At 70.2% G+C, this 114,147-nt stretch carries 100 protein-coding genes and 5 pseudogenes (1 of these 105 only partly in view); 54 read left to right on the top strand and 51 right to left on the bottom strand.

All coding sequences use genetic code 11. The features are described 5' to 3' along the window. The 3 genes from ACWCXX_RS20305 to ACWCXX_RS20295 all read right to left on the bottom strand — a co-directional run. A protein-coding gene (locus ACWCXX_RS20305) for an ATP-binding cassette domain-containing protein (protein WP_451129084.1) crosses the window boundary here: on the bottom strand, window positions 1-164 show its 5' end (the start). The gene continues 841 nt to the left of window position 1, outside the view; only the first 164 of its 1,005 coding nucleotides appear in the window; it begins with the start codon at window positions 162-164; its stop codon lies beyond the left edge, outside the window. A 41-nt stretch (window positions 165-205) separates the two neighbouring features. Next, window positions 206-1,096 carry a DUF4097 family beta strand repeat-containing protein gene (locus ACWCXX_RS20300; protein ID WP_451129082.1) on the bottom strand — a complete coding sequence of 297 codons (891 nt, stop codon included), beginning with the start codon at window positions 1,094-1,096 and terminating at the stop codon, window positions 206-208. 223 nt (window positions 1,097-1,319) lie between these two features. Further along, on the bottom strand, window positions 1,320-1,850 hold the full coding sequence (locus ACWCXX_RS20295) for a hypothetical protein (protein ID WP_451129080.1): 531 nt from the start codon (window positions 1,848-1,850) through the stop codon (window positions 1,320-1,322). Between the two features lie 310 nt (window positions 1,851-2,160). Between ACWCXX_RS20295 and ACWCXX_RS20290 the strand changes: the two genes are divergently transcribed. After that, entirely contained in the window at window positions 2,161-2,529 is a 369-nt protein-coding gene (locus ACWCXX_RS20290; RefSeq protein ID WP_451129078.1) for a hypothetical protein, read from the top strand. Between the two features lie 233 nt (window positions 2,530-2,762). Here ACWCXX_RS20290 and ACWCXX_RS20285 read toward each other — a convergent pair. Beyond that, window positions 2,763-3,668, bottom strand: a pseudogene (locus tag ACWCXX_RS20285) (MFS transporter); the annotation flags it as partial. A gap of 105 nt (window positions 3,669-3,773) precedes the next feature. Beyond that, window positions 3,774-4,232, bottom strand: coding sequence for an SgcJ/EcaC family oxidoreductase (locus ACWCXX_RS20280; RefSeq protein WP_451129076.1), 459 nt, complete (start codon window positions 4,230-4,232; stop codon window positions 3,774-3,776). A gap of 92 nt (window positions 4,233-4,324) precedes the next feature. Here ACWCXX_RS20280 and ACWCXX_RS20275 point away from each other — a divergent pair, with 92 nt between their 5' ends. Further along, a complete protein-coding gene (locus ACWCXX_RS20275; protein ID WP_451129074.1) occupies window positions 4,325-4,774 on the top strand; it encodes a MarR family winged helix-turn-helix transcriptional regulator in 450 nt (149 codons plus the stop codon). Window positions 4,775-4,826: 52 nt separating this feature from the next. On the opposite strand, the gene ACWCXX_RS20270 is transcribed toward ACWCXX_RS20275, so the two are convergent. Further along, on the bottom strand, window positions 4,827-5,315 hold the full coding sequence (locus tag ACWCXX_RS20270; RefSeq protein ID WP_451129072.1) for a MarR family winged helix-turn-helix transcriptional regulator: 489 nt from the start codon (window positions 5,313-5,315) through the stop codon (window positions 4,827-4,829). A 112-nt stretch (window positions 5,316-5,427) separates the two neighbouring features. Here ACWCXX_RS20270 and ACWCXX_RS20265 point away from each other — a divergent pair, with 112 nt between their 5' ends. Continuing rightward, complete coding sequence (locus ACWCXX_RS20265) at window positions 5,428-6,177, top strand: dienelactone hydrolase family protein (protein ID WP_451129124.1); 750 nt, start codon at window positions 5,428-5,430, stop codon at window positions 6,175-6,177. A 111-nt stretch (window positions 6,178-6,288) separates the two neighbouring features. Here ACWCXX_RS20265 and ACWCXX_RS20260 read toward each other — a convergent pair whose 3' ends face one another. The 7 genes and pseudogenes from ACWCXX_RS20260 to ACWCXX_RS20230 all read right to left on the bottom strand — a co-directional run. Beyond that, window positions 6,289-6,690, bottom strand: a complete 402-nt coding sequence (locus ACWCXX_RS20260; RefSeq protein WP_451129070.1) for a DUF6009 family protein — start codon at window positions 6,688-6,690, stop codon at window positions 6,289-6,291. Then, window positions 6,687-8,201: a DNA primase family protein gene (locus tag ACWCXX_RS20255; protein WP_451129068.1), complete on the bottom strand. Its 1,515-nt coding sequence runs from the start codon at window positions 8,199-8,201 to the stop codon at window positions 6,687-6,689. The genes ACWCXX_RS20260 and ACWCXX_RS20255 overlap by 4 nt, the downstream gene beginning before the upstream one ends. Beyond that, the gene (locus tag ACWCXX_RS20250; RefSeq protein ID WP_451129066.1) at window positions 8,198-9,310 is read right to left on the bottom strand and encodes a bifunctional DNA primase/polymerase; all 1,113 of its coding nucleotides are present in this window, start codon (window positions 9,308-9,310) and stop codon (window positions 8,198-8,200) included. Before ACWCXX_RS20250 ends, ACWCXX_RS20255 begins: the two co-directional genes overlap by 4 nt. Window positions 9,311-9,853: 543 nt before the next feature. After that, window positions 9,854-10,234, bottom strand: a complete 381-nt coding sequence (locus ACWCXX_RS20245) for a hypothetical protein (protein WP_451129064.1) — start codon at window positions 10,232-10,234, stop codon at window positions 9,854-9,856. Between the two features lie 21 nt (window positions 10,235-10,255). Beyond that, entirely contained in the window at window positions 10,256-10,603 is a 348-nt protein-coding gene (locus ACWCXX_RS20240) for a YciI family protein (protein WP_451129062.1), read from the bottom strand. Window positions 10,604-10,667: 64 nt separating this feature from the next. After that, a complete protein-coding gene (locus tag ACWCXX_RS20235; protein WP_451129060.1) occupies window positions 10,668-11,063 on the bottom strand; it encodes a Vgb family protein in 396 nt (131 codons plus the stop codon). A gap of 140 nt (window positions 11,064-11,203) precedes the next feature. After that, a pseudogene (locus ACWCXX_RS20230) lies at window positions 11,204-11,392 on the bottom strand (SDR family NAD(P)-dependent oxidoreductase); the annotation flags it as partial. Between the two features lie 644 nt (window positions 11,393-12,036). On the opposite strand from ACWCXX_RS20230, the gene ACWCXX_RS20225 reads away from it, so the two are divergent. The 6 genes from ACWCXX_RS20225 to ACWCXX_RS20200 all read left to right on the top strand — a co-directional run bounded on the left by ACWCXX_RS20225 (window position 12,037) and on the right by ACWCXX_RS20200 (window position 17,635). Beyond that, a complete protein-coding gene (locus ACWCXX_RS20225; protein ID WP_451129058.1) occupies window positions 12,037-12,306 on the top strand; it encodes an ArsR/SmtB family transcription factor in 270 nt (89 codons plus the stop codon). A 174-nt stretch (window positions 12,307-12,480) separates the two neighbouring features. Further along, complete coding sequence (locus tag ACWCXX_RS20220) at window positions 12,481-12,888, top strand: RidA family protein (RefSeq protein ID WP_451129056.1); 408 nt, start codon at window positions 12,481-12,483, stop codon at window positions 12,886-12,888. Between the two features lie 27 nt (window positions 12,889-12,915). Beyond that, window positions 12,916-13,143 (top strand): zinc finger domain-containing protein, encoded by a 228-nt coding sequence (locus ACWCXX_RS20215; protein WP_451129054.1) that lies wholly within the window; start codon window positions 12,916-12,918, stop codon window positions 13,141-13,143. Between the two features lie 83 nt (window positions 13,144-13,226). Further along, window positions 13,227-13,721, top strand: a complete 495-nt coding sequence (locus ACWCXX_RS20210) for a DinB family protein (protein ID WP_451129052.1) — start codon at window positions 13,227-13,229, stop codon at window positions 13,719-13,721. A gap of 388 nt (window positions 13,722-14,109) precedes the next feature. After that, entirely contained in the window at window positions 14,110-16,005 is a 1,896-nt protein-coding gene (locus ACWCXX_RS20205; RefSeq protein ID WP_451129050.1) for an ATP-binding cassette domain-containing protein, read from the top strand. 340 nt (window positions 16,006-16,345) lie between these two features. After that, on the top strand, window positions 16,346-17,635 hold the full coding sequence (locus tag ACWCXX_RS20200) for a four-carbon acid sugar kinase family protein (protein ID WP_451129048.1): 1,290 nt from the start codon (window positions 16,346-16,348) through the stop codon (window positions 17,633-17,635). 191 nt (window positions 17,636-17,826) lie between these two features. On the opposite strand, the gene ACWCXX_RS20195 is transcribed toward ACWCXX_RS20200, so the two are convergent. Both ACWCXX_RS20195 and ACWCXX_RS20190 read right to left on the bottom strand, forming a co-directional pair. Further along, complete coding sequence (locus ACWCXX_RS20195) at window positions 17,827-18,768, bottom strand: hypothetical protein (protein WP_451129046.1); 942 nt, start codon at window positions 18,766-18,768, stop codon at window positions 17,827-17,829. Window positions 18,769-19,087: 319 nt separating this feature from the next. After that, window positions 19,088-19,714 (bottom strand): TetR/AcrR family transcriptional regulator, encoded by a 627-nt coding sequence (locus ACWCXX_RS20190; RefSeq protein ID WP_451129044.1) that lies wholly within the window; start codon window positions 19,712-19,714, stop codon window positions 19,088-19,090. Between the two features lie 110 nt (window positions 19,715-19,824). Here ACWCXX_RS20190 and ACWCXX_RS20185 point away from each other — a divergent pair, with 110 nt between their 5' ends. After that, window positions 19,825-20,643: an alpha/beta fold hydrolase gene (locus ACWCXX_RS20185; RefSeq protein ID WP_451129042.1), complete on the top strand. Its 819-nt coding sequence runs from the start codon at window positions 19,825-19,827 to the stop codon at window positions 20,641-20,643. 276 nt (window positions 20,644-20,919) lie between these two features. On the opposite strand, the gene msrA is transcribed toward ACWCXX_RS20185, so the two are convergent. Continuing rightward, on the bottom strand, window positions 20,920-21,432 hold the full coding sequence (gene msrA / locus ACWCXX_RS20180) for a peptide-methionine (S)-S-oxide reductase MsrA (RefSeq protein ID WP_451129040.1): 513 nt from the start codon (window positions 21,430-21,432) through the stop codon (window positions 20,920-20,922). A 177-nt stretch (window positions 21,433-21,609) separates the two neighbouring features. Continuing rightward, complete coding sequence (locus ACWCXX_RS20175; protein ID WP_451129038.1) at window positions 21,610-22,197, bottom strand: CGNR zinc finger domain-containing protein; 588 nt, start codon at window positions 22,195-22,197, stop codon at window positions 21,610-21,612. Window positions 22,198-22,685: 488 nt separating this feature from the next. On the opposite strand from ACWCXX_RS20175, the gene ACWCXX_RS20170 reads away from it, so the two are divergent. Together ACWCXX_RS20170 and ACWCXX_RS20165 are read left to right on the top strand one after the other, a co-directional pair. Beyond that, on the top strand, window positions 22,686-22,862 hold the full coding sequence (locus tag ACWCXX_RS20170) for a hypothetical protein (RefSeq protein ID WP_451129036.1): 177 nt from the start codon (window positions 22,686-22,688) through the stop codon (window positions 22,860-22,862). After that, entirely contained in the window at window positions 22,810-23,163 is a 354-nt protein-coding gene (locus ACWCXX_RS20165; RefSeq protein WP_451129034.1) for an alpha/beta fold hydrolase, read from the top strand. The genes ACWCXX_RS20170 and ACWCXX_RS20165 overlap by 53 nt, the downstream gene beginning before the upstream one ends. Before the next feature lie 334 nt (window positions 23,164-23,497). Here the strand turns inward: ACWCXX_RS20165 and ACWCXX_RS20160 are convergent, their stop codons facing one another. The 3 genes from ACWCXX_RS20160 to ACWCXX_RS20150 form a co-directional block, all read right to left on the bottom strand. Next, the gene (locus ACWCXX_RS20160; RefSeq protein ID WP_451129032.1) at window positions 23,498-24,622 is read right to left on the bottom strand and encodes a ParB/RepB/Spo0J family partition protein; all 1,125 of its coding nucleotides are present in this window, start codon (window positions 24,620-24,622) and stop codon (window positions 23,498-23,500) included. Continuing rightward, window positions 24,619-25,887: a ParA family protein gene (locus ACWCXX_RS20155; RefSeq protein WP_451129030.1), complete on the bottom strand. Its 1,269-nt coding sequence runs from the start codon at window positions 25,885-25,887 to the stop codon at window positions 24,619-24,621. The genes ACWCXX_RS20160 and ACWCXX_RS20155 overlap by 4 nt, the downstream gene beginning before the upstream one ends. Before the next feature lie 627 nt (window positions 25,888-26,514). Further along, complete coding sequence (locus ACWCXX_RS20150) at window positions 26,515-27,363, bottom strand: hypothetical protein (protein ID WP_451129028.1); 849 nt, start codon at window positions 27,361-27,363, stop codon at window positions 26,515-26,517. Between the two features lie 1,039 nt (window positions 27,364-28,402). Here ACWCXX_RS20150 and ACWCXX_RS20145 point away from each other — a divergent pair. Next, window positions 28,403-28,879, top strand: a complete 477-nt coding sequence (locus tag ACWCXX_RS20145) for an SMI1/KNR4 family protein (RefSeq protein WP_451129122.1) — start codon at window positions 28,403-28,405, stop codon at window positions 28,877-28,879. A gap of 297 nt (window positions 28,880-29,176) precedes the next feature. On the opposite strand, the gene ACWCXX_RS20140 is transcribed toward ACWCXX_RS20145, so the two are convergent. From ACWCXX_RS20140 to ACWCXX_RS20125, 4 genes and pseudogenes are all read right to left on the bottom strand, one after another. Next, window positions 29,177-30,042, bottom strand: a protein-coding gene (locus ACWCXX_RS20140; RefSeq protein WP_451129026.1) for an IS5 family transposase whose coding sequence is annotated in 2 segments (ribosomal slippage) — window positions 29,177-29,709 and window positions 29,709-30,042 — 867 coding nt in all. Because the reading frame shifts where the segments join, the coding sequence is not laid out codon by codon here. Between the two features lie 48 nt (window positions 30,043-30,090). Next, window positions 30,091-30,772, bottom strand: a pseudogene (locus ACWCXX_RS20135) (transposase); the annotation flags it as partial. Between the two features lie 170 nt (window positions 30,773-30,942). Continuing rightward, complete coding sequence (locus tag ACWCXX_RS20130; RefSeq protein ID WP_451129024.1) at window positions 30,943-31,455, bottom strand: DinB family protein; 513 nt, start codon at window positions 31,453-31,455, stop codon at window positions 30,943-30,945. 192 nt (window positions 31,456-31,647) lie between these two features. Beyond that, window positions 31,648-32,301, bottom strand: a complete 654-nt coding sequence (locus tag ACWCXX_RS20125) for a class I SAM-dependent methyltransferase (protein ID WP_451129022.1) — start codon at window positions 32,299-32,301, stop codon at window positions 31,648-31,650. 1,207 nt (window positions 32,302-33,508) lie between these two features. Between ACWCXX_RS20125 and ACWCXX_RS20120 the strand changes: the two genes are divergently transcribed. The 3 genes from ACWCXX_RS20120 to ACWCXX_RS20110 all read left to right on the top strand — a co-directional run bounded on the left by ACWCXX_RS20120 (window position 33,509) and on the right by ACWCXX_RS20110 (window position 36,745). After that, window positions 33,509-34,564, top strand: coding sequence for a bifunctional DNA primase/polymerase (locus ACWCXX_RS20120; protein WP_451129020.1), 1,056 nt, complete (start codon window positions 33,509-33,511; stop codon window positions 34,562-34,564). Then, the gene (locus tag ACWCXX_RS20115; RefSeq protein WP_451129018.1) at window positions 34,561-36,156 is read left to right on the top strand and encodes a DNA primase family protein; all 1,596 of its coding nucleotides are present in this window, start codon (window positions 34,561-34,563) and stop codon (window positions 36,154-36,156) included. Before ACWCXX_RS20120 ends, ACWCXX_RS20115 begins: the two co-directional genes overlap by 4 nt. A gap of 205 nt (window positions 36,157-36,361) precedes the next feature. Then, window positions 36,362-36,745, top strand: coding sequence for a DUF6009 family protein (locus tag ACWCXX_RS20110; protein ID WP_451129016.1), 384 nt, complete (start codon window positions 36,362-36,364; stop codon window positions 36,743-36,745). 61 nt (window positions 36,746-36,806) lie between these two features. Here the strand turns inward: ACWCXX_RS20110 and ACWCXX_RS20105 are convergent, their stop codons facing one another. From ACWCXX_RS20105 to ACWCXX_RS20090, 4 genes are all read right to left on the bottom strand, one after another. Beyond that, window positions 36,807-37,361 (bottom strand): CGNR zinc finger domain-containing protein, encoded by a 555-nt coding sequence (locus tag ACWCXX_RS20105; protein ID WP_451129014.1) that lies wholly within the window; start codon window positions 37,359-37,361, stop codon window positions 36,807-36,809. Window positions 37,362-37,493: 132 nt separating this feature from the next. Then, on the bottom strand, window positions 37,494-39,167 hold the full coding sequence (locus ACWCXX_RS20100; RefSeq protein WP_451129012.1) for an ABC-F family ATP-binding cassette domain-containing protein: 1,674 nt from the start codon (window positions 39,165-39,167) through the stop codon (window positions 37,494-37,496). 83 nt (window positions 39,168-39,250) lie between these two features. Beyond that, entirely contained in the window at window positions 39,251-40,885 is a 1,635-nt protein-coding gene (abc-f, locus tag ACWCXX_RS20095; protein WP_451129010.1) for a ribosomal protection-like ABC-F family protein, read from the bottom strand. Between the two features lie 228 nt (window positions 40,886-41,113). Further along, window positions 41,114-41,494, bottom strand: coding sequence for a hypothetical protein (locus ACWCXX_RS20090; RefSeq protein WP_451129008.1), 381 nt, complete (start codon window positions 41,492-41,494; stop codon window positions 41,114-41,116). On the opposite strand from ACWCXX_RS20090, the gene ACWCXX_RS20085 reads away from it, so the two are divergent. Next, a complete protein-coding gene (locus ACWCXX_RS20085; RefSeq protein ID WP_451129006.1) occupies window positions 41,493-41,783 on the top strand; it encodes a hypothetical protein in 291 nt (96 codons plus the stop codon). The genes ACWCXX_RS20090 and ACWCXX_RS20085 overlap by 2 nt on opposite strands. A gap of 102 nt (window positions 41,784-41,885) precedes the next feature. Here the strand turns inward: ACWCXX_RS20085 and ACWCXX_RS20080 are convergent, their stop codons facing one another. Beyond that, window positions 41,886-42,083 carry a hypothetical protein gene (locus ACWCXX_RS20080; protein ID WP_451129120.1) on the bottom strand — a complete coding sequence of 66 codons (198 nt, stop codon included), beginning with the start codon at window positions 42,081-42,083 and terminating at the stop codon, window positions 41,886-41,888. Window positions 42,084-42,338: 255 nt separating this feature from the next. On the opposite strand from ACWCXX_RS20080, the gene ACWCXX_RS20075 reads away from it, so the two are divergent. Further along, window positions 42,339-43,010 (top strand): HEAT repeat domain-containing protein, encoded by a 672-nt coding sequence (locus ACWCXX_RS20075; protein ID WP_451129004.1) that lies wholly within the window; start codon window positions 42,339-42,341, stop codon window positions 43,008-43,010. Window positions 43,011-43,013: 3 nt separating this feature from the next. Beyond that, window positions 43,014-44,018: a MerR family transcriptional regulator gene (locus ACWCXX_RS20070; protein WP_451129002.1), complete on the top strand. Its 1,005-nt coding sequence runs from the start codon at window positions 43,014-43,016 to the stop codon at window positions 44,016-44,018. Here ACWCXX_RS20070 and ACWCXX_RS20065 read toward each other — a convergent pair. Beyond that, a complete protein-coding gene (locus tag ACWCXX_RS20065) occupies window positions 43,996-45,441 on the bottom strand; it encodes a DHA2 family efflux MFS transporter permease subunit (RefSeq protein WP_451129000.1) in 1,446 nt (481 codons plus the stop codon). The two genes, ACWCXX_RS20070 and ACWCXX_RS20065, sit on opposite strands and share 23 nt — an antisense overlap. Before the next feature lie 155 nt (window positions 45,442-45,596). On the opposite strand from ACWCXX_RS20065, the gene ACWCXX_RS20060 reads away from it, so the two are divergent. The 9 genes from ACWCXX_RS20060 (at window position 45,597) to ACWCXX_RS20020 (ending at window position 59,915) form a co-directional block, all read left to right on the top strand. Then, window positions 45,597-46,052 (top strand): MarR family transcriptional regulator, encoded by a 456-nt coding sequence (locus tag ACWCXX_RS20060; protein WP_451128998.1) that lies wholly within the window; start codon window positions 45,597-45,599, stop codon window positions 46,050-46,052. A 109-nt stretch (window positions 46,053-46,161) separates the two neighbouring features. Next, window positions 46,162-46,758, top strand: a complete 597-nt coding sequence (locus ACWCXX_RS20055) for a TetR/AcrR family transcriptional regulator (protein WP_451128996.1) — start codon at window positions 46,162-46,164, stop codon at window positions 46,756-46,758. 110 nt (window positions 46,759-46,868) lie between these two features. Continuing rightward, on the top strand, window positions 46,869-48,098 hold the full coding sequence (locus tag ACWCXX_RS20050; RefSeq protein WP_451128994.1) for an MFS transporter: 1,230 nt from the start codon (window positions 46,869-46,871) through the stop codon (window positions 48,096-48,098). Between the two features lie 188 nt (window positions 48,099-48,286). Beyond that, window positions 48,287-48,910: a GyrI-like domain-containing protein gene (locus ACWCXX_RS20045; protein WP_451128992.1), complete on the top strand. Its 624-nt coding sequence runs from the start codon at window positions 48,287-48,289 to the stop codon at window positions 48,908-48,910. Between the two features lie 539 nt (window positions 48,911-49,449). Beyond that, window positions 49,450-50,376 carry an SDR family oxidoreductase gene (locus tag ACWCXX_RS20040; RefSeq protein ID WP_451128990.1) on the top strand — a complete coding sequence of 309 codons (927 nt, stop codon included), beginning with the start codon at window positions 49,450-49,452 and terminating at the stop codon, window positions 50,374-50,376. 641 nt (window positions 50,377-51,017) lie between these two features. Then, window positions 51,018-52,412, top strand: coding sequence for an acyltransferase domain-containing protein (locus ACWCXX_RS20035; protein ID WP_451128988.1), 1,395 nt, complete (start codon window positions 51,018-51,020; stop codon window positions 52,410-52,412). A 74-nt stretch (window positions 52,413-52,486) separates the two neighbouring features. Then, window positions 52,487-58,486, top strand: a complete 6,000-nt coding sequence (locus ACWCXX_RS20030) for an SDR family oxidoreductase (RefSeq protein ID WP_451128986.1) — start codon at window positions 52,487-52,489, stop codon at window positions 58,484-58,486. After that, window positions 58,483-59,169, top strand: coding sequence for a 4'-phosphopantetheinyl transferase family protein (locus ACWCXX_RS20025; RefSeq protein ID WP_451128984.1), 687 nt, complete (start codon window positions 58,483-58,485; stop codon window positions 59,167-59,169). The genes ACWCXX_RS20030 and ACWCXX_RS20025 overlap by 4 nt, the downstream gene beginning before the upstream one ends. Further along, window positions 59,142-59,915: an SDR family NAD(P)-dependent oxidoreductase gene (locus tag ACWCXX_RS20020; RefSeq protein ID WP_451128982.1), complete on the top strand. Its 774-nt coding sequence runs from the start codon at window positions 59,142-59,144 to the stop codon at window positions 59,913-59,915. Before ACWCXX_RS20025 ends, ACWCXX_RS20020 begins: the two co-directional genes overlap by 28 nt. Before the next feature lie 61 nt (window positions 59,916-59,976). Here the strand turns inward: ACWCXX_RS20020 and ACWCXX_RS20015 are convergent, their stop codons facing one another. Beyond that, entirely contained in the window at window positions 59,977-60,654 is a 678-nt protein-coding gene (locus ACWCXX_RS20015; RefSeq protein ID WP_451128980.1) for a hypothetical protein, read from the bottom strand. A gap of 184 nt (window positions 60,655-60,838) precedes the next feature. Continuing rightward, window positions 60,839-61,843, bottom strand: a complete 1,005-nt coding sequence (locus tag ACWCXX_RS20010) for a GlxA family transcriptional regulator (RefSeq protein ID WP_451128978.1) — start codon at window positions 61,841-61,843, stop codon at window positions 60,839-60,841. Between the two features lie 191 nt (window positions 61,844-62,034). Here ACWCXX_RS20010 and ACWCXX_RS20005 point away from each other — a divergent pair, with 191 nt between their 5' ends. The 4 genes from ACWCXX_RS20005 to ACWCXX_RS19990 all read left to right on the top strand — a co-directional run bounded on the left by ACWCXX_RS20005 (window position 62,035) and on the right by ACWCXX_RS19990 (window position 66,070). Then, window positions 62,035-63,036 carry an NADP-dependent oxidoreductase gene (locus tag ACWCXX_RS20005; protein ID WP_451129118.1) on the top strand — a complete coding sequence of 334 codons (1,002 nt, stop codon included), beginning with the start codon at window positions 62,035-62,037 and terminating at the stop codon, window positions 63,034-63,036. A 290-nt stretch (window positions 63,037-63,326) separates the two neighbouring features. Further along, window positions 63,327-63,812, top strand: a complete 486-nt coding sequence (locus ACWCXX_RS20000; RefSeq protein WP_451128976.1) for a hypothetical protein — start codon at window positions 63,327-63,329, stop codon at window positions 63,810-63,812. 390 nt (window positions 63,813-64,202) lie between these two features. After that, window positions 64,203-64,658: an SRPBCC family protein gene (locus tag ACWCXX_RS19995; protein WP_451128974.1), complete on the top strand. Its 456-nt coding sequence runs from the start codon at window positions 64,203-64,205 to the stop codon at window positions 64,656-64,658. 437 nt (window positions 64,659-65,095) lie between these two features. After that, window positions 65,096-66,070: a helix-turn-helix transcriptional regulator gene (locus tag ACWCXX_RS19990; protein ID WP_451128972.1), complete on the top strand. Its 975-nt coding sequence runs from the start codon at window positions 65,096-65,098 to the stop codon at window positions 66,068-66,070. 119 nt (window positions 66,071-66,189) lie between these two features. Here ACWCXX_RS19990 and ACWCXX_RS19985 read toward each other — a convergent pair whose 3' ends face one another. Next, window positions 66,190-67,410 (bottom strand): hypothetical protein, encoded by a 1,221-nt coding sequence (locus ACWCXX_RS19985; protein ID WP_451128970.1) that lies wholly within the window; start codon window positions 67,408-67,410, stop codon window positions 66,190-66,192. 400 nt (window positions 67,411-67,810) lie between these two features. On the opposite strand from ACWCXX_RS19985, the gene ACWCXX_RS19980 reads away from it, so the two are divergent. Next, window positions 67,811-68,338 (top strand): DinB family protein, encoded by a 528-nt coding sequence (locus tag ACWCXX_RS19980; protein ID WP_451128968.1) that lies wholly within the window; start codon window positions 67,811-67,813, stop codon window positions 68,336-68,338. Between the two features lie 70 nt (window positions 68,339-68,408). On the opposite strand, the gene ACWCXX_RS19975 is transcribed toward ACWCXX_RS19980, so the two are convergent. Further along, window positions 68,409-69,821 (bottom strand): aminopeptidase P family protein, encoded by a 1,413-nt coding sequence (locus ACWCXX_RS19975; RefSeq protein ID WP_451128966.1) that lies wholly within the window; start codon window positions 69,819-69,821, stop codon window positions 68,409-68,411. A gap of 190 nt (window positions 69,822-70,011) precedes the next feature. Here ACWCXX_RS19975 and ACWCXX_RS19970 point away from each other — a divergent pair, with 190 nt between their 5' ends. Beyond that, window positions 70,012-70,995 carry a LuxR family transcriptional regulator gene (locus ACWCXX_RS19970; RefSeq protein WP_451128964.1) on the top strand — a complete coding sequence of 328 codons (984 nt, stop codon included), beginning with the start codon at window positions 70,012-70,014 and terminating at the stop codon, window positions 70,993-70,995. Window positions 70,996-71,038: 43 nt separating this feature from the next. On the opposite strand, the gene ACWCXX_RS19965 is transcribed toward ACWCXX_RS19970, so the two are convergent. Beyond that, complete coding sequence (locus ACWCXX_RS19965; protein ID WP_451128962.1) at window positions 71,039-71,917, bottom strand: alpha/beta fold hydrolase; 879 nt, start codon at window positions 71,915-71,917, stop codon at window positions 71,039-71,041. A 285-nt stretch (window positions 71,918-72,202) separates the two neighbouring features. On the opposite strand from ACWCXX_RS19965, the gene ACWCXX_RS19960 reads away from it, so the two are divergent. Continuing rightward, window positions 72,203-73,747, top strand: coding sequence for an FMN-binding glutamate synthase family protein (locus tag ACWCXX_RS19960; protein WP_451128960.1), 1,545 nt, complete (start codon window positions 72,203-72,205; stop codon window positions 73,745-73,747). A gap of 112 nt (window positions 73,748-73,859) precedes the next feature. Here the strand turns inward: ACWCXX_RS19960 and ACWCXX_RS19955 are convergent, their stop codons facing one another. The 4 genes from ACWCXX_RS19955 to ACWCXX_RS19940 form a co-directional block, all read right to left on the bottom strand. Continuing rightward, window positions 73,860-75,164, bottom strand: coding sequence for a BNR-4 repeat-containing protein (locus ACWCXX_RS19955; RefSeq protein WP_451128958.1), 1,305 nt, complete (start codon window positions 75,162-75,164; stop codon window positions 73,860-73,862). Window positions 75,165-75,480: 316 nt separating this feature from the next. Continuing rightward, window positions 75,481-76,782 (bottom strand): sugar ABC transporter substrate-binding protein, encoded by a 1,302-nt coding sequence (locus tag ACWCXX_RS19950; protein ID WP_451128956.1) that lies wholly within the window; start codon window positions 76,780-76,782, stop codon window positions 75,481-75,483. 70 nt (window positions 76,783-76,852) lie between these two features. Then, on the bottom strand, window positions 76,853-77,767 hold the full coding sequence (locus tag ACWCXX_RS19945) for a carbohydrate ABC transporter permease (protein WP_451128954.1): 915 nt from the start codon (window positions 77,765-77,767) through the stop codon (window positions 76,853-76,855). Further along, entirely contained in the window at window positions 77,764-78,693 is a 930-nt protein-coding gene (locus ACWCXX_RS19940) for a carbohydrate ABC transporter permease (protein WP_451128952.1), read from the bottom strand. The genes ACWCXX_RS19945 and ACWCXX_RS19940 overlap by 4 nt, the downstream gene beginning before the upstream one ends. 433 nt (window positions 78,694-79,126) lie before the next feature. Between ACWCXX_RS19940 and ACWCXX_RS19935 the strand changes: the two genes are divergently transcribed. Next, a complete protein-coding gene (locus tag ACWCXX_RS19935; RefSeq protein ID WP_451128950.1) occupies window positions 79,127-81,463 on the top strand; it encodes an FAD-dependent oxidoreductase in 2,337 nt (778 codons plus the stop codon). A gap of 85 nt (window positions 81,464-81,548) precedes the next feature. On the opposite strand, the gene ACWCXX_RS19930 is transcribed toward ACWCXX_RS19935, so the two are convergent. Then, window positions 81,549-82,337: an IclR family transcriptional regulator gene (locus ACWCXX_RS19930; protein ID WP_451128948.1), complete on the bottom strand. Its 789-nt coding sequence runs from the start codon at window positions 82,335-82,337 to the stop codon at window positions 81,549-81,551. 355 nt (window positions 82,338-82,692) lie between these two features. On the opposite strand from ACWCXX_RS19930, the pseudogene ACWCXX_RS19925 reads away from it, so the two are divergent. Beyond that, window positions 82,693-82,840 (top strand): annotated as a pseudogene (locus tag ACWCXX_RS19925) (winged helix-turn-helix domain-containing protein); the annotation flags it as partial. A gap of 383 nt (window positions 82,841-83,223) precedes the next feature. Continuing rightward, on the top strand, window positions 83,224-84,864 hold the full coding sequence (locus ACWCXX_RS19920; protein WP_451128946.1) for a pentapeptide repeat-containing protein: 1,641 nt from the start codon (window positions 83,224-83,226) through the stop codon (window positions 84,862-84,864). Window positions 84,865-85,178: 314 nt separating this feature from the next. On the opposite strand, the gene ACWCXX_RS19915 is transcribed toward ACWCXX_RS19920, so the two are convergent. Continuing rightward, entirely contained in the window at window positions 85,179-85,751 is a 573-nt protein-coding gene (locus ACWCXX_RS19915; RefSeq protein ID WP_451128944.1) for a CGNR zinc finger domain-containing protein, read from the bottom strand. 148 nt (window positions 85,752-85,899) lie between these two features. On the opposite strand from ACWCXX_RS19915, the gene ACWCXX_RS19910 reads away from it, so the two are divergent. From ACWCXX_RS19910 to ACWCXX_RS19895, 4 genes are all read left to right on the top strand, one after another. Next, complete coding sequence (locus tag ACWCXX_RS19910; protein ID WP_451128942.1) at window positions 85,900-86,355, top strand: VOC family protein; 456 nt, start codon at window positions 85,900-85,902, stop codon at window positions 86,353-86,355. A gap of 77 nt (window positions 86,356-86,432) precedes the next feature. Beyond that, on the top strand, window positions 86,433-87,350 hold the full coding sequence (locus ACWCXX_RS19905) for a pyridoxamine 5'-phosphate oxidase family protein (protein WP_451128940.1): 918 nt from the start codon (window positions 86,433-86,435) through the stop codon (window positions 87,348-87,350). Window positions 87,351-87,454: 104 nt separating this feature from the next. Further along, entirely contained in the window at window positions 87,455-87,652 is a 198-nt protein-coding gene (locus ACWCXX_RS19900; RefSeq protein ID WP_451128938.1) for a ferredoxin, read from the top strand. Further along, window positions 87,649-88,023, top strand: coding sequence for an FAD-dependent oxidoreductase (locus ACWCXX_RS19895; RefSeq protein WP_451128936.1), 375 nt, complete (start codon window positions 87,649-87,651; stop codon window positions 88,021-88,023). Before ACWCXX_RS19900 ends, ACWCXX_RS19895 begins: the two co-directional genes overlap by 4 nt. Before the next feature lie 95 nt (window positions 88,024-88,118). Here ACWCXX_RS19895 and ACWCXX_RS19890 read toward each other — a convergent pair whose 3' ends face one another. The 3 genes from ACWCXX_RS19890 to cynR all read right to left on the bottom strand — a co-directional run bounded on the left by ACWCXX_RS19890 (window position 88,119) and on the right by cynR (window position 90,646). Further along, window positions 88,119-88,631: an SRPBCC family protein gene (locus ACWCXX_RS19890; RefSeq protein ID WP_451128934.1), complete on the bottom strand. Its 513-nt coding sequence runs from the start codon at window positions 88,629-88,631 to the stop codon at window positions 88,119-88,121. 329 nt (window positions 88,632-88,960) lie between these two features. Next, the gene (locus ACWCXX_RS19885) at window positions 88,961-89,467 is read right to left on the bottom strand and encodes a DUF6624 domain-containing protein (protein ID WP_451128932.1); all 507 of its coding nucleotides are present in this window, start codon (window positions 89,465-89,467) and stop codon (window positions 88,961-88,963) included. A 267-nt stretch (window positions 89,468-89,734) separates the two neighbouring features. After that, window positions 89,735-90,646: a transcriptional regulator CynR gene (gene cynR, locus ACWCXX_RS19880; RefSeq protein ID WP_451128930.1), complete on the bottom strand. Its 912-nt coding sequence runs from the start codon at window positions 90,644-90,646 to the stop codon at window positions 89,735-89,737. 176 nt (window positions 90,647-90,822) lie between these two features. Between cynR and ACWCXX_RS19875 the strand changes: the two are divergent. Then, window positions 90,823-91,059 (top strand): annotated as a pseudogene (locus ACWCXX_RS19875) (cyanase); the annotation flags it as partial. An 88-nt stretch (window positions 91,060-91,147) separates the two neighbouring features. Here the strand turns inward: ACWCXX_RS19875 and ACWCXX_RS19870 are convergent. Next, window positions 91,148-91,519 (bottom strand): winged helix-turn-helix transcriptional regulator, encoded by a 372-nt coding sequence (locus tag ACWCXX_RS19870; RefSeq protein WP_451128928.1) that lies wholly within the window; start codon window positions 91,517-91,519, stop codon window positions 91,148-91,150. 79 nt (window positions 91,520-91,598) lie between these two features. Between ACWCXX_RS19870 and ACWCXX_RS19865 the strand changes: the two genes are divergently transcribed. After that, on the top strand, window positions 91,599-92,009 hold the full coding sequence (locus tag ACWCXX_RS19865) for a RidA family protein (RefSeq protein WP_451128926.1): 411 nt from the start codon (window positions 91,599-91,601) through the stop codon (window positions 92,007-92,009). 321 nt (window positions 92,010-92,330) lie between these two features. On the opposite strand, the gene ACWCXX_RS19860 is transcribed toward ACWCXX_RS19865, so the two are convergent. Together ACWCXX_RS19860 and ACWCXX_RS19855 are read right to left on the bottom strand one after the other, a co-directional pair. Further along, a complete protein-coding gene (locus tag ACWCXX_RS19860; protein ID WP_451128924.1) occupies window positions 92,331-92,600 on the bottom strand; it encodes a hypothetical protein in 270 nt (89 codons plus the stop codon). A 572-nt stretch (window positions 92,601-93,172) separates the two neighbouring features. Beyond that, window positions 93,173-93,769 carry a hypothetical protein gene (locus ACWCXX_RS19855; protein ID WP_451128922.1) on the bottom strand — a complete coding sequence of 199 codons (597 nt, stop codon included), beginning with the start codon at window positions 93,767-93,769 and terminating at the stop codon, window positions 93,173-93,175. A gap of 446 nt (window positions 93,770-94,215) precedes the next feature. On the opposite strand from ACWCXX_RS19855, the gene ACWCXX_RS19850 reads away from it, so the two are divergent. The 9 genes from ACWCXX_RS19850 (at window position 94,216) to ACWCXX_RS19810 (ending at window position 106,262) form a co-directional block, all read left to right on the top strand. Further along, window positions 94,216-94,458: a hypothetical protein gene (locus ACWCXX_RS19850; RefSeq protein ID WP_451128920.1), complete on the top strand. Its 243-nt coding sequence runs from the start codon at window positions 94,216-94,218 to the stop codon at window positions 94,456-94,458. 189 nt (window positions 94,459-94,647) lie between these two features. After that, entirely contained in the window at window positions 94,648-95,475 is an 828-nt protein-coding gene (locus ACWCXX_RS19845) for a M55 family metallopeptidase (RefSeq protein ID WP_451128918.1), read from the top strand. Window positions 95,476-96,155: 680 nt separating this feature from the next. After that, a complete protein-coding gene (locus tag ACWCXX_RS19840; protein WP_451128916.1) occupies window positions 96,156-96,755 on the top strand; it encodes a TetR family transcriptional regulator in 600 nt (199 codons plus the stop codon). Between the two features lie 443 nt (window positions 96,756-97,198). Further along, on the top strand, window positions 97,199-99,799 hold the full coding sequence (gene rph / locus ACWCXX_RS19835; protein WP_451128914.1) for a rifamycin-inactivating phosphotransferase: 2,601 nt from the start codon (window positions 97,199-97,201) through the stop codon (window positions 99,797-99,799). Window positions 99,800-100,213: 414 nt separating this feature from the next. Further along, window positions 100,214-101,533 (top strand): esterase/lipase family protein, encoded by a 1,320-nt coding sequence (locus ACWCXX_RS19830; RefSeq protein WP_451128912.1) that lies wholly within the window; start codon window positions 100,214-100,216, stop codon window positions 101,531-101,533. Between the two features lie 10 nt (window positions 101,534-101,543). Then, the gene (locus ACWCXX_RS19825; RefSeq protein ID WP_451128910.1) at window positions 101,544-102,569 is read left to right on the top strand and encodes an alpha/beta fold hydrolase; all 1,026 of its coding nucleotides are present in this window, start codon (window positions 101,544-101,546) and stop codon (window positions 102,567-102,569) included. Further along, window positions 102,566-104,029 carry a carboxylesterase/lipase family protein gene (locus ACWCXX_RS19820; RefSeq protein ID WP_451128908.1) on the top strand — a complete coding sequence of 488 codons (1,464 nt, stop codon included), beginning with the start codon at window positions 102,566-102,568 and terminating at the stop codon, window positions 104,027-104,029. The genes ACWCXX_RS19825 and ACWCXX_RS19820 overlap by 4 nt, the downstream gene beginning before the upstream one ends. Before the next feature lie 241 nt (window positions 104,030-104,270). Next, a complete protein-coding gene (locus ACWCXX_RS19815) occupies window positions 104,271-105,050 on the top strand; it encodes a D-Ala-D-Ala carboxypeptidase family metallohydrolase (protein ID WP_451128906.1) in 780 nt (259 codons plus the stop codon). Between the two features lie 99 nt (window positions 105,051-105,149). Beyond that, window positions 105,150-106,262 (top strand): M23 family peptidase, encoded by a 1,113-nt coding sequence (locus ACWCXX_RS19810; protein ID WP_451128904.1) that lies wholly within the window; start codon window positions 105,150-105,152, stop codon window positions 106,260-106,262. A 172-nt stretch (window positions 106,263-106,434) separates the two neighbouring features. Here ACWCXX_RS19810 and ACWCXX_RS19805 read toward each other — a convergent pair whose 3' ends face one another. After that, complete coding sequence (locus ACWCXX_RS19805; protein WP_451128902.1) at window positions 106,435-107,760, bottom strand: right-handed parallel beta-helix repeat-containing protein; 1,326 nt, start codon at window positions 107,758-107,760, stop codon at window positions 106,435-106,437. A 115-nt stretch (window positions 107,761-107,875) separates the two neighbouring features. Between ACWCXX_RS19805 and ACWCXX_RS19800 the strand changes: the two genes are divergently transcribed. Beyond that, window positions 107,876-108,979, top strand: a complete 1,104-nt coding sequence (locus ACWCXX_RS19800; protein WP_451128900.1) for a Dyp-type peroxidase — start codon at window positions 107,876-107,878, stop codon at window positions 108,977-108,979. A gap of 180 nt (window positions 108,980-109,159) precedes the next feature. Here ACWCXX_RS19800 and ACWCXX_RS19795 read toward each other — a convergent pair whose 3' ends face one another. From ACWCXX_RS19795 to ACWCXX_RS19785, 3 genes are all read right to left on the bottom strand, one after another. Next, a complete protein-coding gene (locus ACWCXX_RS19795) occupies window positions 109,160-109,987 on the bottom strand; it encodes a hypothetical protein (RefSeq protein ID WP_451128898.1) in 828 nt (275 codons plus the stop codon). 111 nt (window positions 109,988-110,098) lie between these two features. Further along, window positions 110,099-112,729, bottom strand: coding sequence for an SdrD B-like domain-containing protein (locus tag ACWCXX_RS19790; RefSeq protein WP_451128896.1), 2,631 nt, complete (start codon window positions 112,727-112,729; stop codon window positions 110,099-110,101). 561 nt (window positions 112,730-113,290) lie between these two features. Further along, complete coding sequence (locus ACWCXX_RS19785; RefSeq protein ID WP_451128894.1) at window positions 113,291-113,902, bottom strand: TetR/AcrR family transcriptional regulator; 612 nt, start codon at window positions 113,900-113,902, stop codon at window positions 113,291-113,293. Window positions 113,903-114,147 lie beyond the last annotated feature (245 nt).

Raw genomic sequence — 114,147 nt, 5'->3', positions numbered from 1 at the left:
GCGCCGTTGGGCCCGAGCAGGGCGAAGACGGTGCCTTCGGCGATGTTCAGGTCGATGCCGTCGAGCACGAGCTTGTCGCCGTAGGACTTGCGCAGTCCGGTGGCGGTGATCGCCGGTGCCGTCGCGTGCGCGGCGGTCGGCGCGGATGCCTGGGTGACGGTCATGCCGCTTTCCTTTCGAGGGCGGTGAGTGGGAGTGTGCGGGGTCAGGCGCGGCGGACGACGATGTCGCCGGTCGAGGTCCGGCCGTACACCTCGGCGGTCTCGTCGGAGTCGGCGGGACCGGCGGAGGAGTCGAGCAGGTTGCGTACCGCGCCGTACTTGGTGTTCAGGTCGAGCCAGGCGGCGGTGCCCTCGTGGATGCCCACTTCGAGGTTGCCGACGGAGGTGCGCAGGTCGGCCCGGCCGCGGACGAGGTCGCCGACGCGGATGCCGCCGTTGGAGCACATCGCCTCGACCCCAGCGTGGATGGTGCCGATCTCGATCCGGCCGTTGGCGGACTTGGCTCCGACGGTGCCGTGCGCGACTCCGATGGAGATGTCGCCGTTGGCCGAGTTGGTCTTCAGACCGCCGGTGACCTCGCCGATCTCGGTCGTGCCGTTGCTGTTCTTGACGGTCGCCGTGCCCGCGACCGTGCCGATCTCGATCCGGCCCCCGCCGACGACTTCGACGTCCCCGGTCGAGTGGGCCAGGCGGATGTCGCCGTGGTCGGTCCGGAGATCGGCCCCGGCCGCCTCGTCGACCTGGAGGTCGCCGAGCGAGGACTTGAGCACGACTTCCCCGAAGCTGCCCTCGCAGAAGAGGCTGCCCATGCCCGAGGTGCCCCGGACGTCCGAGCCCGCGGGCAGTTCGATGCTGACCTCGATGAAGCCCGGCTTGCCGAACAGGGTGCGCTTCTTGGGTGTCCTGATGGTGAGCCGGCCGCCCGAGCAGGTGACCTGGGTCTGCTGCGCGGCGCGTACGTCGTTGCTGTCGGATGCGCTGCGCGGCAGCACCTCCACGACCGTGTCGGTGCGCTTGCCCGCGGTGATGCGGGCGGTACCGGCCTCCAGCTCAAGGGTGGCGGAGATCGGTTCGGGGGTCTCGAAAGCAGGCATGGCTGTTCCGTCCTCTTGACTCGTGTGGTTGATCCCGCTGGTGAGGCGGGTGATGAGTGACGTCGGCGGATCGGCGATCCGCCGGTGAAAGTGAGGTGTACGGGGTCGGTGGCCCCCGGGTGCGCGGCGGGAGTCCCGTCCGCCTCGCGGGCGGACGGCGCCGCTTCCGCGCTGCCCGGCTACGCGCCCCAGGGCGTGTTCGAAAGTCCCGGCCGGGAACGCCCTAGCGGACCCAGCCGGTGAAGCCCCGGCCGCCCGATTCCTTGCCCCGGCCCGGCGTGCTCGCGCGCTCCCTGCCGTCGAGGGCGGTGGACACGGCCCGCACCAGCCAGGCGTTGACCGACAGTCCCTCCGCCACCGCGGCGCTCTCGGCACGGGCCTTGAGGTGGGCGGGGAGACGGAAGTTGATCCGCGCCATGGTGCCGTCGTCGGCATCCGCGGGCGGCGGGGGCGGCGTGGGAGCTGCGGGAGCCCCGACCGGCTCCCCCTCCTCCCGGAACGGTTCGGGCGCGGGCGGCGCCGTCACCACGAACTCCGGGTCGAGCCCGCGCAGTCGCACATCGACCGAGCCCGGCGCCAGCTCCCGCGTGACCTCGCCCATGGCGGCGGACAGCGCGTTGAGAAGGGTCAGGCGGGCGGCGGATTCCAGTGGGGCGGTGAGCCGCTCGGCGAGGGCGCGGGCGTCGTCGCCACCGGCTTCCGCGGCGACGGCCAGTTCTTGCCGAAGGTTGTCGACGTAGGGCGTGAGGTCCATGACGCCATGATGGCACATCGATGGCGCCATGGCGAGCCACATTGACCCCTCTTTGGCGCACAGGGTCCTGACCTGCAATTTCTTCTTCAAATTGCCATGTCGCAGCACCGTTTCGAGGACAAAGAAACCCGCGAAGACGCCACGAAGGCGCCACGCTGGCACCACATGGGCAACAGATGTGACACCACCGCACCTCGGTACGGCGCCATCCTCGACGCCGCCCCGCACCCTGCCCACCCCCGTTCACCCCTGTTCGACCTCGTTCGAGGTCGTGGCACGATGTCCGGCATGACGACGAACCGAAAGGTCCATGCCGCGTAGGCGCCCAGGAAGCGTCCGGGCCTGCATCCCCCACTCCCGGACACCGGAAGCGGGGCCGACCGTCGACGGCCTGTCCCCGCACGCGCTGTCCGAGATCTTCCGTCTCGAACACACCCGCAACCATCTGCGGCCGGGAGGCGTGAGCATGGCGGTGCGCCTGTGGAAGGACTACGTCCACCGCCCCGAGCGCCAACTGTGGGACGACTACGAGCAGGGCAACGCGCACTGGTACTGCTGCGGCGACCCCTTCGAAGCCCGAACTCTCCTCGACACCGTGATGCAGGCCGTGTCACCGCGAACCGCTCGCGAACTCCGACGGGTCGTCAGCCGGTCCGACGCCGTCTGGGACCGGTGGTGAGCCGGGCGTGAGTAGTTGCGGTACAGAAAGTGCCGCCGAGATTGATCGTGGTCGGCCGGCACACGGGGTGCGGCTGCCGCTGGGGTTCGTGGAAAGGGCGCCGGGCGGCTGTTGGCGCTGACCACGGTCCGGTCGTGCCGGTGGAATCGACGGGCACCGCGATGGTCCGCGCGATGGGTCGCGCCTCGCGAGGGCCTGGCACCCGACTTGTCGTGACGCCTTCGCGGCAGGCGTCACGACAAGTCGGGTGCACTCTCCTGGGCGGGGCCTTGGATGCCGGGTGATCCGGACCGCCGGCCGGGGCAGCGGCGCGCAGCGCCGCTGCCCCGGCGGTTGCTGGTCATGGATGCCGTGATGGCGGTCATGGCGAGGAGGAGGCCGGCGGCGGCGTAGAGCGGGGTACGGATGTCGTGGGCGGTGGCCGGCCAGCCGCCGAGAAAGGCCCCGATGGGGACGGCGCACATGGCGAGCATGCGGGAAGTGGAGGCGTCCCGGCCCATGAGGTGGGCCGGGACGATCGCCTGCCGGAGGGAGGGGCCGAGCACCATCCTGGCGCCCATGCCCGCTCCGCAGACGGCGAGCGCCAGCCCGGCCACGTAAGGGTTCGGGGCTGCGGCAAGGCCCAGGATGGCAAGGCCTTCGACTGCGGCCGTGCAGGTCAGTGCGGTGCCGGTGCCGAGTCGTCGGCCGAGGAAGGAGGCGATGCCTGCTCCGAGCAGACCGCCGGTGGCCTCCGCCGTGAGGAGCAGACCGAGGCCGTAGGTGCCGATGCCGAGGCGGTCGTGCGCGAAGAGGGCGAGTACGGTCTCCACGGCGAGGAAGGCGATGTTCCCGACCGCCGGACGCAGTGCGAGCCCGAGCAGCAACCGGTCCCGGAAGACTTACGAGGCCCCGGCCCGCGCCTGCCGCAGCAGCGACTCACGGATCTCCGGTACGGGCCGGGGTGCAGCGGGAAGCGACCGTACGAGCAGTGCGGAGAGCATGAACGACACCGCGTCGGCGAGCAGCGGAAACGCCCGCCCGAGCGCGAGCAGGGCACTCCCCGCGAAGCCGGACGCGGCGGTCCGGGCGCCGCGCAGGCGGGAGTTGGCTCGTTCCAGGAGGGCGGGGTCGCGGCCGAGCAGGTCCGGCAGATGGGCCCCACGCCTCGGGTGTCGTTGCTGACGCTGCCGAGCACGCGCCCGCAGTCCGATCGGCCTTCTCCGGAGCGGCGGAGGCCCATGACGGGCCGACGTGGACGTTTCTCAGGCCCCGGGAACCGTTCGGGGCTGGACCGCGAAGGAGATCGCTTCCATGAGGCGGCCGTGCTTGGTCTTCTGGACGGCGGCGATGCGCCAGGCACTGTCGGCGTCGGTTTCGGTGTCGCGGACGAGGGTGTAGGTGGCGCGCTTGCCCAGGCGCTTGGGGGACTTCTTCGCGACCTCGCCCCGGGTGACGACGACGGCGACGTCCGGGGTGAGGAAGCGGGTCTCGATGACTTCCAGATGGAGGCGGGTGCCCTTCAGGAAGCTGTCGAAGAGCGCTTGGTGGGCGCGGCCGATCTCGTCGGCGCCTCGGTAGACGGTGCCGGCGAAGGTGACGTCGGTGGCATCGGGAGTGAAGCAGGCGCCGTAGGCGGCGCCGTCGCCGTCGTTCCAGGCGTCCTGGCTGCGGCGCAGGACGGCGGTGATGCCGGCGGAGGCGGAGGCATGAGTGGTGGTCATGGCGGTGCCCTTCCCCTAAACTCTTCTCCAGAGAGCTTTCTTTGTCAAAGAAGTCTCTTCCTTCAAGAAGAGACTAGGAAGTGGGTGACGGGATGTCAACGCCTGCGGAGGCCACCCGCGTCTATCGGCGGTATCTGAGCGCGGTGATGCTGCACGGTCATGCCGGTGCCAAGGCGTGCGGACTCGGCGCGACGGATCTGTACGCGCTCAACACCCTCGAACTGGCCGGTCCCATGACCCCCGGTGAGCTCGGCACCCGCACCGGGCTGACCACCGGGCCCACCACCCGGCTGATCGACCGCCTCGAACAGGGCGGCTACGTCCGCCGCGCCGCCGATCCCACGGACCGCCGCAAAGTGATCGTCGAGCCCATCGGCAGGCCGGCCGGGCTCGACGAGGTCATGGCACCCGCCCGCGAGCAGATCGCCGAGATCCTCCGCGACTACACCCCCGAGCAGCTGAAGGTCCTCTTCGACTACTTCAACCGTGCGGCCGACGCCTACCAGCACACAGCCGAACAGCTGCGCACCACCCACCACTGAGCCCTTCCGGAGCGCGGCCCGATGCCGCCGAGCGGGGTCAGGCGGTCAAGCGTCAGGGGCAGGCGGTCGGGGCGTGGTGGTCCAGCAGCCGGGTGAGCAACCCCACGAACCGGTCACGCTCGGCCGGGCTCAGCGGCGCGAGCAGCTCGTCGTGGAGGTCGTCCAGGACCTTGTCGAGGCGGTGCAGGTGACGGCGGCCCGGGGCGGAGATCGTGATGAGGTTGCGGCGCTGGTCGGCGGGGTCCGGCACCCGCTCGACGAGGTGACGCCCGGTCAGTTCGTTGAGTACACCGACCATGTCACTGCGGTGGATGCCGGTGCGCCGGCTCAGCGCCGCCTGGCTGCCGGGGCCGTGATCCTGCAGTGCGGCGAGCACGGCGTAGTGCCACTTACGGGCGTCGACCCGGGCCGAACCTTCGTTGATCAGCCGGTCCGACCGCGTGGACAGTTGCGACAGCAGTCGGCTCGCCTGCCGACGCAGCCTGTCGGGCGTCCCGGGCGCACCGTCGTCGGGTATGCCCGCGGCTTCGGCTCTGGTCATGGCGCCCGTCCTGTTCATTGCGTCGGTCCCACCAACGCTATACGTTCACTCGCGCCGACAGCGTTGGTGGGACCGACGCCGGTCGAGCGAACTCCAGGAAGGAAGATCCGCCATTCCCACCGCAGCCCTGCAGATTCCCACCCCTGACGGCCTGGCCGACGCCTTCGCCGCCTTCCCCGAGGACGGCGGGCGGCACCCGGGTGTCCTGCTGTACTCGGACGCCTTCGGCGTGCGGCCCGAGTTGGAGGAGAAGGCCCGAGAACTGGCCGGACACGGCTACTACGTGCTGCTCCCCAACCTCTACTACCGCCACGGCCCGGCACCGGTGATCGAACTTCCCGAGCACATCGGGGAGGAGGTCCGGCCCGGCCTCATCGGCCGGCTGATGCCCCTCATCGAGGCACACACCACCGAACGCGTCCTGCGGGACGCCGACGCCTATCTCCGGTTCCTCACCACCCGGCCCGAGGTCGGGGCCGGCCCGGTCGCAGCGATCGGCTACTGCATGGGCGCCGCCCTGGCCATGCGCACCGCAGCGGCCCACCCCGACCAGGTGGCCGCCGTCGCCGGATTCCACCCCGGCCTCCTGGTCACCGACGCGCCCGACAGCCCGCACCGCCTCCTGGCCGGGGTCACCGCCCGGGTGCACCTCGGCCTCTCGGGTAACGACTTGTCCCCCGAGGCCGTCGGCGAGCTCGACCGGGCCCTGGACGCCGCAGGCGTCGACTACACCTGCGAGACCTACCCCGACACCGTCCACGGCTTCACCATGTCCGACACCGACGCCTTCAACCCCGCCGCGCTGCAACGCCATTGGGACCGTCTGCTGCCGCTCCTCGACCACACCCTGACCGGCTGCTGAGGCTCCGGTCCGGGAGACCGGCCGACGGGACCCGACATAACCGGCAGGTGAAACCCGCGGCGGCGTGCGCCCCGCACGCCGCCCGTGGACCGGAACCGCCGCCAAAGGCCGCTACAGCGGGAGGGTTATGCCCATCTCCCGCATCGCCGGGGACGGCGGGCCGCCCTCGGAACGGGCGGTCTTGCGGCCCTTGCGGCCCGGTTCCAGCGTGCGCGGGTCCACCGCCTCCGCGGGGGCCCCGATGGCGTACAGGCCCTCGGGTTCGCTGTCGCGGTCGTGCGGAAGCAGCCAGAAGACCCGGCGACGGAACGTACCGGACGAGCGCGACGCCTTCGCCTTCGGGCCCAGCAGGGTGTACCCGACCATCCGACCGTCGCGGTGGTAGGCGGGCTTGCCCCGGCGGGTCGGCAGCCGGTCGAGGCTCTGTCGTACGTAGTCGAGGTCGGCGATGTCCTCCAGCCAGACGAGGTCGACTTCATGATTGATCTCGTCCTCTGCGATGAGGGCGCTCATGCTGTCTCCTGATCAGCGAGCAGTCCAATGCCCGGGTAGTACTTCCGCTGGTTGGACAGGATCATTTCCTTGGGCGACGCCAGTCCAACCGTCTCGCGAACCCTGGCCGCAAAGGCTCGGGACGAGACGGCCGGGGCACCTTCATTGTGACACCAGGACTTGTACGCCGCGTAGAGCGCGGCTTGTTCCGCCCTCAGCTCGGGGTCGACCCGGCAGGATTCGCCGATGAAGCGCCCGGTGTGGTCCTCCGTCTCGGCGTAGGCGGTCGTGGCGATGCAGACCCGTTCGGGGCCGGTGAGGACCTTCTCGCCGGCAAGATAGCGACGGGCGCCCTCGATGAGCCAGTTGAGGATTCCCGGCCCCTCCTCGGTGACCAGGATGTCCGCCAGGTTGTCGATCTTGCGGTCGTCGGAGACGACGCGTTCGAACGGGATGAGCCGCATGCGGCGCCAGAACGCGAAGCCGCCGGTGCCGACCTCGGGGCGGTGGTTGCCCAGCAGCCACAGCTTGTGGGTCGGCTCGAAGCTGAAGAAGTCCTGCCGCATGCGGCGCGCCTTGATGCGGTCGCCGCCGGTGAGGAGTTTGACCCTGGCCTCGTCGAACTTGTCGCCGGGCTTGACCTCGCTGCACACGATGACCCTGCGGCCGTGCAGTTCGGCCAGGTCGGTGGGGTGTCCCTCGTAGGGGCGGGACATCAGGAAGCCGGGCGGGGCGGCGTCCGCGTAGTCGCCGAGCAGCTTCATCAGGACGTCCAGCAGTACCGACTTGCCGTTCTTCCCGGAGCCGAACAGAAAGGGCATGACCTGCCCTCCGACATCCCCCGTGATGGAGTAGCCGAGCAGCAGGTGCAGGAAGTCGACCATCTCCGCGCCGTCGGCGTCCGCGCCGAACGTGTCGGTGAGGAACCGGTGCCAGCGCGGCGTGGCCACGGGCTGGGGGGCCGCGCTGGTGGAGCGGGAGTGGAAGTCCTTGTTCGGGTCGGGCTTCCTGATCAGCCCGGTGTGCAGGTCGACGATCCCCGAGGGCGTGCACAGTGCGTACGGATCGGCGTCCAGCCGCGCCGCGTTGAGCACCATGCCGGGGGCGGACTTGGCCTGGGTGAGCATAGCGTTCATGCCGCTGGTGCTCAGCGCGCGGCTGCGGTGCCGCTGGAGCGCCGCGGTGGTGAACACGCCGCGCGGGTCCGCCGAGGCGATGCTCTCGGCCAGGTCACCGGCGGCCCAGATCACCGTGTCGTCCTCGTCGATCTGCCACCGGGTGCTGTCCCAGCGGTACCAGCCGAGGCCCGGGACGTGCCGGTAGTCGTTGGCGTACAGCTTGACGAACAGTTTGGCGTTGCCCCGGTCGGTGAGGGTGTCGGGCAGCAGGCCCGCCGCGGTGGCCTCGCCGTCCGGTGACTGGCTCGCGCCGGGGTCGCCGCCCTGTGCGGGCAGGGGGGTGGGAACCTGCGCGAGGATCTGTGCCGCGACCGCCTGCGGGTCGAAGAGTGCGTTGTCGTCCCGGGAGATCACGCGCGGCCTCCCGGGGACAGCGGACGCAGCAGGCCCGCGTTCAGGCCGCTGCGGATGATGGCTCCGTAGCGTCGTTCCTGACCGGGTCGGGCCTGTTCGGCGGCGTCCCGCAGCGCCTGCTCCGCCGCGTCCGCCGAGAGGTGGCCGCTCGCGACCAGTCCCCCGACGGTGTACGCGGCCCGGTTCAGCTTCGCGGAGAAGGCCGCCCCCTCGGGGACGCTCGCACAGGCCGCGACCTCCCCGAGGACCTTCGCCAGGGCCCTGCCTGCCGCGTCCCGGCCGCCGCCGGCCGCCAGCACCGCCTGCCGGGCCCTGGGCGGCACGGGACGCGGAGCGGGAATGTGGGCGGGCGGGAGGTGCCCGGTACGGGCGAGCTCGCGGGCCAGCCAGTCGGGCAGGGCCGCCGGTTCGCGGGCCGGGCCGATGGCCGTGTAGGTACCCGCGGCGGTGGTGGTGCCGGGCGCGACGATGTACCCGCCGTTGGCCCGGACATCGACCTGCCAGGCCAGGGCGCGGGTGCTGCTCGAACCCGCGGAGCACTGCCAGCGGTGGCTGCCATGGGCGCGGTACCACACGTGAAGCCCTCCGGACGGCGTGCGTACGCGCAAGGTCGTTTCGTCGTCCGCGGGGCTGACGGCGCCCCGCAGGGCGGCCAGCACGCCCAGGGTGTGGAATCCGTTGGCCAGACCGCCCAGGTCCACGCTGCGGGGAATCGGGATGCCCGGCAGCAGCCGGTCCCGGTCCGGCGGTTGTTGCGGGTGCGCGTCGATGTCGATGACCACCAGATGGGCGGGGCCGCAGGCGACGCCGACCCCGAGGCCGGGGTGGTTGAACCACCACTGCTCGATGCGGGCGAAGTCCAGGGTGGCGGCGTGGAAGCCGTGGCACCAGCGGCCGGCCTGGAGGCAGGCGCACCCCTTGTGGGTGTGGCCGGGCTGCCGACACCTCTCGCAGTTGGCCGTCGGGGTCTTGCGTCCCGGCGCCAGCGGATGGACCGGCCATCCCCGGCTGGCGCACCACCTGGCAAGATCCACACTGCGCGGAGCGGCTACCGGCGTGGGACCGGGCTGCTCCGGGTCGCTGTGTGAAACGTCCAGCTCATGCGCCATGCGCACCCCCCATCAGCGACCAAAGCGACTCAACGACGAACATAGATTATCGAAGCCCGGGTTACCGAGGGGGTCTCTGGGCGAGAAACCGCTTCATCGTGTCGGCGAGAGGTTCCGCCGGCCCTCGAAGCGGCCGTCAGCGACTGAAGCATCGGTACCCCAGCGACCCGGAGCGTTTCGGTCGCTCTCTCAGTAGCTCGGAAAAGATGCAGGTCAGGGGCTTGTGAAACCCAAAACAGCGACTGAAGCGACTCAAGGCGTCTATATATGACGCACACGCGCACACGCGAATGTCCTCATATACCCGACACTTCAGTCGCTCCAGTCGCTATGCAGCTTGAAAACCTGCCCTGACCTGGGGTTTTACAAAAACCGTAGAAGCGACCGAGAAGTTCTTCGGTCGCTTTCTTTCAGTCGCTGCCCCGGAGAACCCCAGCGACCCAGCGACTGAGCCCCCGCCCGCGTACCGGCCTCCAGCGACTGAAGCGACCCCTCCCCCGAAGCCAGGCTTTCGCCGCCCGACCGGTTTCCGGAATTCCGGTTTCAGAGTCGCTTCAGTCGCTTCGGTCGCTTCAGTCGCTCCGGTGGGCGTCGAGCAGCCGCCATGCGGTGAGGGCGAGAGGGCCGGGGTCGGGTCCATGGGTTCGGTGAGTTCGATACCCAGATGCCCAGGGTCTTGGCGATCTGTTCGAGCCGACAGGCCACGCTGCTGTGGTGCAGGCGGAGGAGATCCGGCTCGCCGAGCGGGAAATCGTTGAGGCCCTGACCGGGAACTCCCGCACTGTGCTCATCAAGCACATCGACTTCAGCCTGCTGCGCGGCGACGGCCTGCCCGCCCCGGACGGCTTCGGCCAGGCGGGCATGATCGGACGAAGCCGGGCGGAACGACAGCAGCGGCCCTGCGACCGGGTGCTGTCGTGCCACCGGCACGGTCCCCCGTGTTCTTCAGGCGGATTCGAGGACCGGGCGGATCTCGACGGTCTCCGGGGTGGGGAGGCTCTTGGCCAGTTCGAGGGCTTCCGCGCGGTCGGCCACCTCGATGATGAACCAGCCTCCGAGGGTCTCCTCGCCGGCGTGCGCGGGCCCGTCGGTCACCGTCGACGTCCCGTCGGCCGCAGTGCGCACCGTCGCGGGCGCGATGCGCTCGGTCTCCAGGGCTTCGCCGCCGACCAGTTTCCCGGCCGTGGCGAGGCCGCCGATCCAACCCTCGTACTCCTTGCGGTACGCGGCCCGGTCGGCCTGGATCCGGCGGCGCGACTCATCCGTCTCGAAGATCACGAGTGCGTATTTCATGGAGGTCCCTCTCCGGCCGCCGTACGGGCGACTGCTGCTGATGGTGTGGGAGGGGGTGGTCTGGTCAGATGGTGCTGTCCGCTGGGGCGATGCGGGCGAGTGCGCCGATCTCCAGCGCGGTCCACAGGGTGCCGTCGGGGCCCGCCGCGATGCCGAACGGTCCACAGCCGGGCGTGGGCACGCCGAATTCGTCGATCACGCCGTCGGTGGTGATCCGCCCGATGCGGTCCGCCCGGTACTCGGTGAACCACAGCGCGCCGTCGGGACCGGCTGTGATGACGGTCGGCCCGCAGTCGGGGTCGAGCCGGTGGCTCGTCGGCTCCTCCCCGGGGACGAGGCGGCCGATCCGGCCACTGTGGACGAGGGTGAACCACAGGGCGCCGTCCGGTCCCGTGGTGAGGGCGTAGGGTCCGGCCGCGTGGTCGGCCACCGTGTGCTCTTCGATGGATATCTGGGTCACGTGGTTCAAAGGGACTTCCCCTGTCCGTGCTCGGTGGCGATGCGTTCGATGCCGGCGGGTGTCCCGGCCATGATGGTGCGGGCGTGTTCGGTGGCCAGGTCGGGGGGCCAGTCCCACCATGCGGCACGCTGCAGCCTCTCGATGTCGGTGGCGACGGCCAGCACTGCCCCACCGACACTGGTGATGGCCTCCACCATATCGGCGCAATCCGCCTCGTCCAGATCGATCACGCCGACCGCCAAGCCGTCGCCCGCCAGGCGCCTGGGCACGGCGGCGCCGATGCCGCCTGCCGCACCGGTGACAACTGCCGTTCGCTGCACATGAGTCATGTGTGTCATGGGAGGAAGTCCACGGCATCGGCGTTGCGTCGCCAATCGATGTAGCGTACGGCTTAATGGTCAGCTTTGTGCTCGGCGTCGAGGACCTCGCGGACACCCGCTTCGCCCTCTCACCCCTGCACGAAACCCTGTTCAGCCTGCGGGTGCTGCAGGAGAAGAACTCTCCGTCGTCCGCCAGGCGTCCTGCGCTCGGGTCCGCCACGACCTGCTGCTTGCGCACGCCCCCGACCCTGTTCCCGAAGCGCTCCGCGACGCCACCGCCGCCGAAGACGCACCTGTCGCCGGACTCCGTGACGCCACCTGCGATCTCCTGCGGCAGTGCTGGGAGGTGGCCATCGAGCCGGTGTGGCCGCAGATGCGACTGGTGCTGGAAGCCGACATGACCTACCGCGCCCACCGGCTCGCCCTGGGGGGCGCCCGACTGCTGTTCGCCGACATGCCCCCGAACCTGCGCTGGCAAGACGGAGAGCTGCACATCCGCAAGATGATCAGCACGCACCGGGTTGCGGCATCCGGCCGGGGCTGTTGCTCCTGCCGTCCGTGTTCGCACACAAGCCCGCTCCCCCGTCAGCCCGGACGAGCCGCCGAGCCTCGTCCATCCCAGCCGGGGAGCAGCCACGCTGTGGGGCTCGGAGATGCCGACCGTCGACACAACCGCCCTGGCGTCTCTGCTCGGTTCATCCCGAGCGAGACTGCTCAGCCTCCTGGAAGAGCCACTGCCCCCCGTAGAGCTCGCCCGCCGCCTCAGGGTCACCCCAAGCGCTGTCTCCCAACACCTGCGTGTCCTGCACTCCACAGGACTGGTCACCCGGGCACGTGACGGACGGCATGTGCTGTACCGGAGAAGCACGCTCGGCGACCGACTCACGACCACCGCTACCAGACCGCGAGCTCACGACAGCTGAGGTTCAGCACTCCGCCTCCGTCCTCCCCCGCCTGGCCGGGCGACTGTCCTCCCCACCAAGCCGTTGACCGGCCCCCACCCGTCCGCCGACCGCTTGAGTCGGCCTTCGTCCGACGACATGATCCGGTCAGCGGCTGCCGCTGGTTTCCGTTCGAGCACTCCCCGAGGGCCTGGCATGATCGGCGCCATGGAGCACTTCATACGTCCCAACGGTTCACCGCCCGTCAACGGCTACAGCCACGCGGTCGCCTTCACCGGAGCGATGGTCGCCGTCTCGGGTCAAGTCCCGGTGGACGGCGACGGCAATCCGGTCGGTAAAGAGGACGCCGAGGCCCAGGTCCGGCAGGTCTACGCGAACCTGACCACCGCACTGGAGGCGGCGGGATCCGGCCTGGAGCATGTAGTCAAACTGACGGTCTACCTGACCGATCTGGACGATCTGGACGCGTTTCGCAAAGTGCGAGACGAATACCAGGACGCAGAACACCCGCCCGCCTGCTCCTTGGTGCGGGTCGTCGGCCTGGTTCACCCGGACTTCCGGGTCGAGGTCGATGCATTGGCCGTGGTACCGAGCGCCGGATAACGGCTGGATCCGCTGAAGCAGGTCCCGGTGAAACCTCGAAAACGTCCCAGGCCCACAGTGGAATCGCACGGCTTCCCTGCGCCCGCCTACGCCTCCCCTGCGGGCTCGCCGTGCCGGACCGGCAAGGGCACGGTGGCGATTCAGTACCACGCCGCCCGCTTCCGCCTTGCGCCCCGACTCGCGAAGGCGCTCAGCGTGCCGACCCCCGCCGTGCGCAAGCCGGGGGCGATATGGACCGGGCTGCCCCGGCCGTGAGCGCCGGCGCCGAACCGGGCCGGGGGGCTCGGCAGGAGGCTTCGCGGCCCGGAACTGTCAGTCCTCGCTGTTACGGTCCGCGGATGACAAGAATCGTGCCCCGCACCGGTGGCGAGAAGGAAAGTCTGCACGCCAGCCTCGACCGGCACCGCGATGTGATCCTGTGGAAGCTCGACGGCCTGGACCACGACGCGCTGCGTCGCCCGATGACTCCGTCGGGGACCAACCTGCTCGGTCTGGTGAAGCACTTGGCGACCGTCGAGTACGGATGGTTCTGCACGACGTTCGGCCGTGAGACCGAACCGTTCTGGTTCGACCCCTACACCGAGGACATGACCGTGGGGGCGGACGAGAGCACCGAGGCCATTGTGGAGTTCTACGGCCGGGCCCGAGCCGCCGCGGACAGGGCGATCGACGAGCTCGACCTCGACGCCCTCGGTACGTCCTGGAACGGCAGAACCGTTTCTCTGCGCTGGGTGCTGATCCACATGATCGAGGACACCGTTCGGCACGCCGGTCACATGGACATCGTGCGGGAGCTCATCGACGGGGCGACCGGCGACCACCCGCGGAGCTGACACCCGATCCGCCCCGGCGGCAAGGCGGTCGGTGCCCACCGGTGACGCCAGCAGCACCAACGACACCAGCGGCACCGACCACGGTCAGGTTTCCTGCACTCCTGCCCTCTTGTGCTTCTGCACTCCCATGGTTCCGGTATTCCGGTTCCAGAGTCGCTTCGGTCGCTCCGCCACCGAGCCAAACCCCGTACGTCACATACGTCTCGCGTTCGGCGTTTCGGCCATTCGTCGGTGTCGTGCGACGGCCCCAGCACGGCGACCGCACGTTCGAGCCCTTGGAATTCAAGGGCTCCAGTGCGTCCGAAATCGAGCGCGTTCGATTCCCTCGCCGCGTCGTTGAGCCGTGCACCGCCGAACCATCCAGGTGCGGCATCGACCCCTTGGAGGGATGCGGGTGACCGTGACCGACACCTCGACCGAGAACGCGAAGCTCCCTCCCCCGCCGCCTCCCGCCACCATCACCTACGGGGGAAAACAGGGCAAGAACCCGCTGGCAGACGTGAGTTTCGGGGCCCTGTGCGGCCGGCTGCCCTCCGTGCTCGGGCAGACCGCCCGCATGGCCTGGGCCGTCGACAGGACCGGCGTCGTACTGCTTCTCGTCTGCCAGCTCCTCACCGGCGCGGCCGCCGCCGTCGTCCTCGCGTTCACCGCGCGGGCCATGACGCACGTCCTCGGCACCGGTACCGTGCCCGAACGTCTGCAGGCCGCGCTGCCCGCCCTGATCGTGGTGACGGCCGCCGCGGCCATCAGCCGGGCCAGCAGTGCCGTGACCGCGTACGCCGACGGGCGCATCGCGCCGCTGCTGCTGACCGAGGCGGATGTCGCGCTGGTCTCCGCCGTCTGCCGCGTCGAAGCCTCCGCGTACGGCGAGGACGGTTTCGCCGACCGTCAGGAGGCTGCCGAAGTCGGCGTCATCCGCACCCGGACGATGGTGCAGGACGCCCAGCGGTTCATGGCCGCGCTGATCCGCATGATCGCCGCGAGCGGAGTCGTCACGGCCCTGCACTGGACGATGCTTCCGCTGCTCCTGCTCGCCGTCGTGCCGGCCGGCATCGGGGCCGTGCTCTGCGCACGGGTCGACTACGAGATCCACTACGCCAACGTGGGCGACCGCAACGTCCGCGGCATGATGCGCTGGTGGGCCACCCACTCCCGGCACGGCGACGAGGTCCGCGCCAACGGGATGACCGGCTACCTCATCCACTGGTACCGCTCCCTGTCCGACCGCATCGACCGGCGGACCCTCACCGCCGCGCCCCGCATGCTCCGCATCGTCCTGACGACCAGCGCCCTGGGCGGCGTGTTCCTGCTGGGCACCTGGGCCACCCTGGCGTGGCTGGCCACCACCGGCCGTGTCGCCCTGCCGGTCGCCGCCACCGCGGTGATCGCCGTCCAGACGACGCTGGCCGCCCTCTCGCAGTTCGTCCTTCACGGCGCCGCCATGTTCCACACCTCGCTGTACCTCGCCGACATGCGCTCCTTCCTCGACCTGGCCGCCGAGCGCGCCCCGAAGCGCGGCGGGCTCGCCGTCCCCGAACGCATCGACGAGATCCGGCTCGACGAAGTGGTGTACCGGTACCCCGGCAAAGCCGAACCCGCCGTCGACGGTGTCTCGCTCACCCTGCGACGCGGTGAGATCCTGGCCGTCGTCGGCGAGAACGGCTCGGGCAAGTCCACCCTGGCCAGACTCCTCACCGGCATTCTGCTCGCCGACAAGGGGCGCGTCCTGTGGGACGGCATCGATCTCGCCGGGGCCGATCCCGAGTCCGTGTGGAAGCGCACCGCGCTCGTCCCGCAGAACTTCGCCTGCTGGCCCCTGCGCGCCAGGGAGAACATCACCCTCGGCCAGCCCAGGACGTTCGACGACGTGCCGGTGTGGAAGGCCGTCGACGCCGTCGGGATGCGCGACGCGGTCGAGAAACTGCCCCACCAGCTCGACACGCTCCTGGCACGCGAACTGTTCGGCGGGGTCGAGCTGTCCGGCGGCCAGTGGCAGCGGCTCGTCTGCGGCCGGGCGCTGTACCGGCAGACACCGTTGCTGATCCTCGACGAGCCGACCTCTCAGATGGACCCCCGCGGGGAGCACCGGATCTTCCTGGAGATCAGGCGCATCGCCGCCGAGCGCATGACCGTCGTCGTCACGCACCAGTTGGAGAACACGCGGCTGGCCGACCGAATCGTCGTCATGCGCGAGGGCCGTGTGATCGAGGAGGGCGGATACGAGGAACTGGCCGGTGCGGGAGGCCTGTTCGCGGAACTCCTCGCCCTGTCCAAGGACCGGTGATCCCCGAGGCCCGCCCCTCCCGGGCGAGTTCCGGGGGGCGGGCCCCGGCGGTCACGGCTGATCGGGACCGGCCTCCAGCGAGGCCGTTCGCGTCCGCAGCCATGACCTCAGCTCATGGACAGACGGACGGGTGCCGTCCGACATGCTCGCGTGCCGGACGGTCGCCTCGATGGGCAGCAGAGAGTTGAGAGAGGGAAGGGCCGCCCTCCGCATGTGTGAATTTTGCCCACGCCGCTTGTGAGAGCGAATCGTTTGTCCTGCTCTTTCGTCTGCATGACCATGATCAGGTCACAAACGAGGCCGGGGAGACCGGCAGAGCCGATCGACGGAGAGGTGGGGCATGGCATCCCACAATGGCGCCGGGCCGGACATCGTCGTCCTGGCGGACGACCTCACCAGTGCCGGGGACGGTGCCGCGCCGTTCCGTCGCACCGGCCACGAGGCGCGGATCCTGTTCTCCGTCCCGGAGGCGCCCCGGTCCGTCCCGGGCGTGAGGGCGATCGACCTCGGCAGTCGTCTGCTGGACGAGCAGGCCGCCGCCATGTGCACGGAGCGGGCCGCGCGCCTGTCCGCCGATGCCGCCCTGCTCCTCAAAACGGTGGACTCCACCCTGCGCGGCCATGTCGCCACGGAGGTCCGGGCCGCGTGGGCGGGGTCGGGGCGGCGGACCGTCGTCATCGCTCCGGCCTTCCCCGCGGAGGACCGGGTGACGGTGGACGCGGTCCAGTACGTACGGGGAGTGCGGGTCCACGAGAGCGACTTCGCCCGCGACCCGGTGCATCCGGTGCGGTGTTCGGACCTGACGGCGGTGTTCCCGGAAGCCGTCGCGATCGGTCCGGACCGGGCGGCCGAGCTGCCCGAACTGGTCGGCGACGGCGGCCTGATCGTCTGTTCCGCCACCTCGGACGCCGATCTCGACCGTCTGGTGGCGGCGGTGCCGCGCCTCGACGACGTGCTGTGGGTCGGATCACCGGGGCTGGCGGCGGCCCTGGCCCGCAGATGCACCCGCGTGCCCGCCGCCGGAGCCCCCCTTCCCGTATCTCCTGCATCCGCCGCCCCAGCCGTCCCCACCGTCCCTATACCCGTTGTCCCTGTACCTGTTGGCCCCGTCCCCGGAGCCACCGTCCCCGTACCCGCCCCGGCCCGTCGGCCGCTCGTCGTCGTCGGCAGTGCCAACCCGGCGACCCGGCGGCAGTTGGCCGCGCTCCACAACCGGGCGGACGTCCAAGGGGTCGCCGTCGGCGACGATCCGGCCGCGACGGCGGAGGCGCTGCGCGGCCTGACGGCCCCCGTCCTCACCCTGCGGACCCCCGATGAACGCCGTACGCCGACGACCGCGCGGGCCCTCGCCCGCTCACTGGCGGCGGTCGTACGCACCCTGACCGAGGAGCGCCTGGTCGACGCGCTGGTGGTCACCGGAGGAGAAACAGCCGTGACCGTGCTCCGGTCCCTCGGCATCACCGGCATCGACCTGCTCGACGAACCCGAGCCCGGCGTCGCCCGCGGCATCCCGCTCGGACACCCTCGCATACCCGTACTGATCAAGGCGGGCGGCTTCGGCGACGACGGCCTGCTCCTGCGTCTGTGCCACCTCGTCCGGCACTCCTTCGGCCAAGAAGGCCACGCATGACCCCGACAGCCGCCACCAGGGGCGATCCCTGCGGAATCGGCCCCGAGATCGCCCTCAGGACGTGCGCCGACCCGCGGCGCACCGTGCCCGACGAGGCCGATGTGCCCGGTGGGGGCAACGAGGCCGACGAGGTCAACGTACGGGAAATCCTGGGGCGCCCCGCGCGACCAACAGCGGGTGTCCCGGCGCCCTCAGCTGCGACGGTGCCTGGCCGCCATCGCGTGAAAGACCTTCTTCGGTCCCCAGCGGGTCCCGTCGAGCATGCGGACCACGCCGTAGGAGCCGAGATCTGCGTCGCCGGGCCGGCTGTAACCGGCGAAGGTGAACCAGAGCGCGGTGTCCACACCCTCCTCCTCGAAGACGTCCAGCATTTCGGTGAGGTGGCGGACCTGCTCGTCCTCGTCCCGCACCGCGTCGTCCGGGACCTGCCAGGCCGCGCCGCCGCGTTCGCCCGCGCCCCGGTAGGCGCAGGTTCCGTACTCGGTCACTGCGACGGGCTTGCCGTGGGCGAGGTGTCCTTGCAGTTCGGACCGGAAGGTGTCGGCGTTGCGGGTGGAGCGGTAGGCGTCGATGCCGACGAGGTCGAACGGGCTCCAGTCGACGAACTCCCATGGGGCCGAGGCATATGTGACGCGCCCGCCGAAGTGGGCGCGCACCGTACCGGCGGCTCGGGCGAGGAAGTCGTTGAGACGTTCCTGCACCGGGCCGAGGCCGCGCCACCACTCCATGTCGGCCTCGGCCATGGCCCGCAGGCGGTCGCCGTAGGTGTCCCCCGGGATGAAGCCACCGCAGAACGCGCTCATCTCGCAGCCCGCGACGAACACCACTTCGGCACCGCCCAGCCGTACGGCTTCGGCCCGGCGGGCGCAGTCGGCGAAGAACGGCAGCAGCCGGTCGGCGGGAAGGTCGACGGGAAACGGTGCGAACCACACCTCCAGACCGGCGTCCGCCGCGCAGCGGGCGGCTATGTCGAGCCGTTCGGGCTCGCGGCCGGATACGCGTACGGCATCGCAGTGCAGCTCGCCGGATATCACCGCCATGTCGTGCCGGACCGTTTCGGGGTCGAAGGTCTTGCGGGAGAGGTCGTGGCCCGGGAGGAACCCGGTGTCGTAGTTGATGCCTCGTGCGCGCATGTCACTGCTCCTTCGGATGGAGGTTTCGGACGGCGTACGCCCCCTCGGCGAACGACCACAATGCCGCAACGGCGATCCGCAGCCTCGGTCTCCGGCCGGGTACGGCTGCGTGACCCCGCGCCACTCGTCGGTGGTGTCGACTGCCGGGTGGTCGCCTGCTGGTCGGTCGAGACCCGCTCGTGGACCAGGTTCGCCCCCGAGGGCCTCTTCCGCACGGAGGATCGGCCCCTGTCTGTCGTCAAACGATGGCGAAGCTCAAGCAGCCGTCGCATCACCGTTGTTCAGGAGGTCGGTGCAGACCTCTGCCGGGGTGTGGTGGTCAGCGGTAGGCGGCGAGGAAGACGCGGGTGCCGGCGACGGCGTAGCGGTCGAGGTCGGCCTCGGTGTGCTGGGCACTGCCGGTGAACATGGCCTGGTTGACCGGGATCCACAGCAGCAGGCCGGAGAAGTGGTTCGCGGCCAGGAGCGCGTCGTCGATGCGAAGCAGTCCCTGGTCGGTCAGGCGCTGGAAGGTCGCCGCCAGCGTGGCGAGCCCTCGTTCGAAGCCCCGCTCGTACCACTCGCTGCCCAGGTCGGGGAAGACGTCGGCGTTGGCGATGATCAGGCGCCGCAGCTGGATCACTCGGGGGTCGGTGAGAGCAGTCAGAAACTGACGGGCGAGTCGGGTCAGGTTCTCTTCCAGGTCGGCGTCGTCGGTCGGGAGGTCGGCCAGCAGGTCGATCGTGGTGTCGAGCCGGTCGGTGGTGGCCAGGACGATGTCGGCAAAGAGCTTCTCCTTGTCGGAGAAGTGCTTGTAGACGGTCTGTTTGGACACCGCGGCCAGCCTTGCGATGTCGTCCATACTCGTTCCCGAGTACCCCTTGTCCAGGAAAGCGCTGGTCGCGGCCTCCCGGATCGCCTCGTGCTTGCGCGCTGAACGGCTGTCCATCATCGATTCCTTCTCCATCCGGCTCATCCTCCTGCAGAAGGGTACTGGACTGACCAGTACTCGTTTGAGTACTGTACGGTCCAGTTCCGAAGGTGTGGGGCTTCCGGCCCTGCGTACCGTGCAGAAATTTGGAGTGGTTCCTCATGGACAAGGTGTTCTCCGCCGACGGCACGGCCATCGCCTACGAGCAGCAGGGCTCAGGCCCTGCCGTCGTGCTCGTCGGCGGCGCTTTCATGACGCGCGGCGATTCCGCCGAACTCGCCGGTCTGCTGGCGGAGCACTGCACCGTGATCACGTACGACCGCCGGGGCCGCGGCGACAGCGGGGACAGCCCGGGGTACGAAGTGCAGCGCGAGGTCGAGGACCTGGATGCGCTGATCGGGCGCGTAGGCGGCGAGGCGATGGTCTTCGGCATGTCCTCCGGTGCCGTACTGGCGCTGGAGGCCGTGGCCCGGGGCAGCGCCGTCTCCCGGCTGGCCGTGTACGAACCGCCTTTCATCACCGACGACAGCCGCCCGCCGCTGCCCGCCGACTACGTCGCCCACCTGACGGAACTCGTGAAGCAGGGGGCGTACGGCGATGCCGTGGCCTACTTCATGACCGCGGCCGTGGGCATGCCCGCCGAGGCCGTCGCCGCAATGCGTCAGGCCCCTTTCTGGGCCGGCATGGAGGCCGCCGCCCGCACTCTGCCCTACGACGGCCAGGTCATGGGCGACACCATGTCCGGCCGACCGCTGCCCGCCGACCGCTGGCAGTCCGTAACCGTGCCCGTTCTCATCGGCAGCGGGGACGCGGGCGCACCGCAGATGTTGGCCGGGGCGCGGGAACTTGCCGCACTGGCAGACAACTTCACCCTGCACGTCTTTCCCGGCCAGGAGCACAACATCGCCCCGGAGCTCCTCGCCCCCGTCCTGACCGGCTTCTTCATGTCCGGGGAGCAGGCGTGAGCAAGGCCCTTCGCCAGTTTGGGCATGCCCCTGGACGGCTTCATCGACGCCCCCGGTTCCCGTCCCGACAACCCGCTCGGTGACGGCGGAATGCGCATCCACGAATGAGTCTTCGGCGTCGAGAGCCAGCGGGCCCGCCAGAGCATCGACGGCGGACAGCCCAACCAGGACGACGCGACGGTGAGCGGGGAAGACCGTGTCTTCCCCGCACCAGGCCGTGCCTTCCCTCTCCTGTTCGGAGTCTGCTCGGGAGTACTCAAGACTGCTCGGGACTGCTCAGGACTGCGCGCGCCTGGGCAGCCGCCAGCCAGGGCGTACGAAGTGGCAGGTGTAGCCGTCCGGGTAGCGCTGAAGGTAGTCCTGGTGCTCGGGCTCGGCTTCCCAGAAGGGGCCGGCCGGGACGACCTCGGTCACCACGGTGCCCGGCCACAGCCCGGACGCCTCGACATCGGCGATGGTCTCCTCCGCCACACGCTTCTGCTCGTCGTCGAGGTAGAAGATGGCGGATCGGTAGCTGAGCCCCATGTCGTTGCCCTGCCGGTTCTTCGTGGTGGGGTCGTGGATCTGGAAGAAGTACTCCAGAACGGTCCGGTAGTCGGTCCGGGCCGGATCGAAGGTGATCTCGATCGATTCGGCGTGGCTGCCGTGGTTGCGGTACGTCGGATTCTCCACGTCACCGCCGCTGTACCCCACCCGGGTGGTCAGGACGCCGGGGAACGTCCGGATCAGCTCCTGCATCCCCCAGAAGCAGCCGCCCGCCAGCAGCGCCCTTTCCTCGGTCCTGCTCATCGCACATCACCCTTCATCGTTGTTCCCCCAGACTCGCACGGGTGATCCGCGCAGGAAAGCCACCCCCGTCCGCATCACCCTTTCAAGCAGTGACGCAGTGCGGGCCCGGCTGAGAACCGAGGTTGGCCGACCAACACCCTTGGGTTTGGGCGAGCAGGCCGACAAGGGCGGCCGTGATCAGGCGCGGGACGCGCCGGCCGGGTTGTGGCGCCGGTAGTACCGAGCAACGCGGGTCCGGTTGCCGCAGCGGGCGGGGGAACACCACCGGCGGCGGGGATGCGACGGCAGGAAGACCATCACGCAGTCACCCGCCTCGCATTCCTTGAGCCTGCCGATCGCGGGGTCGGTGAGCAGCTGGGCCGCGGCCTCGGCCAGCGCGGCGGCCAGTCGGACCCCGAGCGGGCCGAACCGGCGGGTGGTGGCCGTGACAGTGGTGCGATCCCAGCCGAGTTTGCGTACGGGCGGCGCCGCGCGCTGGGCCTCGGTGAGCCCGCGCAGGGCGGATTCGGGGGGCGCGGTTGCGTTCAACAGCGCCCGGACAGCGGCTTCGGTGTGCTCTCGGACCATGTGGACGGGAAGGAGATCCTCCCGGATCGGTGCCGCGGCCATGACGTCTTCCTGAAGGCGGTCCGCCTCCAACGCCAGCCACCGGGACAACTGCCGAGGAGTGCCGAGCAGATCCACCCGGCCGTCGGCGCTCAGCGGACGAGTGTTGATCAGATCCAGGGCCAGGGCCTCACCGGTCAGCGGCTCACTGTCAGACATGGACTAATGCCAACTCAAGCGATTGATGCATTAGCAGAGCTCGGGCTAGAACTAATGTGTCTTCATGCCAAGGAGGCATGTGACATGACGTCCGCGAGCACGTTTCGCATCCCTGTTCCGGGCCGGGCTGCCCACCGGTTCGTCGAGGTCGACGGAGTCGAGGTCTTCTACCGGAGTCCCTGCCCGAACGTGCCGACGCTCCTGCAGTGCTGCTCCTGCACGGATTCCCCTCCGCCTCGCACCAGTTCCGCCGCCTCATCGACACCCTGGGCAGCCACTATCGGCTGATCGCCCCCCGACTACCCGGGCTTCGGACACACCCGGACCCCGGACGGATTCACCTACTCGTTCGAGCGGCTCGCCGATGTCGTCGAGGGCTTCACCGAACGCCTCGGACTGACCCGATTCGCGATGTACCTCTTCGACTTCGGTGCCCCCTAGGCTTCCGCCTGGCGCTGCGGCACCCGGAGCGGATCACGGCCCTGATCGTGCAGAACGGCAACGCGTACACCGAGGGACTATCGGATGCGGCCCGCGAATTCACCGCGCTCACCCCCGAGACCCCCGGCGCCGAACAGGCCGTCCTCGACCTGTTCACCCTGGATGCCACCCGTGCACAGTACGAGGGCGGTACTGCAGATCGCCCCCGAGGGCTGGCTGCTTGATCAGCACTTCCTCGACCTGCCCGGCCGCAAGCAGGCGCAGCGCGCCCTCGCCTACGACTACAAGAGCAACATCGCCGCCTATCCCACCTGGCAGACGTGGCTGCGCAAGCAGCAGCCACCGACGCTGATCACCTGGGGCACCCGCGACCCGTTCTTCCCCGCACCCGGTGCACGCGCGTATCTGCGTGACCTGCCCGATGCCGAACTCCATCTGTTCGAGACCGGCCACTTCGCCCTGGAAGACCACCTGTCGCAGATCGCCCCGCTGATCGCCGACTTCCTCGACCGCACCCGGGTCTGACAGTCTCAGCCGCCCTCCCGCCGTCCCCCACGAAACATCTGTGCCAGATACCACGGTCAGATGCCATCTGTCTCGACCAGACACAAGACCACCGAACCAAGTCCCTGCCGGGCCAACAACCGATCGGATAGGTCCGCTACAGATCGTCCTCACAGAAAAAAGCCCGGTGCTCTCGATTGCCCTTTCTCCGGAGAATCGTTCTGAGCGAAGAATCGAACTGTTCGAACGAGGTATGAAAAACGTCCTACGGGGCCTACCTCATCGACATGACGTGTACGAGGTACGCCCCGCAGGACGTTCCGAGCCGGCCGAGCCGGTGGGATGCTTCCTTCCCTTACGATGCCGTTCGTTTGCGCCGGTGGGTGTTGAGGATGTCCAGCATCCGGTCGAACTCGGTCTCGCCCATCTTGTGGATCAAATGCCGGGCGATGAAAGCCCCGTCGTCATATGGCAACGGTCGGGACGCGGATGCCGTCGCCTCGCCTGGGCCCGCTTCGGTGGCGGACGCGCTGTCGGAGCGGGGCTCCGGTACAGACTCTCCCCTCTCCGGGGTGGTTGCGGGCGCCGGTACCGGAGCCGGGGCCGGGGCCGAGAACGACGTCGAGGTCGATGCCGGTACCGCCGCCGCTACCGATGCCGGTACCGGGTCCGGGTCCGGTACCGGGGCTGCGGCTTCGGGAGCTTCCTCCGAGGTCAGAACCGGGGCCGGAGCGGGAGCCGGAACTGTGGCGGCGGCCGCCGCTCGTTCCTCCTCCTTGCGGGCCCGTTCCGCCTTCAGCTCCTCAAGCGCGGCTTCCTGGCGGTCGTGCGGCTGCTTGGCGACGGTACGCAGCAGCTCGACGGGCTCTTCACCGACGGCGGCCTGGAGTTCGGGAGTCAGATTGAGCAGGGCGAGTCGCTGGGACACCCAACCCTGCGACTTGCGGAGGCGTTTGGCGAGTTTGACCTGCGAGCCATGGATGGCCAGCAGTCGTTGCAGGGCCCGCGCCTCGTCCAGCGGGTCCAGGTCGTTGCGGTGGACGTTCGCGACGAGCGCGGACTCCAGGATGGCGTCGCCGTCACTCCCCTGCTCGTCGTCGACCATCACGTTCAGATGAGTGAGACCGGCTTCGCGGGCAGCGGCTAGACGGCTGCTGCCGTCCACCACGACATGGGTCGTGTCAGGATCCAGATCGCGCTCGCGCTCAGGGTTGGCCCTGATGTAGGCATCGCGGTTCATGACCGTGATGGCCTGCTTCTGGCCGTGCTCCGCGAGGCTGCCCGCAAGTTCGGTCAGGTCCCCGAGCGTGGTGCGCGGGTTGTCGGGGTTGGGGTTGATCCGTGTGACCGGCAGCCGGGTCGGCGGGGCGACCCGCTCGGTCGGTACACCGGTGGCGGCACCGATGGCGGCACGGCGCGCGCTGACCGGCCGGGCACCGCCTCCGAATCGTCCGGCTCCGAGCTGATCGGCCTTGCTCATGAGATCTCCCGGGTGAGCGCACGCATGCCTACGGCCTGCTGGGAAGTCGGCGCGTAACTCAGCAACGGCTGCTTCATCCGCACGGCTTCCTTCTGTTCCTTGAGGTCGTTGATGAGGCCGACGACCCGCGGATCCTTTATGTCGATCCAGCCCTGGAGCGACGAGGTCGCGATGTAGCCGCGGCGCCCGTCGTACAGGTTGACGACGATGCCCAAGTAGTCGATGTCGAGACCGAGGTCACCCCGAAGGTCCTCGATCTGATTGGTGAGCAGGTCGTAGGCGTCGGCGGAACTGTCCTCGGCCTGAACGACGATGAGGGCCCCGGACTGGCCGGGACGCTCACTGTCGCGCCGTCGCCCGTAGTACGCGGCGGCATCCATGCTGAGGCCGAGGCTGGGCGGGCAGTCCACGATTATTACGTCGTAATCGGCTTCCAGGGGCAGCAAGGCGCGCTCAAGAGCTGCCTCACGGGCCCGCACCGCCGACAGCCGCACGTCGAGGAGGAAGGCGTCGTGGCAGGCGGGCAGAAGATGCAGTCGGCCGCCGAAATGCTCCTCGTCGACGGAAACGATCAGATCCCGCAGATCGCCCTTCGGGTCGCCAGCCATGTGGTTGGTGAGGCTGTCACCGTTCATGGCCAGGGGAGCGGCCCCCAGCTGGTTGGTGAGGTGGCACTGGGGGTCGAAGTCCACCAGGAGGACACGGAGTCCGAGGCCGGGAAGCTTCTCGATGTCGAGCAGGTCGGCACCGGTTGCCCCCGCCGTGCCACCCCCCGCCTCGCCGGCGCGCAGAGCGGTGGCCAGGGCCTTGGCGACACGGACGGGATACAGGGTGTTGGAGTCCTCGGCCAGGGCCTCCCCCACACCTGCCGTGATGGCCGTCTTGCCGACGCCGCCCTTCTGGTTGCACACCACGATGCGACGGGTGATGTCGGGCCGCTTCACATCGGGAGCCGGGTTGGTGTCGAGCCAGAGCTGAACGGACTGGGCGAGCCCCTGAATGAGGGAAGCTCGACGGTCCTCCGCGACGCCCCTGAACTCCTCCCACTGCGCCGGAGGAAGGAAGGTGGAGAAGGACTCGGCTCCCGCGGTATCGACCGCGGTTGTCGCCGACGCGAGCCCGAGCCAGGCAGCGATTCCCTGCTCGACCGCGGTCTGGATCTCGATCCCGAGCTGCGCGGTTCTGACCTTGAGGTTCTGCCGGAGCCATCCCGGCAGCTTGGAAACGACTTTCACTCGGTCGCTCGAGGTGGATGGCATACTCATGGCGCTACCTTACTAACGCCCTAGATCATTTGCTGCACCGACACGTTAGTTTGCACGACTTGTTGGGGCGTCAGGCCCCGCTCCCCCCTATTACGGCGTAATAGCCCGACGGGGCCCCTCCTCTATTACGCCGTAATAGCCCGGCAGGGGTCCGGCCCGCTCAACCGAGCCGCTCCCCCGCCGAACCGACCCATCCGGGCTTCCCGCCTCGGCGAAGCCGACCGCGCGACTTGGTGCCGCTGGGTGTGCTCAGTGGCTGTGTCGGTCGCGGTGCTTCTGGAGGCAGACCTATTACGGCGTAATAGCCCGACGGGGCCCCTCCTCTATTACGCCGTAATAGCCCGGCAGGGGTCCGGCCCGCTCAACCGAGCCGCTCCCCCGCCGAACCGACCCATCCGGGCTTCCCGCCTCGGCGAAGCCGACCGCGCGACTTGGTGCCGCTGGGTGTGCTCAGTGGCTGTGTCGGTCGCGGTGCTTCTGGAGGCAGACCTATTACGGCGTAATAGGCAGGCGGCACCTATTACGCCGTAATAGGTGCACGGCAGAGGACCCAGGGCCCTGCCATGGCCGACCCTTCCCCTTCTCCCCCACCCGCCACTCAATGAACGACCCGGTGTCCCGTCACCTTCAACGCCCCATCACGGGGGAACCGAGTCCGTCGGTCTGCTCCTGACCCAGAAACTCCGCAGCGGCGGACAGCGCGAGGCGTGCCCCGTCGGTGAGCGAGACGGGGCGTGCCGTTCGCTGCTCCACCTTGCTCAGGGCCCGTACGGCTGCCTGGAGGTAGCGGTGGAGGCTCACCATCTGGAGCGGCGTATGGCAGTTGGGCAGCACCATCTCGATTTCCTCAAGCCAGTAGTCCACGTCCTCGTCCGGCACCAGCCCGTCCCGCTGGTTCAGCAGCCGGTCGGCGACGGGCACCAGCAGTTGGTGCCGTTTCTGCGCCGCCTCCTGAGCGCGACGTTCCGCAGCCTGTTCCAGGATCAGTCGTCGTTCGGCTTTCAGAACGGCCTCTGGAGTACGACGCACCTGGCGGGCCTGAGGAGTTTCATCGGTGAGCTCGATGGCCTTCAGTCGCTTCGCCTTGTTGTAGGCGGCGCTCGGTGCCACCACTGCCAGAGCCGGGGCGAGCTGCGCCCACTGCGCTCCCGCGTTCCGCGCGTCCTCGATGGCTCGTGACTGATGGATCTCCGCCTGCTCCCGGAGGAACTCCCACAGCTGCACCCGCTTCAGTGCCGCGGCCTGCTGGACGTCGAGCGGCTGAGTCTGTAGAGCATGCGCCTGTTTCTCCGCGTAGAGCAGCGCACCGAAAACTTCCTCATCGGCCGGCATGCGTTCCACCGAGGGATCTTCCGCTTCCTCGTGCATCCGGCGGAGCTCACCGACGACGGCCGAGGCATTCAGGACCCCGACCCGGACAGGCGCTTTGACCAGGGGCTTTGTGGGCTGTGCCGAGCTTCTTGTGCGCTTCGCCATGTGAGGATTCTGCCTTGCCGGAGATCGATTCACAGAATGTGAATCGTTTTCTGAACTGGATGCCCCGAATCGCCGGGACGGACGGAGAGTCTCTCAACCGCGTTGGCCTGTACAGGGGGCGACCCTTGGGGGAGCGAGGGAACCGGGGAACGGGGAGTGGGGGAGTGGGGTCGATGAACCGTCGATGGCTCGGCCCGAGCGCGGTGAGGTGGCGCGTCACGGTCCGCCGGCTGATCGCGATGCCGTCGGCCTGGAGCTCGGACGCGATCCTGGATGCGGACCACTGAGGTCTGACGCAGCTGTTCGATCCGTGAGACCACATGGCACGTTCTTGTGCATGGAGCCGATGCTAGGCGGATCTACGGTGCTTTGGAGACTGGCTGGGTCGCGGGCATCAGGCTGCCTGCACTCTCACGCGTCGACGACGACGATCGACTGCGCGGTCATCGTCGAGACCAGGACCCCTCCGAGCAACGGGCCGACAGCCATGCCCAGTCCTCCGGCGACGGCCCATCGGCCCATTGGCCCACCAGACGGTGTGGTGCGGGTTCAACGGTTGCGGTCGCCGTGGCCGGCACCAGTGCGCTCGCAGACACAGTGCGCCTGGACCTGGTCCGTCAGCGGCGGCAGCATCTCGACCAGCACCTCGGGACCGGGGTCTCCGATGCGCTCGCGTAGTCCGCCTGACCGGGGGAGGGCTGGAGCGAGCCGGACTGCTGGAGGCGACCGCCGCGCTGTACAGCGGACTGGGTAGGGGAGGGGGAGCAGGCGGACGTACGGGCGATCGCGCCGTCGTTCTCCCCATGCAACAGCCCCAAGAGCCGAGAGCGCATGAGGCGTGTAGCTCGTTGCTCGGGCGTCTTTACGGCCCCGACCTATTACGCCGTAATAGGTCTCGCTCCGGGGCCCGCCATCTCGCCACGGCCGGAGAGTCAAGCCGTGGGCGGGGCCCTAGGATGCGTTCGTGGCGCGGTTTGATGAGGTCAAGGCAACATTCTGGGGTGAGGGCCGGTACGGAGTTCAGCCCCCGTTGACCGACGTGGTCGTTCAGGACGCCGAGCGTCGGCTCGGGATCCGTCTACCGACTTCGTTGCTGGAGATCCTGCGGGTCCAGAACGGCGGTGTGGTGGCGGAGCTGTGGAACGCATTCCCGACCAATGTGCCGACGTCGTGGAGCGAGAATCATGTTCCGCTCGACAACCTGATGGGCATCGGCCGTCACGACGGCCAGTTGTCCTTGCTGGACACGGCCTACTTGGTCGAGGAGTGGGGTCTTCCGTCTCCTCTGGTTCTGCTGTCCGGTGATGGTCACTGGTGGATCGCTCTCGACTACCGGGCATGCGGGAAGCACGGGGAGCCGTCCGTGACGTGGTTCGACGCGGACGACAGCACAGAGCTCCCGCTGGCCGCAGACTTCAAGGCGTTCGTCGAGCATCTGACTGCGTCCGCGTCGCTCGCTTCCGATGACGCGGACGGCGGTCGGTGGGGGTCGTCTCCCGCGGGGATCAGCAGCTAGGGACTGTCTCTTTGACTTCGCGTTGCTCGGACCACGTGCGAGGGTGGTGGCCATGCCGCAGCCTGGTCACCGCCTCCGATCACTCAGATTCACCTTCGGCCTTGCTCCGACGCGCTTCGCTGCATGCCGGGAGACAGCTGTCCCAGCTCTGGAGCACGCCTTGGCGGAGAGCGAGACACTGTGTGGCATCCCTGGGCGTCAGGTGACGGTCTATCGGCATCTGTTCGTCGCGAAGAGGTCCGGGACCTGCTTCGGACTGCCGGGTGAAGGCGGTCGATGCTTACTCTCGGGCCTGAGTCAGACATTCCGTAGTCGCGCCCAGATCAGGATGGCTGCAAAGTGGAGTGCGCCTTCGTAGGCGATAGCGAGCTTGCCTGTTCGCATGGCCAGGCCGCGCCACTGCTTGAGACGGTTGATGCACCGCTCGACAGCATTGCGCTGTTTGTATGCCTCCGCGTCGAAGCTGGGTGGACGACCGCCGGCCCGGCCTCGCCGGAGACGGTGTCCAATCTGGTCAGAAGGCTGCGGGATGACCGCCTGGATGCCTCGACGGCGAAGATGCCGGCGGATCGCCCGGGACGAGTAGGCCCGGTCTGCAAGGACGACCTCGGGTCGGGTTCGTGGCCTGCCCAGACCGGTGCGCGGCACTCTGATGCGGGCCATGACCGTCTCGAAGGCGGGCGCGTCGCCGGCTTGGCCCGCAGTGACGTGCATGGCCAAGGGCCGCGCCTGGCCGTCACTGACGACATGGACTTTCGTGCTCAGGCCGCCTCGGGAGTGTCCGAGAGCGTGATCAGCGGGTTCAGCCTGGTCGAGTGCCCCCTTTCGGGCCCGGCCGCGTGCTGGTGAGCCCGGCAGACAGTGGAGTCCACCGAGACTGCCCATCCCACCTCGTCAGCAGCGTCCGCCTGGGAGAGCACGGCAGCGAAGATCCGTTGCCAGGTGTCGTCGGTGGCCCACCTGATCAGGCGTTTGTGAGCGGTCTGGAACGCACCGAGTTCCTTAGGCAGCTCCCGCCAGGGCGAGCAGGTGCGGTACTTCCATGCGAGGGCCTCCAGGGTTCGGCGGTGATCGGCCCACCGCCGTCCCCGGACCGGATCGGCCGGCATCAACGGCTCGATCCGGTCCCACATCGCATCAGTGATCACTAATCGGACAGACACATCCGATCAACTGACCGCCCCATCAAAGAGACACGCTCTAGTGCCGCATCAAGCAACGTTCGCCCTGTCGACGGCTTCACGTAGCCGTTCGTCCGCGGCGTGCGTGTTCCGCCAGATGATGCAGCGGCGGATCATGCTGCCCTCTTCCTTGTGGATGGCGTGATCCGTGCCGTCGAGTGCGAAGTAGCGCAAGGCGGTGAACTGGGCCTCGATGCGGTTCAGCCAGGAGCTGTTGGTCGGCGTGTAGGCGAATTCGACATTGTTCACCGCGGCCCAGTCACCGACCCGGGTGTCCTTCTTCGTGGACAGGCGCGGGGAGAAGTTGTCGAGCATGTTTGCGATCCGGATCTCGGGCGGGTGGAGGCTGCGCAGGTAGTGGCAGAACTCCAGGAACCTGGACCGGTTCTTCTTCGGCTTGATGTGGCCGTAGAGCCTGTCCCGGGCCGGGTTATAGGCGGCGAAGAGGTGGCGGACCCCGTGCGGCGAGTGCAGGTCGCCCGCACGGGGCGGGGTTCCTGGTCGGGGGGTGCTTCTCGCCGCGCTCGGTCCACTGCCGGCCGGGGTGGGGCTGGAGGTTGAGCGGCCCAAACCCGTCCAGGCACAAGACGACTTCAGACCCGCCCTCCTCGGATGTGACCTCGCCGTCAGTGATCGCGTAGAGGTTCTCGACCCTGACCTTCTTGGCAGCATGGTCGGGGTCGCGGGAGGTCTTCCAGGTTTTTATGCGTTGAAGTTGTGGATCACAGCCTGGCGGCACCGCGCCGCCCGGGACCCGCATCCGGACGGCGCGTCATGTCACCACGGGGCAAAGGCTCTCTGATACGGCACGAGTTGATACTTCTGTCGCCAACGGCCGGCGCGTGCACCCCGTCGTGACAGGGCAACGCTGTCTGATCGGCGCTATACGCCGGTGGCGCCATCGATGCGTTCCCGGAGCAGGTCGGCGTGACCGTTGTGGCGGGCGTACTCCTCGATCATGTGGACGTAGATCCAGCGGAGACTGACGTCCTGCTCCATGAAGCGACCAGTGTCGGCCAGGGCACGGTCGGCACAGTGCTCGCGGGCGCGGGCGATTTCCGCGTGCCAGGTGGCGAGAGCGTCGTGCAGAGTGGCGCCCTCGGCCAGCTCGAAGCCGCCGTCGGGGCCATGCGGGTCAGCCTGCGGGTCGTAGATGGACGGAACCTGTTCCCCAGCGAACACTCGGCGGAACCAGTTCCGCTCCACCTCCGCCATGTGCTGGACGAGGCCGGTCAAAGTGAAGTCGGACGGTGGCACGGACGCGACGGCGGCCTGCTCATCGTCCAGGCCCTCGCACTTCATGGCGAGTGTTGTGCGGTGAAAGTCGAGCCAGCTTTCGAGCGTGGTGCGCTCGTCGGCGTCCAGGGGCGGCATAGGGCGTTTGACAGTGCTCATCGGTCGATTATCGCCAGCGGTCGAAAACGTTGGCAGGAGGGGCAGAAGCTGCAGCAGATCGTGCGTCGGCGCAGCACAGCACTGTGCGCTTCCGTCGCGCGATGATGCTGCTGGCCTTGGCGGGCGGGAACAACATCCCGGTGATCGCGAATCTCCTGCAGCAGTTCACCCTCGCCGCAGGGACCTGCCCTGTCAGGGCCTTTCAGGCTTGCGGGCCAGGAGGCAGGCGTGCGGTCTGTTCACCCGTCCGCCGGGCTCCTGCTCCAGTCGCGCGGTGACGACGAGTCCGGCCTGGTCCAGCAGGCCGACCATGCGGTCCAGGGGCAGGAGGTGCGACTCGTAGGACACCGGACGGCCATAGCCGTGGGTCGGCCGCAGCCGTTCATCGCCCACGTAGTCTCCCCAGAGAAGGAAGCCGCCGGGCGCGAGCACACGGTGGAACTCGGCGAACACCGTCGGCAGCCACTGCGGGGGCGTGTGATGGGTGGAATACCAGGCCAGGATGCCGCCGAGCTCGTCGTCCCCTGTCTCCAGCGCGGTCATCGAGCCCTCGGTGAAACGCAGGTCCGGATAGGCGTGGCGGGCCAGCCCAATCATCTTCGGTGACAGATCGACGCCGAAGGCGGACACCTCCAGCCCGGCGAGGTGCGCCGTGATACGGCCTGGGCCGCACCCCAGGTCCGCGACTGGCCCCAGACCAGCCGTCCGCACGAGTTCAGCAAACCCCGCCAGCATCGCGCGGGACAGCGGATCCATCTCGGCCGGCGGCGGGACACGTTCGACGTAGTCGGCGGCGACCGTGTCGTACGACTCCCGGACAGCGGTCAGAAAGGAGGGCTCAGCCATACGCGCGACCCTAGACCAGACAACTGACACGCCGAGGCACGACCTTGCCGGCCTGCGCGACACCCACCACTGCAGACACTCGGCCGTCACACCGACCCCGCAAAAACTATGGGCCACAGCGCTAACCGGCCATCTCGGCGTAATAGGTCCCGACCAGGGCAAGAACGCGGAGTCCAAGCCTTGTGGTTGCCAGGGCTATTACGCCGTAATAGGTCCCGGCCAGGACGCTCGTGCTCCAGCCGGAAAGTAACTCCTCGTCCTCGCCGGGCTGACCGCACACCGGACCGCCCCTCGGGCAGGGACTGACGGCCGTCACGGATGCAGGGACTGAAAGGTTCACTGCGTGGCCGTCCGAGCTCCGGCCAAGTTCAGTCCCTTCTCCGAAAAAAACGGGCCTCGCGAACGCTCCGAGACTGGCCCTGCTGAGGGACCAAAAGGGGCCAGGGACCAAAGCACGGGGACTGAAGTGTCTGGGGTCCCTCGCCGAAAAACCTTCAGTCCCTGGGTGTTTTCGCAGGTCAGAGAGGTATGCCCCCTCCCGGCAGGGACTGTAGGGACTAAAAATCGCAATTATGACGTAGACATGAGATAGGGGTTCATACGCGCGGGCGCGTGTCTCACATACATCAGGTGTAGCTCATAATTGCCGAGTTGAGTCCCTAGAGTCCCTGTTCTGGTAAGGCTTAAGGCTCTGACCTGCAAAAACATTCAGGGACCAAGCCCAGGGACCAAGTTCTGTCAGCCCCTGGTTTTTGGTCCCTGGCCCCTGTTCGGCCCCTCCCGCCGCCCGCAGGCTCACTCTTCTGGTCTCGTGCACGCCTGATACGGCCGGTCCCTGGGCCGCAGTCATAGGCTGAGAGCCCCAGGCCCGGCAGGTGTTCGGTCCCTCGGGATTGCTTCAGGGGCTGACGGCGAAAACCGGGAAGCGCCCAGGCTGCGGTCCCCCGGCCGAGGAAACGCGACCCGAACCCCAAGGGACTCAAGGGACCAAGAAAACTGATAGAAACGGCACGCGGCCCCGAGCGGAGTCGTTTTTCGGACGATGGGCCCTAGACTCTCTTCTGCACTACAGTCCCTTCGGTCCCTGACAGCGGGTCATCAGCCAGCCCCGGCGACCCGGGAACGATCGAGCAACCGAGATGTGACGAGGACGGTCCGCGTGCCGCGCGAAGGCGAAAACCGGGAGCGTGCAGCCCCAGGCAGGTCTGTGCCCCCGCATGCGGTAGCGCGATGGTGCGCCTCGCAGGGCTGGCCCGTTCACCCCCTCGCCCCGGGGCGGAAGACTCCCGCAGGCAACTGCCCCCGCTGCCGGGTCCACAGGCACGAACCGACCACCTGCCCGTGTCTGCCCGCAGGACGCCCCTGTCACGGCTTCCACGCGGCGACCACCGACTCCGAGCGCATCGACAGGTGGTGGGCCGACACCCCCGCGGCCGGGGTGGGTGTGGCCTGCGGGCCCGCAGATCTGATCGTGATCGACATCGATGCCCACCAGGCCCCGGTCGCCGACCGGTCACGTCTTTTGCCCGGGATCCCGATTCCCGGGGGAGTGAGCCTCGACGGGCTCGCCTCCGGCTACGACACGCTGGCGCTGCTGGCTGCCTTCCGAGGTGCGCCCGATCCGGCCGAGGACACCTCCACCCTCCGAGTGCGCACGCCTTCCGGGGGCCTGCACATCTGGTACCGGAACCCCGACCCGTCGACCCGCTTCCGTTGCTCCACGGGCTCGGGCCGGAACGCCGCGCTCGCCTGGCAGGTCGACGTACGGGCCGACGGCGGCTACATCGTCGCCCCGAGCACGCGCGTCCCCCGGGGCGCCTACCGGGCCGAGGGGACCGCCAGGACCCCTGCGGACCTCCCCGGCTGGCTCAGGGACGAACTCGTACGCACAGGGCATGTCGTGACGCCTCAGGAGCCCCAGGGGCCGTTCCCTGCCCCCTCGACCCGGAAAGGTTCCGAACGGCCCGCACACGGGCGGCGAGCGGCTTCGGCCGAGCACGTCCTGGACCCACTGATCGCCCAGGTCGCCGGCTGCGCGGCCGCGTCGGAAGGCACCGCGTTCTCGGAGAAACTCAACCGGGCCGCCTACACGGCCGGTGGTCTGGCCGCAGCCGGACACCTGGACCTGCCCGCCGTCCGGGACCGGCTCGTCCGGGTCGCGCACTACGCCAGGCCCTGGCAGCAGGCCAGGAACGAGACGATCGTCGACGGCGCGCTCGCCGTAGGGTCCGCCCGCCCGCTCCACCTCAGGGGACGTTCATGAGCAGCGCCGAGAGCTCGCCGCGCTTCGATCCGCAGGCCGCCGCTCAGCAGATGCTCGACCTTCTGGGTACCGAGCAGCCTGCTCCCTCCCTGCTGCCCGCCCAGTACGCGGCCATGGTTGAGCCCGCCGCCCCGGCCTTGGAGTCCGCGACTGCTCCCGGCCCTGTTTTCGGCCCTGTTCCCGGGCCGGGTCCCGTCCCCGCCGGGGCTCCGTTGCCGCCGTCGCTCTCGGACCGAGGCAACGCGCGGCTCTTCGTGCAGCTGCACCGTGACCAGTTCCGCCACGTGGAAGGGCTGGGCTGGTTCGTCTGGGACGGTTACCGCTGGAAGCGCGGCGGAGGCGAGAAGGCCGCGCTGTGGGCGGCGGGCGAGATGGCTGAGGACATGCCCGACACCGACGCGCGCGGTGTGTTCAGCAACCGCGAAATCGCCCAGCACAAGCGCCGCACCCTGTCCACCACCGGCATGAAGGCCCTCCTCACCCAGGCCAAGGCGTCGCCGGACCTCTCCGTGGACCCGGACTCCCTGGACGGGGATCCCTACGCCCTGTGCACCCCCGCGGGTGTGGTCGACCTGAACAACGGCCACCTGCGCAAGGCGGACCCCACCCTGGACCTCCACTCCCGGGCCACCAGCGTCGCTCCGCAGCGAATGGAGACGCCACGCTGGCACCGCTTCCTCACCGACACCTTCGGCGACGACGCCGAAGGCCGGGAGATGATCGACTTCCTGCACCTGCTGCTCGGCTACTCCATCACCGGCGACGTGGGCGCACAGGTGCTGCCGTTCCTCCACGGCGAGGGCAAGAACGGCAAGTCCGTCCTGCTCGACATCATGATCCAGATCCTCGGCGACTACGCGGACGCCGCTCCTCCGGGCTTCCTCATGGACCGCGGCGCCTTCTCCGAGCACTCCACGGAGCTGACCGAACTGCACGGCCGCCGCCTGATCGTGTGCAGCGAGCTGAAGCCGAACGACAAGTTCGACGAAGCCCGCGTCCGCCTCCTGACCGGTGGCGACAAGATCAAGGCGCGCCGGATGCGGCAGGACTACTTCTCCTTCACGCCCACCCACCACCTGTGGCTGTTGGGCAATCACCGTCCCGAGGTCTCCACGGGCGGCTTCGCCTTCTGGCGCCGCATCCGCCTGCTGCCCTTCACCCGGACGGTGCCCGCCGAACGAAGGATCGACAACCTCGCCTTCGAGCTGGTCCGGGACGAGGGGCCGGGCATCCTGCAATGGCTCATCGAGGGGGCCCAGCGGTACCTCGCCACCCGGGATCCCCTCGAAGGCCCCGACCGGGTGCGCATCGCCACGACCGCCTACGCCACCACCGAGGACCACATCGGGCGTTTCCTCGCGGAGTGCTGCACGCGTGACGGCGACCGCGCGCGTGACCTGCGGGTGGAGCAGGGACTGCTGTACACCGAGTACAGCTCCTGGTGCCACGCCGGCGAGGGGATCAGGCCCGCGACACCCCGTGCTTTCGCCAACCGGGTCCGCCAGGAGGTAGGTGTGGCCTCGCCGGCCGACATGATCAAGTCCAACGGACGGAAGTACTACCCGGGCATCGCGCTGCTGGAGCACGCGTGACGCCCCGCCGGGACCTCCACCGTCCTCACCACGTGGCCTACACCGTTCCCGGCAAGCGCTCTACGATGAATGCCAGGCCCCGCACACGGCGGCTCCCGCAGGACGGTTCGCCACTGCCCGATGCGCGAGCCGGAGCACCACGCACACAATGCCGGGCCGCATCCCCCTCCCCAGGGGGCACCCGGACGAAGGAGGGGCTGCAGCCATGAGCTCGCTGTTGACCGAGAGCGACCTCATCCACGAGGCAGAGGTGGTGTGGCTGGAGAACCTCGACGAGCTGGACTACGTGCGTCAGGCACTGGACAAGACCAGGCGTCGCAACACCAAGCCGCCCTATGCCAGGGACGGCCGCATGGTGGGTTACGCGCTCCTCGACGACCAGGCGTCCCCGGACCCGGACAGCGGTCTGTACAAGCGCCGGGTCTTCTTCCTCCTGCCGCACGACCGCGACAGTCTGCCCGACGGCCTCTACCGCGAGGGCGCGCCGGGGGAGGCAGTGGATCCCCGTACCATCACGCCGAAGAAGCCCGGGGCGAAAACCCCGCGCTCCCAGTGCGGCTCCGAGGCCATAGCGACGTCCACGCCGTGACCCGCAGCCCGGAGCCGAGCGGCGGCGCGGGAGGGCGAAGTGCCTTTCCCCGAAGCCTCGTTCACGTCGAGGCCGTGGTCTTCTTGCGGGCGCGGTAGGCGGCGGCCTTGATCTTGTTGCCGCAGGACTCCATCCCGCACCACTGCCGCCGCATGCCCCGGGAGCGGTCGATGTAGACACGGGTGCACTCGGGGTTGCCGCACTCCTTGAGCAGGGGTACGTCCGGCCCGCTCAGGACCTCGACGGCCTGGCGGGCCACGGCGGCGAGGGCCTCGTCAGGCGTCGCCTCCGTCCAGCGCCCCGCCGGGGTGAGCTGCGGGGCCGCCGTCGGCTTGCGCGCCGCGCCGTTCAGCACCTCCAGCGCCTCGTCGGCATACTCCTCACCGAGGCGACGAGCCGTGATCAGCTGGTAGACGGCTTCCCGCACGGCCTTCGCACGCTCGACGTCGGCCTCCCGGCAGGGGGAGACCACGTCGACGATGCCGGCCTCCAGGTACCACGCGTCCAGCCTGTCCGGCGTCGCGAACATCTCGAACCGCGTCGAGCGCCGCGCCCGGAGTGTCGCGGCGAAGTCGAGGGCCGGATTTCCGCATACGAAGACATGATCCAGGTTCACATCACCATCCTGGCAGGTGACGAATGGGCCTGCAAGGCTCCGTCACCTGCCGAGCCGATGGCCGGTCCGTGTCGCCCCTTGCCGTGCCACGACGCCGCACCGCAACGCAATGCCGCGCCGTGGCATTGCGCATCACCGCGCCGTGGCGTTGTCGTCAACCCGGTCCCGGTCCCGGCTCTGGTCCCGGTCCTGGCCCGTGGAGAGTTGGAGCTCACGGCCCTGCCAGCGGCTGCGCAGCCAGCGGTCGTGGCTGGCGAGGACGATCGCGCCGGGCCCGGTGCCCAGAGCGGCCTCCAGTTCGTCGCACAGTCGCGGGGACAGGTGGTTCGTGGGTTCGTCGAGCAGCAGCAGCTCCGGCGGGCGCGCCACCAGGAGTGCCAGCGCGAGGCGGCGGCGCTGACCGACCGACAGCAGGCCGACGGGCTTGTCCAGGTCCGTCTCGTGCAGCAGCCCCAGCGATTTCAGCGGGACCGTCTCCGCCCGCTCCATACCGAGCGAGAGCTCGTAGGTGTCGCGCACGGTCCGGTCGGGCCGCTCGAACACGGTGTCCTGGGCCAGCAGCCCCACCGTCAGCCCTCGCCTCCGCCGTACGTCGCCCTCGGCTGCGAGCCGTCCGGCGAGCACCGACAGGAGCGTCGACTTGCCCGCCCCGTTGCCTCCCGTGACGAGGAGGCGTTCGGTGGCGAGCACGTCCAGGTGCCCCACGGACAGCCTGCCCGGCACGCGCGCCCCGCGCAGGGAGACGAGGGTGCCGTCCGCCGACTCCTCGGCGAGCGCGGCGACGTGGAAACGCAGCGGCTGTGGCGGCTCACCGACCTGCGTGCGCTCCAGCCCGTCCAGCCTGCGGGCGGCGTTGCGCACCCGCCGCGAGATCTGGCTCTGCACCCGACCGCCCCGGTGGCCGTACCCCATCTTCTCGTTGTCCGTACGCCCCCGGTCCGGGGCGACCCGGTGCGCGGTCACCCCGGCCGAGTGGCGCAGCGCCGTCAGTTCCTCCTGTTCCTCGGCGTACCGCCGTTCCCAGCGCTCCCGTTCCGCCCGCTTCTCGGCCAGGTATGCGCTGTAGTTGCCGCCGTACCGGACGGGGCCGTCCACGGCAGGATCGAGGTCGATCAGATCCGTGCAGACGGCGTCGAGGAAGGCCCGGTCGTGGGCGGCCACCACGACGACACCGGGCAGGTTGCGCACCTGCTCCTCCAGGAACGCGGCGGCACCGTCGTCGAGGTGATTGGTCGGCTCGTCCAGCAGGAGCGCCGACGGACGGCGGACCAGCAGGGCGGCCAGCGCGAGGCGCCCGCGCTGTCCGCCGGACAGGGAGCCGAGCGTCCGGTCGTGCCGGAACGCGCCGAGGCCCAGCCCGTCGAGCACGATCGCGGCACGCCGGTCGGCGTCCCAGGACTCCCGCTCCTGGGCCTGTTCGAGCCGTCGGCCGTACAGGTCGAGCAGTTCGGCGCAGCCGGGGGAGTCCTGCGGGACACGGGCCAGCTGTTCGGCGAGGCGGTCGAGCTCGGCCAGGTCGTCGCGGGCCTCGCGCAGGGCGTCGTCCAGCACGTCGGCGATCGTCGACGTGGCGTCGAACGGCATCTCCTGGTGCAGGAAGCCCAGATCGGCCGGGCGCGTGATGCTTCCGGCATCGGGTTCGTCCACTCCGGCGAGCAGCCGCAGCAGCGTCGACTTGCCGACGCCGTTCTCCCCGATCAAGCCGATGCGGTGGCCGGGGGAGGCGGTGAGGGAGACGCCGTCGAGCACGCGCCGGGTGCCGAGGGTGCGGACGACGTCGTGGGCGAGCAGGGCGGGTCGGGGCATGGTGGTTCCACCTGACGTATGCGGTGTTCGGCCCGCGGGGTGTGAGACACCTCGGGCGCGGGCCCGGTCGACACGTCAGCGGCTCACACCTCGGGCGCCCCCGTCTCCGTCAGCTCGCCGTCGGCCAGCCGCAGCCACCGGTTCACCCCGATCCGGGCGAGGAACCGTTCGTCGTGGCTGACCACCACGAACGCCCCCTGGTAGGAGCCGAGCGCACCCTCCAGCTGACCGGCGCTGACCAGGTCGAGGTTGTTCGTCGGCTCGTCGAGGAGCAGCAGCTGCGGGGCCGGTTCGGCGCACAGTACGCAGGCCAGGGTGGCCCGCAGCCGCTCACCGCCGGACAGCACGCTCACCGGGAGGTGGGCCCGGGGGCCGCGGAAGAGGAAGCGGGCGAGCAGGTTCATCCGCTCCGCCTCCGGCCTGGTCGGGGCGAACGCGGTGAAGTTCTCGGCGACGGTGCGGTCGGGATCCAGCAGGTCGAGCCGCTGCGAGAGGTGGGCGATCCGGCCGTCGGCCCGCTTGATCTGCCCGCTGTCCAGGTCCAGGTCGCCGTTGAGCAGCCGCAGCAGTGTGGTCTTCCCGGCCCCGTTGGGCCCGGTCAGCGCGATGCGTTCGGGGCCCCGGATCGTGAGGTCCACCCCCTGCACGGCGAACAGGTTCCGTCCGTCGCGGCGGACCTGCATCTGTTCGCCGAGGACGAGCGTGCGCCCGGCGGGCACTCCGGTCTCCGGCAGGTCCAGGGTGATGCGCTGCTCGTCGCGCAGGGCACGCCCCGCCTCGTCCAGCCGGGCCTTGGCCTCGCCGACCCGGGAGGCGTGCATCTGGCCCGCCCGGCCCGCGGATTCCTGGGCACCCCGCTTCATGTTTCCGGCGAAGATGCGCGGCAGCCCCGCGCTCTTGAGGTTGCGGGCGGCGTTGCTCGCCCGGCGCTCGGCGCGTTCGCGGGCCTGCTGCATCTCCCGCTTCTCCCGCTTCAGCTCCTGCTCGGCGTTGCGGACGTTCTTCTCGGCGACCTCCTGCTCGGCCCGCACGGCCTCTTCGTACTCGGTGAAGTTGCCCCCGTAGAAGCGGAGTTCACCGCGTTCAAGTTCGGCGATGCGTTCCATGCGGTCGAGCAGTGCCCGGTCGTGGCTGACCAGCAGGAGACAGCCGTTGAAGTCCTCCAGCACGTCGTAGAGCTTGTGACGGGCGTCGAGATCGAGGTTGTTGGTCGGTTCGTCGAGCAGCAGTACGTCGGGCCGCTTCAGCAGCTGGGCCGCCAGCCCGAGCGAGACGATCTGACCGCCGCTGAGCGTGCTCAGGCTCCGGTCGAGAGCGAGGCCGGCGAGGCCGAGCCGGTCCAGCTGGGCGCGGGTGCGCTCCTCGATGTCCCAGTCGTCGCCGATGGTCGCAAAGTGTTTCTCGTCGACGTCCCCGGACTCCACGGCGTCCAGGGCCCGGATCACCGCGGCGATGCCCAGGACCTCGGCCACCGTGAGGTCACTGGTCAGGGGGAGGTTCTGCGGGAGATAACCGAGCGTGCCGCCCACGGAGACGGAACCGGTGCCGGGCCGCAGTTCACCGGCGATCAGTTTGAGGAGGGTGCTCTTCCCGGAGCCGTTGGGCGCGACCAGGCCGGTACGGCCGCTGCCCAGGGTGAAGGACAGCTCCTCGAACACCGGAGTGTCGTCGGGCCAGGCGAAGGAAAGGTTCGAGCAGATGACGGAGGCGTCGGACATGGAGAGACCTCTGATGAAGACACGGGCAGGCATGGGCCGGTGCCCGGAAGCGGACTGAGGAGACGACGAAACCGGCCACGACGGCGATGCTCCTGGGCACCTGCCGATGGCCTGTCAGGTCGGGGTATCACCCCGAGATGTCGTCTTCACCCACCATGTCCGGCTCTCCTCAATCCACGATCAACGTTCCACGAGCTTAACAGCAGGGTTCCGCCGGGGCCTCCGAATTTATGGCCTCGTGGACTCATGGACCTGTGACGCGGCCGAGGTCCGCGCGGCCCCGTCCGGGAGAAGGCGCGGCGTGCTGTCGAGCGGTGTGGGTGTCGTGGGCGGTGTGGGTGTCGTGCTCAGGCGGAGGTCTCCCGGCCGCCGGCGACGATGTTCTGGTCGGTGCCGAGGTAGGCGGAGCAGTACTCCCGGCTGGTTACGGACCAGCCGCAGCCCGGTGATCGAGCCGAAGGAGTTGGCGACCAGCAGCACCCGGGCGACGCCGAGGCGCGCCCGGACGTGCTCGGTGACCTCCAACGCGTCGTGGTGGAGCCGCTCCAGGGTCATCTCGCCCTGACCGTCGGGACCGGAGCGGGCGAAGATGAACCCTGCGCCGCGCATGTCCCAGCGCACGATGGTGAAGTGCCGCTCCCGCCACCAGGACTTCCGGCTCGTCCTCGGTCAGGTGCGCAACCTCGTCCAGCACCTCGACCTCGACGAGGAGCACAACCACGAGCGGAACCACCTGACCGGCGAGCTGCTCGCCCGCCATGCCGATCGCTGTCCCGCGCTGACCCGGGCCATCGCCGCCGACGCCTTCGCGCCCGACGACACCGACCCGCTGGCGTTCGGCCTCGAACGCATCCTGGACGGCGTCCAAGCCCTCATCGGCCGGACGCCGATCGACTGAACCGGCCCCGCCCCGACGGCTGATGGGGCATTCCGTGCGTTCCGGAAGCCCGGATGGAGAGCCGGAAGTCCGCTCCGGACCTCCGGCACCCGCGGGGAGGGGTTACAGGCCGAGGTCCGCGGCCCAGCAGGAGAAGGACATCCACGAGCTCTCCGGGTCGTACGCGCCCTTCGTGGACTTCTCCGGGGAAGCGGGCCTCACCTCGACCATGTCCTCGTAGGAGATGCGCTCGGGCAGCTTGCCGAACCTCTCGTGCCGGGCCGCCGCAGCAGGATCCCTCGTCGTGCTGTCGGTGTTCACAGTCAACCTCCGCTCCATGGGTGGCGGATCGTGCCGTACTGCTTCCAGTACGAGGCTCGCACTCCTTGCGTCACCTGTCAAGACGGTGACGCAAGGAGGGGGCGGGGCTCGGGCGGTCTCGGGAGCCGGTCCGCGCCCCCTTCGGTTCGCCTGGCCCCTGCCCCTGCTGCGACGGGCGGCCCGTGCTCGCGTTCCGGCTCCGCTTGACCTTGACACGTTGGCAAGGTCTTCACTGTGGCCGGGGAGGTGGTCCCGATGACCATGCCGAAAGAGGACACGAACACGGTGCGAGCGCTCCGGGGGCTGGAGCACGACAGCTCGTCGGTCCGGCTGCAGGCGGCGCTGGCGGTCGGTACGAACCCGGATCCGGGTTTCGTCGGCAAGCTCGTCGAGCGCTGCGCGATCGAGCCCGAGTTCCACGTACGAGAAATGCTGACGTGGGCACTCACCCGCCACGCGGCATCCGAGACGGTCCCGGTGCTTGTCGACGAAGTCCGCTCGGGAGGCGCACAGGCCCGGAGCCAGGCGTTGCACACGCTGTCCAAGATCGGGGACCGGCAGGCGTGGCCGGTGATCACACCGGCGCTGTTGTCCGACGCCGACGACGAGGTGGCCCGGACCGCCTGGCGGGCGGCGGTCGTGCTCGTGCCCGACGGTGAGGAACACGAGCTGGCCGTAGGGTTGGCGAGGCAGCTCGGGCGCGGCGAACGCGAGACGCAGCTGAGCCTCAGCCGGGCGTTGATCGCGCTCGGAGAGGTGATGCTGCCGACACTGGGCGCCGCGACGACGGATCCCGACCCCCGCGTGCGCGCGCACGCGATCGCCACGGAACGGCTGTGGCGCGACCCGGATGCCGGATTCAGGTTCGCGATCGAGGAGGCGAAGCGTGTCGTGGCCCTCGGAGGGGACGGCCGGGAGGAGCGGTAGGCAGTGCTGATCGGTGATGTCGCGCGACGGGCCGGGGTCAGCGCCCGCATGCTCAGGCACTACGAATCGCTCGGCCTGGTGCAGCCGACGGGCCGCACCGGCTCCGGCTATCGGGAGTACTCCCGCAAGGACATCCGGCGGATCTTCCACATCGAGAGCCTGCGGTCGTTGGGGCTGTCGCTGCGCGACGTCGGGCGCGCGCTCGACGACCCCGGCTTCGCCCCCGCGGAACTCGTCGACGACCTCATCCGCCGGACACGGGACCGCATCGCGGCGGAGACGGAGCTGCTCGCACGACTTCGTCGGATCGATGCCGCGGAACCCGTCGGCTGGGAAGACGTCCTCCAGACGGTCGCGCTCCTCCAGGCGCTGGGGTCGAAGAGCGCGGGGGCGCGACAGCGCGCGGCCCTGTCCGCGGTCGAGGAAGTTCCCGTGCCGGTGGAGGCACTGGTCGAGGCGGTGCTGATCGAGTCCGACCCGAACGTCGCCGGAGCCCTTCGCTGGGCTCTGGCGCAATCCGGCGAGGAGGGGGCGGCACTGCTGGCGGAGGGCCTCGGCTCGCCCTCGGCCGAGGTGCGGAAACGTGCCGTCCGGTCCATCGCCGAGATTCCGGACGAGGGGGCGACCGCACTGTTGCGGGACGCCCTCGCGAACCCCGACCTCGTGGTCCGCGGTTACGCGGCTCTGGCACTCGGGGCACGGGGCGTGGCCGACGCGGTCCCGACGCTCATCGACATGATCGTCGAGGAGCGGAACGACGTCGACGCGGCCGATGCGTTGAGCGCGCTGGCGAGTGACCCGGCGCTGGCGGACCGGATCGCCACCGGGCTCGTCGACCGCCTCGCCCACGCGACCCTGGGACCGCCCGCCCGCGGACGGCTGACCCAGGCGCTCGCGGACATCCCGGGGAGCCTGACGACACGTGCCCTCGCGGATCTGTCACAGGACGAAGACCGTGCCGTCGCGCTCACCGCGACATACCTTCTCAGGCTGCGCGACGCGCGATAGCGAAGCTCTTCGTGCCGGCCGGTGTGCGGAACCCGGTGTGGTTGCGGATCAGGAGGCAGGCGAGCAGACCGGCCATCAGGACCGAGACGGGCAGGGCCACCGTGCTGTGCAGGGTGGCGAGGAAAGCGGCGGAGTAGCTCTGGCCGGCCGAGATCCCGGCGGACAGCTGTCCCTGTACGAGGGCGCCGACGGCGGCGGCACCGATGACCGAACCGATCTGGCGGACGGTGTTGTTGACGCCGGAGGCGGCACCGGCGAGGTGGGGCGGCACGTTGCGCATGGCCTCGGTGGACATCGGCGCGACGATGCATCCGACCCCGAGCCCGGTGAGCAGGGTGGCGGGGACGAAGGCGTACCAGGCGGTCGCGGGACCCGCGATCAGGGCGATGGCGAGGATGCCGGACGCGTACAGGGTCAGCCCGGTGATCAGCAGGTACTTGCCGCCGATCCGGTCGGACATGCGCCCGGCGAACGGGCCGAGGACCATCGACACCAGGGAGGAGGGGGCCAGCACCAGGCCCGCCTTCATCGCGCTCATGTGCAGGACGGACTGGAGGTAGAGATTGAAGGGCAGTACCAGGCCCAGCATGGCGATCGAGACGAGCCCGACCAGCACGGTCATCACGGTGAAGTTGCGGTCCTTGAAGAGCGCGAAGGGAACGAGCGGCTCACGGTCCTGCCGGCCGCGCTGGTGCACCAGGAATCCGACGGCCAGGGCCGCGCCAGCGGCGAGCAGGGCCCAGATGCCCGGCCCCCACTGGTAGTGCTCGCCCTCCTGGAGACCGAACGCCAGGCAGAACAGGGTGGCGGTGGCGAGGAGAACGCCCGGCAGGTCGAAGCGGTGGGTACGGGAGGGGCGGATGTCGGGGACGACCAGGAACGTGAGGACGAGCGCGGCGATCCCGATCGGCACGTTCACCAGGAACATCCAGCGCCAGCCCACGGCCGAGACCAGCATGCCCCCGAGGGTCGGCCCGGACAGGGTGGCCAGGCCCCCGACCGTGCCCCAGACGCCCAGCGCGGAGCCGCGCCGTGAAGCCGGGAAGACGGACACGATCAGGGTCATCGTCTGTGGCACGAGCAGGGCGGCGCCCAGCCCCTGTAGTCCGCGGGCGGCGATCAGGGCCGCCGGGTTCGGGGCGAATCCGCAGGCGATGCTCGCCAGGGTGAAGACGACCAGGCCCGCGGCGAACAGGGTGCGCGGGCCGCGCATGTCGCCGAGCCGGCTCGCGGTGATCAGCAGTACGGAGAGCGCCAGCGCGTAGGCGCTCACCACCCACAGGGTCTGGTCGAGCGAGGCCCCCAGGCCATTGATCATGTCGGGGATCGCGATGTTCACGATCGTCAGGTCCAACAGGGTCATGAAGAACCCGAGCGAGAGCGTCACCAGGACTGCCCAGGGGTTCCCGCGCCACTTGAGCACGACCGTCTCCTTCGTCCGTCGATGGCCGGTGGCCCGGCGTCTGCTTCGAAGCTAACCAATCTTCTTCGATGCATCAATATAGATGCATCTAATTGGTTGCATCGACCCGTGATGCATCTCTGGGAGATGCATCGAACGCGATGTAATGTGGTGTCATGGATGGAGTCGAGCTGTTCTTGCTGGGACGCACCCTCATGAAGATCGGGGAAGGTGCGATGCCCGAGCCGGAGGGCGGTGCGGCCCGCTACGGCGGCGGTGTGCGTTCGGTCCTCATCGTGGTGAGCGACCTGGCCACCCACCCCGACAGCGCGGTCGGCGAGATCGCGGCCCGTACCGGCCTTCCGCAGAGCCAGGTCTCCACCGCCGTGGCCCGGCTGAAGGAGGCGGGCGCCGTGGTCACCAACCCCGACCCCGCCGACCGCCGCCGCCTCCTGGTCCGGCAGTCCTCCCGCCCCTCCGCCCGGATGGCCCAGGTCAGGGCGACTTCCATCGAGGGGGCGCTGGCCGACGCCCTCGGCGGCGACCCCGAGGGGCTGAAGGAGGTCACCGAGGCCCTGGAGGTGCTGGCTCGTCACCTGTCCCCGCAGGCCCGGCCCCGCAAGCAGGGTTGACCGATCCGTTCTGCTTCCCCCCGGTCGGATCGGGTCGGGTGAATCGGGCCCGGCCGGGGCTATTTCGCAGTATTGAATCGATCGGTCCAATACGTGTTAGGGTGCCTGCATGGCACGACCGAGGACCTTCGACGAAGAGCGCGCCCTGGAGGGCGCCATGCGTCTGTTCTGGAAGAACGGCTTCGAGGCCACTTCGACCCAGGGGCTCTGCGAGGCGACCGGCCTGGGGCGCAGCAGCATCTACAACACGTTCTCCAGCAAGCACGCCTTGTTCATGCGTGCGCTGGCGAACTATCTCGACACGATGACGGCCGGACAGGCCGCCGTCCTGGGGGAGTCGACCCAGCCGCCCATCGTTCGCCTGCGGAACCTGTTCTCCTCGATCATCGACGGCGAAGAGGCCAACCGCCATGAAGGCTTGGGCATCGGCTGCCTGGGGGTCAACAGCAGCGTGGAGCTTTCGCGGCGTGACGCGGAGGTCGCAGGGCTGCTGCAGCGTGATCTGGAGCGGCGGCTCGGAGGGCTCCGGGACGTCATCGCGCTCGGTCAGCAGGCCGGAGAGATCTCCCGGGCGCGCAGTGCCCACGAGTTCGCCCTGTTCCTCAATGCGGCCATCGCCGGTATGCGTGTCTCGGCCCAGAACGGGCTCGATCGTGCCGGACTGGAAGCCGTCGCGGACACCGTTGTGAACGCCCTCGCTCCCTGACCCGATTTCGTCGGACCGGTCGCGTGCCGCTCACGCATGCCCCAGTTTTGAACCGATCGATCTAAAACGCTTGCTGAAGCGACCGACACAACGAAGGAAGTGACTTGTTCATGCCACGCGTCGTCCATGTGCTGGCCTTGGGCATCTTCGCCATGGTGACCAGCGAGTTCGTCGTCGCCGGTCTCATGCCGCAAATGGCGGAGGGACTGGATGCGACGATCCCTCAGATCGGCTACCTGATCACCGCGTTCGCCGTCGCGATGGCGGTGGGCGGTCCTTTCCTGACCATCGCGTTGATGAAGCTGCGCCCCAAGCAGGCGCTGCTCGTCCTCTTCGCCGTCTTCCTTGTCGGCAACGCCCTGGCCGCGACCGCCGACAGCTACGGGGTCATGCTGACCGCTCGCATCATCACCGGTGTCGCATCGCAGGCGTTCTTCGGCGTCGCGATCTCGGTGTGCTCCTCGGTCACCCGTGAAGAAGTCCGTGGCCGGGCCATCGGCGTGGCCATGAACGGCCTCATGCTCGGCACCCTGCTCGGACTGCCCATGGCCACCTTTGTGGGAGGCCACCTGGGCTGGCGGGCCGCTTTCTGGGCCATTTCGATACTCACCGTCATCGCCGCGGTGGTCACGTTCCTCGGAGTTCCCCGGCTGGACCGCCCCGGCAGTTCCGCAGGCGCGTTCCGCGAAGAGGTCCAGGTCTTCAAGAAGCCGCGCCTGTGGCTGGTGCTCTCCACGAGCACGCTCATCATCGGCGCCACCTTCTCCGCCTTCAGCTATTTCAACCCCATCCTCACGGAGGTCAGCGGCTTCAGCGCATCGACGGTTCCCGTCCTGCTCATCGCCTACGGTGCCGCCACGGTCATCGGCAACACCGTCGTCGGCCGCCTCGCCGACCGGCGGACAGTCGGTGTGCAGGTGGTCGGCCTCGCCCTCAACATCGTGTTCCTGACCGGCTTCGCGCTCCTCGCCCACGTGAGCGCCGCTGCCGTCGTCCTCATGATGGGCATCGGCTTCGTCGGCGTGACGATGAACCCGGCCATGGCAACCCGCGTCCAGCGCACCGGAAACCCCGGGCCGCTCGTCAACACCGTCCACTCCTCCTTCATCACGCTCGGCGTCATCATCGGTTCGTCCGTCGGCGGCATCTTCGTGAACGCCTTCGGACTGCGCTCCCCGCTGTGGCTCGGCGCCGCGCTCGCCGTCCTCGGCCTGCTGACCCTGCTGCCGGAACTGGCCCGCCGGGGACGCGGCACCCCCACCGCAGCCGCCGCCGAGCAGCCCGTCTCCCTCGAAATGGGCACCGACATGCCGGTGCGAGCAAGGGCGGGACGGGGCTGAGCTCGGCGAAGTATTGGCGTGTCACACCTGTGAAGGCAGGATATGGCAGGGCGACACGACGCAGAGCAGGAGTCATGTCCCCCGATCGTTCCGCCCGCCACTGACATCCAGTCAGCCCCGCTCGACTGCTCCGAGGCCGTATGCGGGCAATGCCGGGCGATGCGCGTCTTCCAGGAAGTGAGGCACCCATGGCGCCGTACGACGTCAAGCGAGAGCAGAAAGAGTTCTACGCGCCCAAGAACAAGACGTGGGCCGTCGTGGACGTTCCCGAGCAGCAGTTCATCGCCATCGACGGCACGGGGAACCCCAATACGGCTCCCGCCTACGTCCACGCGGTCGAGGCCCTCTACGCGGTCGCCTACACCCTCAAGTTCGTCGGCAAGCGCACAGAGGGCGGCGATTTCGTCGTCGCTCCGTTGGAAGGGCTGTGGTGGGCGGACCGGCCCGAAGCCTTCACCAGCAGAGCCAAGGACACCTGGCACTGGACCATGCTCATCAACATGCCCTCCTGGATCACCAAGGAGACGATCGAGGACGCCAAGCAGACCGCGCTGGCCAAGAAGAAGAACCCCACGATCTCCCAGCTTCGACACCTCACCCTCCACGAAGGCCCCAGCGCCCAGGTGCTGCACATCGGCTCCTACGACGACGAGGCACCCGTGCTGCACGAACTCCACCACTCCTACCTCGACGCCAACGGCCTGCGTCCGTCGGGCCTGCATCACGAGATCTACCTCAGCGACCCCCGCAAGACCGCCCCCGAGAAACTGAAGACCATCCTGCGCCAGCCGGTCGAAGACCTCGAAAGGTAGCCGCGCGGCCGCTGCCGCACCCGCGCGAGTCGCACCCCCCGTGTCCAGTACCGGCGGCACCGAATCCGCTTCCTTGAGCCGTAGGCAGGCGGGGTCTCCGTCCGGAGGCCCCACCTGCTCGGGTTCAGGCCGGTCAGAAGCGCACTGTGCGGGGCCGGGTGTCCCAGCGGTGGGTGTATCAGGGCCGCCGGATCAGGCCGCCGGCAGGCTACGCGAGGTGCCGGTTCGGGCAGCCTGCGAAGTAGAGCAGCTCGACGTCCACCCGCGGCTCGATGTCCACACGTTCATGACGCCGGTTCCCGGGCGGCGCCGAGCAGCCGGAACGGGCTCCGAGCGGTTGGGGCGGGCGTCGGGCCGAGGTCTCCCGGTCGAAATCTCCCGGCCCGGCGCCTTCCTCACCCGGTCGGGCGACGTCCGCGAGACGGATCGGGAAACACGACACAGGGTGTCCGGTTTCGGGCCGAGCATGGTTCCACCGGCAGCCGGCACAGGCCGAAGCTCGCGGACGGAACCGAACGAAAAGGACATCGAGGGAACCCATGCCTGACACGACGACACCGGACCTCGACGGAAAGATCGCACTGGTCGCCGGAGCCACACGGGGCGCGGGGCGCGGCATCGCCGTCCAACTCGGCGCCGCGGGCGCCACCGTCTACGTCACCGGCCGCACCACCCGGGAACGGCGCTCGGAGTACGACCGGGCCGAGACGATCGAGGAGACCGCGGAACTCGTCACCGCCGCGGGCGGAACCGGCATCGCGGTTCCGACCGACCACCTGGAGCCCGACCGGGTCCGCGCGCTGGCCGAACGCGTCGACGCCGAACAGGGGCGGCTGGACGTACTGGTCAACGACATCTGGGGCGGCGAGCGGCTGTTCGAGTTCGACAGGCCGGTATGGGAGCACGACCTCGACAACGGACTGCGGCTGCTCCGGCTGGGCGTGGAGACACACGCGATCACCAGCCACTTCCTGCTGCCCCTGCTGGTACGGCGACCGGGCGGCCTCGTGGTCGAGATGACCGACGGGACCGCCGCGTACAACACGGCGAACTACCGCAACTCCTACTTCTACGACCTGGTCAAGAACAGCGTGCTGCGCATGGCGTTCGTCCTCGCGCACGAACTGGAACCGCACGGCGGTACGGCGGTGGCCCTCACCCCGGGCTGGCTGCGTTCGGAGATGATGCTCGACGCGTTCGGCGTCACCGAGGACAACTGGCGCGACGCCCTGGCCACGGTGCCGCACTTCTGCATCTCGGAGAGCCCCGCATACGTCGGACGCGCCGTCGCGGCGCTGGCCGGGGACCCCGACGCCGCGCGGTGGAACGGCCAGTCGCTGTCCAGCGGCCGACTCGCACGGGAGTACGGCTTCACCGACCTCGACGGCTCCCGTCCGGACTGCTGGCGCTACTTGGTCGAGGTCGAAGCCGCGGGCAGACCGGCCGACGCCACCGGCTACCGGTGACAGCACCGCGGGCCGGTCTCGGACGACCGGCCCGGTCGGCTTCTCCGGTGCCCGTACCGGCGCCGTGAGAGCCGTCATGCACCGGCGCCGTGAGAGCCGCATGCGCCGATGAAGGAGGGCGCCCGCCCCGATGCCACGACGGCCATGGGGGCGCCTGCTCGGACGGCACCGGAACCACCAGCCACGCGGAATCCCGAAAGTGTCGGCGGATTCTGCTTCCGGTCGCTCTCTCGTCACTCATGTGGGTGATGACTGCGGGTGCACCCGACGGTACGTTGAGTATGCGTGTGTATGGGGGTGGGCGTTAGCCCTGGTTCCATTTCTGTTCGGGCGCTTGTCCTGGTTCTTGTTCCGGCTGTCACATCACATTCCCTCGCGGTTCCTCGCATCTCCCTGCGCACGTCCCACTGCACGCCTCGCTGTGCGTCTCACCGAACGTTCCGCCGCGCGTCCCTGTACATCCCCGTACGTTCCCGAGCGGGGCCGTGCGGGGTCGTGCGGCGCGCCGAAGGGCCGGGGCGTCGGTGGTGGCGTTTTCTTCCCTTCGTCGGTCTCGTGCCGTCGGCCGCTGCTCGCCCGGGGCGGACGGCGCGGACCTTCTCAGGATTCTTCCAAGTGTCGCTCTGTGCAAAGGAGTTGCTTTGGTCGAGCGCTGTGCCTTCGTGTTCCCGGGGCAAGGGGCCTACCTGCCCGCCGTTCTCGCCCGGATCGCCGTCGACGAACCGCTGGTCGAGGAGACCCTGCATCTGCTGGACGCCGCCGCCGTCCGCCTCGGGCGGGGCGCCCCCTCCCGCCTTCTGCTCGACGAACGGGCGCCGACGCTGTCCGAGTTGGTGGACGAGGCCCCGGCGGACCTGCACGTGGCGCTGTTCGCAGCCGAGATGGTGCTGTTCCAGTTGTTGACGGAGCGTCACGGGCTGTTCCCCGACGTGCTGTTGGGACACAGCTTCGGCGAGTTGGTGGCCCTGACCGCGGCCGGTGTGTATGAGCTTGAGGAAGGCATGGCGCTGGTGGCCGCCCGCGACGAGGCTTTCGCCGCCCGCCCGCCGGAACGCGGTGGAATGCTGGCCCTGGGAATGCCCGCCTGCCGGGCCGAGGCACTACTGGTGGGCCTCGGGGAGTGGGAGGTGACCCTGGCCGCAGACAACAGCCCTCGCCAGTGCGTGGTGTCCGGCCCCGCCGAACCGTTGGGCCGGGTGCACCGAGCCGCCCGGTCGGTCGGCATCGGGGCGACCGCGCTGCGGGTTCCGTACGCCTTCCACCACCGCATACTGGCCGCAGCAGCGGGCGACTTCACCCGCCGGGCGACCTCGCTGCGGGCCGGGCCCGCGCGGTACCTGCTGCACTCGGCGATCCTGGGGCGGCGGGTGGACGACACCGACGCGGTGGCCGACCTGGTCGCCGCCCACCTGGTACGGCCCACACGGTTCACCGACGCGGTCCGCCTGCTCCACGCGGAGGGCGTGGAGGTGTTCGTGGAGTGCGGGCCCCGTGGCGTACTGAGCGATCTCGTGACGGCGACGGTGCCGGACGTACGGGTGCTCGCGCCGCTGCGCCGTCGGGTGGGCGGACCCGAGCTGGCCGAGTCCCTGAGCGGCCTGACATCGGCTCCCCAGGCGCTCCCGGTGCCCTCGATCCGCCGCCCCGGACCGGCGTCGACCGGGACCGGAGACGCCCTCGCCGGGGCCGCGCCCGGCACAGGTGTCGACACCGGCACCGTGGCCGTGCCCGGGGAAACCCCATCGGGTGTGGAGGAGCTCCCGGACCGGCGGGCCGTCGTGGCCACGCTGCGGGCCCTGTACGCGGCGGCGCTGGGATATCCGCCCGAGGTCCTGACCGACGATGCCGACCTGGAGGCGGATCTGGGGGTGGACTCGATCAAGCAGACCGAACTGTTCGCCCAGGCCGCCACCCGCTTCGGACGCACCCTGCCGGCGGACGGCTCCCGCCTGACCAGCTACACCACTCTGGACGCGCTGGCCGGGCTGTTGAGAGCACTGCCCGCGGACGGCACACGCGCGGGGGTACCGGCATGAGCGGCCGACCCGACGCGCCCGCGTCACGGGATCTCGGTGGAATGCCCGCGGCGCGAGATCTCACCGAAATACCCGTGGCACGGGATCTCGACGGAAAGATCGCCCTGGTCACCGGGGGAGGCAAGGGGGTCGGCGCGGCGATCAGCCGTGAACTGGCCCGGCACGGCGCCCTCGTGGTGGTCAACTCCTTCCACTCGCCGCAGGCCGCCGAGGAGACCGTGGCGTCGATCCGTTCCGCCGGGGGCCGGGCGGAGACGCTGCGGGCCAGCGTGGCCAAGCACGACCAGGTGACCGCGATGTTCGCGACCCTGGCCGAGAAGCACGGTGGTGTGGACATCCTGGTCAACAACGCCGCGCGGGGTGTGTTCGCCCGTTTCGACGACCTCACCGACTTCGAGTGGCAGCGGGCGCTGGACACGAACCTCCACGGAGCCCGCCGGTGCACCCTCGAAGCGGCACCACTGATGGCCGCACGCGGCGGCGGTGCCATCGTGAACGTCTCGTCCATCGGAGCCGGACTGGCCATGGACAACTACCTGCTGGTGGGGGTGTGCAAGGCGGCGCTGGAGGCGATGACCCGGTACCTGGCCGCCGATCTCGGCCCGTCGGGAATCCGGGTGAACACTGCCTCGGCCGGGCTGCTGGACAATTCCACGGCCGCGCTGTTCCCCGGTGCGGACGCCCTGCGGGCGACCTGCGCGGCGGCGGCCCCGCTCGGCGGGGTGGGCCACGAGGACGACCTCGCCCGGCTGGTGGCCTTCCTCGCCTCTCCGCAGGCCCGCTGGATATCCGGGCAGTGCCTGCTGGCCGACGGCGGACTGTCCGTGGGCCGCGCCATGCTCACTCCGCACCGACCCGCACCACCCACCGCCTCGGCGCCTTCCTCTTCGCTGTCTCCTCCGCTTTCGCCCTCGCCCATGCCCTTGTCTTCGCCGCCGGTCCGGACGGCGGCCACACGGTCTCCCGCCGCGGAGCGGGAGACGGCACGCACGGTGGCCGTGGTGGGCATGGGGCTGGTGGCCCCGGGCGCCGAGGGGCCGGACGCGTTCTGGCGACGGCTGATGGAAGGCGTACCCCAGTTCAGCGAGCCCGGAGAGCGGTTTCCCCTGGAGCATTTCTGGTCGCCGGAGGACGCCGCGGACCGCACATACAGCCGGGTCGCCGGCTACGTCCGCCCCGCGCCGCACACCGGAGAGAACACCGAGAAGAACACCGAGGGGGAGGCGGCAGAGGACTTCCTCACCGTCTGGACGCGCACCGCGCTTCTCCAGTGCGACGCCCCACGTCTGACGTCCCGCCCCGGCGTCCGGACCGCCTGCTTCGCCGGTGCCTGGGCCGAGGGATCACAACACGTGGAGGAGAGCCTGCTCGTCGAGGCCGCCGCCGACGGCATCGCGGCGCACTGGGACGGAAGCACGGCCGAGCACCCAGAGGCGCCGCGTGAGCTGCTCGTCCGATGGCTGCGGTCCGCGTACCGACACGCGGGCACACCGGCCGGACACCTGCCCCCGGCGGCCCTGCGCGCCGCCGTCGCGTCACTGCTTCCCGCGCCGACGCCGGTGAAGGTCGTCGACACCGCCTGTTCCTCCTCGCTGTACGCCATCGACCTGGGCGCCCGTGCCGTCCTGGACGGCGAGTGCGACCTCGCCCTGTGCGGCGGAGTGTTCTCCCTCGGACCCCGCTACAGCGTGTTGTTCTCCCAACTGCGCGGGCTGAGCCGGTCGGGCGCGGTCCGGGCCTTCGACGCGGACGCGGACGGGGTGCTGTTCGCCGACGGGGCGGCGTTCGTCGCCCTCAAGCGGCTGGACGCCGCCCGAGCCGACGGCGACCACGTCCTTGGGGTGCTGGCCGGGTTCGGCACGGCGTCCGACGGGCGCGGCCGGGCCGTCCACGCCCCCAACGCCACTGGTCAGGAACGGGCGTTGACCCGCGCCCGCGCCGTTTCCGGTACCGCACCGGAGCAGATCGACTGGGTGGTCGCCCATGCCACCGGCACCCCGGTCGGCGACCGGGTCGAGCGCGGCGTGCTGGCGGAGCAGCTGCCCCACGCCTGGTGCACATCGAACAAGTCGGTGTTCGGCCACACCGGTTGGGCGGCCGGTGCGGTGTCGGTCGTACACGCCCTGCAGGGCATGGCCCACTCCACGATCCCGCCGCAGATCCCCTACCGCGGCCCCGAGGACGCGCCCCCGCTACGGGTGCCGACGGATCCGGTGCCCTGGCCGCGCCCGGCCGACCGGCCCCGGACTGTGGGAGTGTCGGCGTTCGGGTTCGGCGGAACCAACGGGCACCTGCTGCTCCAGGACGCCCCCCGGCCCGGCGAGGCCGTGCCGGCCTCCCTGCCCGCCCCCGTCGAGGACGATCCGGTGGTCGTGGTGGCCTGGTCGGCCCATCTGCCCGGAACCCCGGAGGCGGCGGACGTCGCACGCCGTCTGGCCGAGGGGCACAACCCCGCGCCACGGCGCTCGTTCGGAGCGCGGTACCCGCGCCCGTCCTTCACCGAGGTGCGCATCCCCGCGCCCACCGCCGCCGGCATCGACCGGGCCCAGCTGATGGCGTTGCAGGCCGTCGCCGCACTCGTCCCCCCGGACGCCGCGCCCTGGTGGGAGGGGTTGCGGGAGAGCTGCGGGGTCTTCGCCGCCCACACCGGTGTCCCCGCCGCGTCGCCCGACATGACCGTCCGCTGCCACGCCGCCTCGCTGACCGGGGCGGTGCGGCAGCCGCTGCCCCGCGGACTCGACCGCACGGCGTTGCACAAGGCCACTTCGGCGTTCCTCGACGCGGTGCGCGAGCGCACCGGCCCCGGGGAGGACACCCTGGCCGGGCTGATGCCGAACGTGATCCCGGCCCGGGTCGCCGCCCTGCACGACCTGCACGGCCCCACGATGACCGTCGACACCGGGCTCACCTCGGGCCGCAGCGCCCTCGGGGCCGCCGCCGCGTATCTGCGGCGCGGGGAACTGGAACTGGCACTGGTGCTGGGCGTCAACGGCGCCACCGGGCCGCTGTTCGCCCGCCTGCACGACATCGGAGGGTGCAGGGAGTCCGCGGAAGGGGCCTTCGCCCTGGTGCTCACCCGATCCTCCGTCGCCCGCGCCCGTGGCTGGCCCCTCCTCGCCACCCTCGACACCCTGCTGGACCGGCTGTCTGCCGAACGTGGTGAACCGGACGGGTGGAGCTACCCGGGAGCCGACGACCTGGTGACAGCCCTACGCCACCTCGTCATCCACGCGCCGAGCCCTGCGCCGCCGAGCCCTGCGCCGCCGAGCCCTGCGCCGCCGAACCCCGTGCCTCCGAGCCCTGCGCCTCCGGACCCCACACCTGCCTCCGCGTTGCTGTCCCGGCCCGCCGAAGGCGCCACGACCTCGCCCCGGCCCGCCGATGGCATCGTCCCGCCCCCGCCCCCGTCCCCGGTCACCTGGCGGCATACGCTGAGCTGGGAGGCGGCCGGACCGTGCGGCACCGGTGCACGGCCGCTGCCGGCCCGCACCCTGGTGATCACCGACTCCCGGTGCGCGAGCGCCCTGCGCGCCATGGTCGAGGCCGGGGTCCGCTGCCGGCTGGTCGCCGTCGATGGGGACCGGAACCCACAACAGGCCGTCGATCGCGCCCTGCGCGACGACCCGGAGGGATTCCGGCACCTGCGGGTCGTCGCCGACCTGCACTCCGCACCCGCCTGGCCCGCACCGCCCACCGCCGACGTACTGGCCGTGCAGGAGGCGGCGTTCTGGGCGGTGCGACGGCTGCGCGACCGGCTCACCGAGAGCGGAACGGTCGCGGTGGGAGTGGCGGCACCGTTCCTCGGGGAGGAGGCCGCCCCGCACGCCCATCTGTTCACCGGCTTCGTCAAGTCCCTGGCCTGGGAACTGGCCGACGGCTGCACCGTGCGCGCGGTGGTCGGGGACAGCACCGAACCCCTGGCCGTACTGGCCGCCCTGGACGACGAACTCGCCCGTCCGGCCGACGGGTTGCCCGTGGTCCGCCACCGCGACGCCACCCGCTTCGTCCAGCGCCTCGCCGAGAACGACCCTCCCGCCCCGGACGGAACCCCGCCGCTCGCCCCGGGGGCGGTGGTCGTGGCCACGGGCGGCGCCCGCGGCATCACCGCCGCCTGCCTGCTCGGCCTCACCCGCCAGGTGCCCCTGCGGATTCACCTGGTGGGGTCCGGCCGCCCCGACGACGTACCCGACGACCTGCTGCACACCCCCGACCAGGAGTTGTCCGCGGCACGCGCCCGCTACATCACCGACCGGCTCTCCCGCACGCCGCGGCGGCCGGTGGGCGAGATCAGCGCCGCCTTCGACCGCCTCCTGCACGCCCGGGAGTCCGCCCTGACCCTACGGGCCCTGAGCGAGTCGTGCGGCGCCGAGCAGGTCCACTTCCACACCTGTGACGTCACGGACGCGAACGCCGTACGCGCCCTGGCCGACGCCGTACGCGCCCGGGAGGGCCACGTCGACCTGCTCGTCAACGGCGCGGGGCTGCACCACCCGGGCGACATCACCCGCAAGACCCTGCCCGGCATGCGCCGTATCCGCGACGTCAAGCTGTCCGGCTACCACCATCTGCGTGCCGCGTTCACCGGCGCTCTCGCCCCGCGCCTGTGGTGCAACTTCGGCTCGGTCACCGGCGTGGCAGGCCTGCCCGGCGAGAGCGACTACTCCCCGGCCAACGACTTCCTGTCCGCCGCCGCCCACGTCGGCGACGACGGCGAGTTCACCATCGCCTGGACCATCTGGGACGAGACCGGCCTCGGTTCCGGGGCCGTCGTCCAGTCCCACACCGCGCGCACCGCGCGCCTGTCCCGCATGACCACCGCCGAAGGAGTCGCCCACTTCCTGACCGAACTGCGCCGCCGCACGGGCGGGAGGGACCGGCTCGTCACCTTCATCGGCGACGCCGAACACCGCTCCTTCGACACCCGTTTCCCGGGCCTGCGCACCACCGACGCCCCCGATGCCACCAAAGCCACCGGCACCACCGGTCGACACCACCCGGTCGCTCCTCCCGCGTTCACGCCACGTCCCACCGATGGCGGCGACGCCCCGGCCCGACCGCCCGGCCACCCCGTACGGGCCGGACAGCCCGCGGCCACCTCGGCCGGGCCGCTGGGCGTCCCTCCGCCCGGACTGCTCGGCGAACCCGTCACCGGCCGTGCCGACCACGCGACCTGGCACCTGGTGCTCGACCTGGGCGCCCACGGCTTCCTGCGCGACCACCTGGTGGACGGCAGACCCACCGTGCCGGGCGTGATGCTGGCCGACATCGCGGTCCAGGCGGCCCGTGCCCTGGCTCCCGGGCTGCCGGCCCGCGGCATCGACGACCTCGCCTTCAGCGCCTGGGTCCGCGCCCGAACCGACGGCAGACCCGCCCGGTACCGCGTCGAGGCCCGCCGCCGCGACACCAGGACGGCCTGCGCGGTCGGGGTGACCATCCGCTCCGACGTCGTCGCCCCCGACGGACGCGTCCTGGCCCACGACCGGGAACACGTCCGCGCCACGGGCCGCCTGGGCGGTCCGGCCCCACTGCCCGAACCGTACGGCCCGCTCGCCGGACCCCACCGTGCGGTGGACGACCCGTACTACGACACCGCCTCCCCGGTCCTGCTCACCGGCGCCTTCCGTGCCACCGACCAGTGCCGCGCCACCGGCTCGGGCACCGGTGCCCACTGGCGCCCCGACCCGGAGCGGCTGTCCGCGCTGCCCCGGCTCTCCACCCCGGCCGTCCTCCTGGACAGTCTCGCCCGCACCCCCGCCCTCGAACCCACCCCGGACGGCCACCACCCCGTCGCCGTCCCCCACCACATCGAACGCATCACCCTGTACGAGCCCGGCGACGACCACGACCTCGTCCGGACCCACCCCACCGGGCTGCGGCTACACCACTCACCCGCCACCGGCACCAGCACCGCCACCACCCGGGACGGCCGCGTCGTCGCCCAGATCTCCGGCATGAGCGTCACCGTCCTCGCCCGCGTCCCGGCCCGCTCCCACACACCGGCCCCATCGACCACCCCGGCCCCACCGACCACACCAACCGCGGAGAATCACCGGGCCGAGGACGACACCCCGTGACGCCGACGGTCCACACACTCGCCGGTGCCCGCTGCCGCCGGGTGGCCACCGCGGCGGGCCCGGTCGACCTCTGGTGGTACATCGCCCCGCGAGGGCGTCCCGTACCCGGCCGGGTCCTACTGCGCCATGCCGTCGCGTCGCGGCACGCCCGCCCGGCCGGCACCGTCACCGTGGTCCGCGACCCGCTCGGCCGCCCCGCGCTCGCCCCGGAACAGCACCTGCCGCCCCTGCGCCTCACCGCCGCCCACTGCGGCCCCGTGACCGTGGCCGCACTGGTCGCGGCACCCCGGAGCGGCACCCGGATCGGCATCGACATCGAACACCTGGCCTCTCCTCCGCCGCCGAACCTGCTGCGGTACGCCCTCCGGCCGGGCGAGGCCGCCGCGCTGGCCGACCGGCCCGAGACCGTACGGAGGGAGGAGTTCCTGACCCTGTGGACGGCCAAGGAGGCCATCGCCAAGGCCCTGGGCTGGTCCCTGCTGCGCGCCCTCGTCGACGTGGAGATCACCCTGCGCCCCGGGCTCTCCCTGTCCCGGCTGGGGCACGAACCGGCCCCCCGCGGCTGGCAGTTGCTGCCCCTGAACCTGCCCGGGGCGCCGCACACGGTCACCCTCGTCACCCACCATCCGCCATCCGGCCCACGACGGGAGAGCACATGGACCTCATCGGCAAGACCGCGCTGATCACCGGGGCCACCCGGGGCATCGGCCTGGCCGTCGCCCACACCCTCCACGCCCACGGCGCCCGGCTCGTCATCACCGGCCGCTCCGAGGACAGCGGCCGAGCGGCCCTTGCCCGGCTGGACGCCGGGGACGACGTCACCCTGTGCGTGGCCGACGCCACCGACCGGGCCGATGCCGAACGCGCGGTCGACGAGACGGTGGACCGCTACGGGCACCTCGACATCGTCGTCAACAACGTCGGCGGTGCCACCGACTTCGCCACCCTCGCCGACATCACCGACGACACCTGGCACCACACCCTCGCCCTCAACCTCGACTCCGCCCTCTACACCACCCGCCGTGCCCTGGCCCATCTGATCCCGCAGCGCTCCGGCCGCGTCATCAACATCTCGTCCATGGAAGGCCGCGACCCGGACCCCGGTCTGTGCGCCTACGCCGCCGCCAAGCACGCCCTGATCGGGCTCACCAGGGTCCTGGCCAAGGAGGCGGGGCCCTACGGCGTGACCGCCAACTGCGTGTGCCCCGGCGCCGTCGAGACCGACTGGTTCACCGAACAGGGCCCCCGGGCCGCGCGTGTTCTCGGCACCGACTACCCCGGGCTGGTCCGCCACTTCACCGGCCGCACCGCCACCGGCCGCCTGACCCGGCCCGAGGAGGTCGCCGCCGCCGTCCTGCTCCTCGCCTCCCACGCCGGTTCCGGCATCACCGGCGCGTGCATCCCCGTCGACGGCGGGGCCACCGTCTGAGGCCCTCGCCGGAGACCGGCGGCGCCGACCGGGGCGGCCGACCCTCCCGGGGCCGCGCCGCTCAGGCCCGCCGGGGACGGGCGGACCGGGCCCGGCCCTCTCCGTCCTCGCGTCCTTCGGAGCAACCGTTCCCCGCGAGCCGGTCCCGGAAGGCGTCCTCGATGGCTTGCTCGACGGCCGACTCGACGAGGTGCGCGTTCTGCGGCGCGGAGCCCTTCCTGGCCAGAGCGGCGATCCGCTGGGCCTCCTCGACGGTCGGGGTGAGCCCCACCAGGAGGAAGGGCAGCACCAGACGCCGCACGAGGACTTCGTTCGCGGAGGTGGTCCCGGGCCGGCGTACGACCGAGACGTTGACCCGGACGGCGTGCTCGTTGCCCGGCGGAACGCCCGGCCGGTCCGTCTCGACGGCCGCGTAACGGAACCCGTGGGCCAGGTCGCAGGCGGGGCAGCCGACGGGGCCGCGGCTCAGCCGGTCGCCGCAATCGGGGCAGGTCAGCCGGTCGAGGGCGGCGTCCACCACCCGCCAGTCGTGCCGGTCGGGTTCGTCCACCACCAGCTCGGCCACGGCGGTTTCGTCGTCCTCGCCCACGCCCCAACCGCGCAGGGCGGACCGCCATTCCTCCTCCACGATGCCGTCCACCAGCTCACGGCACGCGGCGCAGGCGGGCGCACCAGCGTATTCGTATCCGCCGCACGTCGCGCACCGGCGCAAGGCCGCCCCGACCGAAGGTCTCGCCATGGTCTCCTCCTGCCGGTGCCGCCTGCGCACGGGGGAGGACCGCCGATTGTGTTTCCCCTTCCGGCGATTCTTCCGCACCGGGGCGGGCCGGAGGAACTGGATTACGTACGGGCCCGTCGGCGGGCCCCGGTGCGCTGCTCTGCCGCCCCCCTCACCCGACCGCACGGACCGCCCCGGCCCCCGGTCAGTGGGACGCGGCCGCCTTGGCGCGGAAGGTCTGCCGGTAGGCCAGGGGCGCCACCCCGATCGTGAGCGACATGTGCCGTCGCAGGGAGGCGCCGGTCCCCAGGCCGGCCTCCTCGGCGATGCGGTCCACCGGGAGGTCGGTGACCTCCAGCAGATGGCGCGCGTGTTCGACACGCTGCCGGGTCAGCCACTGGCCGGGCGTCATCCCGACCTCGTCCCGGAAGCGGCGCGAGAAGGTCCGTACGCTCATCCCCGCGTGCCGGGCCAGTTCGGCGAGTGCGAGAGGACGGCCGAGCCGGGCGAGGGCCCACTCGCGGGTGGCCGAGGTGCTGCTCTGCGCCACCTCCGGGACCGGCCGCTCGATGAACTGCGCCTGCCCGCCCTCCCGCCAGGGCGGTACGACGCACAGCCGGGCCACCCGGTTGGCGACGGCGCTGCCGTGGTCACGGCGCAGCAGGTGCAGGCACAGATCCACCCCGGCGGCGACCCCGGCGGCAGTGAGGACCCGGCCGCCGTCGACGAACAGCACGTCGGCGTCGACCTGGACCCGGGGGAAGGCGCGCTGGAAGTGCTCCGCATCGTTCCAGTGGGTGGTGGCGCGGCGGCCGTCGAGGAGGCCCGCGGTGGCCAGGACGTAGGAGGCGGTGCACATCGAGACGATACGGGCGTCGGCCGGCAGCCGGTCGAGGGCCGCGGCGAGTTCGGCGGGCAGCCAGTCCATGGCGGTGGGGTCGTTGCCGTCAGCGGCCGGGCCGCAGAGGAAGGGCGGGACGACGAGGGTGTCCGCGGTGGCGAACACCTCGGCGCCGTGCTCGACCGTGATGCTGAAGTCGGCGCTGGTGCGGACCGGACGGCCGTCGAGGCTGCAGGTCAGGACCTCGTAGAGCGGCTCGCCGTCGGGCCCCTCGGCCGTGCCGAAGATCCGTACGGGGATGGTCATCTCGAAGGGGTAGACCCCGTCGAGGGCCAGGACGACGACCCGGTGCGCGCGCTCAACAGTCATGGCCAGATCTTTTCAGATCGTGGCAGTTCGGCCACTCGTCCGGTCGGATCGGGCCGGGCACTCTTGATCGCATGACGACGACCCCGCAGGCCACGACGGCCCCGCCCACCCCGACGACCCCGCATGCCCCGACAGCCACGCAGACCCCGCCCGTAACCTCGACCGCCCCGGAGCCGGGTCGGCGGCCCACCATGCGGGCTGTCACCCAGGGCGGCTTCGGGGGCCCCGAGGCCCTCCGCCTCGCCACCGTCGACCGGCCCGAACCCGGTCCGGCCGAGGTCCTCGTACGGATCCACGCGACGGCGGTCAACCCCACCGACGTCTGGCACCGCGCGACCGGCGGCCTGGCCGGCGCCGACGTGCCGCCCGTCCCGCTCGGCTGGGACCTCTCGGGCACCGTCGAGGCCGTCGGCATCGGCGTCACCCTGTTCCGCCCCGGCGACGAGGTCTTCGGCATGCCGCGTCACCCCGCCCCGGCGGGCACGTACGCCGAGTACGTCACCTCACCCGCCCGCCACCTGGCTCACAAGCCGGCCGGCCTCGACCACGTCGCGGCCGCCGCACTGCCGCTGGCCGGTCTGACGGCGTGGCAGGCGCTGGTCGACACCGCGGACGTACGGTCCGGGCAGCGGGTGCTGGTGCACGCGGCGGCCGGCGGGGTGGGGCACCTCGCCGTCCAGATCGCCAAGGCCCGCGGCGCGTACGTGATCGGCACCGCGAGCGCGGCCAAGCACGATTTCGTGCGCTCGCTCGGCGCGGACGAGGTCGTCGACTACCGCACGGCCGACTTCGCCGAGACCGTGACCGACGTGGACGTCGTCCTCGACACGATCGGCGGCGCGTACGGACCGCGCTCGCTGCGGACCCTGCGCCCCGGTGGCCTGGTGGTCTCGCTCGCCTCCCCGGCCGAGGCCGCGCTCGCCGACGAGGCCGGTCGGCGCGGCGTCCGGGCCGTGTTCCTGGCCGTGGAGGCCGACCACGCGGGCATGCGGGCCCTCGCCGGCCTCGCCGAACGCGGTGCGCTGCGCCCGCACATCGCCGAGGTGCTGCCGCTCGCGCAGGTCGGCAGGGCGCACGAGCTCTCCCAGTCCGGCCGCACCAGCGGCAAGATCGTCCTGACCACCGAAGCCCACCACGACACGATCGCGCAGGACCGGAACTCCGCACCGTACTTCGGCCGCCGCACCGCGTAGCTCCGCACCTTCCGGAACCGGCAACCCCCACGGACCGGCGCGCCCCCACCACGAGAGCCACCTCCCAGGAAGCACTCGTGACCTGCGCGCTCGACGGCCACACGGCGGACGCGGAGCCGGTCTCCCGGTTCTTCCCCACACCCCACTCGTTCGATTCCGGGCCGGACGTGCTCTTTCGTCCAGGGCCGAAACACATGGAATCCGCCGGACGACCGGCCGCATGCTCGCTTCAACGCCGACGCCGCAGCCCGGCACCGGCGGCCATCAGCAACGAGAAACGGGGAAGAGCCATGGCACGGTCAGGCATGTCCAAGCGGGCGCTCCTCGCCTCCGGCGCGGCGGTCCTGCTCTCGGCCGGCGCACTCGGCACGACATCGGCGCTCGCCGACAGCTCCGGAACCTCTCGGGCAGGAGGCGGTGCTGCCACCGTCGCCCAGGCGGGGGCGAAGGCGAAGGGCACCCCGGACGGCTACGTCTGGAACGCCTACATCAAGAACCACCGCTACGCCGACGTGATCTGGGACGACTACACCTCCAACGGCGCGGACGTGGACAGCATCACCATCGATGACGCCAACCTCGACGGCCGCTCTTCACAGCTGCGGGTCTACAAGAGCAGGACCGGACCGCTGTGGAAGAAGGTCCACGCCCACAACGGCGGCACCAAGACGATCGACGTGAACATCAAGAAGGGCAAGAAGATCTACTTCGAGGTGTGCGGCTACAACGACGGTGCCAAGCAGGGCTGCACCGGCAGGCGCTACTTCCGCGAGTAACAGACCCGCCACCGGGACACGAAGCGCGCCGGCCACGCCCGGCGCGCTTCGCGCACGCCCCGCGACCATGCCGCACGGCCGCTCGCGAAGCCCGGTACGGCAAAGCGCGGACAGGGCCCTTTGGGCCGGGGAGAGTGGCGGCGGTGGTGCCGAGCGAGCGGCGGTGCGTTCCGGGACCTGACGGCCGCCATCACCCGGTCGGACGAACGCGGGCCCCGGTGACCCGGCCGTGCCCGCTGCCGTGCGGGTGTCCGGTCCCACCGCAGCGCGCGTGCTGGAGGCGGGGGGCGCGACTAGGGTCGAAGGGCACACTCAGGGGCCGAGGAGGCGTTGCACGGCCGGCAGCGGTCAGGGAGTGCCGGTTCCAACGGAACGAGGAGCGTGGTCGGTGTGGCCCGAAGTCGCCGGTTGATCCTGAGCCCGCCGTCGGGAGTCTGGGACCTGCTGTCCGACGGCCGTCGCTACGGGGAGTGGGTTTCCGGAACACAACAGATCATCGCCGTGGACCCGCACTGGCCGGAAATCGGGGCCCGTCTGCGGGTCCGGGTCGGTGTCGGCCCGCTGACCCTCGACGACACCTGCGTCGTCCGCATCTGCGAGCCGCAGCACCGCCTGGAACTGGAGGCGAAAGCAGACCCCTTCGGGGCGGCCCGCATCGCCATGAACCTGATTCCCTGGGGCGCGAACACCCTGTTCATTCTCGAATGGCACGCCCTGCGGGGTCCCGGCACCCGGATGCACGGGCTCCCCGTGGACTACCTCGTCTCGATCCGCAACGGCATGATGCTGACGAAGCTGGCCCGGATCGCGGTGCGCGAGCATCACGGCAGTTCCGGTGTCCGGTGACGTTCCACGGAGCGGCCGGAGCCGATGACGCGGAGGCCGGGGGCCCGCAGGCCGCGGAGGGGGCGCTCGACCGGCTCCTGGCAGGGCTGCGCATTCCGGCCTGACCCTTCGGGCGGACTCCCGGCGCCCTGCGGGCCGGCCGTCGGCGATCGAAGAAGGCGCGGGGCGCGACCGACCCCTCGTCGGTGCGCGGCAGCTCCTGCTCGGACCGGCGTCTCCGCCGCCCCCGTCGAGGCCCCCTCGGGGCTCTCACCGGTGCTTCTCCCGACGAGCCACGGTGCTTTTGACAACGCTTTCACCGACGCCGTTCGTCACGCCGTTCGCTCCTGGTCCGCGTGATCATTCCGGTGCTAGGGTGATGATTTTTCGCGGAATGACAGCTACCGCAGGAATGGGGTCGGGGGTGGCGCCGTGCGGCGCCGCCGGGTTGGGGGGACATGCACACGCTGCGCCCGTTGCAGGATCTCGGTCTCTCCGCGACAGCGGAGGCCGCCTATCTCGCGCTCGTGGAAGGGGGGCCGCAGACCCTGGCCGAGCTCACCGGCCGGTCGGCGCTGGCCGGCTCGCCGCTCGACGGCCTCGATGCCGCCGTCGCCGAACTCGGTGACATCGGCCTGGTGTCCCGTACGAGCGGCAGGCTGAGCGCCCAGCCGCCCCGTGCGGTGCTGGAGGCGGTCGCCGAGCGGCGCGCGCGCCAGGCCCGGATCGCCTACGAGAGCGCCACGGCCCTGTCGCAGTACTGGCTCGACCACACCGCCGGAGCGAGCTACGTCGAGGTCGTCGACACCTCCGAGCGGCGCGGGGAGGTCCAGTCGCGGGTGCACAACGGGGCCGTGTCCCAGGTGCGCGCGCTGTCGATCGGGCCGGTGGGCGGGGGCGACCGGATGCCGGAGGTCGGCCCCGGCACGCTGGACGCGCTGGACCGCGGGATCGCCTACCGGGTGGTGTACAGCGTCAACATCCTGCAGGACCCCAAGGCACTGGAAGTGGCGCACGAGTGTGCCGCCCGGGGAGAACAGGCCCGGGTCTTCCCCGATGTCGCGCTGAACCTGCTGGTCTGCGACGACCGTTTCGCCGTGGTCTCCGTCGCCGCCCCGAACCGTACGGGACACCACAGCGTCGTCGTGCAGCCGTCGGGGCTCCTGGACGGGCTGATCGGCGTCTTCGAGTCGTACTGGCAGATCGCCGTTCCGCTCCGGCCGGCCGGTGAGACCGTCACGAGCGAGGCGACCCCCGAGGGGCGGCAGCTCCTGAGCTACCTCAGCACGGGGCTGACCGACGAGTCGATCGCCCGTGAGCTCGGGGTGAGCGAGCGCACCGTCGCCCGGCGCATCGCCCGCCTCCAGGAGATGCTCGGCGCCAAGACCCGGTTCCAGCTCGGCGTCCAGGCCAGCCGTCGCGGCTGGCTGTGACCCCGGGCCGCGGCCGGGCGGCTCGCGGCGCGGGCGCGGGGCGGTGCGTGATCCGGCCCGCCCCGCGCGGGTCCTCGGCCGCCGGGGTGCTCATCGCCCCGGCGGTGCGGTGGTGACCGTTACTCGCTGTCCGGCTTGACCAGGTCGGGCAGCTTGAGCTCGAAGAGCTTGTCGAACGTGACGGCGGGCAGGATGTGGCCCTGGTTCGGCGCCTCGTTGGCCACGCCTGCCGCCCAAGTCGCCGAGTTGAGGCGCTGGTTGGGCGTGCCGTGGTGGCCGGAGCTGGTGAAGCTGCAGTCGCCGACCTGGTAGAACGACTTCTCGGCCTTGAGGACGCGGGCGGCGTTCAGCGACTCGCCGCGGGAGTGGGTCAGGTAGTACGTGCCGAACGCGTCCGCCATGAGCTCGGTGCGACGGGTGGCCTCCGCGCCGGTCAGGTCGCTCGCGAAGAGGTTCTTCTGGTACTGGACGTGGTGACCGAACTCGTGGCCCAGGATGCCGCGCGGCGCGACGTCGCCCAGGTTCACCGCGGTCATGCCCTGCAGGATGCCGTCACCCATGATGATCCGGTCCGTGATGCCGAGCGGCGCCGGGTCGTCCTTCTCGCTGTAGGCGAAGGCGTTGAAGGAGAAGATCGGGTTGGCGCCGCCCTGGAGGGCCGGCTCCGAGTCGACCAGCTCGATGAGCAGGTCGGCCAGGCCGAGGTTCTCCTCGGGAGTGTCGCCGTACAGGACGGAGAGCGTGCGGGCGAGCCGGTCCGGACTGGTGAAGACGTCCGCGCCGTGCATGGGGATCAGTTCGATGCCCGCCGAGTCGATGTCCCAGAAGCGCTTGAGGTTCTTCATCTCGGAGTTGAGCTGCTGGGTGTACTCGCCCTTGACGCCGAACGTGTTCGACGACGACTCCTTGCCGTAGATCAGCGCATCGTAAGTAGGCATGTCGAAGCCGCCGAAGAGCGAAAGGATGAAGACGGTCCACGGATCCTGGACGCCGTCGAAAAGGGAGTTGGCGTACTTCGACAGCTCGGTCGTCTGGCACTGGTAGTCGCCGGGGTTGATCACGCTGTCGCGGATCTGCTGCCATTCCGCGTTCTTCAGACCGTACTTGGCCCTGGCCGCGTCGAGACGGGTCTCCCAGTCGGCGGGCAGCTCGGCCAGGATCCGGTCGACGACGGCCTGGTGTTCCGGGTCCATGGAAGAGGTGTCGATGGAGGACTGCAGGGACCGGCTCGCCGTAGTCGTGACGCCGGTCGCGTCGGCGGCGTGTGCGGGAAGCGTCATGCCGAGGCCACAGGTCGCGGCGATCGCCAGGCTCGCTGCCACAGACAGGGTCTTCTTCACAAGGTCTCCTTTCGAGGGTGCCCGACAGGGCATCCACGGGCGACGCTCAGTCTGTAAGGCCAACTACCGGATCAAGAACAGTCGTTCACTGTCCGAAACCGGCATGTCTGGAACCTGACAATTTCATGGATCGCGTCGTGCACCCGTCGTCGACGGTCCGGTCTCTGAGTTGCAGGCGTCCGGCACCGGCACGCTGACCGATCGTTATGTGGTGCGGTGGCGGTGGCGGCGGTGAGCACGGGCGAGGTGGTGAAGCGGTTCCGCGAGGCACGGGCCCGAGAACCCCCAACGAAATGATCTTCGAGACGGCTGGATCCTTTCGCAGTCACCCGCGTGTGCCTCCGGAGCGCCGCCGGCCACCGGATGGCGTCCCGGCGAGCCGCTCGGCCAGGATGGGCGTATGACATGGACAGCACCGCAGACCGAGCGCACCGTACGGATCGGTGATCTGGCCACCGCACCCGAGCGTCGGATGCTGGAAGGCTGGCTGGACTGGCACCGCGAGACCCTGCTGGGCAAGTGCGCGGGTCTGGAACCGTCCCAACTGGCGCGAACCACCGTGGAACCGTCGGACCTCACCCTGCTGGGCCTGGTCCGGCACATGGCGGAGGTGGAACGGGCGTGGTTCCGGCGGCGCTTCGCGGGTGAAAACATCGGGAACGTCTTCGCCGACCCGGGAGACGGCGACGAGGGCATCAGGGGAGTCCACGAGACGCACGCGGCACGGGACTTCGAGAGATTCCGGGCCGAGGTCGCCGCGTCCAGGGCGGCGGCAGCCGGACACGACCTCGACGAGACGTTCATGTCCGAGCGCGGCAACCCCCTCAGCCTGCGCTGGCTCTACATGCAGATGATCCAGGAGTACGCCCGCCACAACGGGCACGCCGACTTTCTGCGAGAGCGCACGGACGGGAGAACGGGCGACTGAGCCGACGCTCCCGGTCGGCCCGTGCACAGGTCGACGCCCCCTGCACGGGCCGGTTTTCGACGTGGCGTTGTCAGCCCGCGTGCCGGGCCATCCACGCCTCGACCTCGTCCGCCGACCTCGGCAGCCCCGCCGACAGGTTCTCGTGACCGTCCTCGGTGACGACCAGGTCGTCCTCGATCCGGACCCCGATGCCGCGCCACTCCTCGGGCACGGTGAGGTCGTCCGGCTGGAAGTACAGACCGGGCTCCACGGTGAGCACCATGCCCGGCTCCAGCACGCCGTCGACGTACTCCTCGTTCCTGGCCTGCGCGCAGTCGTGGACGTCCAGGCCGAGCATGTGCCCGGTGCCCGCCATGGTGAAGCGGCGCTGAAGGCCGAGCTCGTACGCGCGGTCGGCCGGGCCCTCGATGAAGCCCCACTCGACCAGCCGGGCCGCCAGGTGACGCTGGGACGCCTCGTGGAAGTCCCGGTACGCGGCACCTGGTTTGACGGCCGCCATGCCGGCTTCCTGGGCCTCGTACACCGCGTCGTAGACCTTGCGCTGCACGGGGGAGAAGGTGCCGTTGATCGGAAGCGTGCGCGTCACGTCGGCGGTGTAGAGGGTGTGCGTCTCCACGCCCGCGTCGAGCAGGAGCAGGTCCCCCGGGCGCACCGGGCCGTCGTTGTCCGTCCAGTGCATGATCGTGGCGTGCTCGCCCGCGGCGCAGATCGAGCCGTAGCCGACGGCATTGCCCTCCAGCCGCGCCCGGCGGAAGAACGTGCCCTCGATCCACCGCTCGGACGACGCGATCGCCCCGGAGAGCTCGCCGACCACATCGGTGAACCCGCGCACGGTGGAGTCCACGGCCTTGCGGAGCTCGGCGATCTCCCAGTCGTCCTTGACGAGGCGGAGGTCGCCGAGCGCCTCTTCGAGTTCGGCGTCCCGCTCCTCGTCGGTGCTGAGGGCGGCCTCCAGGGCCGGGTCGATCCCGCGGACGATCCGGGTCGGCGTACCGGAGGCGGCGGCCAGGTCGTCGGCCGCCGTACGGACGTCCCGGCAGGGCAGGCCGAGCACGAGTTCCGACTCGGCGAGGGAGCGGCGCCGTCCCATCCACAGCTCCGCCGTGGAACCGGTCCAGAACTCGTTGTCCTCCCGGCTGTCCCGCGGCAGCTGGTAGCAGTAGGCGTCGTGGCCGCCGTCCGCGCGGGGTTCGAGGACGAGAGCGCCGTCCCGGGCCTGGTCCCCGGTCATGTGCACATAGCCCGAGTACGGCCGGAACGGGTAGGTGTCGTCGTTGGAACGGACCTTGAGATTCCCCGAGGGGACGACGAGGCGCTCGCCGGGAAAACGCGCGGAGAGCGCGGCGCGGCGGCGCTCCGCGTACGGGGCCTGCTCGTCGGGCCGCAGATCGTGCCGCTCGGTGTCCGCCCACCCCGTCCGCATCAGCGCGGACAGTTCCTCGGAGATTCCTGAGTAGAGACCGTTCTTCCGGCCCTTCGCCACGGCGTACACCTTCTTCCCAGTGGATATCCTCAGCGGCGAGGGGCAGGGCGAACCGTACGGAGAGCCCCTCGCTGCCGCCGTTCGGCGGCGGCCCCCGGAAGGTATCCCGCACCGCACGCGCTCGGCGCCCGGAAGTGCCACTGGCACGGATCGGCCACATCCCCCGTCGGAGCCGTCGACAATGAGGCACATGGCGAACGTGAAACTCGGCGAGGCACTCCGGCTTCTGGGCCTCGACCCCGCGGCGAGCCGGGTCTATCTGGCGCTGCTCGAACTGGCGCCCGCCCCGCTGAGCGCGATCGAGGCCGCGTCCGGTCTGGGCGGTGCGGAACTGGCCGAGGCGTACGGGGCGCTGGTCGACGCGGGCCTGGCCAGTGCCGCCGAGGAGGCCGACGACATGGTGGCCCCGGTCCCGCCCACCGCGGGCCTGGAGATCCTCGCCCGGCACAGGGAGGCCGAGATCGAGGAGTCGCGCATCACCGTCGGGGGCGCGTTCGAGTCGTTCCGGCGGCAGCGGCTCGCCGCGTACAACGACAATCTCGTCGAGGTCGTCACGGGCGAGGCCATCGGCCCCAGGATGCGGCACGCCTGGGCGAGCGCCCGGGAACAGATCCGGCAGTTCGAGTCACCGCCGTACTTCCCCCTGCCCGGAGCCACGGACGACGCGCTGGCCACGCTCGCCCGTGGCGTGACGCAGCGCGTCGTGTACTCGCGGGAGTCGCTGGAGCATCCGGGCCGCCTGAAGAACGCCATCGAGCCGTGCATCAAGGCCGGCGAACAGGCCAGGGTCATGTCGTCGGTACCGGTCAAACTCGTGATCATCGACGAGGCGTACGCACTCGTGTCGTTGTCGATCAAAGAGGCCGACGTGCACAACACCATGCTGGTCGTGCAGCCGTGCGGCCTGCTCTCCGCCCTCATCGCCCTGTTCGAGCAGTCCTGGCCGAATGCCCTGCCGTTCCACGGCCGCACCATCCGGCCGGGCGGCCTGCCCCCGGCCGACCGCCGACTGCTGTGGCTCCTCGCGGGCGGCGCGAGCGACGACGTCATCGCCCGTGAACTGGGAATCAGCCGCCGCACCCTGTTCCGCCGCCTGCAGATCCTGATGGCCCGGCTGGGGGCCGCGAACCGCTTCCAGATGGCCTTGCAGGCACAGCGCTCCGGCTGGTTGTGACCGGCACGTCCGCCCCGGGTCCGGGTCCGGGACCGGGACCGGGTCACGGGCTCTGGGCAACCACGGCGCCCCGCACGAACCGCCGAAGGTGCGCGCGCACCGTCCCGGGCCGCTCCAGCCAGGGTTCGTGCCCGGCGTTCTCGATCCGCGTCAGCGGAAGACCGAGCCGATGCGCGAGCGATTCGAGAGCCGCCATGGGGCGGGGATCCTCGGCCCCGCCGAGGAGTTCCGTCCGGGCGGGCAGACACGCGCGCAGCTCGGCAAGGTGCTCGTCGAGCGGGTCCGCGCGTCCTTCCCCGCCGAGCTCGTCGTTCATGGCCCAGTTGACGGGGCGACGGTACCGGGCATCCCGCGCGGCCCGGCGCCGGCCGCGTACGGGATCCGCATGGTCGGTGAACCAGGCCAGTGTGAGCAGTTCGACCTCCTGCTCCTCCGTGCGGCACGGCAACTCCTCCAACGCGTGGAGCCGCTCCCGCTGCGCCACGGACATGCGGCGCTCGCGCTCCGCCCGGTACCCGGTACGCCAGTCACCGACGAACGGTCCGCACATCAGCAGCATCGCGGCAACCCGCTCGGAATGCGCCAGACAGAACCGGCTCGCCAGGTCGGCACCGTAGGAGTGCCCGATCAGCACGGCCCGGGGCGCGCCCCAGGCGTCGAGCAGTTCGGCGAGATCGTCGACATGCCGGGCGAGGCGATGGCGGCCCCGCCACACGGACCGGCCCGTGCCACGCTGGTCGTACCGGTACACGGGCGCGAGATCCGCGACCATGGGGGCGACACCGCCCAGATAGTCCGGCAGACCCGGACCGCCGTGGAGCATGACCACGGGCAGCAGCCGCGCGGTGTCCCCCAGGGCCGTCCAGTGCAACCGCGCCCCGTCACTCGTCGACACGAGGCCCTGCGTCTTCGTCAAGGTCACCGCAGAGAACCTACCGGTTGTCGTCGAGGCTCCGCCGAAGTTCGAGGAACCGGACCGGACGACTTCCCGGGCCCCGCTCCGGGGCTCCGGGTGTACATCGGGCCGGTCGTCGCAGGAGGGGCCGGTCACCCTGGCCCGTCCGTCCGTCCGAGCGCCCTCTAGTATCATGTGGCGTTTTGCCGTCGGACACCGATGCCTGCCCGGCCGGGTCCGCCGCCCAACGCCCGCGACGTCCGCCGCACAGCGGTGGGGTCGGGTATCGAGCAGTCGAGGAGAGGAACGTTCATGCGTGCTCGGAACATCGGCGCGGCCGCCGCAACGGCATTGGCACTGGTGGCTGCCCGCGACCTCGTCCAGAAGAAGCACGCACTGCTCAGAAACTTCCCCGTGATCGGACACGCCCGGTACCTGCTGGAGACGATCGGGCCGGAGCTGCGGCAGTACGTCGTGACGTCCAACGAGGAGGAGCGCCCGTTCAGCCGCGATCAGCGCACCTGGATCTACGCGTCGGCGAAGGAGGAGAACAACTACTTCGGGTTCGGAACCGACGTGGACGTCGAGCACGTGCAGGGGCACGCGTACCTGAAGCAGCGCACGTTCGCCGGCACGCTGCCCGACCTGCACGACCCGCAGGCCCCGCTGCCCTCGGCCAAGGTGCTGGGCGGCCCGCGCGGGCGCGCCAGGGCGTTCCGGCCGGCGAGCGTCGTGAACATCTCGGCGATGAGCTTCGGATCGCTGTCCGGCGCGGCCGTCACGGCGCTCAACAAGGGCGCGGCGCTGGCCGGCGCCATGCAGAACACGGGCGAGGGCGGCCTCTCGCCGTACCACCGCAACGGCGGCGACCTCGTCCTCCAGATCGGGACGTCGTACTTCGGCTGCCGCAACGAGGACGGCACCTTCAACCTCGACAAGCTCAAGGACGTGGTCGCCGGAGCCCCGGTCAAGGCGATAGAGATCAAGCTCTCCCAGGGCGCCAAGCCGGGGCTCGGCGGGATGCTGCCGGGCGCGAAGGTGACCCCCGAGATCGCCGAGATCCGCGGCATCCCGGCCGGCAAGGACTGCGCCTCGCCCTCTCGGCACACCGCGTTCCACGACGTCGACTCGATGCTCGACTTCGTGGAGCTGATCGCCACCGAGACCGGTCTGCCGGTCGGGATCAAGAGCGCCGTGGGGGAGATGGGCTTCTGGGAGGAGCTGGCCACGCTGATGGCGCGTGGGGACCGCGGGGTCGACTTCGTGACCATCGACGGCGGCGAGGGCGGCACCGGGGCGGCTCCCCTGATCTTCACCGACTCGGTGTCGCTGCCGTTCCGGATGGGTTTCTCCCGCGTCTACGGCACGTTCGCCGAGCGGGGGCTGACCGACGACCTCACCTTCATCGGCTCCGGCAAGCTCGGCCTGCCCGAGAACGCCGCCGTCGCCTTCGCCCTGGGTGTCGACATGATCAACGTCGCCCGCGAGGCGATGCTGTCCATCGGCTGCATCCAGGCGCAGAAATGCCACACCGACAAGTGCCCCACCGGCATCGCCACCCAGAACCCGTGGCTGGTGCGCGGCGTCGACGCGCCCTCGAAGGCCACCCGGGCCGCTGTCTACCTGCGCACCCTGCGCAAGGAACTGCTGAAGGTCTCGGGAGCCGTCGGCGTCGCCCACCCGGCGCTCATCACCACCACCGACATCGAGATCATGAACGGCGACTACGACGCCCGCACCCTGGCGAGCGTCTACGGCTACAAGGACGGCTGGGGCGAACTCGGCCCGGAGCTCGCCCAGGAGATCACCGCACTGCTCACCGCCGGACCGGACCCTCTTCGGAAGCCGGCCGGCTGACGCGTGACGAGTGGCCGCCGGTGAGCAGCCGGGCGGCCGGGCAGTGGACGGAAGGCTCCACGGGTGTCGGCCCGTGGAGCCGCCCAGCCGGGCGGGACTTTCGAAGAACGCCCTAACGGAGCCCGTAGTAGAGGGAGTTGTGGGCGGTGTCCGGAAGGTACAGCACGTCCTTGCCGTCCGAGTCCTGGCGCACCGCGAGCCGGTCCGCGCTCACGCCCGGCGCGGCGGACTGCGAGGTCCAGGCCCCGTCCGCGGACTGGGTCGCGGCGAAGACCCGGTCGGTGCCGGAGGAGGTCACGTAGTACACCCGCTTGGTGTCCGTCGCGTTCCAGGTGATGCCGAGGGCCGCGGCGGTCTGGCCACCGGCGTACACGGTCTTGCTGACCCAGCTGCTGCCGCTCGGATAGGCGTAGTACACGCGGAAGTTGCCGCCGCTGTCGGCAGAGCGGTAGCGGTAGGCGACCTTCGGGGCGGATCCGTCGAGGGTGAGCTTGGCGCTCTGCACCGCCGGGCCCGTGTAGGCGTTGTCGATGCTCCACTCCTCGCCCGCGGTGAGGTCCTGGATCACGTCGGAGGTGGCGGGCGTCACCGGGGTGGTGACACCCGCGCCCGTGCTGTCGGCGAAGGCGCCGGTCGCCGGGTCGTAGCGCAGGTAGGACAGCTGGTGGCGGAACCCGGTCGCCGGGGCCTTGGCCCACTCGTACAGCAGGTGCACGCGCCCGGCGGCGTCCACCGCCAGGTCGTCGGGGTACACGGAGCGGTTCAGCGCCCCGGCGAAGGTGGCGACCACGCTCCAGCGCGCCGCGGCGTTGTCCCAGCGGTACAGCTTGCCGGGGCGCTGGTCGGCGCCGGAGCCGACCCGGGCGGCCAGGTACAGATCGCCGTTGGGCGCGGTGGTCACGACCGGGTAGGTGATGCCCACGCCCTGGTCGGGCAGTTCGGCCGCGTGGTCCGTGACGTCGGTGCCGGGGGCCTCGGTGCGGAAGTAGCGCCAGGCGTTGGCGTGCATGGAGGCGAACACGTGCAGGCGTCCGCTGCCGTCGCGCGCGACGGAGGGCTGGTTGTGGCCGTTGTCGTCGGGGAATTCGGCCTGCTGCCCGGTGCTGTCGAGCAGTGGCAGACGGCTCCAGACCCCGTCGGGGTCGCGCCGCGCGATGGCCGGGCGGTGCGTGGCGGCCGTCGCGCCGGGCTCGTTGAAGGCGAAGTACGTGTACTGGCCGCGGCCCTTGTACGTGGCGACCGGCGTCCACCAGGCGGCCTGGTTCGACGAGTCCATCGCGTACGGGACCTTCTCGATCACCGTCGCCGAGGCCGCCGCGCCCTGCGTGCTGTCGGCGTGGGCGGCCGGCAGGGCAGTGAGCAGGGCGGCCAGGGCCGCGGCCGAGGCGGCGTACGCGCGTGCCGTGGGACGTCGCAAGGTGGGCTCCTTCGCGGGCGGTGGGGTGAGGCGGACGGGAGCGGTCCCGCGGACCGGTCCGCTCCCTCCGTTGCGCCGGGAGCCTACAGCGGATCCCGGATCATGAATAGAAGTTGCACAATGCGGATTTGAAGTACGTACTGAGGAATGCGAGTGCGGCAAAAGCGGGAGGGTCCGGTGCGGACCGAAACGGCCTGCACCGGACCCTCGCACCGGCACCCAGCAGCACCGGCCCCCTGGTGTCGGACACCCTCGCACCGGACCTCCGGTGCCGGACTCCCGCACCGGACCCCTGGGGCTGCTGGGTGCCGGTGTTTCAGCGCTTGATGAGGTCGGTGACCTCCTCGGCGGCCTTCTTCATCGCGTCCTTCGGCTTCGACCTGCCGACCAGGACGGCCTGGACCTGCTTGGCCACGGCCTCCTCGATCTGGGCGTTCTGCGCGAACTGCCAGAACGGGCTGCCGGTCGCCGTGTCGGTGATCTTCTCGGTCCACTCGGCGGTGAAGGTGTCCTGGGCGACCTTCGGGTCGGCCAGGCCCGCGGTGGTGGACGGCGGCAGGGCGCGGGCGGCGAAGTACTCGGTGGTGGTGGCGCGGTCGGAGGTGGCGTGCAGTGCGAACTCCGTCGCCGCGTCCTGCCCCTTGCCCTTGACGATCGCGATCACACCGCCCCACAGCAGTGCCTGCGGCTTGTCACCGGCGCGCAGCACCGGGCGCTTCATCGGCTGCATCGCGTCGGCCAGCGTCTTGTCCTTGGACTGGGCCGCGGTCACGCCCTTGCCGATGATGGCGTCGTCGTAGAAGGCGGCCTTGCCCTGTCCGAACAGGGCACGGGCGTCGAAGCGGTCCACGTCCGCGGCGATCAGCTTCTCGTCGTGCAGCTTCTTGTACCAGGTGACCGCGTCGACGGAGGCGTCGTCGCCGATGGTGACCTTGTTGCCCTCCAGGAGCGTGCAGCCGAAGGTCTGCATCCACGGGAAGATGTCCTTGAGCTGCGCGACCTTGGTGGCCGCCGCGTAGGGCACGACGCCGCCGCCCAGCCCCTTCAGCTCCCGCAGCGCGTCCTCGAACTCCTCCACGGTGGTGGGGTGCTTCTTGATGCCGGCCTTCGCGAGGAGCTTGGAGTTGGCGATCACACCGATCGAGCCGGTGTTCCACGGCAGGCCGTACTGCTTGCCGTCGTACATGCCGCTGTTCAGCGCCACGTTCGTGTAGCCGCCCTTCAGGGCCGTCGAGCTGAGGTCGGCGAGCTTGCCCATCTGCGCCACCGCGGCGAGCCAGGCGATGTCGAGGTGCACCGCGCCGGTGGTCTCCCCGCCGCCGAGCTTGAGGGTCAGCTGGCTCAGGTACTCGTTGTAGGGGTACGAGACCGCGCGGATCTTGGAGCCCTCGGCCTTCTCCCACGCCTTGATGATCTTCTCGATCGCGGGCTTGGCGGCCTCCTCGTTGAGCGACCAGGAGGTGAAGTCGAAGTCCTTGGACTTCGTGTCGCCTCCGTTGGAGGAGGAGCCGGCGCCGGACGGCGCGCAGGCGCCCAGCACGCCGGCGCCGGCCACACCGAGCGCGCCGATGCCGAACATGCGCAGCGCACCGCGCCGACTGATGCCAGAGGTGGTCATGGTGTCTCCATGGGGGAGTGGGCGGAAAGAAGAGAGGGAAGCGGACGGGGCGGGGCGGATCCCGCGGGACTCAGCTCTTGACCGAGCCGGCGGTCATGCCGCCGACGAGGTAGCGCTGGAGGAACATGAAGGCGATGACCACCGGGATCGACACGATGAGCGAGGCGGCCATCAGCTCGGGCCAGGCGGTCTGGAACTCGCCGATGTAGGTGGAGACGAGGCCGGGCGGCAGGGTCTGCTTCTCCTTGTCGGCCAGCGTGACGGCGAAGATGAAGTCGTTCCAGCCGCGGACGAAGGCGAACAGACCGGCGGCGATCATGCCGGGCGCGGCCAGCGGCGCCACGACGGAGTGCAGCGTCCGCCACCGGGAGGCGCCGTCGATGGACGCCGCCTCCAGCAGGGCGTCGGGGATGGTGTCGAAGATGCCCTTCAGCATCCACACGCACAGCGGCATCGTGAACGTGGTGAAGGACAGCACCAGGGCGGTGTACGTGTTCAGCAGCCCGAAGCCGGAGAACACGGCGTACAGCGTCACCAGCAGGAGCGCCTGGGGGAACATCTGGGAGGCCAGCACCAGGTGCATCAGCGAGCGCCGCCCGCGGTAGCGGAACTTGGAGAACGAGTAGCCCATGTACGTGGCGACGACCACGCTCAGCACGGCGGTGATCGAGGCCACGATCAGGGAGTTGACCAGGTACGTGATCAGCTGGTCGTTCTCGGCGAGGGCCGTGAAGTTGCCGAAGGTGATGTCGGTGGGGATCAGCTTCGGCGGGAACTGGAAGGTCTGCTCGGGGCTGCTCAGGGCGGTGGCCAGCAGCCAGTAGACCGGCAGCATCCCGAAGGCGCCGATCACCAGGACCGCCGTCCAGGCGGCGATCCGCGAACGCAGCAGGTCCTTGCGGATCCGGCGCCGCGAGGTGCGCCCGGCCGACGTCCGGTGCCGGCCGGTGCCCGACAGCGGGGTGGTGGAGGTCGTGGAGGTCATCGGGCGTCGCCCTTCCGCTCGGTGATCCTGAGGTAGACGGCGACCAGGAGCAGCAGAAGCAGCATCCACAGGCCGCCCAGCGCGGTCGCCCGGCCGATGTCGAAGCCCTTGAAGGCGGTCTGGTACACGGCGGTCGCGAAGGTCTCGGTGGCACCGGCCGGGCCGCCGCCGGTGAGCACGTAGATGGTGTCGAAGTGCTGGAAGTTCCAGATGAACTCCAGCAGCAGCACGATCGAGGCGACACCGCGCACCTGCGGCCAGGTCACGGCGAAGAACCGCCGGACGGAGCCCGCCCCGTCCATGGAGGCCGCCTCATGCAGCTCCCTGGGCACGGTCTGCAGGCCGGCCAGGAGCATCACCATCATCCAGGGGAAGCTCGCCCAGGTCTTGGTGACGATGACGGCGAGCATGGCGGTGCCGGGCTGGCCGAGCCAGGAAACGGACTCCTCGATGATCCCGGCCTTCATGAGGATGCCGTTCAGCACGCCGTAGTTCGCGTTGAAGATCCACATCCACAGGAAGGAGACCACCACGCCCGGGATCACCCACGGGAACAGGAACAGGCCGCGCAGGAAGCCGCTGCCCTTCAGCCCCGAGTTCAGCGCGAGCGCGAGCGCGAAGCCGATCACGAAGGGGACGACCGTCGCGCCGACGGTGAAGACCAGCGTCTGCTTCAGGATCGTGAGGAAGTCGCCGTCCAGCCAGTGGGCGAAGTTGTCCAGGCCGACGAACTCGCGGCCCGGAAGGCGCAGGTCCTGCTTGAAGAAGCCCGTGAACAGCGCCGACAGCAGCGGATAGATGATGATCGTCGCGAACAGGGCGATCCCCGGCGCGGTCAGCAGCAGTGCGAACGCTCCGTTGGAGAGCCGGCCGCCAGCCCGCTCGCGGCGTGGAGCGGCCTTGTGGGGAGGTGCGGCCGTACTCATGGGTGTGTCCTCTCGAACGGGGCGGGAGCGGTGGTGCAGGGCATGGCACGCCGGGCCGCGCGCCGGCAGGCGGACGCGGCATGGCCGGGCGTGAGCGGCGGACCGCCCCGTCCCCTGTCCCGGCCGGGCTCCTGTGTGAATGCCATGCATGCTCCATTGAACGCAAGTTGCAGCATGCGGGATCGTTCTCCATATCGCGCGGCGACGTCAACCCTTTTGGCCGGTGAACGCCGGTTCCATGCAGGACCGGCGACATCGCCGAGCAGGCCGAACCTGCCCGTCGGCCCACGGCGGCGGCGTCGTTGGCTGTGCCGGAAATCTACAGCACATCCCACTGACTGAATAGTGGTTGCACAATATGCATGTGATGTACGTTCAAGGCTGCTCCGCTACGCCGGAGAGTACTCGAGCTTCACATCAAGGAGGCCGCACCGTGCGGGAAGAAGAGGCCCACTACGACATCGCCGTCATCGGCGGCGGCCTGGCCGGAACCTGTGCGGCCATCGCCGCCGCCCGGCTCGGCCGACGCGTCGCCCTGGTCAACAACCGACCCGTCCTGGGCGGCAACGCCAGCAGCGAGATCCGCGTCTGGGTCTGCGGCGCCACCGCACACGGCGTCCACCGCTGGGCCCGCGAAACCGGCATCATGGGCGAGCTGTACACCGAGAACCAGTACCGCAACCCCGAAGGCAACCCCTACTACTGGGACCAGGTCGTCCTCGACGCCGTCCGGGCCGAGCCGAACATCGACCTGTACCTCAACACCGACGTACGGGAAGCCGACGCGACCGGCCCCGACGACGCACGCACGATCCACTCCTGCACCGGCTGGACGATGGGCTCAGAACGCCGCATCACCTTCCACGCCCAGCAGTTCCTCGACTGCACCGGCGACGGCCTGCTCGGCCACCTCGCCGGCGCCCACCACCGCATCGGCCGCGAAGCACAATCGGAGTTCGGCGAACCCTGGGCCCCCGAGGAAGCGGACCGGGCCCTGCTCGGCTCCACCATCCTCTTCCACACCAAGGACACCGGCCGCCCCGTCAAATTCGTCCCGCCCACCTACGCCCGCGACCTCGCCACCACCCCCATCCTGCGCAACCGCGTCCTGCGCACCGGCGACAACGGCTGCGACTACTGGTGGATCGAATGGGGCGGTGAACTCGACACCGTCCACGACAACGAACGCATCCGCGACGAGCTCCAAGCCGTGATCATGGGCATCTGGGACCACATCAAGAACTCCGGCGAGTTCCCCGACGCCGAAAACCTCACCCTGGAATGGGTCGGCAGCCTCCCCGGCAAACGCGAGTACCGCCGCTTCCTCGGCGACCACGTCCTCACCCAGCAGGACATCCTCGAACAACGACAGTTCACCGACCGCGTCGCCTTCGGCGGCTGGTCCGTCGACCTCCACCCCGTACAGGGCATGTACGCCGACGAACCCGGCGCCCGCCAGCGCTACGCCGACGGCATCTTCCACATACCCCTGCGCTCCCTGTACTCCGTCAACGTCACCAACCTCCTGTTCGCCGGACGCAACATCTCCGCCACCCACGTCGCCTTCGGCGCCACCCGCGTCATGGCCACCTGCGCCACCCTCGGCGAAGCCGCGGGCACGGCCGCCGCACTGTGCACCACCGAGAACCTCACCCCGCGCGAACTGGCCACCAAGCACCCCGACCTCGTACGCCACACCCTCCTGCGCCAGGACGCCTCCGTCATCGGCCTCGCCGACGACGACCCCCACAACCTCGCCCGCACCGCCCGTACCAGCGCCTCCTCGCACCAGAACCACCTGGCCGCCGAACCCGCACCCGGCACACCCGGCGAACCGTACCCACTCACCCGCGACCTCGCCCTGCTGCTCCCCGCGGACCCCGCGCTCGACACGGTCGACCTGCTCGTCCACGGCGCCCCCGGCCGGCCGAGCGAACTCACCGTGGAACTGTGGGGCACCGGCCGCCCCGAGAACGCCGTGCCCGTCGACCACCTGCTCACCACCACCGTGACCGCACCGGCCGACGGCCCCCACTGGGTCACCGCCCGCCTCGACCACCGCCCCGACAGCCCGCACAACGTGGTCCTGATCGTGCGCGCCTGCCCCGATACGGCCCTGGTCCTCCTCCCCGAACGCACCGACGGCGTCCTCGCCCTGCGCAGCAGGGCCGAAGGGGACGCCGCCGTCGATCACGACATCCCGGAAGAAGAGGGCCAGCGGGTGCTGGAATGGCAGGCCCGCGGCCTGCGCCGCCAGACCTTCGCCTTCCGTGCGACCCCGGACACCGCCGCCTTCCTGCCCGAACGGGCCGTCGGCGGGTACCAGCGCCCCTACGGCGGGCCCCAGATGTGGTCCTCCCGGCCACTGCCCGACCCCGACCGGGCCGCGCAGTGGCTGCGTCTGGACTGGGACGAGGAACAGCAGCTCACCGAAACGCGCGTGGTGTTCGACGACGACGTCGACGAATACCTCAACAACCTGCACCGCCACCGCACCCCGTTCGAGATCATGCCGGAGCTGGTCCGCGACTACCGCATCCAGAGCCGCGAGCCCGACGGCACCTGGCACACCCTGCTGACGGTGACGGACAACCGCCGCCGCCACCGCGTGCACCGGCTGCACGGCGCCGACGGCACCCCCGTACGCACCGACGCGCTGCGGCTCGTGGTGGACGCGACGCACGGCGCACGGCACGCCCACGTGATCGCGTTCAAGGCATACGGCGCACAGCCGGCAGGCGGGGAACGGCAGGTGGGCGACAGCAGGTAGGCAAAAAGGGGCCCGGTGGAGGCGGAAAGCCTCCACCGGGCCCCTCGGCCGGCGGCCCGGAGAAGCGCCGGGCCGCCGGACCGGATCAGAGGGCGCCGAGCGCCTGGCTGATGAGGTCGGCGGCCTCGATGACCTCACGGGTCAGGGTCAGACGCTGCCCCTCGGCCTCGGTGCGGCTGCCGAGAAGAGACGTGGGCCCCCACAGGGAGATGGCGGCGACCACCTCACCCGAGGCGTCCCTGACCGGTGCGGCCAGGGAAGCACGCCCCAGGGCACGCTCCTCGGCCTCGACGGCGTAACCGGTGCGGCGGACGGTGTCGATCTCACCGTCGAGAAGATCATGACTGGTGGTCGTGTACTCGGTGTGCGCCGCCAGCGGCTCGGGAAGCAGTCTGCGGCGCTCCTTGGGCGTCAGCCCCGTGAGCAGGCACTTGCCGATGCTGGTGGCATGCAGCGGAGCACTGTGCCCGGCCTGCGTGTACGACTTCGGAGCGCGGGCCCCCTCGAAGTTGCACAGGAACATCAGCTCGGTACCGCGGCGGATGGCGACGTTGGCCCCGAGGCCGGTGCGGGTGGCAAGGTCCTGAAGCACCATGCGGGCGGCCCGGTGGACGGGATGACGGTTGAGAGCCGTGGCGGCGAGCGGAAGGATGCCGAGACTGAGCCGGTAGAGATTGCTGACCGGATCGCGTTCGACCATGTCGAGACGCTCAAGAGTGGACAGAAGACGGGACGTGGTGGAGGACCCCAGCCCGGTGAGCTCGGCGACATCGGAGACGCGCAGTTCAGCACGGCCGGAGTCGAGTGCGCGCAGCACCGAGACCGCTCGTTCGACACTCTGGTTCGTCCCGACGTCGGTCGCCCGAGTAGCCATGACCCTCCTTATTTTGCAAATCGCTTGCATAATCTGCATCAGCATACCGCGTCAACCCGGGCCCCGTTCCGGAAAACCGCCAGCCCGCAGCCGGAACAAATACAGCCCGCACACCACCCCGCACAAGGCCTCCGAAGCCGAATCGGAACCGGACCCGGAGCCGGGATCAGGGGCGGAGCCGGAGCCGGGACCAGGGGCGGAACCGGAGCCGGGGCCGGGGCCAGGGCCGGGGCCGGGAGGCCGAGGGTGGCGGCGAGCGAGGGCCGTCCGCCACCCGCCGCCGGCGCAGGAGGCTCCCGTACGTTGTGCAGGTGATTGCCTGCACAACTGGAGCATGAGCCTCGATGCGAGAGCGATGGACTCGGCCTTCAAAGCACTGGCCGACCCCACCCGACGACTCCTGTTTCGACCGTCTGCACGAACACAACGGCCAGACGCTGCGCGAACTGTGCGAACGCCTGGACACGGCGCGCCAGTCGGCGACACAGCATCTCGACATTCTGCTGAGGGACCTCATCACCGGCCTTGCGGAAGTGGAGCTGCCCGGCCGCACGAAGCAGCTCCTGGCACTGCTGCCCGAAAGCGCCGGGGCCGAAGCCGCAGCCTGAGCCCTCCGGGTACGGCGACGGACAGCCCACAACCCGTAGGTGCCGCCCAGGAGTTCACCCCCGACCACCCACTCCTCAACGGGTGCGGACGCGCGGAGAAGACCCGATATGCTTCTTCGGCTCTTCGACTCTTCGACTGAGGAGCGCAACGTTCTCTGCGACGAATGGAACAGATCCCGGGCGAAAGCATCTTCCCGGCAGATCGGCGCTCTTCGCTTGTCTGGTCAAGCCTCGGACACCCACACTCGCGAAGGCGCGAGGTAACCGGAAGGGGCCTCATGGCTTCGCGACCGCAGCTCCCCGAAGCGTTCCACAGCGCCGTCGACCGCTTGGCAGGCCAGGATACGGGCGCCCGCCATTCCGCGTTGCTCGAACTGGAGACGCTGGCCATGGAGGACTCCTCGTGGCGGCAGAGCGTGGTGGATGCGATCTGCGATTACCTGCGCGGGCCGGAGGCGGAGGGCGATCCGGGGACGAAGGGTCATCCGGATGCGGAGGGCGAGCAGGAGGTGGAGGACGAGCAGGACCGTGAGACGCGGCGGGAAGCGCTCCGGATTCTGGCCTCCCAGCTGCGCGTTTTCCCGGAAGGCTCCGGAGAGGATCCCCATGACACCGGGATTCCGGAGGGTTTGCAGGTGGATCTCTCCGGCGCCGAGCTCAGGGACGCGGATTTCAGCGGGTGTCTTTTCGGCGAGGCATCCTTCGCGGACGCGTTGTTCAGCGGCCAGTGTGTCTTCGACGATGCGCAGTTCACCGGAGAGGCGCAGTTCCAGTGCGCGCTCTTCTCCTCCGACGCAAGGTTTTCGAGGGTACGGTTCGGCAGCTGGGCTGTTTTCGGCCGCGCTCGATTCCATGGTCGAGCCGATTTCGACGGGGCCCGCTTTCAGGAGACCGCCTGGTTCGGGCGCGGTGAGGAATCGATTGGTGAGGAGGACGAGGCGGCGTGGGAGGCCTTGGAGAAGAGAAGGTCGCTTCCCTGGGCAGAGGTGAACGAGGACGACCCGGAGTGGCCGTACGGTGTTCTCTGCGATGAGTACCAGTCTTGGGAGGAGGGCGGTGACGGAGCGCGTTTCAACGGTGAGGCGTCCTTCCGGGATGCCGGATTCGAGGACGCCGCCTGGTTCTGGAAGGCGCGTTTCGGCGGCCGATCACTGTTCCGGCGTGCGGCGTTCGCCGGCCGCGTACACCTGGACCACCCCTCCGTCGATCTTGCCGATGCCCGGGTGGTCAGCTCCGACGCAGATGATGAGCAGCGCTGGCCTTTCGGCTGGACGGTGAGTTTCGAACGCGGAGGCGGAGGCGAGAACGAGGCGGAACACCAGGGGCGCCTGGTGCCCGATCCTGCCGCCCACGCGTACTCTCGTCAGCTCGCCGATCCGGACCCCGCCGTACGTCTCTCCGGCTTGCGCGCCCTCGAAGGTCTCGGCGATGCCGAACCCGGGCTCAGGCAACGGGTGGCCGACACCCTGTGCGAGTACCTGCGGACGCCCCTGGCGTTCGACGTGACCGCTCGGCCGGAAGCCCTCACCGCCGACCAGGCCCAGGAGTTGCGCGCCCGGCGCACTGCGCAACGAATCCTCGCCGACCGCACGCACCGGTCGGCGGAAACGCGCTGGGAGGGAATCTCTCTGGGACTTTCCGGTGCCACGCTGATCGACTTCGACCTCAGCAGATGTCACCTGGGGTACGGAGACTTCTCCGGAGCCCAGTTCCATGGAGCAACCACATTCGAAGAGGCGGTGTTCAGCGAGGGCGCTGATTTCTGCATCCGAGGCACCCACTCGGGGCGCGCATCCTTCCACGGAAACGCCACTTTCACCGGAGTCCGGTTCGAGGACGTGCTGCGGGGCGTGGGAGACATGATGGGGCGGGGTCTCCAGGGATGCATATTCCATTCTCCGGCCGTCGACATCCCCTGAACAGGCTGATCCAGCAGGAGACGACCCACCCGCCGGGCCGGGGCCTGCCTTCCCGGTCGGGGCGCCGATCCGGCCGCACAAGAACGAGGGCGCGCCGCAGGTTTTCCCGTGGCGCGCCTTCTCGTTGGCCCCTCCGGGTTTCGGCTGAAAAGGTCGGTTCGAGGGGATGAACCGACAGGGCCGAGGCCTTTCCCCGCCCGTCGGCCCCGTCGGCCCCGTCGGCCCCGTCGGCCCCGTCGGCCCCGTCGGCCCCGTCGGCTCTGCCTATATCGCCGCCCCTGAGGTGTTCCCTTCCGGCACCGTCCGGGCGGTGCTCACCCGGTGTTGCCCTGGCGTGCGTAGTGGCGGGAGGCCTTGGCGCGGTTGCCGCAGCCCGCCATGGAGCACCAGCGGCGGGTGCCGTTCTTGGACACGTCGTAGAAGTGCAGGATGCAGGCGGGGTTGGCGCAGGGGCGCAGGCGCTCGGGCCGGTCGTCCAGGAGGTGGAGATAGCTGGATGCCGCCGTCCATGCCGGCATCCAGGACGGGTCGTCGACCTCGGTGACGGTCCGCGGCCCTTCCGGGCCCAGGACGCGACGCAGCCTGCCGTGGGCGAGTACCTCGTTGAGCGCTCTCCGCGCCCGATCGGACGGTGGGGCGGCGTCGACGAGCGCGTCCAGGGCGGCGCGGGTCCCCAGGAGGTTGGTCAAGGTGGGGTCGTCGGCGGCGACGCGATGGTCGTCGAACATCGCGGCGACGGCGGGTGAGGCGAGCCAGCTTGCCAGACCGTCGAGGGAGTCGAGCAGGTCGTGCCGCCCGGCGGCGTCGATCCATCGGGTGTTCAGCAGATCGACCGCGAGCGGCTCACCGATCAGCGGTCGCGGGTCGGCTTCGGCGGGGCCCGGCACAGGCACTCCTTCGGTCGTGGGTGGGTGCACTCCTCAACGCTAACCGGTCACGGAGCTTTCGGTGGTTGACGCTCTCGGTTTCTAACCATTGAAGTCGCATTCAACGGTTACGAACTGTCGGTGACCCCTATCGAAAGCGTGGGATGACATGAGCAAGGCGCAGCAGTTGCAGACCGGTCACGTGGGTCTGAACGTCACCGACCTGGAGCGATCCCTGGCCTTCTACCGCGAGGTCTTCGACTTCGAGGTGATGGGGGAGGGCAAGGAGGACGACCGGCGCTGGGCCTTCCTCGGCCGCGAGGGCCGGCTGATCGTGACCCTCTGGCAGCAGAGCCAGGGCGCCTTCGACACCGGCAGGCCGGGCCTGCACCACCTGTCCTTCCAGGTGGAGACCATCGACGAGGTCAACGCGACCGCCGAGGTCCTGCGTACCCTCGGCGCCGAGTTCGCCTACGACGGCGTGGTGCCGCACGGCGAGGGCGCCACCTCCGGAGGCATCTTCTTCACCGACCCGGACGGCATCCGGCTGGAGATCTACGCACCGACCGGCGCCGACCCCGCTGCCGCCCCGACGCCCGCCGCCCCCACCTGCGGGTTCTTCTAGGGTCCCTTCCCTCTCGTGGCGCGCCACGGCCCGCGTGCCGGGCGCGCCACGCCCCCAGAGCACTTCTGAAAGGAGCCGTGCCCGTGTACCACCGAGGAGAGACGGCGGTGCAGCAGCGCGCCGGCCTTGCGGACCAGGCGGAATTCTCCCAGGGCGGCATCAGGAGGACCGTGCCCGAGGTGGCCGCCGACTTCCTTGCCGAGCAGCCGATGATCATCGTCGGTGGGACAGACGCCGGGGGCCGGATCTGGGCCACCCAGCTCACCGGGGCACCGGGCTTTTTGCGAGTGCCCGACCCCGACGTCCTCACCGTCGCCGCGCTGCCCCACCGGGACGACCCGCTCGCCCCGCTCCTGCGGACGGCCGCCGCCCCCGTCCAGGTCGGCATGATCGCCATCGAACCCGCCACCCGGCGCCGCATGCGCCTCAACGGACGGGCCCGCACCACGGAGCACGGTCTGCGCGTCGACCTCGACCAGGTCATCGCCAACTGCCCCAAGTACCTCCAGAAACGCACCAGTCACCTCGCCGGGGAGGAGAGCGCCTCGGCAGGACCCACCACCGTCGACAGCACTGCCCTGACCCGTCGCCAACAGGAGGCCGTCTCCCGGGCGGACACCTTCTACATCGCCACCGGCGACGACCGCGGAGCCATGGACGCCTCGCACCGCGGCGGCAACCCCGGCTTCGTGCAGGTACTCTCGCCCACCCGCCTGCGCTGGCCGGACTACACCGGCAACGCCATGTTCCTCACCCTCGGCAACCTCCTGCTCAACCCCGCCGCAGGGCTGCTCTTCCCCCACGGGCAGGACGGTGCGCTGCTCCACCTCTCCGGCACCGCCCGCACCGTCTGGGACGCCGAGGAGACCGCCCGGGTCCCCGGCGCGCAACGGCTGGTCGAGTTCTCCGTCGACGCCGTACGCGAGGTCACGGGCGCCTCCGCCCTGCGCTGGGGCGAACCGGCCCACTCCCGCTTCAACCCCCCGGTGCGCTGAGCACCCGGGCAGGCCCCGAGCGGCCCGCGCCCGCGCCCGACCCCGTCGCCCTTCCCCCGCCCTGCCGCTTTCTTTCCCTTCCCTTCTCTTCCCTGGAGCCGACCGTGCAGTTCACCGTGGACATGAACCTTTGTGAGAGCCACGGGCAGTGCGTCTTCGCCGCCCCCGAGGTGTTCTCCTTCGACGACGAGGACTACCTCGTCGTCGCCCCCGACCCCGACGGGTCCCTGCGCGACAAGATCGAGAAGGCGGCGAGTACCTGCCCGGTACGGGCCATCACCCTCGCGCCGGCCGCACGGTGAGCGCCGACAGCCGCCGACTGGTGATCGTCGGCGCGTCCCTCGCCGGCCTGCGGGCCGCCCAGGCCCTTCGGCAGGAAGGCTTCACCGGCAGTCTGACGCTCATCGGCGACGAACCCCACGCCCCCTACGACCGGCCGCCGCTCTCCAAGAGCTTCCTGACGTCCGAGGCCCCACCGCCCGACACCGGTCTGCCCATGCCCGCCGGCCTCGGCGCGCACCTGCTGCTCGGCAGCCCCGCCGCGGAGCTCTCACCGGAAGAACGCGTGCTCTCCCTGGCGGACGGCACCCGCGTTCCCTACGACGGCCTGTTGATCGCCACCGGAGCCAGGGCCCGCGGCCGGCCCGGCGCGGCGCCCCCTCCGGGGTCCTGACCCTGCGCGGCCGCGACGATGCGGAGGTCCTGCGGAGCAGGCTCGGCTCCGGGCACCGGCTCGTTGTGCCTGGCCACCCGCGGGGTGACGGTCGGTCAGGCGGCCTCGTGCTCCGCTTCCAGCTCCTTCTTCAGGCGCTGCAGAGTGACCTTCATCGACTCCCTGTTGTGAGTGGCCCGGTCCCGGACACCGGTCACCAGCGAACTGGCGACGGTGATGAGCCTGCCCCGCCGGTCCACCCAGGTCTCGGTGACCCGGGTGGACGCGCCGTTCTCCTCCGGCTCGAAGGCGTAGCTCCACTCCGCGACGAGCATCCCGGCGGCACGTACCTCGAAGGCGAACCGTTCCCCCGGCACGGCCGCGGTGACCGTGCACGCGGTCGACCACGGCCGTCCCTTGGCGCCCTGGTTGCGGCCGGTGAAGCGGGTGCCGACCGCGGTGCCGGAGCCGCCGCCGGTGGCCCCGGTGATCTCGGCCCCGGTGCATTCGGGGCTCCAGCGGCCCATGTTCGTGACCTCGGCCACCGCTTCGTAGACGACGGCGGGCGGGACTGCTATTCGGGTCGTCTCCGAGACGGTCCGGGGCAGCTCCGGCGCTGACTGCGACATGGTCTCGTTCCTCCAGACATTACGGCGGATTGCCGCTGTTCGGGCGTTGCAGCAGGGCGTGAAGCGTACCAACCGGAAGGATCGCCACCACCTCGGCTCCAGAGCAAGGCTTCACCTCCCTCGCTCACCTTCAACCATCGCCTGATACAAGGAAAATGACGGGCAGTCACTTCGCTGGTCCGAGCCGTGCCTGCCCTCCGTCGGGTCCGACGGACCGCGGCGGAGGCGCCGTTACGGCCGGCAGGTCCTGTCGGCCGCCGCCGCGTCGTCACGCCGAGGCCGGGTGAGCCCCGGGCGATGAAGCCGCAGGACGTGACGGGGGCGGGGTGTCAGGCCTTCGCGAACTGGGCGACGTACTCGTCGAAGGGCTCGATGCCGACTTCCGCACGGAGTTCGTCCATCCGCTCGGGCTCTTCGCAGGGCCACGGAACCGGTGAACCGTCCTTCACACCGGCAATTTGAGTGCCGTAGACCTGCTTGCGGCCCTCGTTGACCAGTGTGCGGTCGCGCAGAAAAGCCAGCTCACGGGGGCCGGCCGAGCCTGCCGACACCGCCTGTTGCATCAACCGGAGGGCGCGCCGCTGGACATCGAGCTGCCGGTCGGCGTGCTGGGCGATCAGCCACGCCGCGCCTGCGGCCTCCTCGCCGACCAGTTCTGCCGTCGGCCAGCCGTGCTCGTCCATGATCTCGTTCAGCCGGTCGCCGTGCCGTGCGGTCAGTCGCCGCCACTCCAACTGCTCGGCCGGGTCGTCGCTGTTCGCGCGGATTGAGGTCTGGCGATCGGCCGCAGCCATGTCGGTGAGTTCCACCGCCAGCGTGGCAACGTCGTGCGTCATACTCAACTCCCTGGTTGTGTCGGATCATTGTGTTCGTCGACCGCAACCCTAAAGGCTCGAATCAGGTGTAAAGATCATTCCGGAGAACGGTGGCAGAAGCCTGCTCGCACCCGGAAAATGGATTTGTGCCCGGAGTCGGAGCCGAACGAGATGCCCCGGCTGCCGACCCGTGCCAAATGGCTGCCCCGGGCCCTCCGGCGCCTGCCGCGACCGCCTTCTCCGGATGCGGTGGCACCGCCGGGCGGTTCCGGTCCGACGCCCGGCGGCCTACGGAGCGGGTGTGTAGCCGCGGGTGCGGACGAGGTTGTGGGTGAGTCGGGTGAAGGCGTGGGTGGCGGCGCTTTCGTAGGCGTCTGTGCGTCGCAGGAGGGTGACGGTGCGGGCGGGCAGGGGCGGGGTGAGGGGGACGGGGGTGAGGTGGGGATGGTCGTGGGTGATGGCGTCGGGCAGGACGGTGGCCAGGCCGGTGCGTTGGACGATTTCGGTGAGGGCCTGGATGGAGTTGGCCTCGACCGTGATGCGGGGGGCGGTCCGGTGGCGGGTGAAGTAGGCATCGATGTGGCTGCGGGTGGCGAAGTCGCCGCTCAGCAGGGCGAGTTGCTGGTCGGTGAGCTCTCTCACGGGTAGCGGGGAGGCCTGGTCGGCAGCGGGTTGGCGGGTGCCGGTGACCAGAGTGAGGGTCTCGGTGAACAGGGCGGTGGCGGTGATGCCGGGGAGGTGGGCGCCGACGAAGGCGATGCCGAGGTCGAGGTCGTCGGCGAGCAGAGACGTTTCGATGCGGTCCTGGGACATCTCCGTCAGGGTGAGGCCGACGCCGGGGTGGCGGGCGTGGAGCTCGGCGATGAGCGGGCCGATCAGGTAGGCGGTGAAGGTGGGGGTGACGCCCAGGCGCAGGTGGCCGCGGGAGAGGTCCTGGACGTCATGAACGGCGCGTTCGGCGGCGGCCAGGTCGCGCAGCGCGCGCCGGGCGTGGTCGGTGTAGACGGCTCCGGCGTCGGTGAGGCGCACGGTGCGGCCGGTGCGGTCCAGCAGCTGCACGCCCAGGGTCCGCTCCAGCTGCTTGATCTGCTGGGAGAGCGTGGGCTGGGAGATGTGCAGTTCCTCGGCGGCGCGGGTGAAGTTGCCGTGTTCGGCCACGGCGAGCAGATAGCGCAGGTGACGCAGTTCGAGAGCAGCCATGACCGCGACTATAGTTGAAGTCAATAAATTTTATGCCCAATGGCTCTTGGGTGCTATAGGTGCAGGTCATGCATGGTTGATCTCGCCAACCAGCAGGGGGTCGATCACCACCCGAAAGGAGTGACCATGGAGGACCTCGCCGACGGCGTCGCCCGTTCCCAGGAGGACGCCTTCCGGCAAGGGCGGAGCTGCTGGGTCTGGACGGCGCGGCGCTGCTGCTGCAGACCATCCCGGTCCGCGGTTCGATGCCGAACCGGATCCCGACCGACCCGACGATGTGCCGGTTCTACGAGATGCTCCAGGTCTACGGCACCACCCTCAAGGTCCTGGTCCACGAGGGGTTCGGCGACGGCATCATCTCCGCGATCGACTTCGGGCTCGACGTGAAGAAGGCCGCCGGCCCCGAGGGCGGCGGAACCGGGCCGTCGCCGTCCGGGCGCATCCGCGCGAGGAGCCTGCTCGTCGGGGCGACGGCGGCGCACATGCTCTCGCCGGAGTTCGTCAGGGGCCTGGTTCTTCCCGCGTGTCGAAGGCGTCGCGGGCACGCTCGATGGCGGGCAGATGCTCTGAGGCCCACGCCAGCAGTACGTCCACGGGATGCCGGAGGGTCTTGCCGAGGGCCGTGATGCGGTACCTGATCGCGATGGGGCGCGTGGAGACGACCTCGCGCTCGATCACGCCGTTCCGTTCGAGTCGCCGAAGTGTCGCGGTCAGCGACTTCTGCGTGACCTGCGGGATGGCCCGGCGCAGTTCGTTGAAGCGGCAGGGGCGTTCGCAGAGTTCGTCGAGGACGCTGAGGGACCACTTGTCGAGGACTTGATCGAGCAGTTCGCGGTGCGGGGCGTCGATGCGGAGTCCGGCGTCGGTATCCATGGCGAAACCTGGTCTCGTTGAAGTGTCCTTCTTGCACTAAGTAGCTTACGGATACCTAGTTCGGAGGAGAGATACACCCATGACTGTTCAGCACTTCACGCCGGAAGGCATGCTGCAGCCGGTCCCGTACCACCACGTGGCCGTGGGCACCGGGACGACGCACATCCACGTCAGCGGTCAGGTCGCCCGCCGGGCCGACGGGACGCCGGTCGCCCCCGGTGACCTGGCCGGGCAGGTCGCGCAGGCACTGCGCAACACCGCCGTCGGGCTGGCGGGCGCGGGCGCGTCGTTCGCGGACGTGCTGCGCCTGACGTTCTACGTGACCCGGTGGAGCCCGGAGAGGATCGGCGACTTCATGACCGGTGTGGAGGCCGTCGCCGATGAGATCGGGCTTCGTCTCCCCATGCCTCCGGCCTCCCTCATCGGTGTCGAGTACCTCTTCGAGCCGGATGTGCTCGTCGAGGTCGAGGCGACCGCGCTGCTCGGATGATTCTTGAGACAGATGTCTTTCGGCACCGTCTTCATGTGATCGTGGCTTTGTGCGCGACAGAGGGTTCTGGCGCACGTTCCATTCGTGTCGTGAGGCGCAGCATCTGTGGCCCAAGGGTTGTCCCGCCAGGCATTGCGGGACAACCCTTGGGGCCAATCCGCGCACACCGGGCTTCACCAGGATCAGTGCTGCGCGGGAGGCGGTCATGGGCGATGTCCCGCTTCGCCGCATGGGCCTCTGCCGAGGCCTCGCCGCGGATGTGCTGATCGGCGAGCGGCCCACCATTCTCCAGCAGGAAGGATGGGCCGCTTTGTGCGTCCGTCACAGGGTGTTGGTGCCTCTGGGGGCGTTGCCGGCGGCGGGAAGCGGCTGGTGTCCCTCGTCCCAGTGGTTGGACCATCCGCAGAGCCCGCATGCGTACCGGCCGTTGAGGCCGTGGATTTCGGCGTCGCAGCCACGGCATCTGGTGGTGGTGATCTCCGGGGTCATGGCGGGGCCGGGTGCGGTGGACGACCAGCCGCATTGGTTGCTGCAGGCCCATGACCCGTCGGGGCCCTGGGTGGCTGCTGCGCCGCAATTTCCGCACGTCATGATGGCCTCCGGGGTGGCCTCGCCTGTGGGGGTGGCGGCGAGGTCAGGGCCAGTTTGGCAGGGTTGGAGGGTGAAGGGGAGGGGTTCGGGGCGAGGGCGACCCGTTCTGGGATGGTTCGACGCGCCTGCCGCCATTGCCGCCATTGGCGTCCTCGCGGTCCTCGCGGTCCTCGCCGTCTCCGCCGACCTCGTGCAGCTCTGTCGAACGCGGGGCATTTCCGGTGGCCTCCGCCCTGAGCGTCACTCGGTCGTCGGGGTGGGCCGGCCTGCTCCGAGAGGTGTCCACTTTGGAGCCTCGGGCTGGATCCCGGCCGAACGACAGGGCTGCGCGAGCGACGCTCGCCGATGTGGCGCCAAGCCCGGTCCGCTCCCGGAGCGGGCCGTGCCCGCTCTGACATCCGGACTGTGCGAGGCGCCGACCGGCATCCACGCGACCGGGCTCGTCCGGCGGGACCTGAAGTTCTCGAACATCATGGTCACCACCGGCGGGCCGGAGGTGACCGACCGCGGCATCGTCCGGGCGCTGCACGGACCCACACGGGGCGGGCCGATGAAGCGGCGCCGCCCCGGCCTCACTTCACCCGCGGGGCTATGGCCTTCGCCAGTTTCACGACATCGGCGAAATCCCCGTACTCGTTGTCGGAAGCCACCGACAGCACCCGGTCACCGATCTGCATCATGACGAACTCCTGACCGACGTAAGCCGCCCGGTCGACCTTGACGAGCACGCCTTCCTCCCGCGGGCCGTCAACCGCGCTGACGGTCACCGTCACCGGATTGAGCTGCCCCGTGGAGCTCTGCTCGTAGGTGCTTCCGCAGACCCCCTCCAGCAACTTCAGCCTGCTGAGCACCCTCTCCGCCTCCCCCGCGGAGTAGGAGTTCACCACGACCCCGACTTCGTGGGACGACGAGTCGACGACCCCCACTTTGGCGTACGCGGCCGAGCTGCCGATGGCCGCCCCCGTTCCGCGGGCGGCCAGCTGGTCACAGCTGGGGACCGTGGGGCTGGGATCGGCGGATTGCGGCAGCGGCTTCGGGCCACTGTCCTCCTCCGTGAAGACGGAGGACAGCTTCCAGCCCGCAGGCAGGGTGTTCTTGGTCGGCAGGTAGGTTTTCAGGACCGACCCCGGCACCACGTTCGGGTCCACGGTGGGGGGTGCGGGCGTCACCGGCGACGGGCTGGCAGCGGAACCGGCCGCTGCCGACGGGCTTTCGGCCGATGCCCCGGCCGTCGGCTGCTCTGTCGGCTGCGAGCTGCAACCCGCACAGATGACGGCCGCGCACACAGCCCCGGCAACTGTGGAGAATCGGAATGTACTCACCAACACCTCGTCTCTCTGCTCTGTAAGACAGCACATCAGACTGACACGCCCACCGTTGCGAACCACATGTGGGGCCACCCCTGACGCCCCACCGGTCAGCTGCACTCCAAAGGGCCGCCCGGCTTTCCGGGGCCTTTGCGTCGTCGACCGCCTCTCCTTCAACGGCACCGTCATCGAGCCGGGAACCGCCTCCTGCCGACTCGCCACCACCCACGCCCGCACCGCGCAGGACCCTGCGGGCTGAGCAAGAACTCGCTGGTCACAAGCTCGAACCAGTTGCCATGATCCACTTCATGGCGATCCTCGACATCCTGACCGAAGTTGCGAGGACAAGCCGATGGGGCCCCGTGGCCACCGGCGCCGACTGGAACGAGGTGACCACGATCTTCGGCGACCAGTGCGCCCTCACGGCCCTTCCCAGCGGAGCGACCTTCGCCTTCGAGATCGCCCAAGGCGCAGAACCGGTCCTGAACGTCGTGGGGCTACCGGGCGACTCCCACGACTGCCCAGTCCCGCCTCGCCGGACGACACCCTGACAAGTGTTGTCAGAACTCGGGTTCTGGCTCGGCTTCTGTGATGCGGCCACGCTGAGTGACGAATGTGGTCTGCTGGACGGGTCGGGAAGTTGCCCCGAAGACGAGCCTGAAAAGCCCTGCAGATGGAAGAACCGTTGATGGTGTGGCTGACATCGTCCATGCGATCAAGGTTTTGGAGGACTTGGCCCAGTGCGGATCTATATCAGTGCGGACATGGAGGGCATTACGGGGCTTGTCGACTCCGACGATGTCCAGCCCGGTGGCCGGGACTACGAGCGCGGACGTCAGATGATGGCCGAGGACGTCAACGCGGCCGTCCGAGGAGCGGTCGCAGCAGGCGCCACCCACATCACCGTGAACGACGCACACGGCCCCATGCGCAACCTTCTGCCCGAGGCCCTGCACCCGGCGGCCCGCCTCATCCGCGGCAAACCCAAGAACATGGGCATGCTGGACGGTCTCGCTGCCGACCACGACGCCGTGATCTGCGTCGGTTACCACTCCCGAGCCGGCACACTCGGTGTGCTGAGCCACAGTTTCATGGGGCACGAGATCGAGGACATGTGGCTGGACGGCCGGCCGGTGGGGGAGATCGGCCTGGCCCACGCGACCGCAGCAGCTCTCGGTGTTCCCGTGGCGGTACTCACCGGCGACGACAGCGCTTGCGAGGAAATGAAGGAGTGGGACCCCTCGGTCACCACCGTGGCCGTGAAGTACGCCCGTGACCGTTTCGCGGCCGAACTACGCCCTGCGGACGAGGCACGTGCGGCAATCGAAAAGGCCGTTGCCACAGGCTGTGTCGCATCGAGGGTTCCGTCGACGGTTTCGGAACCGGCCACCCTCGCCGTCCGATGGCAGTCGGCCTCGGTGGCCTCCGCGCTTCAGGGCATCCCCGGGGTCACCGCCACGGACCCCCGGATCGTTCAGGCGCAGGGCGCTCTGCCCAGCCTCTACCGTCAGTTCGGGGTGTGGATGCGGGTGGCGGCTTCCATGACCACCCAGTCACCGTACTGCTGACCACTGTGAACGGAACTGAATCGCACCAGGTCCCATTCGCCCCTGCCCCAGCACCGGGCGACGGCAGGTGACGAACCACAGGCTGCTGAGGTGACTGGTGCGGCACGGCCTGCCAGTCACCTGTACAGCAGGACAGGCTTGCACAAGATTAAAAACCGGCGCGACCGAACAACTGACGCTTGAGCACCTTGGTCCGGTTCACGCGACCTTCGACGGCGCCTGAATTCCAGGGCAGGGCCGGTTCGGCGATGGCGGCATCACGGTCGCGGCAGACGACTTCGACACCGGGCCGTTGGGCCGGTCACGCGGTCGGCGTCGATGCCTTCCGGTCCGGCAGCAGGTCGAGCAGGCGCCGGGTCCCGGCGGGAACAACAGCTCCTTCAGCCAAAGCGCGATCTCTTCCCCGGCCCCGACCGGTCATCCCGACAGCCCTGACCATGGCTCATTTTCGGGCGACTTCACCTGCTGCCCGGAAGGCTCATCCGTTACTCGGCGTGGCCGCGCGACGAAGCCGCGCGAAGAAGTCCGGCGTGGGCTGACCGCGCTGTTCCGGTCGATCACCAACCCCTGCGGCCCCGGCACCCGCTGAGGAGGGTGATCACTCACCGAAGCGAGTAGACAGTGTCTACTGCGCCTGGTGGACGCTGTCCACGACCGATGAGAGCTCCCTCCGGGAACGGTTGATCGATGTCGGGGTCAACCTCGTGCCGACCGAGGGCTCCGCGTCCGTGGGGCTGCGGGAAATCGCCCGTCGAGCGGGGGTGTCGCACGGGGCGCCGCGGCGGTACTTCCCCACGCACCACGCGCTGCTCTCGGCTGTGGCCCATCGCGGCTTCGAGGACCTCGGAACCCGGTCCGAGGCCGCAGCCACCGATACAACCGCACCACGCGACCAGTTGGAGGCCCTTGCGCGGACGTACGTCGGGTACGCACTGGAACGCCGCGGCATGTTCGAGCTGATGTTCCGGCACGACCTGCTCACCTTGCTCGGCGCGGGATTCGCCACCGTGATGGTCACCACCACCGGGACCGTCGTCGGTGACGCGCCTCCCGGATACGCCGGGGTCCTCGGCGGGCTCAAGCAGACCGCCATGAACATCGGGCCGACCCTCGGCATCGCCGTCGCGGTCGGCACGAGCAGGACGCCCGCGCCCGCGTTCGACTCCGCCCTGCTGATCCTGGCCGGAATCGCAGTCCTCGGCCTGCCGTTCGCTTCGCTGCTCCCCTCGGGGCGCCCGACCGACCACGCGGGATGCGACACCGCCGATCACAGCACCTGATGATGCGCAACGCTCTTGGTGGAGTGGTGGAGTGGTGGAGTGGTGGAGTGGCAGATGCCCTGATCGGCTCCCGTCCGACCTGCATGCGGGAGGTGCGTCTCCTGCGCAAAGGGGGCTTTCGGTTGTGCACCGGGCCTCACCCCGCACCGGAAACCAACGGACATCGGTTCCGGCGGACGGCAAAAAGACAAAGGCAGGGAACTCTCCCTGCCTCTCTCAACTTATAGCGCACCGGGTGGCTTGCGGCAAGACCCGGGTGGTGCAGCAGAATCGTCGGCCGAAGCCACAGCCTGCGGAAATGAGAGGCACACCGTGCGTGTGCCGTTGTCGAGGTACGAGGGGCGCGGTGACGTCCGACCAGTGGACGTGCCGGTGGTCCGACCGGCCAGTGCAGTGCGGTGCGGTGGGGTGCAGTGGAGCAGGACTGTCTCGGAGGAGTCGCAGTGATCGAGCAGTACGTATTGGACCTTCAGGAGATCGACGAGTCCCGGGTCGCGGTCGTCGGGGGCAAGGGCGCGCACCTGGGCGCGCTGTCGCGGATCGAGGGCATCGGCGTGCCGGCCGGCTTCTGCGTGACGACGGACGCCTTCCGGCGGATCTTGGCACAAGCGCCGTCGATCGACGACCGGCTCGATCAGCTGTCGCGCCTGGATCCGGACGACCGGGAGACGACCCGCGAGCTCAGTGCGGAGATCCGAAGGACCATCGAGGGAATCACCCTTCCGGACGACCTCGTGTCGGCGATCACCGGCGCGCTCGCCCGGCTCGGCGACCGGGCCGCCTACGCCGTCCGATCCAGCGCCACGGCGGAGGACCTGCCGACGGCCTCCTTCGCCGGCCAGCAGGACACGTACCTGAACATCGTGGGGACGAGGGCGATTCTCCGGCACGTCAGCCGGTGCTGGGCCTCGCTGTTCACCGAGCGGGCCGTGATCTACCGCCGACAGAACGGCATCGACCACCGTACGGTCCACATGGCCGTGGTAGTGCAGCAGATGGTCTTCCCGCATGCGGCCGGCATCCTGTTCACGGCCGACCCCGTCACGGGCAACCGGAAGGTCGCCACCGTGGACGCCGGCTTCGGCCTCGGCGAGGCCCTGGTCTCCGGCCTGGTGAACCCGGACGTCTTCACGGTGCGCGACGGCGAAGTCGTCACCAGGAAGATCGCCGCCAAACAGCGTGCCGTTCACGCCCTGCCGGCCGGCGGTACCCGGGAAGTGGCGATCGACGCGCAGCAGCAGGAGCAACCGGCGCTGACGGATGCGCAGGTCGTGCGGCTCGTGCAGCTCGGACGGCGGATCGAAGCACACTTCGGGCGCCCGCAGGACATCGAGTGGTGCCTGGTCGACGACGGCTTCCGGATCGTTCAGAGCCGGCCGATCACCACACTGTTCCCCGTCCCCGAGAGCGGCGACCAGGAGAATCACGTCTACGTCTCCGTCGGCCACCAGCAGATGATGACCGACCCCATGAAGCCACTGGGGCTCTCCGTGTGGCAGTTGACTGCCATGGTGCCGATGCACGAGGCCGGCGGGAGGCTGTTCGTCGACGTCACCCGGCGCCTGGCCTCGCCCGCGAGCCGCGCCGGGCTCCTGGACCTCGTGGGGAGGGGCGATCCCCTGGTCAGGGACGCGCTGGAGACCGTCCTCGAACACGACGGCTTCGTCCCCCCGCTCCCGGACACGGGCCCCGGCGGGCCGCCGCCGACGGGCGGCGCGCCCTCCCCGGTCGAGACCGATCCGGCCGTCGTCACCGAACTGATCGAGCGCAACCGGGCGTCCGTCGCCGCCTTGGAGCGTGACATCCGTACGAAGACGGGACCGGAGCTGTTCGACTTCCTCCTCGACGCCTTCGAGGAGCACAAGCGGGTGCTCGGCGACCCGTTGAGCATTCAGGTGATCATGGCGGGGATGGAGGCCACCTGGTGGCTCAACGACAAGCTGGGGGAGTGGCTGGGCGAGAAGAACGCGGCCGACACGCTCACGCTGTCCGCCCCCGGCAACATCACGTCGGAGATGGGACTGGCGCTGCTCGACGTCGCGGACGTGATCCGTCCGAAGCCGGAGGTGGTGGCGTTCCTGCAGGGCGTCGAGGACGAGGGCTTCCTGGAGGAACTGGCGAAGCTCCCGGGCGGGACCGAAGCACGCGACGCCGTGGAGAGCTATCTCGACCGGTACGGCATGCGCTGCGTCGGCGAGATCGACATCACGAGGCCGCGTTGGCGCGAGCGGCCCACCACGCTCGTGCCCGTGCTCCTCGACAACGTCAGGAACTTCGAGCCGGGCGCCGCCGAACGGCGCTTCGAAGAAGGCCGGCAGGAGGCGCTGAAGAAGGAACAGGACGTGCTGTCACGCCTGCGAGCCCTGCCCGACGGGGACCGGAAAGCCGACGAGGCCAAGCGGATGATCGACCGGGTCCGAACCTTCATCGGGTACCGGGAGTACCCGAAGTACGGCATCGTCAGCCGCTACTTCGTCTACAAGCAGGCCCTGCTGGCGGAGGCCGAGCGCCTCGTGCGGGCCGACGTGCTTCCCGAGAAGGAGGACGTCTTCTACCTCACGTTCCAGGAGTTCCACGACGTCGTGCGCTCGAACCGGGTGGATGACCGGCTCATCCAGCAGCGCAAGGAGGCGTTCCGGTCGTACCGCGCGCTCACACCGCCCCGGGTGCTCACATCGGACGGTGAGGCCGTCACCGGGGCGTACCGGCGCGACGACGTGCCGGCCGGCGCCCTGGTCGGCCTACCGGTCTCCTCCGGGACCGTCGAGGGAAGGGCCCGCGTCGTCCTCGACCTGGCGGAGGCCGATCTCGAGGCGGGCGACATCCTGGTCACGTCCTACACGGACCCCAGCTGGTCGCCCCTGTTCGTCGGAATCACGGGCCTGGTGACGGAGGTGGGCGGCCTGATGACCCATGGCGCGGTGATCGCCCGGGAGTACGGCCTGCCGGCCGTCGTGGGCGTGGAGCGGGCCACCCGACTGATCCGGGACGGGCAGCGGATCCGCGTGCACGGAACCGACGGGTACGTCGAGATCCTGCCCTGACCGACCCCACACTCCACCGGGACCACGAAGCACGGCTCACCGGCCCGCGCCCCCGCCGACGCCGTGCTTCGTGAGACGCCGTGCTTCGTGACGGCCTTTCCTCCCCCACCGCTCGACCCGATGGAGGGCGTGGACCCCGTGTGGCGCCCGGCTTGTGACGAAGCCCCTGCCACAGGCGGTGAAGCCCTCGGCCACAGGTGGTGAAGCCCCCACCACAGGCGGTGAAGCATCCGGCCGCAGGCGGCGAAGCACCGGCCGCAGGTGGTGAAGTTCCCGACCATGCACGCCCTTTCCTTTGTGTGGCACGCCCACATGCCCCGCCGCCCACCCGCCCGCCTAAGGTGTGCCCACCCGGTGCCGGGACGGCAACGGGCGGACGCGCCATGGGCGCACGAGCGCGGGAGAGGCCGGGACATGGCTGACAGACGGAGTCCGGGACGCCGGTGGCGGCTGCGTGCCGCCCGGGTCATGGCGGTGGCAGGGGTCGTCGCGGCGGCCCTGGTGGCACCGAACGCCACCGCGAGCGGCACGACGACGGCCGCCTCCGCCGCGCCACCCGCCTACCTCACCCTTGAGGCGAGCTACGGAGCCGGCACCGTCACCAACGGCTGGGACCACGTCGAGCGTTACCTCGACACGACCAGCGGATTCAGCACCGAGGGCTACCCGGCGGACGGCCGCGGTGATCAGGACGGCAAGCGCGTCACGTACTTCGGCGGCGTGGCCCGGCCCTCCTCGGGCAAGTTCCTGCTCTACTCGGCCCCCGGCTGGAACACCAACAGCCGCACCACACCCGTCCTCCTCGTGCACGGCGCGAACGACACCGCGGACCGTGCCTGGGCCAACCCCGGCGAGTCGGGCGGCTACGGCTGCGGCGCCCTCACCTGCCCGTCCACCGGGCTGATGCAGTACCTCTCCGCACGCGGTCACCGTGTCTTCGCCGTCGGCTTCGCACACAAGCAGGGCGACAACCTCATGCAGGCGCAGATCGTCGGCGACGCGATCGCCGTCATCAAGGCGAAGCTGGGCGTCGACAAGGTGGACCTGGTCGGCTGGAGCAAGGGCGAGATGTCGACCCGCGCATACGTGTCCTCCGTGAAGCCGAGCTGGGGACGGGCCTACGCCGGAGACGTACGCCGACTGATCACCGTCGGCGGCCCGAACGGCGGCTACGACTACCCCTACGCCCACGGCTGGGCCCACGACTTCTCCATCTGGCCGGAGTGCGGAGGCAAGATCAACGCCCCCTCCCCGCACTCCCGCATGACCTGCTACGGGCAGTACACGGCCCACCCGGAATTCTCGATGACACCCTCCGGCGGATACGACAACTACCCCGGCCAGCGCCAGATGCTGGCCCGCTGGGACGGGAAGTACGGAGTCGACGGCGCCGCCCAGGACTGGTACACGACGTACTACGGCGGCCAGGGCTTCTACACCGCCGGCAGCGGCATCCAGGCCGCCATCGACGCCGGTTCACTGATCAAGCCGCTGCACAACGCCGGGGTGCCCGCCTCGGTCACGACGTACCTGCTGGCCGGCGGATCCCCGGACGTGATCGGCATCTTCAACGAGAACCGCGGACCCAGCGACGGTGTCGTCTTCATCGACAGCGCGCTCGACACCACGGGCATCCCCACAGTCGGCGGCAAGGAGACCATCCTCGGCGCCAACCACCTCGAACTGGGGTGGAACTCATCGGCCGCCGCCCAGATCGCCACCTGGCTGTCCTGAAGGACCCCACATGACCACGCTCCGCACCCGCCGCGTCGCCACCGACCGGCTGACCCAGCAGATCACCGAAGCGAGGGACGAGGGCGAAGCCGTCGTCTTCGTCCACGGCAACGTCTCCTCCTCCGCGTTCTGGCACACCGCCCTGGGCGGACTGCCGGACCGCTACCGCCCCATCGCCGTCGACCTGCGCGGCTTCGGCGGCACCGACCCGCTGCCCGTCGACGCCACCCGGGGCCTGCGGGACTACGCCGACGACCTCGACGCGCTGCTCACAGCACTCCGGGTGGACCGGGTCCATCTGGTCGGCTGGTCCATGGGCGGCGGCGTGGTCATGCAGTATCTGCGCGACCGCCCGGACCGGGTGCGTTCCCTGACCCTGGTCAACCCCGTCTCCCCCTACGGCTTCGGCGGTACCAGCGGAGTGGACGGAACCCTCAACTCCGAGGACGGGGCCGGATCGGGCGGCGGCACGGCCAACCCCGAGTTCGTGCGGCTGCTCGCCCAGGGCGACCGGAGCGAGGATTCCACGTTCTCGCCGCGCTCCGTCCTGGCCGCCTGCTACGTCAAACCCCCGCTGCGCCCCGAACACGAGGACGAGTACGTCGAGTCCATGCTCACCACGCGCACCGGCGACGACCACTACCCGGGCGACAGCGGGACATCCGCCCACTGGCCCGGAATCGCACCCGGCACGCGCGGCGTGCTCAACTGCCTCGCCCCCACCCACTTCCGCATCGACGACCTGCACCTGATCGGCCACAAGCCGCCGGTGCTGTGGATACGGGGCGAGGACGACGTCATCGTCTCGGACACCTCGATGTTCGACCTGGCCCACCTGGGCGCGGTCGGTGCGGTGCCGGGATGGGACGGCACACCGGCGCAGCCGATGGTGGCGCAGACGCGTCACGTCCTGGACCGTTACGCGGCGGCGGGCGGCACGGTGCGGGAGGTCGCGGTGGCCGACGCCGGGCACGCGGTGCACCTCGAACGCCCCGAAGCATTCCGCGAGGCACTGCTGGAGGTCCTGTCGGCATGACGGTGTGCGGTACCCGGCAGGGGGCGGTCCGCGGCCGCACCTCCTCCGACGGAGTGACGTCCTTCCTCGGCATCCCGTACGCCGCCCCGCCCTTCGGCGCGCGGCGGTTTCGGGAACCCTCCCCGGCCGAGCCCTGGACGGGGGTGCGCGACGCCACGACCCACGGCCCGACACCACCGCACGCTCCCTACGCACCGCCCTTCGACGCCCTCATCCCGGAAACCGTCATCGAGGGGGAGGACTGTCTGAACCTCAACGTCTGGACCCCGGCCCCGGCCCCGGAGCCGGGTGCCGGCCTGCCCGTGATGGTGTGGCTGCACGGAGGGGCGTTCACCAACGGCTCCGGCTCGACGCCCGCGTACGACGGAGGCACCTTCGCCCGCGACGGCGTCGTCTGCGTCACGCTCAACTACCGTCTGGGCGCGGACGGTTTCCTGCGCCTCCCCGGCCGCCCCGACAACCGGGGCCTGCTCGACCAGATCGCCGCCCTCCGGTGGATCCGGGACAACATCGCCTCCTTCGGCGGCGACCCGGACCGGGTGACGGTCTTCGGCGAGTCGGCGGGCGCCATGAGCATCGGCACCCTTCTGAACACCGAAGCGGCCCGGGGCCTGTTCCGGAGGGCGATCCTGCAGAGCGGGGCCTGCCACCACTTCCTGCGCCCGTCGTCGGCCGCGCTGATAGCGGCCCACCTGGCGGAGAAACTGGGCATCGAGCCCACCCCGGAGGCTTTCGCGGCCGTCCCCCTGCCGGAACTCCTCCCGGCCCAGGCGGAACTGCGCGCAGAGGTGAACGCCCGCCCGGACCCGGCCCGTTGGGGCGAGGCAGTACTGAACATCATGCCCTTCGAGCCGGTGCAGCCCGCATTCGTCCTGCCCGGCCCCGACTGCGACGTCGACCTCCTGATCGGCAGCAACACGGAAGAGTACCGCCTCTTCCTGGTCCCGACGGAGCGCCTTCACACCCTGCCCGAATCCGCACTCCGCGCCATGACCGCGGCCTACGGCCTCGATCCGGCCACGGCCCTCCCGGTCTACCGGGCGACCCGCCCCGACACCACGCCGGGCGAACTCCTCGCCGCGGTGGCGACCGACTGGTTCTACCGCATCCCCGCCATCCGCCTCGCCGAATCCGTCCCCGGCTCGTACCTGTACGAATTCGCCTGGCGCTCCCCCCGGTTCGACGGAGCCCTCGGCGCCTGCCACGCCCTGGAACTCCCCTTCGTCTTCGACCGCCTCCACGACCCCTCCTACGCACCGATGCTCGGCGCCCACCCGCCCCAGGCCCTCGCGGACGCCATGCACGGGGCGTGGGTCTCCTTCGCGAAGACGGGGGACCCCGGCTGGGAGGCGTACGACACCACGACCCGCACCACGATGACCTTCGCCACCGCACCCGAGGCCACCCCGGTCACCGACCCGCGCGCGCAGGAACGGCTCCTGTGGGAGGGCGTGCGCTGAGCGCACCCCTTCCGTCCCGCCGTCGCTCCCCACACTCCTTGCATTGTTCAAGCGCCAACTTCGCCGCCGGGGCCCCCGGACGGATGGCTCGGATCCGCACCCGGAGGCCCGGCAGAGCCGCTCACGGGATGGCTTGGCAGCTTCCGGCCACGCCATTTTTTGACTGGACATTGACAACGGTTCGGCCGACTCGCGAGGCTGCGCCCCTGACCGTGTCGTCGTCCGAACAGAGGCTCCCCCCATGACATCGCGTTCATCCCTGTTACTCGCATCCGCCCTGACCGGCGTCAGCCTGCTCTTCGCCGCGCCCGCGTCCGCGTCCGCGAGCCCCGCCCCGTCCCTCGCCCCCGCCTCGGCGTCCGCCGGTGTCACGCCCGCCAGTGCCTGCTACACCTGGAACCGGTCCCTGAGCGAGGGGGCGTCCGGGGAGGACGTACGGCAGCTCCAGATCAGGGTCGCGGGCTACCCCGGGTTCGGCGGCGAACTCGCCATCGACGGAGAGTTCGGCCCGGCCACCAGGGCCGCGGTACAACGCTTCCAGGCGGCGTACGGCCTGGAGGCCGACGGCATCGCGGGCCCTCTCACCTTCGGCAAGATCTACGAACTCCAGAAGGGCGACTGCTCCCCGGCCAACTTCGACTGGTCGGAACTCAACCAGTGCGGCACCGACTGGTCGGGCGGCCAGGTCGACGCCGCCACGGTCCAGGCCAACGTCCTGGTCACCATGTGGAAACTGCAGGCCCTGCGGCACGCGATGGGCGACCGGCCGATCGGCATCAACGACGGCTTCCGCGACCACGCCTGCAACGACGCCGTCGGCGGCGCCTCCGACAGCCTCCACATGTACGGCCTCGCCGCCGACATGAGCGCCGGTTCCCAGGGCTTCTGCGCCCTGGCCTTCGAGGCCCGCGAACACGGCTTCACCCAGATCCTGGGACCGGGCTACCCCGGCCACGACGACCACGTTCACGTCGCGGGCGGCACCGGCCGGTACTGGTCGGCCCCCAGCTGCGGCCTCTGACCCCACCCACCCCGGCTCGACGCAGCCACCGCCCGCATCCGCCACGCCCTCTCCGCCTGTCCGCCAGGCAGGCCCTCTCGCACAGAAGGGATATCTCCCGTGTTTTCCAAACTGCCCGTGAGGACCACCCTCGCCGCCCTCGCCGTCACCGGGCTGCTCGCCGCCGCGCCCTCGGCGACGGCGGTCTCCCAGGAACCGGCCGCGACCCCGGCCGCGACCCCGGTGGTCGCCGCCCAGTCGTCGTCCTCCGGTGTCACCGTGAAGATGCCGGACACGGTCGCCGACCGCCTCGGCACCGGCCGCAAAGCGTTGATAGACGCCGTCTCCACCGACGTCCTCTCCCGGTCCCACGACGCCAAGGGCCTCGCCCCGAAGGCCGCCGTCGGCAAGCTCGCCGCCGAGGGCCGCAAGGTGGTCGTCGACGTCCGCACCGTCTCGCGCGACTGGGCCCGTGGCGTCGCGTACGTCGAGGCGCCGCGCACGCACCACGGCGAGCCGGAGGGCTGGCTCTACATCGCCCACCGCAAGGACGGGCGCTGGGTCTCCGGCCTCGAAGGCGACGACCAATTCGCCGAACACGTGGCGAAGTCCCCGCTGGTCGGCAAGACCGAGCGGCAGACCATGACCGCATACGCCCAGCGCAAGGCGACGGTGCAGAAGCAGACCTCGACGACAGGGACCGTGGGGGCCCTGGCCAACACCAACGGACTGCTGCTGCCCTGGATGCCCGACTACTACATGACCCTCACCGGCGGCGCGCACTCCAGCAGCGGCTCGACCGGCTACTGGAGCAGCCTCGACTTCGCCGGCGGCAACGCCAGCGGCCGGGTCCGCTCCTCCCGCGAAGGCACCGCGACCTCGATGTGCGGCGCCGGCGGCGGCTGGACCCGGGTGATCCACCCGGGCGGCTTCTCGACGGACTACTACCACATGTGGAACACCACCTACTACAACGGGACTTCGATCGCCCGCAGCGCCCTGCTCGGCAACATCGGCACCGACACCTGCGCAGGCGGTTCCGCGACCGGAGCCCACGTGCACTGGAGCCTGCGCACCTACGACGCCAACTACAACGGCCAGTACACCTGGCTGAACGGCCGCACCATCGGCGGCTGGACCTGGTGGAACGGCTCCAGCCAGTACACCGGCTGCGCCACCCGCTCCGGCGTCACCGCCTGCCCCGGCACGGCGATCTACAACCGCACCAGCTGACAAGCGCCGGCTGACAACCGCTCTGCGACTCCGCACCCGGCCCCAATGCCGGGTGCGGAGTCATGTGGTCGAGGCTTCACCGGGTGATCGAGCCGAGGACGGTCGCCGGCCCCGCTTGCGCCGACTCCGCTCGCGCCAACCCCATGGCCAGCGAATTCAGGTGGAACAACGCTCAGTGGTCCAGCGCCGGAAGCCGGTAGCGCGCCAGGTCGACCGGGCCGGGCAGCCCCGTGGCGGGCCGTGCCGCGGCGGTCCGCGCACCCGGCATCTGCCGCTGCGGTGGTGGCGCGGCGACCTTTTTGAACGACACACCGGGCGGGGCCGCCACCGGCGTGGTGGTGCCCGGAGCGGACAGTGGGATGTCACGTCCCGGGCAGGAGGTCACGGCGGACGGCAGCGGCTGCGGGCTGGTGGGGGCGGAGCCGCCGCCGGTGAAGCAGTTGCCCCCGGTGCGGGCGGCGGCGAGGACGAACGCGGTGCCGCCGCCGACGGCGTTGCCCCGGATGCTGTTGCCCCGCACGGGATAGCCCTGGATGTCTCGCAGCACGAACGCGGCCACGCGGTGGTCGTCGATGCGGTTGCGCTCGATGCGGTTACGGGTGCCGCCGCCGATCCCGATGCCGATCCCGAAGCCTCCGTCGGCCTGCTCGGGGCTGCGATCGTCATTGTTGCCGGTGACGGTGTTGCCGATGACCACGGCCTCGTGCTGGGGGCCGAGGGCCTCCAGGTTGTTGGAGTTGAGGGTCAGGCCGACCCGGTTGCGGCGCGCCGTGTTGGCGAGGAAGTACAGGTCGCGCGAGGCGTTGGTGACCTCGATGCCGATGGCGTTGTGTTCCAGCGTGTTGTGCCGCACCACGGTGTCGCACGGGTCGCACTGTCCGACGTAGATCCCCGAGTCGGACTGCCCGGAGGCGTAGGAGTGTTCGATGACGCCACTGCGTGCGTCAAAGGCGTAGATGCCGTACAGGGCGTTGTTGTACGCGGTTACATAGGAGGCCCTGAAGCCTTTCAGCGGCGGGAACTTGACGGTGTCCAGCGGGTCGTAGCCCGCACTGCCGCCCGCACCCGAGCCCTGCAGACGTTCGTCGGTGACGCCGGTGAACAACACGCCGTTCGCCAGGTGGTTGCGGACGGTCAGGTTCTCCACCACCGACTCCGCGCCGGTGACGGTGATTCCGTTGGGGCGCCGGAACTCCCCGTCCACGACGGTCCTGTCGCGGTCGGCGCCGCGCAGCACCACGCGGGGCCGGCGCACGGTCACGCTCTCGTGGTACACGCCTGGTGCGACCAGTACGACGTCCCCCGGGCGGGCGATGTCGACGGCCTGCTGGATGGACGAGTACCGGTCGGGCACCCGCAGTACGGTTGGCGGCCCGGACAGCCCCTGCTTGCTGTCGGTACCGGTGGAACCGCATCCGGACAGTGCCAGGAGCGCCGCCGCGGCCGACGCGGCGATCCGTAAGGTTCGTGAACTCCGGTAGCTTGTGCGGGATTTCATAACAAGGGATCTCATGATGGAAAGGTGTATCATTACGCCTCGCCATCCGGTGGATACTGTGCGCGTTCCGTCCTCACCGCGCCCTGCGTTTCCGCGTCTCTGCCCTGGAGTCCTGGTGACCGCCCTGCCCTCGCCCCGCCGCCGTACGCTGCTGGTCGCCCCGATCGCCGCGGCCACCGCCTGCGGCACCTCCTCCGCCACGGACTCCACCCGCACTGCGAGCCCCGAAGCCTCCACGAACCCCACGGGCCCCGGCGCCTCCGGAAACGGGAGCCGCCCGGTCGTCCGTACCCAGCAGGGCATCGCCACTCCGCAACCCGCCCATGTGCTGCTGCTCGCCTACGACCTGTCGCCCGCCCGGCCGACCGCTGCGGCCGTCCGGGGCGTCCTGTCCGACTGGTGGGCCCGTCCTGCCCCGGACGTGACACCGACCGTGGCCACCGGCCCCGCCCTCCACCGCAAGCTGGGCCTGACCGCTCCGCCCCGGCTCAAGGACCTGCCGCCCTTCCCGCGCGACCGCCTCGAGGCCCGCCTCGGCGGCGGCGACATCCTGGTCCAGCTCTGCGGCCGGAGCGCGTCGGCCTGCGACCGTGCCGCCGCCCGACTCACCGCACGTGCCACCGGTGTCCTGGCCACGCGCTGGCGGCAGTCCGGGTTCCTGCCGCCCCACGCCGCGAGGGAGACCCCGCGCAACCTCTTCGGCTTCAAGGACGGCACGGAGAACCCCCGGACGGACGAACTCGCCCGTTGGGTGTGGCACGGCGATGGCAGCACCTATCTCGTCTACCGGCGCATCCACATGGCCGTCGACGCGTTCGACGCCCTGCCCGTGACCCGGCAGGAGCAGATCGTCGGACGCCACCGCGCCGGCGGAGCGCCCCTGGGCGGTCGGCACGAGCACGACCCGGTGGACCTGTACGCCAAGTCCCCGCAGGGCCGTTACGACATCCCGGCCGATGCCCACGTCCGCCTGGCCCACTCGCGCCTCGACGGCGGCGCCCGGATGCTGCGCCGGGGCTACTCCTACGACGACGGCGCCGGTGACCAGGGCCTGCTCTTCCTCGCCTACATGCGCGACCCGGCCCTGTTCGTACGGGTTCAGGAGCGGCTGGACGCCGCTGACGCGATGAACGCCTTCATCGAGCACCGGGCCTCCTTCGTGGGTCACGTACTCCCCGCCCCGGCCCCCGGTGGCTCCCTGGGTGACCAACTGCGCTGACCGGCAACGGAGTTCGCCCCCTCGGCCGCGGTGCCCGCTCTCGACGGACGCGGACTCCGTGCCGCACCCGCACGAACACGATGCTCCGGTGGGCTCGGCCCGTGCACCGCGCCGCCCCGAGGAGCGGGTCGAAGACGGTCGTCGGCAACCGCGGAAGCCGGGGGCACGGGAACGGCGGCGTCAGCCGGTGCCCCACGGCGTCTCGGGGAGCTTCGCGCTGCTTTCGCGCCCGGAGAACTCCACAGTGGTCGGGGTCCCCAGGCCCGGCATCCGCATCGTCACCCGCCGCAGGCCGCCGTCACCGTCGACCCAGTACGTCAGCGGCGACCGTCCGCCCTCGGGCCCCGCCCCGGGCGTGGCGTCCTGGGCACGCGGCCCGGCGAACCGGTCGTAGCTGCGGCCGTCGATGCGAACACGTTCCAGCCAGCGAGCCCCGGACTGTGCGAGCAACAGCGGGTTGTCGGGGCGGTCCGCGCCGAGCCCGATCAGCAACCGGAGCCCGGCGTCCAGGGGATCGGCCGTGTAGGAGCGCGCGGACCAGCCCGAGCGCGGGATGTGCTCTGCCTGCTGCCAGGGCGGACTGCTGTTGCCCTTCGGCGCGGGTGCCAGGCCGAGGCCGCCGGCGTCCCAGACGATCAGGCCGTGGTCGAGCCGCCCGGCGGCGGGCCCGGAAGTTCCGGAGGACCCGGTGGACCCGGTGACCCGGTAAGTTCCCACAGCCCGGTGGGTTCGGTAGTCCACCACGCCCTCGACCCGCACCACCACTCCGCCGCCCTCGGTGGCGGTGAGGGTGACCGCCACCGGACTGGCCTGGTACAGGTTCAGCCGCGACAGACCCAGCCTGGATGCCTCATCCATCGTCACCGGCCGCTCGGCGGGATCCTCGGAGAGGGTCCGGTAGGCGGCCAGGCCGCCCGCTGCGGCGCCACACGCCGCGATCGCGATCAGGGTTCTGAACCAGAGGGTCCGATGCGGCGTACGGCCGCCGGTCTTTCTCTTCCGCGCCATGCAGTCGCCTTCTCTCATCGGTCGGTCACACAGGAGGGCGGGTCCGCGAACCGCTGGTCCGCGAACCCGCCCGAGCCGGCCCGGACGGTCACCGGTGCCGGTCGCCCCGCTCTAGCGGTGCTGTGCCCTTCGCCTGCGCATCAGTACGACCAGGGCCGCACCGAGGACCGTGAGCGCGGCGCAGCCGGCCAGGGCCAGCGGAACCATCTGGCTCGTGCCGGTGGACGCCAGGCCCGAGTTGGATGCGTGGCCCGGAGCGCCCGGAGCGCCCGGAGCCCCCGGCGAACCCGGTTTACCCGGTGTGCCCGGTACCGGCGTCGTCGGTTTCGGCGTCGGCTCGGTGGCGGGAAGCCGTCGGTTGACCGCTGTCACCGAGACCCCGTCGTCGAGATTGTCGGAGGTCAGCACCAGCGGCCCGAATACCGGCTCGTCGGGGACGGCGTACCCTTCGGGCGGGCTGACCTCCTGCCAGTAGTAGGTCCCCGCTTCGCCGGCGCCCTTGCAGATGCCGTCGGTCGCGGTCGTGCAGGGCTTGCCGACTCGTGTGTCCGGCTCCGCCCCGGTGGTCTGCAGGCCGTCGGAGCCGTTCGTCTCCTTCCACAGCTGGAACTTCGCCCGAGCCAGCGGTTTGCCGTCCTGGTCGTGCTTGACCAGGCGCAGCACCCCCTCCTGTTGCCGGAAGCCGAAGTCGTAGGTGTGGTCGTTCTCTCCCGGCCCGCCGGTGGTCAGCGCCCGCTCCGGGAACTTCGCGTCGCGTGGGACGATGCCCTTGGAGTCGATGAAGTGGTTGTCGCCGACATCCGCGTCCGTGGGCACCCACTGGTGGAGCGGACCGCCCTTGGCATAGTCGGCCGGTTTGTCGAGGCGGATGGTGTACTTGGTCCTCGGCTGGAGGCCACCGGTGACATTGGAGTCGTCGAAGTAGTACTCGCCACGCGCCGTCGTCTCGGTCGTCCCCACGAGCTTGCCCGACTCGTCGTACAGGTTGACGGTCGCGCCCACGACCGGGCGTTGGCCCGGCCTCTGGATGCCCTTGCGCTCGGGGTCGTACCAGACCCGGTTGCCGATCTGGAGCGGGGCCTGGTCGCAGAGCACCTCCAGGTCGCCCATCGAGGCCCCCTTGCCGAACGGGGCTACGGCGCCCGGCGGGTTGAGGCGCAGGCCGAACTTCGGATCCTGCGTGCCGTCGCGCTGGAGGAACGACGTGCCGTACCCGAGGGCGGTGTGGTTGGGGTCGAAAGCGGAGGTCGCGATGGTGTTCTCGACCTTGGAGAGCGCCATGCCGGCGAACGCCGTGTTGCGGTGACCACCCCAGCTGGTGTCGAAGAAACGGGTGCCCCGGGGGGAGAGCCCGCAGCCGTTGTTGGTGTCCATCACATACATGCCGTCCGCCGGGCATGCCTTGTTCAGGTCACCGCCCGACATGACGATGGCGGCGGAGTTCGGCGTGGGACCGGCTGGCGCGCGGTCGCCGAAGCGGTCGCGGAAGGCCAGCAGCATCGAGCCGTCGGACTCGAAGCCGATCTCGCCCAACTGCGGTTCGGGGTTGGCGATGGTGGAGTTACCACACGGACGGCCGTTCTGCGAGACCGGGTAGGTGCTCGTCCACGGGAACCACCCCGCGCCGTCGCACGGGCCACCGCCGACCGTGGACTGGCGCGGATAGTCCAGCGGCTGGTCCAGCACCGGCTTCTGGAACGCTCCGGTGGCGAGGTCGAAGGGCATGACCACCGCGCGCAGGTCCGAGAGCTTCCCGGTGGACTCGCCGGAGCACACCCCGCCCACGTAACCGACGCCGTCATGCAGGCCGAGGCCGAACGGGCGCCAGTCCACCGCCGCCGGACAGCCCGGGTCCGGGATGTCGGAGACGGTCTTCGGTGCCGCTGCGGTCGTCACCGTGGCGTCATAGCGGTAGAGCTTGCGGTTGTTGAGGTTGACGACGAACAGGTCCTTGCCGTCATCGGTGATCTTGATGCCGCCCAGACTCTCCTTGCCGGGCACGGCGAGGAAGGCGTCGTCGGTGCCCGAGCCGTGCGCCGTTGTCCCCGCGCCCGGGACGACGGTGAACAGGGTGGTCTTCTTCTGCGCGGGGTCGGTCACGTAGATCCCCCCGGCGCCACCCGGACCGTAGTCCGTGGTGCGCTTGGCCAGCGCCGAGGAGAACACCCGCTTGTCGGCCTTGTTCCACGCGATGCCGAAGAGCGTGCCGGTCTCGGCGTTGGTGGCGATGTTCGTGACGTTGACGTCGACGCCGTCCTGGCCGCGTGCGTCGTACGGGAAGGAGACCAACGTGCGCTGAGTCCCGCCCTCGCGCGTGGCGGGCTGACAGGACGTCATCAGAGGTGCGTTCTTCTGGCAGTAGTCACCCGGACTCCACAGTCCGGTGGTGTACGTCACGCTCTTCCCGTCGGAGAGGTCGACGAACTCCTCGTTGCTGCTCAACTGGTTGGGCGCACCGTCCAGTCCCCGGCGCGAGGCGAAGGCAGGGAACAGCACACCGGGCTTCGGATTCACCACCTGCACCCGGTACTTGCCGCCGGTGGTCCTGCCCGCCGACGGGGTCAGTGTCACGGTGCCGTCGGCTGCCGTGACACCCTCGATGCCCGCCCCGGCGTCGTCGGTGAGGGTCACCCTGATGCCCGCCATGCCCGGTTCCAGCGCGGGCGTCCACACACCGCTGGTGTCCACGGCCCGGATCACCCGGACCGTCACCGATCCGTCCTTCTCCTGCGAGTGCGCCACGGGCGCCCCGGCTAACCAGCCACTACCGATTCCCGAAGCGAGCACGACCAGACAGCCGACGGTGCGACGGCCGAGTAAACCCGGTCGTCGCCGACGCGGCTCGGGCGCGGCTCCCTTCACTTGTTCATGTGTGGATGTCATCCCCTGCTCTCAGCGTTCGGAGGGCCTGCAGCCCTGCTCATGAGGGAGTACATAGAAATACGGAGAACCGCATTGTCGGTGATCCTAGAGGGAAGTTGCGCAAGATCGTGACGAAATGGTGAACTCGCCCTCGTGCGGCACCCTTTCAGGAGAATTCCATGCCGGGTTGTCGATGACCGTGCAGCGCACACGTCACCTGAACTGTCCGGGGAGGACGTGGGCCGCGGTGACCCGGCGTCTCCGACCGGGGGACAATCCGAGGACGGACCCTCTCGGGACGATCGTCCATTGGGTCACCGGCCACCCCGCCACCGAGGAGACCACCCGCCGGCCGGGGCCCGCGGGTCGCGCGGGTTTTCGGGCTGCGTGTGCGCGGCCGGCCGCCGACGAAGGGCGGCGAGCCGGGCGCGAACCCGGGGATCAGCCCGGCGCGGGGACGCCCAGGATGGTGTGCATACCGCGCAACGCCCAGTCCTCCGTCCGGCTGTCGCGGTGAAGGAGCCTGGCCGGGGTGATGCCGGCGGCCAGGGACTCCAGTCCGTAGACGACCTGGGGTGCGTCCGTCCCGGACGGGAGGCCCCCGGCGGCGACGGCGGTGTCGATGTCATGGCGAAGGGTGTCCCGCCAGCGGGCGCGACCCTCGGCGATCCGGTCGTGCACGGCGCCGGTGCGACCGTCGTAGTCGTAGGTGATCTGGGTGAGCAGGCAGCCACCGGAGTAGCCGGGATCGGCGGCGTAGCGCACCCAGGACGCGCAGACGGCCAGCAGCCGCGGCAGCCCCGCATCGAGATGGCGCACCGGTTGCCAGACCCGGGTGCGGACATTCTCCAGGGCCAGGTTCACCGTCTCCAGTTGCAGCTTCTCCTTGCTGCGGAACTGGCCGATCACGCCCGCCTTGCTCATCCCCAGCCGGTCCGCGAGCCGGCCGATGGTGACGCTGTCCAGGCCCTCCACGGAAGCGATTTCGGCGGCGGCGCGCAGTACCGATCGCCGGGTTTCGAGCGCTGCCTGAGCCGATGCACGTCCTGCCATGCCCGAAATTTTAGCAAACGATCGTACGCTATCGGCGTGCGGGCGATCGCATTCCTGAATCCTCGCCATGACGCCTTCCACCGCCACCCGCCCCGGCTTTGCCGCGGTCAACCCGGCCGATCCGCACCTGCTTCTCGGCGAGATCCGGGAGCAACGACTCGACCCCGCCCGGGGGGGGGGGCCGGGGGGGGGGGGCCCCCCCCACTACCAGGGCACCGTGGGGGTGGCCGCACAGCTCCCCTACG

It is taken from the genome of Streptomyces sp. NPDC001732, assembly GCF_053596315.1.
Note: the sequence above shows the minus strand (reverse complement) of the source record. Positions and strands in the feature narration are given on the sequence as shown.

What these genes read in the sequence shown, in the direction of transcription:
- ACWCXX_RS20300 (WP_451129082.1), bottom strand. Translation starts at nt 1,096, where the DNA reads ATGCCTGCTTTCGAGACCCCCGAACCGATCTCCGCCACCCTTGAGCTG.
- ACWCXX_RS20295 (WP_451129080.1), bottom strand. Translation starts at nt 1,850, where the DNA reads ATGGACCTCACGCCCTACGTCGACAACCTTCGGCAAGAACTGGCCGTC.
- ACWCXX_RS20290 (WP_451129078.1), top strand. Translation starts at nt 2,161, where the DNA reads ATGCCGCGTAGGCGCCCAGGAAGCGTCCGGGCCTGCATCCCCCACTCC.
- ACWCXX_RS20280 (WP_451129076.1), bottom strand. Translation starts at nt 4,232, where the DNA reads ATGACCACCACTCATGCCTCCGCCTCCGCCGGCATCACCGCCGTCCTG.
- ACWCXX_RS20275 (WP_451129074.1), top strand. Translation starts at nt 4,325, where the DNA reads ATGTCAACGCCTGCGGAGGCCACCCGCGTCTATCGGCGGTATCTGAGC.
- ACWCXX_RS20270 (WP_451129072.1), bottom strand. Translation starts at nt 5,315, where the DNA reads ATGACCAGAGCCGAAGCCGCGGGCATACCCGACGACGGTGCGCCCGGG.
- ACWCXX_RS20260 (WP_451129070.1), bottom strand. Translation starts at nt 6,690, where the DNA reads ATGAGCGCCCTCATCGCAGAGGACGAGATCAATCATGAAGTCGACCTC.
- ACWCXX_RS20250 (WP_451129066.1), bottom strand. Translation starts at nt 9,310, where the DNA reads ATGGCGCATGAGCTGGACGTTTCACACAGCGACCCGGAGCAGCCCGGT.
- ACWCXX_RS20240 (WP_451129062.1), bottom strand. Translation starts at nt 10,603, where the DNA reads ATGAAATACGCACTCGTGATCTTCGAGACGGATGAGTCGCGCCGCCGG.
- ACWCXX_RS20225 (WP_451129058.1), top strand. Translation starts at nt 12,037, where the DNA reads ATGCCGACCGTCGACACAACCGCCCTGGCGTCTCTGCTCGGTTCATCC.
- ACWCXX_RS20220 (WP_451129056.1), top strand. Translation starts at nt 12,481, where the DNA reads ATGATCGGCGCCATGGAGCACTTCATACGTCCCAACGGTTCACCGCCC.
- ACWCXX_RS20210 (WP_451129052.1), top strand. Translation starts at nt 13,227, where the DNA reads ATGACAAGAATCGTGCCCCGCACCGGTGGCGAGAAGGAAAGTCTGCAC.
- ACWCXX_RS20205 (WP_451129050.1), top strand. Translation starts at nt 14,110, where the DNA reads ATGCGGGTGACCGTGACCGACACCTCGACCGAGAACGCGAAGCTCCCT.
- ACWCXX_RS20200 (WP_451129048.1), top strand. Translation starts at nt 16,346, where the DNA reads ATGGCATCCCACAATGGCGCCGGGCCGGACATCGTCGTCCTGGCGGAC.
- ACWCXX_RS20195 (WP_451129046.1), bottom strand. Translation starts at nt 18,768, where the DNA reads ATGCGCGCACGAGGCATCAACTACGACACCGGGTTCCTCCCGGGCCAC.
- ACWCXX_RS20190 (WP_451129044.1), bottom strand. Translation starts at nt 19,714, where the DNA reads ATGGAGAAGGAATCGATGATGGACAGCCGTTCAGCGCGCAAGCACGAG.
- msrA (WP_451129040.1), bottom strand. Translation starts at nt 21,432, where the DNA reads ATGAGCAGGACCGAGGAAAGGGCGCTGCTGGCGGGCGGCTGCTTCTGG.
- ACWCXX_RS20175 (WP_451129038.1), bottom strand. Translation starts at nt 22,197, where the DNA reads ATGTCTGACAGTGAGCCGCTGACCGGTGAGGCCCTGGCCCTGGATCTG.
- ACWCXX_RS20160 (WP_451129032.1), bottom strand. Translation starts at nt 24,622, where the DNA reads ATGAGCAAGGCCGATCAGCTCGGAGCCGGACGATTCGGAGGCGGTGCC.
- ACWCXX_RS20155 (WP_451129030.1), bottom strand. Translation starts at nt 25,887, where the DNA reads ATGAGTATGCCATCCACCTCGAGCGACCGAGTGAAAGTCGTTTCCAAG.
- ACWCXX_RS20150 (WP_451129028.1), bottom strand. Translation starts at nt 27,363, where the DNA reads ATGGCGAAGCGCACAAGAAGCTCGGCACAGCCCACAAAGCCCCTGGTC.
- ACWCXX_RS20130 (WP_451129024.1), bottom strand. Translation starts at nt 31,455, where the DNA reads ATGAGCACTGTCAAACGCCCTATGCCGCCCCTGGACGCCGACGAGCGC.
- ACWCXX_RS20125 (WP_451129022.1), bottom strand. Translation starts at nt 32,301, where the DNA reads ATGGCTGAGCCCTCCTTTCTGACCGCTGTCCGGGAGTCGTACGACACG.
- ACWCXX_RS20115 (WP_451129018.1), top strand. Translation starts at nt 34,561, where the DNA reads ATGAGCAGCGCCGAGAGCTCGCCGCGCTTCGATCCGCAGGCCGCCGCT.
- ACWCXX_RS20110 (WP_451129016.1), top strand. Translation starts at nt 36,362, where the DNA reads ATGAGCTCGCTGTTGACCGAGAGCGACCTCATCCACGAGGCAGAGGTG.
- ACWCXX_RS20100 (WP_451129012.1), bottom strand. Translation starts at nt 39,167, where the DNA reads ATGCCCCGACCCGCCCTGCTCGCCCACGACGTCGTCCGCACCCTCGGC.
- abc-f (WP_451129010.1), bottom strand. Translation starts at nt 40,885, where the DNA reads ATGTCCGACGCCTCCGTCATCTGCTCGAACCTTTCCTTCGCCTGGCCC.
- ACWCXX_RS20085 (WP_451129006.1), top strand. Translation starts at nt 41,493, where the DNA reads ATGTCCCAGCGCACGATGGTGAAGTGCCGCTCCCGCCACCAGGACTTC.
- ACWCXX_RS20090 (WP_451129008.1), bottom strand. Translation starts at nt 41,494, where the DNA reads ATGCGCGGCGCAGGGTTCATCTTCGCCCGCTCCGGTCCCGACGGTCAG.
- ACWCXX_RS20075 (WP_451129004.1), top strand. Translation starts at nt 42,339, where the DNA reads ATGACCATGCCGAAAGAGGACACGAACACGGTGCGAGCGCTCCGGGGG.
- ACWCXX_RS20060 (WP_451128998.1), top strand. Translation starts at nt 45,597, where the DNA reads ATGGATGGAGTCGAGCTGTTCTTGCTGGGACGCACCCTCATGAAGATC.
- ACWCXX_RS20055 (WP_451128996.1), top strand. Translation starts at nt 46,162, where the DNA reads ATGGCACGACCGAGGACCTTCGACGAAGAGCGCGCCCTGGAGGGCGCC.
- ACWCXX_RS20050 (WP_451128994.1), top strand. Translation starts at nt 46,869, where the DNA reads ATGCCACGCGTCGTCCATGTGCTGGCCTTGGGCATCTTCGCCATGGTG.
- ACWCXX_RS20045 (WP_451128992.1), top strand. Translation starts at nt 48,287, where the DNA reads ATGGCGCCGTACGACGTCAAGCGAGAGCAGAAAGAGTTCTACGCGCCC.
- ACWCXX_RS20040 (WP_451128990.1), top strand. Translation starts at nt 49,450, where the DNA reads ATGCCTGACACGACGACACCGGACCTCGACGGAAAGATCGCACTGGTC.
- ACWCXX_RS20020 (WP_451128982.1), top strand. Translation starts at nt 59,142, where the DNA reads ATGGACCTCATCGGCAAGACCGCGCTGATCACCGGGGCCACCCGGGGC.
- ACWCXX_RS20015 (WP_451128980.1), bottom strand. Translation starts at nt 60,654, where the DNA reads ATGGCGAGACCTTCGGTCGGGGCGGCCTTGCGCCGGTGCGCGACGTGC.
- ACWCXX_RS20010 (WP_451128978.1), bottom strand. Translation starts at nt 61,843, where the DNA reads ATGACTGTTGAGCGCGCGCACCGGGTCGTCGTCCTGGCCCTCGACGGG.
- ACWCXX_RS20005 (WP_451129118.1), top strand. Translation starts at nt 62,035, where the DNA reads ATGCGGGCTGTCACCCAGGGCGGCTTCGGGGGCCCCGAGGCCCTCCGC.
- ACWCXX_RS20000 (WP_451128976.1), top strand. Translation starts at nt 63,327, where the DNA reads ATGGCACGGTCAGGCATGTCCAAGCGGGCGCTCCTCGCCTCCGGCGCG.
- ACWCXX_RS19990 (WP_451128972.1), top strand. Translation starts at nt 65,096, where the DNA reads ATGCACACGCTGCGCCCGTTGCAGGATCTCGGTCTCTCCGCGACAGCG.
- ACWCXX_RS19980 (WP_451128968.1), top strand. Translation starts at nt 67,811, where the DNA reads ATGACATGGACAGCACCGCAGACCGAGCGCACCGTACGGATCGGTGAT.
- ACWCXX_RS19970 (WP_451128964.1), top strand. Translation starts at nt 70,012, where the DNA reads ATGGCGAACGTGAAACTCGGCGAGGCACTCCGGCTTCTGGGCCTCGAC.
- ACWCXX_RS19960 (WP_451128960.1), top strand. Translation starts at nt 72,203, where the DNA reads ATGCGTGCTCGGAACATCGGCGCGGCCGCCGCAACGGCATTGGCACTG.
- ACWCXX_RS19950 (WP_451128956.1), bottom strand. Translation starts at nt 76,782, where the DNA reads ATGACCACCTCTGGCATCAGTCGGCGCGGTGCGCTGCGCATGTTCGGC.
- ACWCXX_RS19945 (WP_451128954.1), bottom strand. Translation starts at nt 77,767, where the DNA reads ATGACCTCCACGACCTCCACCACCCCGCTGTCGGGCACCGGCCGGCAC.
- ACWCXX_RS19940 (WP_451128952.1), bottom strand. Translation starts at nt 78,693, where the DNA reads ATGAGTACGGCCGCACCTCCCCACAAGGCCGCTCCACGCCGCGAGCGG.
- ACWCXX_RS19930 (WP_451128948.1), bottom strand. Translation starts at nt 82,337, where the DNA reads ATGGCTACTCGGGCGACCGACGTCGGGACGAACCAGAGTGTCGAACGA.
- ACWCXX_RS19920 (WP_451128946.1), top strand. Translation starts at nt 83,224, where the DNA reads ATGGCTTCGCGACCGCAGCTCCCCGAAGCGTTCCACAGCGCCGTCGAC.
- ACWCXX_RS19910 (WP_451128942.1), top strand. Translation starts at nt 85,900, where the DNA reads ATGAGCAAGGCGCAGCAGTTGCAGACCGGTCACGTGGGTCTGAACGTC.
- ACWCXX_RS19890 (WP_451128934.1), bottom strand. Translation starts at nt 88,631, where the DNA reads ATGTCGCAGTCAGCGCCGGAGCTGCCCCGGACCGTCTCGGAGACGACC.
- ACWCXX_RS19885 (WP_451128932.1), bottom strand. Translation starts at nt 89,467, where the DNA reads ATGACGCACGACGTTGCCACGCTGGCGGTGGAACTCACCGACATGGCT.
- cynR (WP_451128930.1), bottom strand. Translation starts at nt 90,646, where the DNA reads ATGGCTGCTCTCGAACTGCGTCACCTGCGCTATCTGCTCGCCGTGGCC.
- ACWCXX_RS19870 (WP_451128928.1), bottom strand. Translation starts at nt 91,519, where the DNA reads ATGGATACCGACGCCGGACTCCGCATCGACGCCCCGCACCGCGAACTG.
- ACWCXX_RS19865 (WP_451128926.1), top strand. Translation starts at nt 91,599, where the DNA reads ATGACTGTTCAGCACTTCACGCCGGAAGGCATGCTGCAGCCGGTCCCG.
- ACWCXX_RS19860 (WP_451128924.1), bottom strand. Translation starts at nt 92,600, where the DNA reads ATGACGTGCGGAAATTGCGGCGCAGCAGCCACCCAGGGCCCCGACGGG.
- ACWCXX_RS19850 (WP_451128920.1), top strand. Translation starts at nt 94,216, where the DNA reads ATGGCGATCCTCGACATCCTGACCGAAGTTGCGAGGACAAGCCGATGG.
- ACWCXX_RS19830 (WP_451128912.1), top strand. Translation starts at nt 100,214, where the DNA reads ATGGCTGACAGACGGAGTCCGGGACGCCGGTGGCGGCTGCGTGCCGCC.
- ACWCXX_RS19825 (WP_451128910.1), top strand. Translation starts at nt 101,544, where the DNA reads ATGACCACGCTCCGCACCCGCCGCGTCGCCACCGACCGGCTGACCCAG.
- ACWCXX_RS19820 (WP_451128908.1), top strand. Translation starts at nt 102,566, where the DNA reads ATGACGGTGTGCGGTACCCGGCAGGGGGCGGTCCGCGGCCGCACCTCC.
- ACWCXX_RS19815 (WP_451128906.1), top strand. Translation starts at nt 104,271, where the DNA reads ATGACATCGCGTTCATCCCTGTTACTCGCATCCGCCCTGACCGGCGTC.
- ACWCXX_RS19805 (WP_451128902.1), bottom strand. Translation starts at nt 107,760, where the DNA reads ATGAAATCCCGCACAAGCTACCGGAGTTCACGAACCTTACGGATCGCC.
- ACWCXX_RS19795 (WP_451128898.1), bottom strand. Translation starts at nt 109,987, where the DNA reads ATGGCGCGGAAGAGAAAGACCGGCGGCCGTACGCCGCATCGGACCCTC.
- ACWCXX_RS19785 (WP_451128894.1), bottom strand. Translation starts at nt 113,902, where the DNA reads ATGGCAGGACGTGCATCGGCTCAGGCAGCGCTCGAAACCCGGCGATCG.